Origin of the sequence: Lysinibacillus xylanilyticus (genome assembly GCF_001183605.1) — a bacterium.
Lineage (GTDB): Bacteria > Bacillota > Bacilli > Bacillales_A > Planococcaceae > Lysinibacillus > Lysinibacillus xylanilyticus.
Map to the genome: position 1 here is coordinate 62,019 of NZ_LFXJ01000006.1, position 103,904 is coordinate 165,922.

General features: G+C 36.6%; 88 protein-coding genes, 1 other RNA gene, 2 pseudogenes and 1 riboswitch (1 of these 92 only partly in view). Of the genes and pseudogenes, 50 read left to right on the plus strand and 41 right to left on the minus strand.

Translation table 11 applies throughout. From position 1 onward, the window contains the following. On the minus strand, positions 1-414 hold the 5' portion of the coding sequence (locus ACZ11_RS14415; protein WP_049667247.1) for a hypothetical protein. The gene continues 204 nt to the left of window position 1, outside the view; only the first 414 of its 618 coding nucleotides appear in the window; the start codon lies at positions 412-414; its stop codon lies off the left edge, out of view. A gap of 64 nt (positions 415-478) precedes the next feature. Here ACZ11_RS14415 and ACZ11_RS14420 point away from each other — a divergent pair, with 64 nt between their 5' ends. Next, a complete protein-coding gene (locus ACZ11_RS14420) occupies positions 479-1,447 on the plus strand; it encodes a quinone oxidoreductase family protein (protein WP_049667248.1) in 969 nt (322 codons plus the stop codon). A 178-nt stretch (positions 1,448-1,625) separates the two neighbouring features. Here ACZ11_RS14420 and ACZ11_RS14425 read toward each other — a convergent pair whose 3' ends face one another. Together ACZ11_RS14425 and pdxR are read right to left on the minus strand one after the other, a co-directional pair. Further along, on the minus strand, positions 1,626-2,435 hold the full coding sequence (locus tag ACZ11_RS14425) for an EcsC family protein (RefSeq protein ID WP_049667249.1): 810 nt from the start codon (positions 2,433-2,435) through the stop codon (positions 1,626-1,628). 151 nt (positions 2,436-2,586) lie between these two features. Further along, positions 2,587-3,945: a MocR-like pyridoxine biosynthesis transcription factor PdxR gene (gene pdxR, locus ACZ11_RS14430; RefSeq protein ID WP_049667250.1), complete on the minus strand. Its 1,359-nt coding sequence runs from the start codon at positions 3,943-3,945 to the stop codon at positions 2,587-2,589. A gap of 95 nt (positions 3,946-4,040) precedes the next feature. Here pdxR and ACZ11_RS14435 point away from each other — a divergent pair, with 95 nt between their 5' ends. Beyond that, positions 4,041-4,631: a GNAT family N-acetyltransferase gene (locus ACZ11_RS14435; protein WP_049667251.1), complete on the plus strand. Its 591-nt coding sequence runs from the start codon at positions 4,041-4,043 to the stop codon at positions 4,629-4,631. 97 nt (positions 4,632-4,728) lie between these two features. Here ACZ11_RS14435 and ACZ11_RS14440 read toward each other — a convergent pair whose 3' ends face one another. From ACZ11_RS14440 to ACZ11_RS27335, 7 genes are all read right to left on the minus strand, one after another. Next, a complete protein-coding gene (locus ACZ11_RS14440; protein ID WP_049667252.1) occupies positions 4,729-5,115 on the minus strand; it encodes a DUF5071 domain-containing protein in 387 nt (128 codons plus the stop codon). A 218-nt stretch (positions 5,116-5,333) separates the two neighbouring features. Beyond that, complete coding sequence (locus ACZ11_RS14445) at positions 5,334-5,957, minus strand: hypothetical protein (RefSeq protein ID WP_049667253.1); 624 nt, start codon at positions 5,955-5,957, stop codon at positions 5,334-5,336. A 782-nt stretch (positions 5,958-6,739) separates the two neighbouring features. Further along, a complete protein-coding gene (locus tag ACZ11_RS14455) occupies positions 6,740-7,447 on the minus strand; it encodes an ABC transporter permease (protein WP_049667255.1) in 708 nt (235 codons plus the stop codon). Then, positions 7,444-8,292 (minus strand): ABC transporter ATP-binding protein, encoded by an 849-nt coding sequence (locus ACZ11_RS14460; RefSeq protein ID WP_049667256.1) that lies wholly within the window; start codon positions 8,290-8,292, stop codon positions 7,444-7,446. The genes ACZ11_RS14455 and ACZ11_RS14460 overlap by 4 nt, the downstream gene beginning before the upstream one ends. Positions 8,293-8,440: 148 nt before the next feature. Next, positions 8,441-9,397 (minus strand): LytTR family transcriptional regulator DNA-binding domain-containing protein, encoded by a 957-nt coding sequence (locus ACZ11_RS14465; RefSeq protein WP_049667257.1) that lies wholly within the window; start codon positions 9,395-9,397, stop codon positions 8,441-8,443. Further along, positions 9,384-9,989: a dienelactone hydrolase family protein gene (locus ACZ11_RS14470; RefSeq protein WP_082172814.1), complete on the minus strand. Its 606-nt coding sequence runs from the start codon at positions 9,987-9,989 to the stop codon at positions 9,384-9,386. Before ACZ11_RS14470 ends, ACZ11_RS14465 begins: the two co-directional genes overlap by 14 nt. A 197-nt stretch (positions 9,990-10,186) precedes the next feature. After that, positions 10,187-11,011: a methyl-accepting chemotaxis protein gene (locus tag ACZ11_RS27335; RefSeq protein WP_049667259.1), complete on the minus strand. Its 825-nt coding sequence runs from the start codon at positions 11,009-11,011 to the stop codon at positions 10,187-10,189. 508 nt (positions 11,012-11,519) lie between these two features. Between ACZ11_RS27335 and ACZ11_RS14480 the strand changes: the two genes are divergently transcribed. Then, on the plus strand, positions 11,520-13,028 hold the full coding sequence (locus tag ACZ11_RS14480; RefSeq protein ID WP_201778534.1) for a DEAD/DEAH box helicase: 1,509 nt from the start codon (positions 11,520-11,522) through the stop codon (positions 13,026-13,028). Between the two features lie 17 nt (positions 13,029-13,045). Then, complete coding sequence (locus ACZ11_RS14485) at positions 13,046-13,825, plus strand: YqhG family protein (RefSeq protein WP_049667261.1); 780 nt, start codon at positions 13,046-13,048, stop codon at positions 13,823-13,825. Between the two features lie 192 nt (positions 13,826-14,017). Here the strand turns inward: ACZ11_RS14485 and ACZ11_RS14490 are convergent, their stop codons facing one another. Both ACZ11_RS14490 and ACZ11_RS14495 read right to left on the minus strand, forming a co-directional pair. Next, a complete protein-coding gene (locus ACZ11_RS14490) occupies positions 14,018-14,335 on the minus strand; it encodes an ArsR/SmtB family transcription factor (protein WP_049667262.1) in 318 nt (105 codons plus the stop codon). Continuing rightward, on the minus strand, positions 14,332-14,757 hold the full coding sequence (locus ACZ11_RS14495; protein WP_049667263.1) for an SRPBCC family protein: 426 nt from the start codon (positions 14,755-14,757) through the stop codon (positions 14,332-14,334). Before ACZ11_RS14495 ends, ACZ11_RS14490 begins: the two co-directional genes overlap by 4 nt. A gap of 173 nt (positions 14,758-14,930) precedes the next feature. On the opposite strand from ACZ11_RS14495, the gene ACZ11_RS14500 reads away from it, so the two are divergent. Beyond that, complete coding sequence (locus tag ACZ11_RS14500) at positions 14,931-15,569, plus strand: LysE family translocator (protein WP_049667264.1); 639 nt, start codon at positions 14,931-14,933, stop codon at positions 15,567-15,569. A 236-nt stretch (positions 15,570-15,805) separates the two neighbouring features. On the opposite strand, the gene ACZ11_RS14505 is transcribed toward ACZ11_RS14500, so the two are convergent. Then, a complete protein-coding gene (locus ACZ11_RS14505; protein WP_049667265.1) occupies positions 15,806-16,270 on the minus strand; it encodes a DUF3291 domain-containing protein in 465 nt (154 codons plus the stop codon). 235 nt (positions 16,271-16,505) lie between these two features. On the opposite strand from ACZ11_RS14505, the gene ACZ11_RS14510 reads away from it, so the two are divergent. From ACZ11_RS14510 to ACZ11_RS14525, 4 genes are all read left to right on the plus strand, one after another. Then, positions 16,506-17,384 (plus strand): LysR family transcriptional regulator, encoded by an 879-nt coding sequence (locus ACZ11_RS14510; protein ID WP_049667266.1) that lies wholly within the window; start codon positions 16,506-16,508, stop codon positions 17,382-17,384. A 107-nt stretch (positions 17,385-17,491) separates the two neighbouring features. Then, positions 17,492-18,199, plus strand: a complete 708-nt coding sequence (locus ACZ11_RS14515; protein WP_049667267.1) for a CoA transferase subunit A — start codon at positions 17,492-17,494, stop codon at positions 18,197-18,199. Continuing rightward, positions 18,199-18,840: a 3-oxoacid CoA-transferase subunit B gene (locus tag ACZ11_RS14520; protein ID WP_049667268.1), complete on the plus strand. Its 642-nt coding sequence runs from the start codon at positions 18,199-18,201 to the stop codon at positions 18,838-18,840. Before ACZ11_RS14515 ends, ACZ11_RS14520 begins: the two co-directional genes overlap by 1 nt. Positions 18,841-19,012: 172 nt before the next feature. Then, a complete protein-coding gene (locus tag ACZ11_RS14525; RefSeq protein ID WP_049667269.1) occupies positions 19,013-19,426 on the plus strand; it encodes a VOC family protein in 414 nt (137 codons plus the stop codon). A gap of 166 nt (positions 19,427-19,592) precedes the next feature. On the opposite strand, the gene ACZ11_RS14530 is transcribed toward ACZ11_RS14525, so the two are convergent. Together ACZ11_RS14530 and ACZ11_RS14535 are read right to left on the minus strand one after the other, a co-directional pair. Next, entirely contained in the window at positions 19,593-20,048 is a 456-nt protein-coding gene (locus ACZ11_RS14530) for a hypothetical protein (protein WP_049667270.1), read from the minus strand. Positions 20,049-20,124: 76 nt separating this feature from the next. After that, on the minus strand, positions 20,125-21,255 hold the full coding sequence (locus ACZ11_RS14535) for a CamS family sex pheromone protein (RefSeq protein ID WP_082172815.1): 1,131 nt from the start codon (positions 21,253-21,255) through the stop codon (positions 20,125-20,127). Between the two features lie 371 nt (positions 21,256-21,626). Between ACZ11_RS14535 and ACZ11_RS14540 the strand changes: the two genes are divergently transcribed. Both ACZ11_RS14540 and ACZ11_RS14545 read left to right on the plus strand, forming a co-directional pair. Next, positions 21,627-22,211, plus strand: a complete 585-nt coding sequence (locus ACZ11_RS14540; RefSeq protein WP_049667271.1) for a tetratricopeptide repeat protein — start codon at positions 21,627-21,629, stop codon at positions 22,209-22,211. A gap of 391 nt (positions 22,212-22,602) precedes the next feature. Continuing rightward, a complete protein-coding gene (locus ACZ11_RS14545; protein ID WP_049667334.1) occupies positions 22,603-23,784 on the plus strand; it encodes a NupC/NupG family nucleoside CNT transporter in 1,182 nt (393 codons plus the stop codon). A gap of 215 nt (positions 23,785-23,999) precedes the next feature. On the opposite strand, the gene ACZ11_RS14550 is transcribed toward ACZ11_RS14545, so the two are convergent. After that, positions 24,000-24,248, minus strand: coding sequence for a DUF3923 family protein (locus tag ACZ11_RS14550; protein ID WP_236690880.1), 249 nt, complete (start codon positions 24,246-24,248; stop codon positions 24,000-24,002). 707 nt (positions 24,249-24,955) lie between these two features. On the opposite strand from ACZ11_RS14550, the gene ACZ11_RS14555 reads away from it, so the two are divergent. Genes ACZ11_RS14555 through ACZ11_RS14565 form a run of 3 tightly spaced genes read left to right on the plus strand, consistent with a single transcriptional unit; the run spans position 24,956 to position 25,895 of the window. Beyond that, the gene (locus tag ACZ11_RS14555) at positions 24,956-25,435 is read left to right on the plus strand and encodes a DUF2975 domain-containing protein (protein ID WP_049667273.1); all 480 of its coding nucleotides are present in this window, start codon (positions 24,956-24,958) and stop codon (positions 25,433-25,435) included. Between the two features lie 8 nt (positions 25,436-25,443). Beyond that, on the plus strand, positions 25,444-25,647 hold the full coding sequence (locus ACZ11_RS14560) for a helix-turn-helix domain-containing protein (protein WP_049667274.1): 204 nt from the start codon (positions 25,444-25,446) through the stop codon (positions 25,645-25,647). Positions 25,648-25,676: 29 nt separating this feature from the next. Further along, positions 25,677-25,895: a DUF3955 domain-containing protein gene (locus tag ACZ11_RS14565; protein WP_049667275.1), complete on the plus strand. Its 219-nt coding sequence runs from the start codon at positions 25,677-25,679 to the stop codon at positions 25,893-25,895. Positions 25,896-26,257: 362 nt separating this feature from the next. Here ACZ11_RS14565 and ssrS read toward each other — a convergent pair. Further along, positions 26,258-26,450: non-coding RNA, 6S RNA (gene ssrS / locus ACZ11_RS25290), on the minus strand. A gap of 242 nt (positions 26,451-26,692) precedes the next feature. Here ssrS and ACZ11_RS14570 point away from each other — a divergent pair. Continuing rightward, positions 26,693-27,031 carry a zinc ribbon domain-containing protein YjdM gene (locus ACZ11_RS14570; RefSeq protein WP_049667276.1) on the plus strand — a complete coding sequence of 113 codons (339 nt, stop codon included), beginning with the start codon at positions 26,693-26,695 and terminating at the stop codon, positions 27,029-27,031. A gap of 144 nt (positions 27,032-27,175) precedes the next feature. Here ACZ11_RS14570 and ACZ11_RS14575 read toward each other — a convergent pair whose 3' ends face one another. Together ACZ11_RS14575 and ACZ11_RS14580 are read right to left on the minus strand one after the other, a co-directional pair. Beyond that, positions 27,176-27,688: a zf-HC2 domain-containing protein gene (locus tag ACZ11_RS14575; protein ID WP_049667277.1), complete on the minus strand. Its 513-nt coding sequence runs from the start codon at positions 27,686-27,688 to the stop codon at positions 27,176-27,178. Between the two features lie 143 nt (positions 27,689-27,831). Continuing rightward, complete coding sequence (locus ACZ11_RS14580) at positions 27,832-28,470, minus strand: YfbR-like 5'-deoxynucleotidase (RefSeq protein ID WP_134008586.1); 639 nt, start codon at positions 28,468-28,470, stop codon at positions 27,832-27,834. Positions 28,471-28,644: 174 nt separating this feature from the next. Here ACZ11_RS14580 and ACZ11_RS14585 point away from each other — a divergent pair, with 174 nt between their 5' ends. Beyond that, entirely contained in the window at positions 28,645-29,085 is a 441-nt protein-coding gene (locus tag ACZ11_RS14585; RefSeq protein WP_049667278.1) for a hypothetical protein, read from the plus strand. 763 nt (positions 29,086-29,848) lie between these two features. Here the strand turns inward: ACZ11_RS14585 and ACZ11_RS14590 are convergent. The 5 genes from ACZ11_RS14590 to ACZ11_RS14610 form a co-directional block, all read right to left on the minus strand. After that, a complete protein-coding gene (locus ACZ11_RS14590; RefSeq protein WP_049667279.1) occupies positions 29,849-31,693 on the minus strand; it encodes an FtsX-like permease family protein in 1,845 nt (614 codons plus the stop codon). After that, complete coding sequence (locus tag ACZ11_RS14595) at positions 31,683-32,444, minus strand: ABC transporter ATP-binding protein (RefSeq protein ID WP_049667280.1); 762 nt, start codon at positions 32,442-32,444, stop codon at positions 31,683-31,685. Before ACZ11_RS14595 ends, ACZ11_RS14590 begins: the two co-directional genes overlap by 11 nt. A gap of 102 nt (positions 32,445-32,546) precedes the next feature. Then, a complete protein-coding gene (locus ACZ11_RS14600) occupies positions 32,547-33,533 on the minus strand; it encodes a sensor histidine kinase (RefSeq protein ID WP_049667281.1) in 987 nt (328 codons plus the stop codon). Continuing rightward, complete coding sequence (locus ACZ11_RS14605; protein WP_049667282.1) at positions 33,530-34,219, minus strand: response regulator transcription factor; 690 nt, start codon at positions 34,217-34,219, stop codon at positions 33,530-33,532. Before ACZ11_RS14605 ends, ACZ11_RS14600 begins: the two co-directional genes overlap by 4 nt. Positions 34,220-34,569: 350 nt before the next feature. Further along, positions 34,570-37,614: a hybrid sensor histidine kinase/response regulator gene (locus ACZ11_RS14610; RefSeq protein ID WP_049667283.1), complete on the minus strand. Its 3,045-nt coding sequence runs from the start codon at positions 37,612-37,614 to the stop codon at positions 34,570-34,572. A gap of 718 nt (positions 37,615-38,332) precedes the next feature. Between ACZ11_RS14610 and ACZ11_RS14615 the strand changes: the two genes are divergently transcribed. Further along, positions 38,333-39,355 (plus strand): GGDEF domain-containing protein, encoded by a 1,023-nt coding sequence (locus tag ACZ11_RS14615; RefSeq protein WP_049667284.1) that lies wholly within the window; start codon positions 38,333-38,335, stop codon positions 39,353-39,355. Positions 39,356-39,918: 563 nt separating this feature from the next. Here ACZ11_RS14615 and ACZ11_RS14620 read toward each other — a convergent pair. The 3 genes from ACZ11_RS14620 to ACZ11_RS14625 all read right to left on the minus strand — a co-directional run bounded on the left by ACZ11_RS14620 (position 39,919) and on the right by ACZ11_RS14625 (position 41,568). Continuing rightward, complete coding sequence (locus ACZ11_RS14620) at positions 39,919-41,049, minus strand: response regulator (protein WP_236690883.1); 1,131 nt, start codon at positions 41,047-41,049, stop codon at positions 39,919-39,921. A gap of 37 nt (positions 41,050-41,086) precedes the next feature. Continuing rightward, positions 41,087-41,221, minus strand: a complete 135-nt coding sequence (locus ACZ11_RS27280; RefSeq protein WP_269079328.1) for a hypothetical protein — start codon at positions 41,219-41,221, stop codon at positions 41,087-41,089. A gap of 164 nt (positions 41,222-41,385) precedes the next feature. Further along, on the minus strand, positions 41,386-41,568 hold the full coding sequence (locus ACZ11_RS14625) for a hypothetical protein (protein WP_049667286.1): 183 nt from the start codon (positions 41,566-41,568) through the stop codon (positions 41,386-41,388). 278 nt (positions 41,569-41,846) lie between these two features. On the opposite strand from ACZ11_RS14625, the gene ACZ11_RS27340 reads away from it, so the two are divergent. The 5 genes from ACZ11_RS27340 to ACZ11_RS14645 all read left to right on the plus strand — a co-directional run bounded on the left by ACZ11_RS27340 (position 41,847) and on the right by ACZ11_RS14645 (position 47,352). Then, entirely contained in the window at positions 41,847-42,629 is a 783-nt protein-coding gene (locus ACZ11_RS27340; protein WP_049667287.1) for a 3D domain-containing protein, read from the plus strand. 175 nt (positions 42,630-42,804) lie between these two features. Then, entirely contained in the window at positions 42,805-43,356 is a 552-nt protein-coding gene (locus tag ACZ11_RS14635) for a superoxide dismutase family protein (protein WP_049667288.1), read from the plus strand. Between the two features lie 350 nt (positions 43,357-43,706). Further along, positions 43,707-43,850 carry a hypothetical protein gene (locus ACZ11_RS26650; protein ID WP_166672130.1) on the plus strand — a complete coding sequence of 48 codons (144 nt, stop codon included), beginning with the start codon at positions 43,707-43,709 and terminating at the stop codon, positions 43,848-43,850. Positions 43,851-44,160: 310 nt separating this feature from the next. Then, positions 44,161-45,276: an amidohydrolase gene (locus tag ACZ11_RS14640; protein WP_049667289.1), complete on the plus strand. Its 1,116-nt coding sequence runs from the start codon at positions 44,161-44,163 to the stop codon at positions 45,274-45,276. Positions 45,277-45,855: 579 nt separating this feature from the next. Beyond that, positions 45,856-47,352, plus strand: coding sequence for an amino acid permease (locus ACZ11_RS14645; RefSeq protein WP_049667290.1), 1,497 nt, complete (start codon positions 45,856-45,858; stop codon positions 47,350-47,352). A 97-nt stretch (positions 47,353-47,449) separates the two neighbouring features. Here the strand turns inward: ACZ11_RS14645 and ACZ11_RS14650 are convergent, their stop codons facing one another. Further along, on the minus strand, positions 47,450-48,691 hold the full coding sequence (locus ACZ11_RS14650) for a hypothetical protein (protein WP_049667291.1): 1,242 nt from the start codon (positions 48,689-48,691) through the stop codon (positions 47,450-47,452). 91 nt (positions 48,692-48,782) lie between these two features. On the opposite strand from ACZ11_RS14650, the gene ACZ11_RS14655 reads away from it, so the two are divergent. Continuing rightward, positions 48,783-49,895, plus strand: coding sequence for a mandelate racemase/muconate lactonizing enzyme family protein (locus ACZ11_RS14655; RefSeq protein WP_049667292.1), 1,113 nt, complete (start codon positions 48,783-48,785; stop codon positions 49,893-49,895). A gap of 12 nt (positions 49,896-49,907) precedes the next feature. After that, positions 49,908-50,588, plus strand: coding sequence for a hypothetical protein (locus ACZ11_RS14660; RefSeq protein WP_049667293.1), 681 nt, complete (start codon positions 49,908-49,910; stop codon positions 50,586-50,588). 64 nt (positions 50,589-50,652) lie between these two features. Here ACZ11_RS14660 and ACZ11_RS14665 read toward each other — a convergent pair whose 3' ends face one another. Then, on the minus strand, positions 50,653-51,360 hold the full coding sequence (locus ACZ11_RS14665; protein WP_049667294.1) for a Fe-S oxidoreductase: 708 nt from the start codon (positions 51,358-51,360) through the stop codon (positions 50,653-50,655). Between the two features lie 119 nt (positions 51,361-51,479). Here ACZ11_RS14665 and ACZ11_RS14670 point away from each other — a divergent pair, with 119 nt between their 5' ends. Further along, positions 51,480-51,911 carry a DUF4395 domain-containing protein gene (locus tag ACZ11_RS14670; protein ID WP_049667295.1) on the plus strand — a complete coding sequence of 144 codons (432 nt, stop codon included), beginning with the start codon at positions 51,480-51,482 and terminating at the stop codon, positions 51,909-51,911. Between the two features lie 683 nt (positions 51,912-52,594). Then, a complete protein-coding gene (locus ACZ11_RS14675) occupies positions 52,595-53,083 on the plus strand; it encodes a GNAT family N-acetyltransferase (protein ID WP_049667296.1) in 489 nt (162 codons plus the stop codon). 64 nt (positions 53,084-53,147) lie between these two features. Here ACZ11_RS14675 and ACZ11_RS14680 read toward each other — a convergent pair whose 3' ends face one another. The 3 genes from ACZ11_RS14680 to ACZ11_RS14690 all read right to left on the minus strand — a co-directional run bounded on the left by ACZ11_RS14680 (position 53,148) and on the right by ACZ11_RS14690 (position 56,219). Further along, positions 53,148-54,113: a DMT family transporter gene (locus ACZ11_RS14680; protein ID WP_049667336.1), complete on the minus strand. Its 966-nt coding sequence runs from the start codon at positions 54,111-54,113 to the stop codon at positions 53,148-53,150. A 90-nt stretch (positions 54,114-54,203) separates the two neighbouring features. After that, positions 54,204-55,433, minus strand: coding sequence for a peptidase T (gene pepT, locus ACZ11_RS14685; RefSeq protein WP_049667297.1), 1,230 nt, complete (start codon positions 55,431-55,433; stop codon positions 54,204-54,206). Between the two features lie 135 nt (positions 55,434-55,568). After that, complete coding sequence (locus ACZ11_RS14690; protein ID WP_049667298.1) at positions 55,569-56,219, minus strand: lysoplasmalogenase; 651 nt, start codon at positions 56,217-56,219, stop codon at positions 55,569-55,571. Between the two features lie 163 nt (positions 56,220-56,382). Here ACZ11_RS14690 and ACZ11_RS14695 point away from each other — a divergent pair, with 163 nt between their 5' ends. After that, the gene (locus ACZ11_RS14695) at positions 56,383-58,062 is read left to right on the plus strand and encodes a hypothetical protein (RefSeq protein ID WP_049667299.1); all 1,680 of its coding nucleotides are present in this window, start codon (positions 56,383-56,385) and stop codon (positions 58,060-58,062) included. Between the two features lie 63 nt (positions 58,063-58,125). On the opposite strand, the gene ACZ11_RS14700 is transcribed toward ACZ11_RS14695, so the two are convergent. Together ACZ11_RS14700 and chrR are read right to left on the minus strand one after the other, a co-directional pair. Next, positions 58,126-58,551: a hypothetical protein gene (locus ACZ11_RS14700; protein ID WP_049667300.1), complete on the minus strand. Its 426-nt coding sequence runs from the start codon at positions 58,549-58,551 to the stop codon at positions 58,126-58,128. Positions 58,552-58,758: 207 nt separating this feature from the next. Further along, entirely contained in the window at positions 58,759-59,490 is a 732-nt protein-coding gene (chrR, locus tag ACZ11_RS14705) for a class II chromate reductase ChrR (RefSeq protein WP_049667301.1), read from the minus strand. Between the two features lie 285 nt (positions 59,491-59,775). On the opposite strand from chrR, the gene ACZ11_RS14710 reads away from it, so the two are divergent. Further along, the gene (locus ACZ11_RS14710; RefSeq protein WP_049667302.1) at positions 59,776-61,296 is read left to right on the plus strand and encodes a succinate CoA transferase; all 1,521 of its coding nucleotides are present in this window, start codon (positions 59,776-59,778) and stop codon (positions 61,294-61,296) included. A 361-nt stretch (positions 61,297-61,657) separates the two neighbouring features. Here ACZ11_RS14710 and ACZ11_RS14715 read toward each other — a convergent pair whose 3' ends face one another. Together ACZ11_RS14715 and ACZ11_RS14720 are read right to left on the minus strand one after the other, a co-directional pair. After that, complete coding sequence (locus ACZ11_RS14715) at positions 61,658-63,139, minus strand: DASS family sodium-coupled anion symporter (RefSeq protein ID WP_049667303.1); 1,482 nt, start codon at positions 63,137-63,139, stop codon at positions 61,658-61,660. A gap of 402 nt (positions 63,140-63,541) precedes the next feature. Beyond that, entirely contained in the window at positions 63,542-64,174 is a 633-nt protein-coding gene (locus ACZ11_RS14720) for a glycerol-3-phosphate acyltransferase (RefSeq protein WP_049667304.1), read from the minus strand. 295 nt (positions 64,175-64,469) lie between these two features. Continuing rightward, a riboswitch (SAM riboswitch) is annotated at positions 64,470-64,582 on the plus strand. Between the two features lie 117 nt (positions 64,583-64,699). Here ACZ11_RS14720 and ACZ11_RS14725 point away from each other — a divergent pair. The 3 genes from ACZ11_RS14725 to ACZ11_RS14735 all read left to right on the plus strand — a co-directional run bounded on the left by ACZ11_RS14725 (position 64,700) and on the right by ACZ11_RS14735 (position 68,786). Continuing rightward, positions 64,700-66,001, plus strand: a complete 1,302-nt coding sequence (locus ACZ11_RS14725; RefSeq protein WP_049667305.1) for an O-acetylhomoserine aminocarboxypropyltransferase/cysteine synthase family protein — start codon at positions 64,700-64,702, stop codon at positions 65,999-66,001. A gap of 390 nt (positions 66,002-66,391) precedes the next feature. Beyond that, on the plus strand, positions 66,392-66,778 hold the full coding sequence (locus ACZ11_RS14730; protein ID WP_049667306.1) for a hypothetical protein: 387 nt from the start codon (positions 66,392-66,394) through the stop codon (positions 66,776-66,778). Between the two features lie 1,021 nt (positions 66,779-67,799). Continuing rightward, complete coding sequence (locus ACZ11_RS14735) at positions 67,800-68,786, plus strand: homoserine dehydrogenase (protein ID WP_049667307.1); 987 nt, start codon at positions 67,800-67,802, stop codon at positions 68,784-68,786. A gap of 51 nt (positions 68,787-68,837) precedes the next feature. Here the strand turns inward: ACZ11_RS14735 and ACZ11_RS14740 are convergent, their stop codons facing one another. Then, positions 68,838-69,068, minus strand: coding sequence for a MerR family transcriptional regulator (locus tag ACZ11_RS14740; protein ID WP_049667308.1), 231 nt, complete (start codon positions 69,066-69,068; stop codon positions 68,838-68,840). Between the two features lie 158 nt (positions 69,069-69,226). On the opposite strand from ACZ11_RS14740, the gene ACZ11_RS14745 reads away from it, so the two are divergent. The 4 genes from ACZ11_RS14745 to ACZ11_RS14755 all read left to right on the plus strand — a co-directional run bounded on the left by ACZ11_RS14745 (position 69,227) and on the right by ACZ11_RS14755 (position 73,463). Then, a complete protein-coding gene (locus tag ACZ11_RS14745) occupies positions 69,227-70,084 on the plus strand; it encodes a DMT family transporter (protein ID WP_049667309.1) in 858 nt (285 codons plus the stop codon). A gap of 345 nt (positions 70,085-70,429) precedes the next feature. Beyond that, a complete protein-coding gene (locus ACZ11_RS14750; RefSeq protein ID WP_049667310.1) occupies positions 70,430-71,122 on the plus strand; it encodes a response regulator transcription factor in 693 nt (230 codons plus the stop codon). Next, a complete protein-coding gene (locus ACZ11_RS26655; protein ID WP_169776085.1) occupies positions 71,100-71,255 on the plus strand; it encodes a hypothetical protein in 156 nt (51 codons plus the stop codon). Before ACZ11_RS14750 ends, ACZ11_RS26655 begins: the two co-directional genes overlap by 23 nt. Before the next feature lie 15 nt (positions 71,256-71,270). Then, positions 71,271-73,463, plus strand: a complete 2,193-nt coding sequence (locus ACZ11_RS14755; protein WP_049667311.1) for a sensor histidine kinase — start codon at positions 71,271-71,273, stop codon at positions 73,461-73,463. Between the two features lie 300 nt (positions 73,464-73,763). Here ACZ11_RS14755 and ACZ11_RS14760 read toward each other — a convergent pair whose 3' ends face one another. After that, positions 73,764-74,912, minus strand: coding sequence for an acyl-CoA dehydrogenase family protein (locus ACZ11_RS14760; protein WP_049667312.1), 1,149 nt, complete (start codon positions 74,910-74,912; stop codon positions 73,764-73,766). Positions 74,913-75,339: 427 nt separating this feature from the next. Between ACZ11_RS14760 and ACZ11_RS14765 the strand changes: the two genes are divergently transcribed. The 4 genes from ACZ11_RS14765 to ACZ11_RS14780 all read left to right on the plus strand — a co-directional run bounded on the left by ACZ11_RS14765 (position 75,340) and on the right by ACZ11_RS14780 (position 80,692). Further along, positions 75,340-76,419, plus strand: a complete 1,080-nt coding sequence (locus tag ACZ11_RS14765; RefSeq protein ID WP_049667313.1) for a metallophosphoesterase — start codon at positions 75,340-75,342, stop codon at positions 76,417-76,419. 152 nt (positions 76,420-76,571) lie between these two features. Then, positions 76,572-77,405 (plus strand): undecaprenyl-diphosphate phosphatase, encoded by an 834-nt coding sequence (locus tag ACZ11_RS14770; protein ID WP_049667314.1) that lies wholly within the window; start codon positions 76,572-76,574, stop codon positions 77,403-77,405. Positions 77,406-77,639: 234 nt separating this feature from the next. Next, positions 77,640-78,941 carry a globin-coupled sensor protein gene (locus ACZ11_RS14775; protein WP_236690881.1) on the plus strand — a complete coding sequence of 434 codons (1,302 nt, stop codon included), beginning with the start codon at positions 77,640-77,642 and terminating at the stop codon, positions 78,939-78,941. Between the two features lie 788 nt (positions 78,942-79,729). Then, positions 79,730-80,692, plus strand: a complete 963-nt coding sequence (locus ACZ11_RS14780) for a 2-hydroxyacid dehydrogenase (RefSeq protein WP_049667316.1) — start codon at positions 79,730-79,732, stop codon at positions 80,690-80,692. Positions 80,693-80,844: 152 nt separating this feature from the next. Here ACZ11_RS14780 and ACZ11_RS14785 read toward each other — a convergent pair whose 3' ends face one another. Beyond that, positions 80,845-81,645, minus strand: coding sequence for a TIGR00266 family protein (locus tag ACZ11_RS14785; RefSeq protein WP_049667317.1), 801 nt, complete (start codon positions 81,643-81,645; stop codon positions 80,845-80,847). Between the two features lie 501 nt (positions 81,646-82,146). Between ACZ11_RS14785 and ACZ11_RS14790 the strand changes: the two genes are divergently transcribed. The 6 genes and pseudogenes from ACZ11_RS14790 (at position 82,147) to ACZ11_RS14810 (ending at position 91,763) form a co-directional block, all read left to right on the plus strand. Next, the gene (locus ACZ11_RS14790; protein WP_049667318.1) at positions 82,147-83,625 is read left to right on the plus strand and encodes an aldehyde dehydrogenase family protein; all 1,479 of its coding nucleotides are present in this window, start codon (positions 82,147-82,149) and stop codon (positions 83,623-83,625) included. Positions 83,626-83,651: 26 nt separating this feature from the next. After that, a complete protein-coding gene (locus tag ACZ11_RS14795) occupies positions 83,652-84,824 on the plus strand; it encodes a saccharopine dehydrogenase family protein (RefSeq protein WP_049667319.1) in 1,173 nt (390 codons plus the stop codon). Between the two features lie 10 nt (positions 84,825-84,834). Beyond that, the gene (locus tag ACZ11_RS14800) at positions 84,835-86,028 is read left to right on the plus strand and encodes an acyl-CoA dehydrogenase family protein (RefSeq protein ID WP_049667320.1); all 1,194 of its coding nucleotides are present in this window, start codon (positions 84,835-84,837) and stop codon (positions 86,026-86,028) included. Between the two features lie 268 nt (positions 86,029-86,296). Next, positions 86,297-89,182 (plus strand): annotated as a pseudogene (locus ACZ11_RS14805) (collagenase); the annotation flags it as partial. A gap of 12 nt (positions 89,183-89,194) precedes the next feature. Beyond that, a pseudogene (locus ACZ11_RS27615) lies at positions 89,195-89,527 on the plus strand (PPC domain-containing protein); the annotation flags it as partial. Between the two features lie 142 nt (positions 89,528-89,669). Further along, a complete protein-coding gene (locus ACZ11_RS14810; RefSeq protein ID WP_049667322.1) occupies positions 89,670-91,763 on the plus strand; it encodes a beta-propeller domain-containing protein in 2,094 nt (697 codons plus the stop codon). A gap of 824 nt (positions 91,764-92,587) precedes the next feature. On the opposite strand, the gene ACZ11_RS14815 is transcribed toward ACZ11_RS14810, so the two are convergent. Further along, positions 92,588-93,994 (minus strand): polysaccharide deacetylase family protein, encoded by a 1,407-nt coding sequence (locus ACZ11_RS14815; protein ID WP_049667323.1) that lies wholly within the window; start codon positions 93,992-93,994, stop codon positions 92,588-92,590. Between the two features lie 264 nt (positions 93,995-94,258). Here ACZ11_RS14815 and ACZ11_RS14820 point away from each other — a divergent pair, with 264 nt between their 5' ends. Beyond that, the gene (locus ACZ11_RS14820) at positions 94,259-95,011 is read left to right on the plus strand and encodes a threonine/serine exporter family protein (protein WP_049667324.1); all 753 of its coding nucleotides are present in this window, start codon (positions 94,259-94,261) and stop codon (positions 95,009-95,011) included. Between the two features lie 12 nt (positions 95,012-95,023). Further along, the gene (locus ACZ11_RS14825) at positions 95,024-95,491 is read left to right on the plus strand and encodes a threonine/serine exporter family protein (protein ID WP_049667325.1); all 468 of its coding nucleotides are present in this window, start codon (positions 95,024-95,026) and stop codon (positions 95,489-95,491) included. Positions 95,492-95,585: 94 nt separating this feature from the next. Here the strand turns inward: ACZ11_RS14825 and ACZ11_RS14830 are convergent, their stop codons facing one another. Next, a complete protein-coding gene (locus ACZ11_RS14830) occupies positions 95,586-97,607 on the minus strand; it encodes a GGDEF domain-containing phosphodiesterase (RefSeq protein ID WP_049667326.1) in 2,022 nt (673 codons plus the stop codon). 920 nt (positions 97,608-98,527) lie between these two features. On the opposite strand from ACZ11_RS14830, the gene ACZ11_RS14835 reads away from it, so the two are divergent. The 3 genes from ACZ11_RS14835 to ACZ11_RS14845 all read left to right on the plus strand — a co-directional run bounded on the left by ACZ11_RS14835 (position 98,528) and on the right by ACZ11_RS14845 (position 103,378). Beyond that, a complete protein-coding gene (locus tag ACZ11_RS14835; RefSeq protein WP_049667327.1) occupies positions 98,528-100,249 on the plus strand; it encodes an ABC transporter ATP-binding protein in 1,722 nt (573 codons plus the stop codon). Continuing rightward, entirely contained in the window at positions 100,249-102,081 is a 1,833-nt protein-coding gene (locus ACZ11_RS14840) for an ABC transporter ATP-binding protein (RefSeq protein WP_049667328.1), read from the plus strand. Before ACZ11_RS14835 ends, ACZ11_RS14840 begins: the two co-directional genes overlap by 1 nt. A 427-nt stretch (positions 102,082-102,508) precedes the next feature. After that, positions 102,509-103,378, plus strand: a complete 870-nt coding sequence (locus ACZ11_RS14845; RefSeq protein WP_236690882.1) for a GNAT family N-acetyltransferase — start codon at positions 102,509-102,511, stop codon at positions 103,376-103,378. Positions 103,379-103,904 lie beyond the last annotated feature (526 nt).

A 103,904-nucleotide genomic window follows, 5' to 3' on the forward strand; every position in this document is an offset into this window, starting at 1 on the left:
CATAACATGTTCAAGTCCCAGGAGCGGCGTTAAAAGTACATAACGAGAGGGAATAGGTGAAGACTGCTGCATATAAAAATCTGTAATAGGCAATGTTCCGAGTGATTTCCCTATGTAGACAGCTTCTGTATAAGATTTTGTGCTTAAGACATATTCCACAATAGGATTCGCGGCTTTATAAACCATTGCTGAAATAGCTTCTGGTCCCTGCTCAAATTGCTGTGGGTCAAATGAATAGCATACTTGTACTACATCATAGCCAAGCTCTAGCATCAGCTCAGAGGAATAATAAAGAAGTGGTTTTTCATACGTATAACCTGTGCCAGAGAACATAAAGCACACCTTATTACTAGTGCTATCAAAGTAATTGTATGAGATCCCGTTGTATTGTTCTTTTATTGATTTGATTTTCATGGAAATCCCTCCATTTATTCCTTTTTTATTTTATAATCTTACTATAACAAGGAGGGAGAAATATATGAAGGCTGTGATCATTAATGAGTTTGGTACTTCTGATGTTTTAAAGTATGTGGAGTGTCCAAAGTCCACTATTTCAGCAGGGGAAGTATTAATACGTACGACATATACGAGTGTGAATTTTGCTGATATTAAAAATAGAACAGGTAATAAAGCGAAAGCAAATTTCCCAATGATACTCGGTTTAGATGTAGCTGGTGTAGTTGAAGAGGTCTTTGATGGGAACAGTAATTTTAAAAGGGGAGACCAAGTTATTGCATTCCCGAAAAACGGAGCCTATGCAGAATATGTGGTGGCGAAAGAGCAGCTCGTCTTTAAAGTTCCGAATGAGGTCCCTTTGGAAAAGGCGGCCGCTGTACCAACGGTTTTGTTTCTATCCTATCTTTTGACACATCAAATCGCTCCAATTGGTACAGATGATAGCGTATTAATTCATGCTGCATCTGGTGGGGTAGGGACAATGCTGATTCAAATGGCGAAAAAGCTAGGCGCCAAGAAGATAATTGGCACGGTTAGCGATATGAAAAAAGCGACGATTGCCTATGAATTAGGTGCCCATCATGTACTGACATACGACAATTTCAGTGCTCAAGTCAATGAATATACAGATGGTCAAGGTGTTAATATTGTTTTTGATTCAATTGCAGGAAATATTACGGAAGAGAGCTTTAATTGTTTAGCTCCGTATGGGACACTAGTGCAATTTGGAAATAGTGGTGGTAAAGCTGGGAATATTAAAACATCTGATTTACATAATAGCTGCCGCAATGTGAAAGGCTTTAGCTTAGGAACGACTCGAGCTTCCAAGCCAGAAATGCTACAACAAGTTGCACAGGAGATGTTTGCGTTATTGAAGGATGAAAGCTTCCAAGTACCAATTGCTAATATCTTTAAATTAGAAGACATGCAGAAAGCGCATGATCTAATGGAAAGTCGCCAGCATCAAGGGAAAATTTTAATTAAAATATAAAATAACCAAGCCCGGTATAGATACACGCTATACTGGATTTTTCAAAAGCAGGCTAAGGAAATCTTGATGAGTACCTTAAAAATGTTGTGGTAGATGTTAATATTGATTAAATGATGAAAAGATGAAAAGATGACTCTGATAATCCAGACTCATCTTTTTTATTTCGGTATAGAAAGTGTTATTGCTTGTCTAGTTCATTGATTTTTTCATATATACGTCGCTTACGATAGAGCATAATTCCTGCTTCAGCAACATCCTGAATCATTCCTTTATTTGCATAGGCACCGAAAATCATACCAGCTACCGGAATCATTTGAAATAGCTTTTTCCAGCCAAATTGATCACGATACGTAAAAAATACTTCCTGCCAGCCTTGCAGTTGTGAAATCATATCTTCCGCTGCATGATTCGTATTATGCATAGAAGAAAGCTCCTTCAATATAGCTTCTTTGCCGACAATATCAGCAGAGGAGAATTGGAGGCATTTAACGATAAAAATTCGTTCCACTTTATCGTTTGGGTTATAGCCGTGAATGATTGCAATCTCTTGCAATGTTTTTAAAGCCATTCCTAAAATAAAAGGAATGTCTATAGCCAGTGTAAAAATACCACCAAAGCCGGTAGAAGCACCTTGTACTGTTGCTAATTTTACGCGTTCATTTTGGAGTTTGTCACTTAGTGCAATCATATCCTCCAAAGGGATTTGTCCAATATCGGATATAGCAAAAATATTATGAAACGAAGAATTGTTACGGATTTTCTGCAGCATAGTCTGTTCATTAATTAAGTATTGACCACCTGATTGAATATAGCTCCCTAATTCATCAACTAGTAAAGCTATCTTATTTTGAAGAAAGGCAGGAGTCATCTTATCTAAGATTTTAAACGGAATGCGACCTAATTTCTCCCAAAACCATAAATCCTTTTGATCTTTCTCCCATGCTTGAATTTCTCGTAAATGCTTTTCTAATTGCTCGAGATTCTCCATTTTGTCTTTTCCCCTTATATTTCTATTTATTTATAATACGAGGAGGTTTTTATAAAGGTTTCGTTAGTCTTCATAAAATTTAAGAAGTAACCCCTTAGCCTCAAACTAATCTTGTAGAAGTAAAGTATAGGAACTAAGCTGTCATGGATGATTACCAAACTGTTGCAAGTAACGCGATGGCTTCGTTGATTTGCTCAAGGGTTAGCCCACCGTAGCCCATAATGACCTTAGCGTGTTTAGAGCCATGTTGATAGGAGGTTGAACATGGATAGACTTTAATTCCCACTTCCTCGGCCAGCTTAATTGCCTCCTGTTCAGCAAGCCCTTTTGGTAACTTCATAACAATATGTAACCCAGATTTTTCACCAATAACTTCGAAATCCTTAGAAAAATTTGCGTTAATCGCTGCTAGTAAAGCTTGTTGCTTTTTACGATAAATAGTGCGCATTTTGGCTAAATGCTTATCGAAAAAACCTTGAGCAATAAAATCGGCTAACACAAGCTGATCTATTTTTGAGACAACAGATTTTTGCTCCTGATTAAAAAGCATAAATTCTTCGACTAACGATTTAGGCAAAATCATATAACTAATGCGCAACGATGGAATAAGTGTTTTAGAAAAGGTTCCGAAATAAATAACGCGTTGCAGTTGATCCATTTTTGCTAAGGAGGGGATAGGGAGCCCCTTATAACGAAATTCTGAGTCATAGTCATCCTCAATAATATATGCCTTATCAGAAGTAGCCCATTGCAGAAGTTCTGCACGCCGTTCAACAGGCATAACCATTCCTAGCGGAAACTGGTGTGCTGGTGTTGTGTATAACATGTGGATGGATTCTTTCGGTATTGTTACCCCTAAGTTATCAACAGGAATAGCATGAGTTGTTAATCCACATTGTTGCAATGTTGCACGTACTCTTTTAAAGCCAGGCTCCTCTAAGCCAACATGTGATTTTTGGTCAAAAAAGTGACAGAGAGCCTGAAGCTGATTTTGTGTACCACTATAAACAAACACCTGTGAGGCTTCACAAGTAACTCCTCTTGAGCGTTCAACATAGCGAGCGATTTCAGTCCGCAATATAGATTCTCCTTGCCAAGGACTTGTCGTTAAATTATCCACATTGAAGTGCTTTTTCAACAGCTTATGCCAGATCGAAAGTGGAAAAGCTTCCTTATCCACATGTCCGTTATTAAAATCAAATTTTATATTGTATGTAGTTGATGTTATAGCTGTGGATATGTGATGTTTTTGCTGCTGTCCCCATTCAAATTCAAAGGGAGCTATAAAATAGCCAGAGCGTTCCTTACTATAGATATAGCCTTCAGCTAGCAATTGTTCATAAGCTTCCTTAATCGTATGGACACTTACATCAAGCGTTTTAGCAAGGGTTCTTTTAGAAGGTAATTGCTCATGGGCCAGTAGTTGTTTCCTTAATATTGCTTGTTTTAATTCTTCGTAAATTTGCACGTATTTCGATGTATCTCCAGTAAATGAAATCGATAACTCCAAAACATTGCACCTCCTGGTACGGTGTATTTTTTGAAAATTGGTTCTATCCATCATATCAAAAATACCGTTAAATATTAAAAAAGGAGTGAAGAAAAATGAATTTTATAGCATTAGAAAATGAGGTAGTATTACTGAAGCCATTAGAACAAGAGGACACACAAGGATTATTGGAGGCAGGTAGTTATCCAGAGATTTGGCCACATATGTCCACAACTGTTGAGAAGATGGTCGATATGAATAACTTTGTGGACAAGGCATTAGAAAAAAAACATGAGAAAACTGAGTTTCCGTTTGTAATTGTGGATAAAAAATCCGGAAAAATCATCGGTTCGACTAGGTTTATGGATATTGATGAAACGCATAAACGGCTTGAAATAGGTACTACATGGATTACAACCGCATTTTGGCGCACTGCTATTAATACGAATTGCAAATATTTATTATTACAATACTGCTTTGAGGTACTTAATCTACAGCGTGTTCAAATTAAAACAGACCACGAAAATTTACGTTCTCAAAAGGCAATTGAACGTTTAGGGGCAACAAAGGAGGGGGTCTTACGTAATCATATGGTGCGGAAGGATGGTACGACTCGTCATACTGTGATGTACAGCATTGCTCTACAAGAATGGCCACAAGTGAAAAAACATTTGCAGCAATTGCTAATTGATTTTACTGATAAGTGATTATGAAGAAAATATTGTAGCTTATCACTAAAAGTTAGGGATGACATTTTATTAAAATGTATGCCATGTGGATAAGGTTGAAGAACGGGTAATTCTTTTAGATTATTTCCAAGATCTCTTTTGCGATTTCATCAAGTTCTTCAGCGAGTTCATTTTGTGTTGGTGTTTCAGCCACTCTTGTTAAATACTCTTTAAACTGAACTCTTGACTCTGCTGGTAATTTGATAACTAAAAAGTGTAAAACAAACCACTTCCAGTTTTCATCATCGGAAGATAAAACATCTTGCACATGTGGGACAATTTCTTCTGGAAAAGTTAAAAGTAATTCTAATACGTTTGGTGCCACTGGCCAATTCATATCTTGAATCCATTCGAGGAGGTTAGGCAGTAAAGGCAATATTTTATCTCTATCCATTTTTTTAATCAATTCTACTCTATCATTATCAAACTTATGTCTTGGCAAAAGATCTTCAAAGTTTTCCATATGTATCTCTCCCTTAGATTTTTATACATGGCAATCTATTTATTATCAGTCTTTATTAAACTAATCTGCACCGTTAGTACAATAAGAAAAAAGAGCTGCATATGCAACTCAATGATCTTTATAGTTAAACTACAAGTTTCGACAAAATGAACAAGTCGTTCTGATACGGAAAAAAATTTTCATTTCATCACTTCGAGTTCTAGTTATGAAGAGATAAATTACATCTCTTGTGTCTGATTAAATTTCTTGAGCCCGATAATACTTCCTAAAATTGTGAAAATAGCAGTTCCTACGATAACTATCATTAGTTCTTTGTTATTGAAATAATGGTACGAAGTTAATGAATTATTAACAAATCTTATAAAGAGAACCGTTGCGTAGGATGTAAAGAAACCGATAGTTGCTCCAAGTGTAAAACCACTGATATGCAACCAGTTGTTATATTTCTTTAATAAGAAATGAGATAAAAACACAAGAAGGATTGACATTAACGGGATATAGAGGTCAACTGTGTTGCGAATAAAGATGTTTTGTATGTAATCTTCGTTTGATTTGTAATGATATGAGTTATATGAATCGTTAACTATTTGTATAACTTTGATCAACCAAAACCCGATTAATGTCCCAAGAAGTATCGGTTTGATAGTTATTTTTTTAATTAAAAAATAACAGATAATAAACGAAACAATCACGGTAATAGGTGACATGAAGATGATATCTAGTTGGTAAAACTCATTATCATTACCACTTAAATCATGATAAATGACTGCTAAAGAAAAAAATGCGAGAAATGCGGCAATAGCAGTCACTAAATAAGTTGTTACATTTAAAAATAATTTCAATTTGGATGCTCCTTTTTTGTTATTAAAGGCTGTTTTCTAACAGATTGTTGTTGTAAAGTCAGTTAGTTAAAAAGTCTTCACTTGTTAGAGAAACGCCACCGCTCCAATTTCATTCCGTGGAATACTTTGCCTATCAAATATTAACAATATATTGCCTTGTTTTATATATGTAATTTTTTCCTCTTACAACTAAAATGTTGGTTTAATAAATAAAAAAGAGCTGCATATGCAATTCAATCTTTGCGAAACTGTATTAGTTAGTTTTATATTCTAATATCTCCCTGTAATAAAGAAAAATAAGAATAAACTTGACCAAAATAACCCAAATACAAATAGTAATATTCTTTTAAACCATATTGGAGAAAGATTGAATACTAAATTAACTACTACCAAGATTAAATCTGTCGCACCCATAATAAATAACATTTCTAGATCTTTATTTTTTGAGTATATTGCAGAATACATTGATAGAAATCCAACCAATATCATCAATGACATCATTATTATTGCAATCAAACTTGTTAGTCAACTCCTTGTTTATTACATGAACAATACTAACAAAAAGCATATAATTAATTATCTGGATAAAAATGGGTTTAACTAAAAACATACCTTTACAGAAGAAGGAAAACCAAAGTTCTTCTAAAATTAACCTGCACCGTTAGTTGAATAACGGATAGTAGATACTATACTTTTATTAAATATAATCAAAATATATCTATAAACATAAATAAAAGCTGGACTAATATCAAAATTAGTTCAGCTTAAAAATAGCTTATTAATTAGTCGACCATTCTTTTTTTATAAATATATCCTACTACAATCCAAGTTACTATTGACCATGCGATGATAGTAGCTATTGGAATAATGACGTCCATTGTTGTGTATGTACCTTCTAGAACCTCTGCTAATTGCGCCAATTGAGAACTTGGTAACCACTCTGCAATTTTTAAAATAGGAAAGGCAGACGATAATGCTAGGGCAAAAGAGCCAAACCCGAAAATAAGGATAACAGGTAGAATGATAAGAGATCCTTCCATAACTGTTTTGGCGAATAATCCACACAATGTTCCTATTGCAATATAGAACACAGTCGAAAGTATTAAAGCAATAGCTAAGATGAAAAGATTAGCTGGGCTATAGCCAACAATGAAAATAGTCAATGCTACAATTACCATTGTAAGGATAAAGACGAACAAGCTTTTACCAATTAATATATCGCCAAGTGAAGCAGGGGAAAGCATTAGACTACGAAGCGTGTTTTTTTCTTTCTCCTCTGCAATTAGACAGCATTGTACATAGGCAGTCACCAGAGTAAATGCCATATTAATTGCAAGGAAATAGGTGTTGATAGTATTAGCACCTGATTTATTATATAAAAATGCCAAAGCAAGTGGCATAAGTACCATAATGGATACCGCATAGTTACGTGAAAATTCCTTATAATCCTTCATTAAAATAGCTTGAATACGTGTCATTGAAAGGTTCATACTAAATCACTCCCTGTTATTTGCATAAAAATATTACCTAGTGTTGGCTCGTTTGTATAAATGCGAGAAACTTCGTTAGATTGCATCCAATGATACAGTTTTTCAGCATCCTGTTCTCCGTTTTGAATGACTTCGCAAGCACCGTTTTTTAATTCGACTGTAATAGATTCATCGCCAAACTCTTTTTTCAAATCCTTTGGCGCACCAATTGCTCGAATTTTACCTTTATGTAAGAAGGCTACACGATCACAAAGTATTTCGGCTTCACTCATATCATGTGTTGTTAAAAATATTGTCGTACCCATCTCGTTTAATTTACGCAAGCCATTATAAATATGCTGTGTATTAACAGGGTCGAGTGCAGAAGTTGGTTCATCTAAAAATAATAATTCTGGCTTATGCATGATGGCACGTGCCAGCGTAACACGTTGCATCATTCCTTTAGAAAGCTGACTAATTTTCTTTTTACGATCACCGTATAAATTAACAAAATCCAATGCCTCTTTTACAGCTGATTTAGGTAATTGATATAAATTACTATATAGTATTAAATTCTCCTCGATTGAAAGTCGCGTATATAGTCCACTATTATCTGTTAAAATACCGAAGCGTTTACGATTGTTGCTTTGTTTCATCTCACTTGCTGGGCGACCAAATAGTAAAACATCGCCTGCAGTTTTTTCAGTTTGTGCTGTTAATATTTTAATAGTAGTCGTTTTTCCAGAACCACTAGGTCCAAGAAAGCCGAATATTTCTCCTTTTTGAATGGTAAATGAAACATCCTTTAATGCTGCTTCCTTATTAAATGTTTTTTTCAAATGCTGAACATCGATCACTGCGTTCATTTGAAAACCTCCCTGTGTTGTTGTTGATGTCTCAACTATAAGGGACAATGAAGATAACAACATTAAGTTACAGGTGAAAGGCAGTAAAATGACTATTAGCGGAGAAATATTTCAGCTGACAGGAGTCGTTTATTTCCTGGGAAATCTACTAAATTCCGAGTATTTCCTTTAAATCTGCGAGTTTATTTTTCGACAAAGGTACTATGGTCTTTTCATTGCTGTTTAGGGCTAGGCTGTAGCTATTGCGAGTCCACGTAATGATTTCCCGTACCTTTTGTAAGTTAACGATATAAGAGCGATGACTTCTAAAGAAACCGAACGGTGTCAATTTTTGCTCAAGGTCGTTTAATGATAATGTACATGGATAAGTTTCACCTGCAACATATAGCGAAACAACACCCTCAACACTTTCGATATAATCGATTTCGGGAGGATTAAATAAAATGATTTTATCGTTCTTCTTTGTAGGTATTTTATCAAGTCGAATAGGTGCACTTTCAAGAGAGGGAGAAGCTGGTTCTGTCTCATCTTCTTTCACATCTAATGCATGTAAGCCCATTGCATCCAGTCTATGTATTTCTGTACTCGAAATTATTAAATCCTCAAAATTGTTGGATAGTAAAATGACTGTTTTATTTTGCTTTTGAAGGACATCCAATAACTGAATGACTTTTTGTTTGGAGAACTCATCTATATTTTGGAATGGTTCTTCTAAAACTTGTATCGGTGCCTGATTAAGATATGTATGAATCAATTTTAAGCGTTGCTTTTCTCCATTTGAAAGCTTGCTGATTTTAATGCTTTTTTGCTCCACTAAAGCAAATAATTTTAATAGATTCTCTACCTTTTCAGAAGAAGCATTGAAAAGCTTTAAGCAAAAATTGATATATTCTCGAACCGTCAGTCGCTCATACAAGGCATTTTCACGAAAATGTGTATACGTATTGCTTTGCTTCGAAAACCACTGTATTAATGTATGTATTTTTGACACGTCAGTATGGATGCCTATAATAATACCAGGCTGCATAGATAGGTGAAAGTTTGGATAAATTACATTCCCTCCTTCTATATAAGGGTCAATAATTATGCTTTCATTTTGGTTCATTATGTAGTTCTCCTTGACCTGGTTTATTTTCTAAAAATTGCAAGATTTCAGCTTGTACATGTGAATAGCTCGCATAACAATAGTTTGAATTATGGATATCCATAAAACCATGCTGACCTAGATATTGTCTCGTATGAACAGATGGGAATGCATCGAGTGTTTCTTTTAATTCATGGACATTAAAACTTTTCTCATGACCTGGTAAAATAACGAGTGTCGGACAAGAGGGGATTACATCCAAGTATTGGCGAATGCGTGAACCGTAGACGCAAACGATACCTTGTAATGGTAGCGTTGATAGTCTCCAAGCTAAAGTTGCACCTACACTAAATCCGATTATCAGCACTTCATCATAATGTGTTTTAGCTTCCAATATTTTTTCAGTTAGTTTATCGAGAGGAGCATCAAAGCCAACTTCGTTTATGAAATACTCATAGGCTTCCTGTTCTTGTTCATATGGAAATACTCTATTGTCTGAATATAAAGAAATGCACTCAACAGTAGTGTTGGCGTTACTGTATGCTTCAGCTTGCATTTTTATAAAATCGTTGACGCCATAAATCTCGTGTAAAATAAATATTTTCCTTTTCATGTAGACCTCATTTTTGCTTTTTTCAATAGTGTACCAAAAAGTAATCATATCATATATTTTGTAATTTTTTGGGATTTGTTTCGTTGTGTTTCAGTAATTATTTCGAAAAGTGCCCAAATGAAAAAAATCCGCACAGACTTATGTGGTTCTGGATTGACCACAGAAAGCGAGGCGGATTTTTCCGTTGATATATGCCTTTATTTCATTTCTTTAGACATAAAACCCTTCATTTCCATACTAAGTGCATTAAGCTCATCAATAATTTCACTAAAGTCCTGAACTAGTTGTGCCTGTTCGTTTGTAGCACCATTTATTTGAGTCATGTTTTGCTTTAAATTCTCAAGATTATGATTGATGCTTCGAAGCGAGGATTCAATGTTATCAGTAGCAGTAGTTGTTTCAGTAGAAAGCTTGCGAACTTCTTGTGCGACTATATTAAATCCGGCACCATGCTGACCTGCTCGTGCTGCCTCAATCGATGCATTTAATCCGAGTAAATTGGTTTGACGCGAAATATTTTTTATTAAATCGGTAATACCATTTGTCTTTTCAGCATCCTCTAAAGCAAATTGTGTTTGTTTATTAATTTCCTCGCTAGTTGCAGCTAGCTCCTCCGAATGAGAGGCAATTGTATGTACTTTATCCTGTAGGTTTTGGATAATGTCATTCATAGTAGTAATATATTTCTCCATTTGGAGAGAGTGGTCAATAGGTATTCCAAAGGCTAGCGCACCTACGATATGCCCATTTTCACGAACGGGAAAAGAAAATGCGTTAAACTCCACACCATAAAATTCTTTTGGTACAGGTTCATCAGTGCTTATTCCTTTAAGTGGAAGATGTAAAATTGCATCCTGTGGGAGAAGTTTTTGTCCAATCTTATAACCAGAATCTATCCGTTTCCCAGGTAAATAAGCAATAATAGTCTCACTCTCTTTATCTACTAATCCAATCATGGACTCGCCTTTCATAGCTAAATGCATGTAAGGTATTGACATTGTTAAAGCTTCAAGAATTTCCATAGTAACCTCCTAGTATATGTAAGCCCTATTAAAGGGCTTAATCCCGTTCTTCTATAAACGTAATTTTTGGAAAGTAATACCTCTTAATTGTATGAAAAAAGTAAGAAAATAAAAAGACTATATTAATACCATTATCCTTTTAAATTGCACAAAATTAAGGGTACTATATGTTTAATTTTTAAACAGGGATTGGATTTGCATAGTAAGAATATTATAGACGCGGTAATCATGGAGTATATGCGATAGAACTTTGTGGAAAAAATGTAAGTTGATTGGAGTGGGAGCTTGGCAACTCCTTGGGGATTAGCGGCTCATCGGACGCTCCTAGGAAGCTTTGCTCTGCGCGAAAGCGAAGCGACAGCAACAAAGCGCTCAGCCGGAACGGAAATCAACTACTAGCTTTGCAGGAGTAAACTTAAATTATTTAATTTTTCTTTCGCAAAAACTTAACATAGCTTTCTCTTTTTTGGACAACCTAAACTAGAAATAATGGCATGAGGTGTTGATCATGAAAATAGAAAGGTCGTCCGAATGGGAAGAAGGCTTTATCAATAAATTGAATGAACCTGAAAAATGGGATAGTTGGACATTGTACAAGATGAATTATGAAATTGTGAAAATGAAGTTAATTCCTGATTTCACAGGTTTACAGGCGACAAAGTATTTACCAAATTTAAAACCGCTTAAGCACCAGTTGGAAGCAGCAGAGACAGTTATTGAACGTATGAATGGTAAAGCAATTTTAGCTGATGAAGTAGGTCTTGGTAAAACAATTGAAGCAGGTTTAGTTTTAAAAGAATATTTGATTCGAGGCCTCGTTAAAAAAGCATTAATATTAGCTCCAGCATCTCTTATTAATCAGTGGGTTGAAGAATTAAATATAAAGTTCCACATTCCGGCAGTAGCTTATAAAAAAAATGTTCAGATTGAGCGTCATGATGTCCTTATTATGAGTATGGATACGGCAAAGAAAAGTCCTCACAAAGAGCGTATTTATGAGCAGGATTACGACATGATTATTATTGACGAGGCTCATAAACTCAAAAATCATAAAACACAAATTTATGAATTCGTACAAAGTTTAAAGAAAAAGTTTTGTTTATTATTAACGGCTACACCGATTCAAAACGATGTCTTTGAATTATTTTATCTTATTTCTTTACTTAAGCCTGGCCATCTTGGCAATTATGATACATTTCAATCTGCATTCTCGGCGAGTAAGCATGATTTAGAGCATGATGATTATTTAAAGGAATTAGTGAATCAGGTGATGGTGAGGAATAGGAGAGAGGACACAGGTATTGATTGGACAAAACGACGTGTTCAAATTATTCCGATTCAATTCACGAAGGAAGAAGAGGAAGTTTATAATCTGCTCGGAACGCTTCAAAATACTGCCTCTTTTTCGATGATTACATTGCAGAAGGAAATGTGTAGTAGCAAGGAAGCAACAGGTTTAACATTATCTAAAATGCTTGAAGACAATGCGCAACCACAAGAAATTGAAGAAATACTAGCAAAATTAATGGCCTTAGAAGTGAATTCAAAGGCGAAAAAGACCCTTGAAATAATCGAACAGGCTAAGGATAAAGTGATTATTTTTACAGAGTATAGAGCTACTCAAATTTACTTGCAATGGTATTTACATTCTAACGGTATTACGAGTGTCCTGTTCAACGGTAAATATAATAAAAGCAAACGTGATTATATGAAGCATCTTTTTAAGGAAAGGGCACAGGTTCTAATCGCGACAGAGGCAGGTGGCGAGGGGATTAACCTTCAATTTTGCCATCATGTCATTAACTATGATTTGCCCTGGAACCCCATGAAGCTAGAGCAGCGAATTGGTCGTGTACATCGATTAGGGCAGGAGCATGATGTTCATATTTATAATCTAGCTATTGCCAATACGATTGAAGAGAAAATATTAGCATTACTTCATACGAAAATTGATGTGTTCGAAAAGGTAGTAGGCGATTTAGATGCGATTCTATCTAACTTTAAAGAATCTGTATAGTGTAAGGGAGAAGGACCATGTATCCACAGCAAGTTCATAGTTATTTACGCCAATTTTTTAATGAAAATGATTGCCGTATTTTAGGAGAAGACCATCATTATCTTACTGTACAATTAACCGTTGATATTGATAAAAGAATAATGAATCGGCCTTTTTATTGGCAATACGTGGAGGCTACTAATAGTGAGGGCAATCCAGCCCAAGTAACTTTTATTACAAATCAAACAGCATCAACAGGGGGTCTTTATGGCGAAGCTATTCATTTCGGTTCTCCGAGAATGAACCAGCTTTTTCAAGCAACAAGGGAGCTAGGGGCTTATGTTCAGCTTTTTGAAAAGGTGGATAACGAGATAGGGCAAGTTATCTTAACTCCTTGGCTTGGTGTTAATTTTAAAGTGTCGTATTGCTGCGATCGAACGAAAGAAACGCTCTATTCATTTGGTATAAACTTGCTAACGGGGATAATAAAAGAGGATTTTCAAGAGACGATATGTACATCTGAATTTGACACTGTTCCAGCAGACAATGCTTTTCATGTACAATATATCATTAAGCCTCTTAGAGCACTCGAAAGATTACATGCTACTATTGAAAAGATTATTGAACGTGATGACCATTCATGGGCTACAGAAGCAAAAAAACGATGGCAGCATGATCAGCGAGTACTTGATTATTTTTATGAGGAAGAAGAAGAGAAGCCGGAATGCTATGACATTGAAATGAAGGCGTTAGAGGAACAATACGATACAAAAATTAAAATAGAAATTATTAATGGTGGATTATTTTATCTTTATTAAACGAGGAGCTGTCCTAATAGTGGGACAGCTCCTTGCCATTTTAACTTCTTTTAGCGGGTGTCAAAACACCCGCTGGAATAGAGGAACTCAGTCTAAGAACGCCACGTCCTGTGGCGACGACTGAGTGACCTGCATCACGCAGGCCTAAGCACAAAGCTGATTCGGGACGCAATAATGCCGAGGCATTATTGATTATTCTTCGAAAATACTTTGTAATTTTGCCAATTTATTATCCCAAAATAAATCAAAGTACTGTAGCCAGTCTTCAATTTCTTTTAGTTTTTCGGCATGTAATGTGTAAATTTTTTCTCGGCCCTTTTTCTGAGCAGAAACTAACTCAGCCTGTTCTAAAATCTTCAAATGCTTTACGACAGCAGTTCGGCTTATAGAAAAATTCTCGGAAATCAGTGAGATGGGTTTATCACTTGAGGCAAGTAGCTGTAGGACATGACGTCTTGTCGGATCAGCGATAGCTTGAAAAACATCATTTTTTACAGCAAGCTGTGTCATTGTGATTCCACAACTTCTTTAAATTTTTGATCGACGATTTTTGTCCAGCCGTCAGCCATGATTTTTCGAATAGCTTCAGCAGGCATGTTAGCTTTAGGAATGATATGTGTAGCTTCTTTCCAGCCACCATGTGTTAACGTGAATTCAGTTTGCCCATCAATTTCTTTCAGTTCAAAAGTGACAAACCATCCATCTGTATCCCATGCAAAACGAACAAAATGTGGAGCATCTACTTGTTCTACTCGACATGGTGAAGGACCAAATGGTGATTGTATTGTAAATTCATGACCTTCAACTGGCTTAAAATCATTTGGCATAAGCCAAGAAGCAATCTTTTCAGCATCCGTTACCGTTTCCCATACTTTTTCAATCGGTGCATTAAGTGTAACTGTTTTAACAATATTCTCTAGTTTTTCTGTCATTAAAATGAACTCCTTTATAAAAATATAACCTTAAGGTGTTATGAATATATAACACCTTAAGGTTATATGTCAATTATAAATACATTGGATAAATTTTCTTTACGTCTTTTTGTGTAGCCTTAATTATGTTAGAATTATTTTTATAATTTTCTGACTAAGAGGAGGTTGTTAAAGTGGTGGACATATCTTTCTTTTTATTAATGTGCATTTTATTAATTATTTTGCCTGGCCCGGATACGGCAATCGCAACAAAAAATACACTTACCGTAAGCAGAAAGGGAGGCTTACAGACTTTACTCGGTTCGTGCTGTGGATTATTGATCCATACTTTTGCAGCGGTTATTGGACTTTCCGCGATTATTGTAAAGTCAGCATATGTATTTACCATTTTAAAATACGTCGGCGCGGTTTATTTATGCTATTTAGGTGTCAAAACCTTATGGGCATTACGAGCAATACGGACACAGCCTCCAGTTGTACAAGACGAAACCCAAATCGACCACAAATATTCGGAGCAATCATGCTTTAAACAAGGCTTCTTAACGAACGTTACAAACCCAAAGGTGGCAGTATTTTTTCTAACATTTTTACCTCAGTTTGTAGATGGCAAGAGCGGTACATTTATGCCGTTTCTTATAATGGGGCTCATTTATACTGCATTAACAGGATTTTGGTTTGTGTTCTATGTTTACTTATTGGATAAAATTAGCGCATTTATGAAAAAGCCAACGACGAAAGCTGTTATAGAAGGATTAACAGGTGCAGTATTAATTGGATTTGGCATTAAATTGGCATTAGAAAAAGCTCACTAAGATTTTATTGAAAATCAAAAAATATTTAAAATTGTTATGAATTAATTAACTGAATATAATGTCAGACATTTTATAGGTCTAAAAAAGGATAGATGAACAGGAAGAATATCTGTTTTCATCTATCCTTTTTTACAACAAATGACCTCATTTACCACAACAACTTTTTTGTTGTTCAACTAACGCACCTTGATAGTTTAAGTGTAATACTTCACTATTCCCTCCAGAGTGGGCCCTTGCTACTTAATCAAGAACCTTTCCCCTTTTTCATCAAATGTATGCTTAAAATCAAATGCAAAAGAAGTTGGACCATGCTGAATATAATAGTTGTATCTCTTAAATGCCTCCTCCCATGAGACATCCTTCACCTTTTCTGTCCACCAAACTACATAAGAAAGATGTTTCTCTGGATATGGCTCGATCCATTTGCTTCTATCTCGTAATGCTTGTATATGCTGTCCGGAATAGGTAAAGCGATATAAGGATTGAAGATTTCTCCATACTGTTAGCGTAAGAATAGGAGAACCCTTTCCCTTAACGGTTTCTTCAGGGAAAGGGACTCCTTCAGGTGAAAAAGTCTCTATAAGTCCTGATTTAGTTGCCTGACGGTATACTTCATTTCCCACTTGATAAAATTCACGAGAGGCTGGGTGGTCATAGGGGTGATTTAGCCTACCAACAGTATAGATTGAAACTAACGCCATAAATTGCCCTCCATCTATAGTCTTTTTATAGATATATTAGAATGAAAATGTGAAAATTCCTTCTTCAACCAACCTGCTTAAATAATTATTGAAATCATAACAAAGCTTTATTGCTATTGTATTTGTCTACATATTTTTTTAGAAAAAGGATTAGTAGGAAATAAGGAGAATTTATTACTAAATAGAGATTATGAGAATATATTTTATTACAAATTAGAATAAATGAGGTATCTATATGGAGCTGCGAGATTTAAAAGCATTTATGACTGTTGTTGAACATGGGAGCTTTACAAAGGCAGCAAATGAATCCTTTGTATCACAGCCTTCATTAAGCAAAAGCATTAGAAAGTTGGAGGATGCTCTTCATGTAGAGTTATTAAATCGCTCTACACGCAATATAGAATTAACGGACGCTGGTAGTATCGTCTATAAACAAGGACAAAAAATAATACGTTCTGTACATGATTTACATATATTATTGGATGATTTATCGAACATCGAAACAGGTACGATTAAACTAGGGATTCCGCCGCTAATTGGTACACTATTTTTCCCTGAGATCGCTCGAAAGTTTCATAAACAGTATCCTAAGGTGCATTTAGAGCTTGTGGAACGTGGAGCTAAAATGATCGGAACATTAGTAGAAAATGGCGATGTTGATATGGGGATTGTTGTTATACCTACAGATGAAAGGAAATTTTCTGTTCAATCATTTGTGGAAGACCAATTTTTTGTCTTTATTAATGAGTCCCATCCATTAGCTCAGCAAGAGCATATTCTATTACAAGATTTAAAAAATGAGACATTTATTATCTTTGCAGAGGAATTCACACTGCATGATTATGTTATTAAATCATGTAAAAGTGTGGGATTTACACCAATAATAGGCTATAAAAGCTCGCAATGGGATTTAATAGTGGAGCTAGTATCCTCGAATTTAGGGGTGACACTTTTACCATATTCAATAGCCGCAAAGCAGACGAATAAAAATGTCAAAATTATTCCGTTGCTTGGTTTTGACATGCCATGGCGTTTAGGTGTTATTACGAAGAAGAATACATATCAATCTTTTGCCTTAAAACAATTACTCAATTCAATACGTTCTGAAAATTGATTTATTCACTTTTAGAATAAATAGTATTCTAATTAATTCCTTTACTTATAAAATGGTATTAAGGTAGAATTTTTCTTAATAAGTGAGCAATTTTAGGGGGTTTCGATATGGGGAAGGGAAAAGTGTGGAATTCGTTTGAGGAAGCCGTCGCTGATATTAAAGATGGAGATACATTAGTCGTAGGGGGCTTCGGGCTATGTGGTATCCCTGAAAAATCAATTGCGGCGCTAGTACAAAGGGGAACAAAAGACTTAACAGTTATAAGCAATAACTGTGGCGTGGATGATTGGGGTTTAGGGCTTTTATTAGCAAATAAACAAATCAAAAAAATGATTGCATCCTATGTAGGTGAAAATAAAATTTTTGAGCAGCAATTTTTAAGTGGAGAGCTTGAAGTAGAATTGACACCACAAGGTACGTTGGCAGAGCGTTTACGAGCTGGCGGAGCTGGAATTCCGGGCTTTTACACAGCTACTGGAGTTGGTACTCCAATTGCTGAGGGGAAAGAAGAAAAGGTTTTTGATGGCAAAGAATATATTTTAGAAAAAGGTATTGTCGCAGATTTTGCACTTGTCAAAGCGTGGAAGGCAGACAAGCTAGGAAATTTAGTTTTCAAAAAAACATCACGTAATTTTAACCCTCTAGCAGCAATGGCGGGGAAAATTACGATTGCGGAAGTAGAGGAAATTGTTGAAGTAGGAGAGCTAGATCCGGATCATATTCATACTCCGGGAGTATTCGTGCAACGCGTTTTACTAGGTGGCACTTATGAGAAGCGTATCGAGCGTTTGACGGTGAAAAAGGGGGATGCGTGATGGCTGATACAAGACAAAGAATCGTAAATAGAGCGGTAAAAGAAATACAAAACGGCATGAACGTCAATTTAGGTATTGGTATCCCAACGCTAGTGGCCAATGCAATTCCATCTGATTATGACGTCCTTTTACAATCAGAAAACGGACTTCTTGGCATCGGTCCATACCCAGTAGAAGACGCAGTCGATCCAGATTTAATTAATGCAGGTAAAGAAACGGTAACAGCTGTACCTGGCGCTTCCTTCTTTGATAGTGCTGAATCATTTGCCATGATTCGTGGCGGTCATATTGATCTGGCTATTTTAGGTGGCATGGAAGTATCTGAAACGGGTGACCTTGCGAACTGGATGATCCCAGGGAAAATGGTGAAAGGTATGGGAGGTGCCATGGACCTTGTAGTTGGGGCAAAAAGAGTAGTCGTCGTGATGGAGCATGTTAATAAAAATGGTGAGTCAAAAATAAAAAAACAATGTGAGCTACCGTTAACAGGGAAAGGCGTTGTGCATAGATTAATTACAGATTTGGCTGTTTTTGATTTTACGGATGAAGGGATGCAGCTTATAGAATTAGCAGAGGGTGTTACTTTAGAGGAAGTAAAAGAGAAGACAGCTGCTTCGTTTAGTGTCTCCTTAAATGGATAAAGTGAAGTGGGAATCTTTTTCATCCCAACTGAGTATTAGTCTTCACAATTCAGGTGTTTCCGGGCAGGGTATTTCTGAAGAGCATGAAGGTTGATTGTGATTTTTCAGACTATTGGCGGTTCTCTAGCTCTATTTTTCAATTATACAATGATTGAAAAGGAGAAAAATAACTATGAGACAACAATGGTCAGATGAATTACAGGTGGCACAGGTACGCGTTGCACGGCCAACTGATAAATTAAAGGAAATTGAAAAATTTTATTGTGAAGGCGTAGGGTTAGAAAAAATCGGCTCTTTTTCAGGACATCGAGGCTTCACCGGTATCATGATAGGTCTTCCAAATGCTAGCTATCATTTAGAATTTATAGAGCATATTGAAGGAAGCCCTTGCCCAGCACCAACAAAGGATAATTTGCTTGTACTGTATATTCCAAAGCGTTCAACCATAGAGCTTATCGCTGAACGCTTATTGCAAATGGGCTATCCTGAGGTAGAGCCAGAAAATTCATATTGGGCTGAAAAAGGTGTCACAATTGAAGATCCCGACGGCTGGCGTCTCGTATTGATGAATACAGAGGGGATTTAAATCGGTAGGAGCTTACATTTCCATACCCCTCGCGGTATTTAATTGCAACTTTTAATATCGAAAGATGGAAAAGGCGATAGGTAAAAAAACTTTTGTCTGTGGCAATTAATAAATAAAAAATGATACCCCTTCTATATACATGGAGGGGTATCATTTTTGGGATATTCTATTGTCCTAAAGAAGCACTTTGATGATAATGAGTAGCAATGGATTCAATATCTAGCTCAGTATAGTTTGCCCAATTAGTCTTTCTAAAATCTTCCTCACTAAAGTAAATATTTAAAAGCTCAGTCATAGATTTGTTCCCTCTAGGCTCCGTTAATGGGGCATACCAATTAATAGCTGGAGCTTTAACACTTTGAAGCTTAGACAGCTCTGCAAATATTTTAGTGGAATCCTTCAGCATTTGATTTTTCATACCTTTTTTCACATCTGTATCTTGAATGGAGATTGATACCGTACCATTCTTTTCTTCAACAGTGAATTTGTTTTTAACGATAGCTCCTACTACATCTTCAACGGTAGTATTTTTATCGACGGCAACTTCCTTTGGTGCGGTATTTTTCCCGCAAGCGGATAATAGTAGTGTGGCTAGTAAAAACAAATAAAATAACTTCTTCAATGTAATAACCTCCCTTGTTACTACCATATATGCGCAAAATGGAGGTGATTTATACAAAAAGCAGGAAGGAAATAAACTAAATTGGAGTTACATAAATTTGTTTCTCAGTTGGATCCCAGAGGACAATCCCAACATCTTTGTTTTGATCTATAATACGAATAGAAATAGGAATATAATCAAATAAAATAGTATTCAATTTAGTACTAGTCAACTGTAAAAGGCCAATCAATTCGGTATCATTTATTAAAGGTACGTTAACATCTATTTTTAATTCCGTTAATTTCCCGTTTTCATATCGAAGCTTCCCAACTATTTTAGGATTTAAATGTTTGAAGCCTTCTTGAATATCTTCTTTGAAAATTAATAATTTACTGGAAGTATCTTTGTCTAAACTATAAAGTGAATCTGATGGGAAAGTATAGTTTTTTATATCTATAGCATCCCATTTATCTATTTTATCCTCTCCTTCAGGTATAGATGTTTGAGCTAAAAATATTCCTGGAATGATATCGTTTTTGTTGGATTCTTGATATAAGGTTAGGTAAATAGGAACATTGGGTATTTTGTTATTATTTCTTATGTTTTTTATAATAGTTCCGGCTACTTTCTTACCGTAATTTTCTACGTCATTAACCTTATCTTCGTTCGTATCGACTTTAACTTGATCTGTATAAGTTAAGCCTTTATCATCATGTACCCTAATGTCATAAAATTCATTTAAAGATATGGCTAAAGACATTCCTTCTACTTTTCCGTTTTCTTTATTAACAAAATTTTGTTCTAAGACATGAGATAATATTTTAGGATTACTTTTTTCATCCTCTAAAACATCTCCAGTACTTTTTTCAATAGGTGGGTTTAAACCAAAACCTTCTTTTGATTTTCTATCTAACCATTTATTTATAGTTTTACCATCTAAATATTGACCTTCCTGCATATAAAACTCCTTTGTAGGAAAGTAATTGACCGATAAATCCATTAATCCCTTTTCAATTTCAGTGACGTTTAGTGAATTGTTCATATTATTAACTATCAACCCTCTTGAAACATTAGATATTGCAGGTTGTTTAATTTCATATATTTCCTGTTGTTGGGTTGATGATACATACATTTTTTCATCATTTTTATTAACTTGATCATCGTCACTACAAGAAGCTAATAGAAATAGTGGTGATAGAAAAAACAACATACTCTTCTTTATATTCATTTAATATACTCCTTATTGATTCTTATATTTAATCGCGTATCAAAATGTTACGATAACTTCAGTTTTGCTAGGTTGATTCCCGTTCTGACTGGGCGTTTCTCCTGGGAGCGTCCGATGAGCCGCAAATGCATAAGGAGTCGTTAGCTTCTACTCTAATCAACTTATAAAATGGCATATTTTTAACAGATAACACGTATAGCTTTTGGTAATGAAACCTTATATTTACATTTTAAATTTGAATTTGGTAAAAGTATATAATAAATAAATTGATAACTGATATTAGTTATCTGTTTCAGTACGTCATTAATCAAAATCACCATTACATAATTTCTCTAATTTTGTATTAATAAAAACAATGGGGAGCATAAAAAATGAATTTTCCAGAGTTTCAAGACTGTCTTTTGACATTAAGCGAAATAATTTATTTTGATAGCAATGAGTATCTTCGTGAAAAAACTTCTAATCCATTTAGAATGAAAGAAATTATAGACATTGCTGAAAATTTACTAGCGAATATAACGAATGAAGATGAAAAATATTTTCTAATGGGAACGCTAGGGAATTTATATAGAATTTACGGAGAACTACAAAAAGCTGTTAAAATTTTAACTGAATGCGTTACTATTGCTAGCAATCAGAACAACAGCAATCGTGAAATCGTGGCATTAATACGTCTTGGAGAGGCAATCAAATACAACGGTAATCCAATGAAAGCATTAGAAATCTTCAATGAAGTTTTAGAAAAATGTAAGGCAAACAACAATTTGTTATATTTGGACTTTGCTATACAACATAAAGGGAAGTGTTTGTTAGAATTAGGGGGAATTGTTGAGGCAGAAAAATGTTTTAAAGAAGCATTAAAGTTAAGGGAATTTAAAGGTGATGTATCACTTATCGAGTCTACCCGACAAGCATTGAATTTTATAAAATGGAATGCTAAATACTTTACTAAATAGCTGTAAAGATCATACTTTTTTTCTGTAAAATAAATTGAAGGATTTATGTATCCATATAAGTTCATTTAAATAAGTATAATTTCAATAAAGTTTACAAAAACTTGTAGTAAGCAGAGACCATCATATATGATGGTCTTTTTTTATAAAACGGTAATTTTGTAAGCGTATACACTTTTCGCAGAGTTTTTTTCCTTTAACTATTGAATTGCTAGTGAAAACAATGTATAGTGAAGTGATTTGTCTGACGTCTGACTATCTACATATTTTCAGTTTTAAGATCTAAAGCTGTTATTCAAGTTTCAATAATGGAACATAATGAGTGAAAGAAGGATTTGTAGTTTCGGATATCGAACGTGCAAAAATATTATCAATATTATTTATGGAGGAACTCATGAGATACTTAATATCCATTTGTGGATTGCTACTTGTTTTTGGTTTAGCTCTGTTAATGAGTAAAAACAAAAAAGAAATAAAATATAAAAACATAATTATTATGTTAATCATTCAATTTATATTTGCAGCATTACTGCTAAATACGAAGTTTGGTTATGTTCTAATCAAAGGATTTACAAATGTATTTGATCATTTATTGTCTTACGCAAGTACGGGCGTAACATTTGTTTTTGGTGGTTTAGCGAATAAAGGAGAGTATTCCTTCTTCCTAAATGTGTTATTACCGATTATTTTTATATCTGTATTGATAGGTATTTTACAGCATTTTAAAATTCTCCCATTTATAATGAAATGGATAGGTTTACTTTTAAGTAAAGTAAGTGGTATGGGGAAATTGGAATCCTATAATGCTGTTGCTTCTGCAATGGTAGGTCAATCTGAAGTATTTATTACTGTAAAAAAACAATTAGATAAGATTACTCCACAGAGAATGTATACATTATGCGCATCAGCAATGTCGACCGTTTCTATGTCAGTTGTTGGAGCATATATGACGATGATTGAACCCAAATATGTTGTAACGGCGATTGTCTTGAACTTGTTTGGTGGATTTATTATTGCTTCAATCATTAATCCGTATAGCGTAGAAGAAAGTGAAGATATCTTAGCGATTGAAGATGAAAATAAGCAGACTTTCTTTCAAATGCTTGGAGAATATATCATGGATGGATTTAAAGTAGCCGTCATTGTTGGAGCTATGCTTATCGGTTTCGTAGCATTAATGGATTTAATCAATTCAGTATTTGATATGATTTTCGGTATATCCTTCCAAGACATTTTAGGTTATATCTTTGCACCAGTTGCTTTCCTAATGGGTGTACCTTGGGCAGATGCTGTTTCTGCCGGAGGAATTATGGCAACCAAATTAGTAACGAATGAATTTGTTGCAATGGTAAGCCTTGGAGAAGTAGCTAAGTCTATGAGTGCACATACACTGGCTATTATTTCTGTATTTGTTGTATCCTTTGCGAACTTTTCATCGATCGGTATTATTGCTGGAGCAGTAAAAGGTTTGAATGAAAGGCAAGGAGATGTAGTTGCTCGTTTTGGTTTAAAGTTGTTGTACGGAGCAACACTTGTTAGTATCTTAACAGCTACAATTGTTGGTTTGGTTATTTAATTTATAAAAAAGAAGCAGTTGACTGCACTCCAATATCTATTGGGTGCAGTTTTTTTTATGGCTAAAGTGTGTGGTTTTTGCACTTCATGGATGTTCAACGGTACAGTTTAGTTGAAGAATAGAAGGGGAGTAAGATAGCGCACAGGCGCTTTTACATTAGTACATAAAAAAAGCCACTTTATTTAAGTGACTTAGAACTACAAAGACCACCGTTATTAAGATAGCCTTTTTGCTGAATTATTGGTTGTGCCTTTTCTAAGAAAATGAATAAAAATGAGTAGTATTAGTTGAAACAGTACAACAATAAAAAATGCGATACCCAAAACAATGAATGAGACCAATCTAACTTCAGGAGTTTGAACTACCCCCGTATAATCAACTTCTCTTACTCCAATAAAAATGGCTCCAGCAGCAAAAATGAATAGCCATACAATATTTATAGCCCACCATATTTTTATACTCAAAATAAATATCTCCTTTCTATTCATAATTGTATTTGGTTTACTACCTTAGCTTAGGGATGATTCCCTTTCCAGCGAGGCACTTTCTATATGCGTCCGATGTGCCACTTTGAGAAAACAGGATGTTGGTTACGAAGAGAGTCGTCTAAGGACGAAGATCAATGTACTTTCTAAAATCGATACGCTCTTTAATAAATGTCATCCTGGGTGATGAATTTAATGCTCCGATTATTGTTTATAATTGTAACACTTTTCCTTTTTACTGGAAACAAACTTTAGGCGGTGCTACTTCTCAGCCTTAAGACTGATTATCTAATGTTTCTGCTATGACTCTTAATTTACTCATCATCTCGATATAAAAAGATATCATCCTAAATAAGCAAGTAGTCGAGTAAACATCGTTTTCGCTATGGTGCATATATCGAGCTAGATGGAAGTTATGACGTGTTAGAACAGGTACATTTTTAGGTAAGGGAGCGGCCAAAGTGGGGCGAGTAAAATCGAAACAGCTAAATTAGCATAGATGTTATATCCGAAAAATTTTAAATTCCAGGTACTATTTAATTTAAAATCAGGGCGTTTTGTCTGTATACCAATAAAGGTTATTTATAGTAAAGTAATAAAAATTTATCGTTTTACGATAAAAAAGTATTGACTAAGGATGTGTTGTCGATTATTCTAACATAAGAAAGTTGAGAAGGCGGTGAATTATGAAACATAAGGAATTAGCAAAGTGGTTAAAAATAATTATTTTTTTCTGCTGGGTATTTGGTTTATTGTTCTGCGTCTATGTTGGGCCAGAAACAGGAAGGAATATATTGTTAGATTCTCATTCCTTAAAAGAATTATATAAACCTTTTATTGCATTTATTTGGATAACTGGTATACCTTACTTTTATGCTTTATGTATAGGCTGGAGTATCTGTTCAGACATTAATTTAGGTAACGATTTTACATTAAAAAATGCAAATAGGTTAAAGCGTATAAGTGTTTTAGCAATGACAGAAGGAGTTTTATATGTTGCTGCACTACTTTATGTATTTATTAGTGGGAACTACAATACTAATCTTTTAATGATTCTTTTGCTTATACTATTCTTTGCAGTAGTTATTTCTGTATTTACTTCTTTACTTTCTTATTTAATGAATAAAGCTAGTGAAATTAAACAGGATAATGAATTAACGATTTGAGGTGTAACATGGGCATCATAGTTAATCTTGATGTAATGCTAGCTAAAAGGAAAATGAGTGTTACAGAACTATCAGAAAAACTTGGTATCACAATGGCAAACGTCTCAATTTTAAAAAATGGAAAAGCAAAAGCAATCAAGTTTTCAACATTAGAAAAAATATGTGAAGTATTAGACTGCCAACCAGGTGATATCTTGGAATATAAAAAATAAATAAATTAACTTTATTGGAGGAAAATGTTATGAAAAAGAAATATGTAATCGCATCAACACCAATACTTTTAGGAGTAATCTGTTTAATTGCAAAAGCCATCATTGGAAGTAAAGTAGCTATAGATGGCACATTAGAAGAACCTTTCTTCTTAATTCCAATTGGATTTTTATTATTCTTCTTAGGTATTGTGTCACTAGCTGGTGTGGCTTTGATTTCAATGTTTAAGAAAACACAAGTTTCAAATTAAAGTAGTAAATTCAACCAACCATTAAAATAACCAGGTACTCATATGAGCGCCTGGTTTTATTTTATCTCCCTAACAATTGCTTTTTCTTCGTGTAAAATTCTTCCTGAACCAATAACTCGTCATTTAATAAAGAATTCAATTCGCGAATTTAAGTGCAATATGCACTGGTACATCGTCAATGATAGCTACGTTTCCAGTAGATATGATTTTAATTTGCTTAGAGTCTTTAAGTAATAAATCGAATAAATCATCATATATAGATGAAACAGTTAATAGAGAATGACTAGCATTTTGATAAAAAAATCACCCTCCAATAATGGAGAGTGATTCGTTCAAAAGCCAAGTGGCTGTATGATTAAAATTAAAAAGCCGCGTATGCCGTAGTTATTATAGAAAGTTTTAAACCACCACTCCTCAAAGTGGGTGTTCGCAGAAGCTTTCCTGCTTATCCTCATGCACCATGGTGTGAGGCCCGTCATTCCAACTCCAATAATAAAACTCCCTTTTACAGCTTAAAGGTTAAAACTTAATATTGTACGAACAATGCAGCCTTTAAGGATATAATAAGGCATGTTAAACAAACTTGCAAGTAAGATGGTTTGTACAAAAAAGTCAATGGGCAAGTGTCCCAAATCATACATATCCAGAATGAAAAAACTCAAAAAGCATAAAACAGATTCAAACATTTTTCACAAATACGAACGAAAAATACGAACAGCCTTTACTTAATAGGACGAAGTATGTAAAGATAGGAGAATATATAGGGTTTACCTAAAAAGTAAAAGGAGGAAGCGGAAATGGCAGCTTATCCAAATTGTCCGAAATGTAATTCTGAATACACATATGAGGATGGAACGAACTTTGTATGTCCAGAATGTGCGCATGAGTGGAGCACTGATGTAACGGAGCAGGACACAGATTCGTTAATCGTAAAGGATGCTCATGGCAATCTACTTGCAGACGGTGATTCCGTTACAGTTATAAAGGATTTAAAGGTGAAAGGTAGTTCTTCAACATTAAAAATTGGGACAAAGGTGAAAAGCATTCGTCTCGTTGAAGGCGATCACAATATTGATTGTAAAATCGATGGCTTTGGTGCAATGAAATTAAAGTCAGAGTTCGTTAAAAAAGCATAATAACTGAAAAAAGAGTCGTGTGATGAGGCGCCCCAATCTAGGAAATAAAGTTGGGTGCTATTCTAAACCGACTCTTTTTTTGTTTCTGGATAAAGGAAGCTACCTCAAATATATTAATACAACTCCTTTTTGCAAGGTGTATCATTATTTTGTAAACCTACGAAACATAATAGCAAAAGCAGCACCGAATAGTGCGAAAATAGTATGTAAAAGGGCTATGTAGCTAGCTCCAATCAAAAGTGTACCAATTTCCGTTAAGGAGTAGTGGGTGACATAGAGTGAATTATTGATATTGTTAATAATAGCCCAGACGAAAACGGGTATAGAGCTGATAGCAAAAACAATCCAAATATTTTTGTAAAAGAAATAAGTAAGGCTGCCAAAAATCGCGTAAGATATAGCAAAGCTTGTTTGATTGCCAAGTAAGGAAGAGTTAATGGCAAACATAAAGGATAGTACGATAAAAACAAGATGGAAAAATGTTATCGTTCTTTTCATTAATAAATGATAACCCAGTGATTGCTTTGAAGTAGCGAGCTGCTGACAATGCTCACAATTAGCTAAATGCTGTTCGACAAATTCTACAGTAGTTGCTTGGAGCGCTTGTTTTTTATACAAAGGTAATAAATCCTCTACAATTGAACATTCCTGTGACAAAAGCTTCCCTCCATTCGATCTCCTTCCATTATACGACTTTTTAACTTCTTTCAGCAGACGCAATTATGCCAAGGCATAATTGATGAAAATAAAAAAAGCCTTCCGTGAATTAATTCGTTCGGAAAACTTGTACATGCACCCTATTAATTTGATGTTAATACTTCATTGGTCAAAGCTTGAATATCAATGTGTGTTTTTTCCTTCACAGCATCCTTCAGAATCTCAGTACGGAAATAGTGAACCGAGGCTTCAAGAGGAATAGTTAAAATCTTAGAAAGAGCGGATTGATACATATGCACAAATTCTTTATCTGTGTTACCGCGTTTTAACTCAGCAAAGGCCTCGTAAAATTGGTCAAGCTTATCAGCAAACTCAAGTAGGCGACCTTCTATAGTTTTATCCTTACCTTCTTTCATGCGCTCAAAGAATACAGCCTGAAACTCTTGTGGGATCTCATCAATAATAAATTTCTCCATCATTTTTTCTTCCACATGTGCAAGCATTTGTTTAAGCTCTGGGCTAGCATGCTTTACAGGTGTTTTAATATCGCCGATAAATACTTCAGCAAAGTCATGGTTGATGGTTTTTTCATATAATGATTTCCAATTGATCGTAGCTCCGTTTATTTCTTCAAGTGTGGCAAAGAACATCGCATACTGTGAAACCTTCCAAGAGTGAGCAGCCACATTGTGCTCTTCAAATTTGAAGCGTCCAGGGCAACGAATAATACGCTCTAAATCATTAAGACTTGTAAAAAATTGATGAATTCCTATAAAAATCACTCCTTTTTGGTCTATATGTGCATGTTACTATAATCCATACCCTCTTTGTGCAAATTTCAAACAACTTAACAATGATTCATTTTGCGTTTACAAAGGATTCACAATTGACGATAAAGCATACTTATGTTGAGTGCTATAATGAGGGGGAATGAATCAAGGGGGAGTAAGTGCACAATGATATCAATTTATACACTTCTACTATACATACATATTTTAAGTGCTGTACTTTCGATTGGGCCTTTGTTCGTTGTTTTAACAATTGTTAAGAAAATGCGTATAGCATCTCATGTTGAAATGTCACCATATATTGAGGCTTTTAAAGGAGCCATTACGATCGTCAAGCATTCGGGGCATGTTCTTGTTGCGTCCGGTATTTTATTAATGTGGCATGCGGGTTATCATTGGAGTACCTCGTGGATTGTTCTTACATTCCTTGTGATGTTGGCCTCAATTGTATTTTTAGCTAGAGCGTTCAAACCGACTTTACAAACATTTAATACGCCTGCCTATGATCAGCAAAAATTTACTTCATTGCTACATCGCAAAGCATGGATGTACATTTTATTATTGCTAATTATGTTATGGCTAATGGTTGCAAAGCCTGTACTTTGGTAAGAAGCTGGCTCATCATCATAACGTTTGGTTGATTTCCGCTCCGACTGGGCGCTTTGTAGCTGTCGCTTTGCTTTCGCTGCAGAAAACATTTGTAGCTGTCGCTTTGCTTTCGCGCAGAGCAGAGCTTCCTGGGGGCGTCCGATGAGCCGCTTCGTTCCTCTATTGCTTATCCCCAAGGAGTCGCCTAGTCTCCACTCCAATCAACCACTTCACATAGCAAGTATCTTCTGGCATGAAACTCTAATTTATAGTTATAAAACGATACTAAAGCAATTTTATGCAATAGCGTGGTCTATCGTAGCGGCAACAAACAGATGTCTTAGAAAACGAAGCATTAGAATAACAGGCGTACAATTGCATCACTGTAAAAAGTCCTTTTTGTAGATTAAGTTGGGTAGCGATAGTGTTCGCTTTTGAAATGAATGAAATTTATAAAATTTCTACGCTATTGCTGATTGGAGTGGAAGGCTACTCGACTCCCGTGGGAAAGCGAGACAGGCGAGACCCTGCACGGAGCGGATGTTTTCTGTGCGAAAGCGTAGTGCTAACGTAGCGGTAGCAAATGTTTTATCTGTGCGAAAGCGAAGCGACAGCAACAACAACAGCGGAGGAAGCGGCTCGACGCTCGCCCACAGGAAAGCGAGTAGCCTGGAACGGAAATCACCTTCATTCATTGCGTCGCAACATTCTCAAAGATCACCTTTAATTTGTTTTTCAACACTATGAAAATCCGCACCCCGAGAGGAGTGCGAATTTTTTTTCATCAATTGCTAAGCAAGCGTTTGAAATAGCTTTTGCGAATAAATATATAACTAACGAAGAATAGGACAAAGAAGCATAAAGAGCTCATCATTGAGACTTGTAAAAATGATGTTGAAACCATTGTTCGCATTGCAAATAATGTAGCAAATAACATTGTAGTCGCTATCGCGAATGGTACAAATATAAGGATTGCCAGCTCTTTAGACACAACTGTGAATAACTCTTTTTTAGATAGCCCAAGTTTTCGTATACCTACATACTTTTCTTTTTCCTGAAGAAGTGTCGTCTGTAAGTAGAAGTAGAGTATGCTCATAGCTGCACTTAAGAAAATTAAGCTCAACATAGAGCCGATAAAGAACATCACACTTTTTGTAAACATCTCTGCGTCATACAATTCGATTTTTGACGTTACATAACGTTCCTCATATATATGTGGGAAATCTTTAATAATTTTTTTCGCCAACTCTGTATGTGCCGTCCAATTGTCTAGCTCAAATAAATAGGTTTTGTAGACAGGATATTTGATACTGTTATAAACTTCATCAGGCACAATAAAATATGTTTGTTGGAAACCTGTTGTTAATAGATTTTTTTCATTTACAGATACAAGCTTAAATTGCTTTAGATATTTGTCATCACTTACATTAGTAATGGGTAATGTTTTGCGATTACCAGCAACTGCAATAAATTCATTTGCACCTAAGTTAATCTTTTCATTGTGTAACAAGTTATAATCGGAAACTGACATATAACCGAGTCGTTGATCTTCATTCGATTTAAATTCAATAAAATAATTTTGTGAATCCACTGTGGATAATTGTTTTTCAATATTTTCTATATCAGCTTTTACCATACTCGGATCAGCCTTAGGAGGGGCAATATATTGAAAACTGTATGGATAATTCGCCTCACTATCTTTTTCAACATTATAGTAAGAACTAAATAAAATGCTTGTACATAAAAATACACCGCTTAATAAAATAGTGATTAAAAATAGCATATTTGCATGTGATTTCATTTTTGCGTTGAGATTGGAAGCCAGTAGCATATTCGTTTGTTTCATATAGGCTGACGATCTCTCAAAAGCCTTTAGCATGAAGCGCATTCCTTGTGAGATGATTAAATAAATTGTACAAAGCACACTCACGAAAAACGCTGCATAGAAAAGAAGACTGAGACTACCTACAATGTCATGATCTATTTTTAATAAATAGACTAATGTAGTGGAAATCATAATACTAATGAATAATAAAAGATAATGTGACTTTATCGACTTTTCGATGACAACATCACTTTTTAATAGTTGAATGGAAGCTTCTTTATTAATAAATCTTGTCATTACTTTTGAAATAACAACGAATAATACAAGGAATAAACCAACAGTTAGCATGATTGCTTTAATAGGGAAATACATACCGAAAGCTTCTGCGTTTAAAACAACCCTAGCACCCATTAAGAAGAGAGGCGAAATGACAAGCCCAAGAACGATTGCTGTAATAATCGCGAGTACACCTATAAGAATATTCTCCCGAAAAACGAGCATACGAATTTGTTTCATAGATGCACCGGTAATCATAAAAATACCTAGTGTTTTAGTTTTCTTCTTTAAAAAGGCCATGATGGAATAGGCGATATAGATAAATGAAAACAAATAAACGAGTAAACTCGCTAACATTAATGCAAGGCCAAGTGTTGAGTCTGGATCTAAACCTGCAAGACTTGGATGAAACACAATGACTGTAAATAGAAAGAAAATAATGATAGAGAACATACTGCTAAGGAAATACGAAACATAAGTCCATTTATCACGTAAAATATTTTGAATAACAATATGATTAAAGCTCATGCTGTCCACCACCTAAAAAAGCAAGTGTGTCCATGATTTCCTGGTAAAATTGTTTACGATTATGACCGCGATGAATTTCGTTATATAATTTACCATCCTTAATGAATATAATACGATTTGCGAAGCTTGCAACATAAGGATCATGTGTCACCATTAAAATGGAAGTTTTCAGTTCTGTATGAATAGAACTAAATAAATTCATGACATCATTTACTGCTTTTGAATCGAGATTTCCTGTAGGTTCATCTGCCAACAATAAACTCGGTTCGTGAATAACCGCACGAGCAATAGCTACACGTTGTTTTTGCCCACCGGATATTTCGTAAATTCGTTTTGAAAGAAGCTCTTCAATTCCAAGAAATTGAGATACATGTTGAAGTCGTTGCTGCATTTTATCGGCAGGTAAACTATCTAAAGTTAACGGTAATAAAATATTTTCTTTCACCGTTAATGTGTGTACAAGATTAAAATCTTGAAAGACAAAGCCTAATTCTGAACGACGGAACTTTGCAAGCTCTTCATCATCTAATGAATATGGATTTCTACCATTAATAAGAATTTCACCAATAGTAGGGCGATCGATTGTTGATACGCTATTTAAAAAGGTAGTTTTTCCACTTCCTGAAGGCCCCATGACGGCTACGAATTCGTTCTCACCAAGTTGAAAATCTATGCCATTCAATGCCTTATATGTGATTTCTCCGATATATTCTTTTTGTAGATTGGTCACTTGTAGGATTGAGTTTCCCATCTTTGAACAACTCCCTTACTTCGATTGAATAGCTTAAGTATAAAGAAGGAGTAGCATTTTACCTATTTGGTTAAATGACGTCAATATGACAAAGTTGTCATATTACGAGCATGATTTTTTCACGCTATTTGAAAAATCTATGGAAAAGGTAGTGACGCACTCATGGGACTGTAAAGTAAAAGGGTGCTCTAATTCAGTTAAAATCTTTTTCACTAAATACAAGCCTATACCTGTTGCTTCTCCACTCGTTCTTCCTTTCACACCTGTGTAAAATAAATCAAAGACACGCGAAATTTCACTCTCAGGAATCGTATCTCCATAGTTTTTAATACGTAAAGTAGCTTCGTCATAAATAATTTGAATAGAACTTTCAGACTCACCGTACTTAATGGCATTATTGATGACTTGATAAAGGACAATTTTTAACCATTTTCGATCTGAATAAATAATAGTATTTTCAATAAGCGTTACTTTTGGAAAAACTTCTTTAGCAATGAAATAATCCTTTAAATCGTTAACAACTTCCTTCATAAGTTCTTTTAATGAGAGTGCTTCTATTTTTAAATCAGCCACAAGATTGGACGTGCGTTCATAAGTTAGTAGCTGATTGAGGGTAAACGTCAACTTGTCGCATTCTTGATTAATTGTTTGCAAATGCTCGGATTGGCTATTGGCATTAGATTGGATAATCAGTTGAATAACCGACAATGGCGTTTTCATTTGATGCGCAAAATGGGAAAGCACAAGTTGCTTTTCGTTTTCTTGCTCCTCTAAATGTTGCTGCTGTGTTAAGTATAGATATTGCATTTGTCGTAGTTTTTGGCTGTAGGCCTGCTCAATCATAGCCTGTGGTTCATACAGATGAAGGTCATCACTTGTTAATGTGTTGTTCTGTAAATGAGCATAGAGTTTTTTTCTGCGATAATAACGTCCAATTAGCCAAATGGTAAATAGGAAACTAACGAGAAAGATAAAATAAAGATAGTGTGAAGATAAATCATCCAATGATTGAATGATCCAAGGTAATAATAGAAAGCTTACACAATAAAGAATGATTACACTTATATGATCTCGAAAGAACAGCTTCATTCCTCTGCCTCCACTAATTGATAACCAAGTCCACGGATTGTTTTAATTTCTAATCTAGATTGGATAGTCTCGAATTTTTTGCGTAATCGGCCAATATTAACAGATAGAGTGTTTTCTTCGACGAAGGATTCATCATCCCAAATGGCACTTAACAATTTTTGACGAGGAACAACATTAGGATAAGCTTCAAATAGTAATTTGCTAAGCTGCATCTCTTTTAACGTTAACAGGCTCTCGTGTTTTTCGGTGTAAAGACGAACTGTATCAGAATTTAATGTTGTATTAGCAATTGATATCGAATTAGATTCGGAGGAAGCATATTCTCCGTATGTACGGCGAATAAGACCATTCACTTTTGCCATAAGCACATCTAGCGAGAAGGGCTTAGTGATAAAATCATCAGCACCATTTTCAATTCCATGCACTTGATCGATATCATTCACGCGCGCTGATACAATGATAATAGGGCATTTGGATAGCTGACGGATTTTGCGTGACCAAAAGTACCCATCATAGGTTGGTAGGTTAATGTCCATAACCACTAAATGAGGTTGAATAGCTTGAAATTCTTCTACTATATGATTAAATTGTTGAACGGTATAGCATTCAAATTGATATTTTGTTAAATGCTCCACAATAATCTTTGAAATATTAGGATCATCTTCTATTATGTATATTTTGTACATAGTATCGACCTTTCTTTGTAGACTATCACTAAAAAGTGGGTATTTTATTAATATATATGAAGGTATATTGGTTGATTGGAGTGGAGACTGGGCGACTCCTAGGGGATTAGCGTCACAGATGAGACCCTGCAGCGAAGCGAAGCGGCTCATCGGATGCCCCCTGGAAAGCGCCCAGTCGGAACGGAAATCAACCCCACGTTATGCTGAGTAGCCTTTTTTATTTATATACTTTTAATGTACCCTGATTTTTAAAAATCCATTAATATTCGTCATTGAATATAGTAGTAATTGTAGCTTGAAAGTATAAAAAAGAGCCACCACCAACTCAATTGAGAAGGTGATGAGCTCTTTCATTTATTTTTTGGAATATGGAAGGTGACAGTTGTTCCTTCGTTTAGAGTACTTTTAATTTGTAATCGCTGTCCGTAAATCCTTTTAAGACGTAAATCCGTATTGCGTAGACCTACGCCAGCGTTTGGTGAATTACTAACAGATTGTAGTTCATCTAATATACTAGGATCAATCCCAACGCCATCATCTACAACACTGACTGCTACATGATCCGGAAAGTCTTTTATACGGATACAAACTGTACCGCCTTCTCCCTGTTTCAATACACCATGACATATGGCATTTTCTACTAAAGTTTGTAAGGAGATAGGGGGGATATCAATATTTATATTGTCATCTATATCCCATTCGATATTTAGTAAGTTCCCAAAGCGCTGCTGATTAATATAGAGATATGACCGTACTAGCTCCAACTCATCCTTTAGTGGCACTACTCGCTGTAAATTCCGTACATCAAAGCTTGCATGTAGATACTCACCAAAATGATGCATTAAATCAATCATTCGATCTGTATCGATCGTACTAAGCGATGCAATTGAATTTAATGTATTAAATAAAAAATGGGGCTGTATTTGAGCTTGAAGCCAAGCTGTTTCCAAATGTAGGCGTTGATTGATACTATATTTTAAATCGATTAAGGCTCTACTCCTTACCTTTAGCTCTAAAGAACTAATAGGCTTCGTAACATAATCATTAGCACCATGGGCAAAACCAGCAAAGACATCCTCGGAATAATTACGAGCTGTTAATAGTAAAATAGGTAATTCGAGCAATGAGTAGTGTTCTCGAATAATTTCAATTAATGCATAGCCAGATATATAAGGTAACATCGCATCTATAATGACTAAATCCCAATCATCTTGCTGTAGCACTTCTAATGCCATTTCACTGCTAGTAACTGTAGTAACCGCGTATTCTGAAGTTGCAAATAAACTACGCATAATTGTTAAGTTTACAGGATCGTCATCGACCATTAAAATTTTAAATTGCTTTTCCACTGTCGGTGATGAATTATGTTCTTCTATAGGAAGATGCAAATCCTCTTTCTCTATATAAGATTGCTCCTCATTAAATTCTCCTTCTGCTAATGGCAATGTGAAATAGACATCCGATCCTTTGTTAGGAATAGAATGTATTCGCAAAGTTCCACCATGTAATTCGATGAGCTTCTTTGAAATTAATAATCCGAGACCGATTCCATCATTGTTGTCATTGCCTTGTTCGTAAGGGGAAAATAGACGACTTTGGATATCATCATCCATGCCTAACCCAGTGTCACGAATATGGATAACAGCCATATTATTTTCTATATGGGCACTTATTTTTATAGATCCTGCACTCGTATATTTAATGGCATTGTGTAGGAGATTGAAAAGAATTTGAATCAATCGATTTTCATCGGCTACTACATTAGGAAATGCCCTAGGAATCGTTGAATTCATATGAATCTGTTTTCCACTTGTTATAAAGCGTAACATGTCAAAAACACCGTAAACTATACTTTGAATGCTAACGTTCTTTTTATGGAGATGTAAATTACCCTCCTTTAAACGAGTAAAATCTAGTATGTCATTTAACGTAAAGGACATGCTTCTTCCGATATCAATTAGATGCTTTAGGTTTTGCTTATCGTCAGCCATAAGCTTATTGTTTGGATTATCATAAATGGACTGTCCTAATGTAACCATTTTATTCATGGGATCCCATAGCTTTTGTGAACTGCTAGATAAAAATTCATCCTTTAATGCATCGTCCTTTTGTAATTTAGCAATCAATTGATTAATTTGCGCTTTATTTTCAAAAAAGCGTTTAAACCAATAACCCGAAAAACCGAGCATGACAAATAAATAATCGAATGGATACATTGGTATATCAAAATCATAGATGGATTTGATGTATGCCCATATGATGCCATTCATTGTACCAAGGGCGGTCAATGCAATAAAAGCAGTACTCTGTTTTTGATTTTCAAGATACTCTTTTAAAGCGAGTACTACTACAAATAAAAATGAAACGACATAAAGTATATAGTAAAAAGAATTTATTACCAATAACCAACTAATCGGTAAGACGACAGTTAAAAATGCTGAAAGGCCGTAGAAAGCAATGAGCCACTGAAAGCTTTTAGCATTATGATATTTGACTAGTAACACACGCATAAATTGGATAAAGAAAAAAGACGATCCGAGATAAATGATAGTAGATAGCTTAAATGACCATACATAATCGAGATGTAACCAAGTGATTATAGATTGGTCATATGAAATTAATTCATCTGCTAATGGCAAAAGAAAACCTACTGTAAACAGTAAAACAATTGGCTTTGGATAAATAAACAAGAATACAAGGGTGCTAAAAAGTGCGAACAATATGAGCGTTATTGAAATTGTAGCAAGAGATAGATCGTTAATCATTTGGTGATGTTCGATAGCTGAAGCAGAGCCAAATAAAATTCTTTTATCTATGCTAGTACTTATTGATGTATCAAAATTAGATACATGTAAAATTAAGTCAATTTCAGGCTCCTTATTTGTAAAGTAAAGGGTATAAGGAGCGGCTTGACCTTTATGGTTTTGTGAATCAGTAGCTACTTTTCCTGATTGGTCAACCAACTTCCCGTTAATATATAATGCTGAAGCAGTTGACACTGCAGGAATCCGAACGGCATAACGATGATCTTTAGGAGCATTATGATTAAGTAAGATTTTTAAACGGTATGTACCATATCGTTGTGTCGATACCTCTGAATCTCGCATGGGAATCGTCCGGGTAGTTTGTTCAAATGATTGAGGAGACTTGCTATTATCAATGTTTAAGGGATCTAGTAATAATCCGGGATAGTAAAGCCATTCACCATCTAAGTTAAGGACTTCCTCATCGGATAGCTGCTGATTATGTATATCAAATATACCTTTCTTTGCAAGCGGTTGATCACTTGAAGGGAGAAAGTATGTCAGCCATAGTAAACGAAGTGTTGTAAGCACTATAAAAATTAAAATAATGAAAAGTGAATGTCGTATAGTCGTTTTTTTTAACAGTGACATAAGTACCTCCAAAATTTTCCTCTTGTAATGAATTATGCCTCGGCATAATTCAGTGATATCCGCCGGGCTTTGGGCCAACGTGATGTTGGTCACTCAGTCGTCGCCACAGGACGTGGCGTTCTTAGACTGAGTTCCTCTATTTCAGTGGTTATTTGGACACCAGCTGAAAAGTAACTTAAATCGCATTCATCCCACCACCTATATAGGTTGGAGACTTCTATGTCTGTCGTTACGCTTTCGGTCAAAAGACATTTGTAACTGCCGTTTCACTTTCGCTACAAAAAACATTTGTAGCTGGCGCTTCGCTTTCGCTACAAAAAACATCTGTAGCTGGCGCTTCGCTTTCGCTACAAAAACATCTGCTGAAAGAAGTAAAAAGAACTACATTTACCATGCCATGAAATTTAGAAAATAGAAATAAGAAATTTATAAAAATAATACTTTCAGACTAATCAGAAAGTATTGAGGGTAACGGATATTCTCTGTGGGCTACTTGTTTATCTACTTGCGAGCGTCGAGTCGCTTTTATAAAAAATGCCAGATTGAGAAAGTATTGTTGGAATGACAGCACTTTGGAGAGGAAGGAAGTGAGTGTCCTACATCCTTCCGAGAGTGGAATGCACATCATTTCGGTAAATATCTATTCGTTTTTAAGTTTTCTTTAAGAGGTATGACGTATGATGATGGAATAAAATCTCAATGGGAGAAATGATCTATTGTGAGTAAACTCAAGTTAAAGTTATCGTTTGTTATTGTTAGTATGACGGTAATGATAGTACTTGCGACTTCTAGTGTTAGTATTTGGAGTAGCTATCGAAATTTTAACGACATTCTTATGCAAAATAAAATTGTCATGCAGGAGAATTATGTGAGGGAAGTTTCAATAATCACTGAGAGCTACGTACAAGAAAAACAGAGGGAACCAAATCAAGATAAATCGATCGAACCTTATATGGTGCAAGTGGTTGATAAGTTACTTGATGAAAGAGTGGTTTCTTTTAGCGCGTTCATTAAAAGTATACTCATGCCTTTACTATTATGGTTAGTCACAATACTTGTATTAGCTGTATGGCTTGCTTTCAAAATTGCACGACCTTTAAAACAGCTTTTTATTAGTGTGGAGAAAGAAGAGGTACAGAAGCTTGAAGAAATTAATGACTGGTATTACGAAGCACATTCCTTAAAAAAGGTAGTGCAAAATATGGTTATTAGTTCAGAAAGCACAATATTTGATTTAACTAATCAACTGAATTTAGACGCCTTAACAGGAATTCCTAACCGAGGAAGAATGGATCAAATTTTAAATGAATTAATCATCAATAAAGTTCCACATACAATAGTGTTAATAGATTTAGATGACTTTAAAAGTATAAATGATACATATGGTCATACTGTAGGGGATGAAGTGCTAAAAGCTTTCGCCAGTCATATGCAGGAGAACATAGAGAAACAAGGAATGTGCTTTCGATATGGTGGGGAAGAGTTTATGGTTATATTGCCATCCACGACAATAGATGTAGCTATAGAATTAGCGGAGAATTTACGTATTAAGCAGGCCATGTTAGATACTGCATGTGAAAGACCTGTTACAATGTCTGCGGGCATTACATCATTTACAGCAAATATTAAAACAGCTAATCAGATCATTACAATTGCAGATCAGGCATTGTATAAGGCGAAGCAGTCAGGAAGGAACTGTATCTGTGTCTTTGAAGAACTATCTGAAAAAATAATCAAATAAATTATCATCCAAACCAACCACATCTTCATTCATCTCACTACCTTCAAAAGTGGAAGTCTTCTACTGATTGAAGATAAATGGAGTGTTTTAACTAAACTATTATAAATTAGATGAGGAACCGTTGATTTTCACGGAGAGGTGCGACTCCTATGGGATGAGCTTGCGCTGAAAGCCCCGCAGGAACGTAGTGACGAGGAAAATAATCAATTATGCCTTGGCATAATTGCGTCCGGAATCGGCTTTGTGCTTAGGCCTGCAGGATGCAGGTCAGTTAGCCGTTATCGCATGGATGCGATGATTTTAGGCTAACATCCTTTAAGAATTCCTTTCCGATTCTGTGACATCCGCCGGAGGCTTTAACTTCTTTCAGCAAATGCTTTTTGTACCCGAAAGCGTAGCGACAGGTACAGGTGTTTGGACACCCGCTGAAAGAAATTAAAGCCAAGCCCGCGGAAAAAGCGCTAACTCGGAGTGAAAATCAACCTTTGTTTATTGATACACTTTATTCATATTTATTTGTTTGTTGACAAGCTAAGGCATCGAGAGTTATTTTCTCGATGCCTTTATAGATTAAAATTTTCGACAGATATAGCGTTAAATAGTTCAGTCGTTTCTTGCTCTGGTAAAATACCGAGATCCGCTAACAAGGTATTTTTAAAGGTATTGTAAACCTTTACTGCACATGCTCGATTATCCACTTCTATATAGTGCTTTATTAGCTGTTGTATGATTTTATCGGAATATGGATTATGTTCTATCGTTAAAAGTAAAATTTGCTCTCGTTTTTTCACATCATGTATTGCTGTATAATGCTCTATTAAATCATGAAGTAAAAGAGTAAATTTGTTGTTCATAAAATTTGCCTTACTTGTAATCCAGGGATAATCTAAGGCGGCCATATACTCACCTTGGTAGCTTTGTATTAATGCCTCAGCCTTCTCTACATCAATCTTGGCAGTCTCCATATTAGCATTTAAAATATGCTCTAAGTCATGGGCATCACATTGAAAATCCTCTAGTTGCAAAATATAGCTGCCATTTGCATACTGTATGACTTCTGAATAGCCCAATGCTGAAAGCGTAGTGCGTAGATAGGAAACTGTTGTATGTAACTGTACTCTTGCCTTTTTAAATTCTGTATCTACCCATAAACTGTCGATGATTGTATCACGAGGTACATGGTTATTAAGATTGGAAAAAAGAAAGGCAAATAATTCTTTTGTTTTAAGCGTTCTCCAATGTACGGCTTTGTTATTGTGTAAAACAACGAATCCTCCAAAGCATTGTATTGTAAGCTCGGGTTTATTTCGTATTTGTAAAGGAGTCGATTTATTTTCTAGGTGAAGGAGTTCTTGGATTCTGTTAATAGTTGTCTCTAGACGAGCTTTTGAAATAGGTTTTAGTAAATAGTCAATGGAGTGAATTTCAAATGCTTGGACAGCATAGTCCCGATACGCAGTGACAAATACGATAAAAATGTTTTTGTTCCATTCTTTTAATAGCCTTGCAATTTCTAAACCATTCATGCCAGGCATTTCAACATCTAAAAATGCTACTTGAAAATCCAAGCTCGGTCCCTCTGCCAACAAATCTTTTGCTGTTGTAAAGGATTTAATGACCTCTATTGAATTAAATTCCTTTAACTTTTTCTCCATGTTTACAAGAGCTAATGGCTCATCCTCCATTACTATCACTCGAATCAAAAAGGGCACCAACTTTCAAATTTTAATTTTAACTCCTTTCAGCAGGTGTCCAAACATCCGCTGAAATAGAGGAACTCAGTCTAAGAACGCCACGTCCTGTGGCAACGACTGAGTGACCAACTTCGTGCTGTTGCTGTCGCTTCGTTGCACTACGCTTTCGCACAGAATGAACCCCTTTTGCTGACGCTACGCTTTCGCGCAAAAAACATCTGTTGGCCTAAATCTCCGGCGGATGTCACTGAAATCGGAAAGGAGTTCTTTATGCACTTACAAAGCCGATTCCGGACGCAATTATGCCGAAACATAATTGATAAATAGTGAAGTAGGCTAAAGTGAAATATCAATGACTGACCCTTTATATGGATGTATGGCCACTTGCTGCTGTTGAAGATCTTTTAATAATTCAGTAGCAACTACAGTATTTAGGTTGAGTGCATTTTGCATCATACTCATTTGTACAGTATGATGTAGCTCCATAATTTGAGAAGACATTATCGTATTAACTTCCATCCTACATTCCTCTTTACCATATTATCGGATAAAAGCACTGATTTTCCAACATATAAAAATTGCAAATAGTTTCGCAATATTCCCTCTTAAAATTGTTTGATTTACCAAAAATATATTCAATATTGTATATTTTTCCTCCTTTATAGCAATAATTCGTAATATCAGGTCCGTTGTCCTGAGTTATTAATTGCATTCTAGCATTGCTTGCACATAAAAGAGCCTAACTCTAGTGTGCTAGCAGCAGACTGCGAAATATTAAAATATGGAGGTTACAAAATATGAAAAAACAAGCTTTAGCTTTAGCTGTAACAATGACGTTGGGATTAAGTTTATTTGCCAGTCCATCATCTGCTAAGGAACAACTCGCTTTTAGGCCATTCGATACATTGTGGGGAATCTCGAAAATTTACAATTTGTCTTTAGGAGATTATGAGCCAATGATTGACACAGACGTGGGATGGTTTTATCCAGAGCAAGATTTAAGTGTATTCGAATCAAAAGATGATAATTCAATGAAAGACCAACACTTTGTTGAGGCCGGGGATACATTATTTACAATTGCGCGTGTAAATGATGTATCAGTGGAAGAATTAAAGGAATGGAATAATCTCTCGTCTGATGTAATCTATGTAGGTGAAACAATAGCTATCAAAGAATCAGCGGCAAAACCTAAAACTTTCGAAAACAGAACTAAAAGTGTAGCGACGGCATCAAGTAAAAAGAAAGTAACAACATCAAGCACAGACTCAGTGAGTGCTCCAGCAAATACGGGCAAAACATTAACAATGCGAGCAACAGCCTATACAGCGTATTGTGAAGGGTGTTCAGGGATTACAGCGAATGGGACAGATATCAGATCTAATCCAAACTTAAAGGTAATTGCTGTAGACCCACGTGTAATTCCTCTTGGTACTAGGGTTTGGGTTGAAGGTTATGGTGAAGCAATCGCAGCAGATACTGGTGGAGCAATAAAAGGTAATAAAATTGACGTATTTATTCCTACCGAAGGACAAGCTCGTCAGTGGGGCGTCAAAAATGTAACTGTAAAAATTTTAAATTAATGTAATTGTAAGGATGTCTCCTTGGGTTGGAGATATCCTTTTATTTTGCATTGTTTTTAAGAATAAAAGCCAAGTCTGCAAAGATTACTCCGTAACCAATAATTTGCAAAATTCTAATGAAATTGCATAAGTGGGAGGATTGTTGGCAACCATCAGAAATAAAGGAGGTATTTTTATGAAAAAAATGAGCTTAATAATTATTTCTTTATTAGTATTTGTCGGCGGTTGTGGTTTCTTTGAAAAGAAGGAGCAAAAAGTGGCCGTTAACGCAAATTCAGGACCAACTGCAACCGCAAAAGTAATTGGTAAAAATAATGAAAGCTATGGTAATGCATATTTTGAAGAAGAGGATAATGGGGTTAAAATGACACTCGCACTATCAGGATTGCCAGCCGGAACACATGGCATTCATATTCACTCCGTTGGGAAGTGTGAACCACCAACATTTGAATCAGCAGGTCCTCATTTTAATCCAACGAGTAAAGAGCATGGGAAGGATAATCCTAAGGGATATCATTTAGGAGATCTTCCAAATTTAGAAGTTGGAGAAGATGGTAAAGTGGATTTGAACTTTTTAGCTGAAGGGCTAACATTAGAAAAAAATGCTGCCAACTCATTGTTACGAGATGGGGGCACTGCATTAGTCATTCATGAATCTGAGGATGATTATAAAACAGATCCTTCGGGTAATTCTGGTGCAAGAATGGCTTGTGGCATTATTCAATAAGGAAAATGAATCAACTGTATCTGAAGTAAATCACTTTAGATACAGTATTTTTGTTTTTGGGGTAAAAATCGACAACGAATGAGCCTTGTAATGTCTATGAGGCGATGAAAACACGTGCAATTTACGTCGTCCATGTACCGATCGCTTGGTTTATAAGTCTAACCATGAGGGGAGATGTATCATAATTTGATACGTCTCTTTTTCTTATTAACCTCGAAATTCAATCTAAAAAATAGATCGTTTTCATATTTATTATGCATAATGAGCATCGTTTATTGCTTTTTTTACAAAGGTCATTGTATAATTCCTTTATCAGAAAATTCAATTAAATAGAACAGCGAGGTGATTAGATGAAAAAGTTGGCGAATTCAAAATTTGAAACATATTTAATGGATCAGGAAATTGAGCTTAATATCGAAGAGGAAAAAAATGAGGAGCAACTAACGATGGTACATTATGAAGAATTCCCAGAAGGTTTTTTTACAAGTTTATAATAAATATTTGGTGGACTGTGCTAAAGGTTGAAATGACTTTTTTCACAGTCCTTCGTTTTTTTTTACAGAAAAATTAAAAGTGATATTTATTAAAATGCATGCCATATATAAGTTGATTAGAGTAGAGACTGGGAGACCCTAAGAAAGCGTCCAGTTGGAACGGAAATCAACCCCACATTATGCTCATTGTCTCCTTCTTTTTAATTTTTAATTTCCTTAATAAATTCCTATATAAGTCTAAATCCATATGTACTTTTAAGAAATAGTTTCATGTATAATGGGAAACAAAAATGCGTATAGAGGTGTAGTTATGTCAAATGCTGTAATCTTAGAAGAAACAATTTACCAATGGTTTGATCATTTTCATAAATACCCAGAGGTAAGTTGGAAGGAGTTTGAAACTACTAAAAAGATTGCGTCGATTTTAGATGAGTTAAATGTATCCTATCGTTTGTTAGGGGACGTTCCGGGCTTAATTGCTGAAATTGGTACAGGTGATGAGATTGTTGCTGTACGTGCAGATATAGATGCTTTGTGGCAAGAAGTGGATGGGAAGTGGCAAGCTAACCATTCATGTGGGCATGATGCAAATATAACGATGGTTCTTGGGGCTTTATTACTGCTGAAAGATAGACCATTGCAACATCGTGTTCGATTTATTTTCCAACCTGCTGAAGAACTTGGAAATGGAGCTTGTGCAGCCTTTGAGCGCGGGGCTGTTGATGGTGTATCACATTTATTTGGTGTTCATTTAAGACCAATTGAAGAGCTACCGCTTGGCAAGGTATCACCTGCTATCCATCATGGTGCGGCTTATTTTTTAGAAGGAACAATACGAGGTACTGATGCTCATGGAGCTAGACCTCATCAAGGGCAAAATGCAATCGATGTTATTATGGCCGTACAACAAATGCTCCATAGCATACATTTATCACCTTTCGAGCCTCATTCTGCAAAGTTAACGAAGATTGTTGCAGATGGTGGTAGTACAAATATTATTCCAGGTACTGCGAGCTTCTCTATGGATATTCGAGCGCAACGTAATAGCCAACTAGAATTACTTCGTAGTCGTATTGAGTTTGGCTTAACATCAATCCAACAGCAGTTTGAAATTGATATGGACTGGAAATGGTTAGATTTCACACCTGGTGCTGAGGTTTCTTCAATTGCCGCACGTATGGCTAAAGACGCGATTATTGAAACGCTTGGGGAAGCGCATCTAGCTGAGGAAATCACAACACCTGGAAGTGATGATTTCCATTTTTACACAGTTAAAAAACTTGAATTAAAAGCAACGATGATAGGGATCGGGGCCAACTTAACTCCGGGATTACATCATCCAAAAATGACTTTTGAACGAAATGCATTAATTGATGCTGCAAAAGTACTTGCTTGTGTGTTAGAGAAAAAACCTGAATACGAATAAGGATCGCGAGAGAGCTATGTCAAAGTTTCTTTGATATAGTTCTTTTTTATTTTTTATCGAAATATATGAATATTTTGCATTGTCCCTAATAGCTATTTGAAAGCGTTTTTATGCGCAAAAATAGTCGAAATAGCTCGAGAAGCATAAAATTTTTGCGTTGACTTTTAATTTTTCGAATATTATGCTAAAAAACATATAAAAATATTTGCGTCTTAGAAAAGTTGAAAAGGGGATAGGTGCAAAAAAAGGGGATGGAACTGTAAAAAGGAAATTATGCTAGTTGGGCACTTCCGAAATTTGTAATTATATCTATTGTTTTAGTAGGATTAACTAACAGAGCATGGACCGATGATAGAGTCGTAGCAATAATGATTTATTAAGGCTTAAAATTAATTTCTCCAGCATGGTTCTTAGTAACAATTATGCTGTTATCGCAAGGGTTTATTAAAAAGAGATTTTGACATTATTATTTTAACAGGAACATTTAATTTTGATATATAACAACAGCTAGGTAAAGAAAAACTAGATTTAGTTTTCTTTAAATTGGCAACATTAAATGTTTTTAGAAAGGATAAAAAAATGGTCTTAAAAAAAGAAAATAGTATATCTCATGAAGATTCGCCCATTATTATACTAGGAGAAGAAAATTTAAAAAAGGGTTTAAAAGCTCGACATTTAACAATGATATCGATTGGTGGAGCAATTGGTACAGGATTGTTCCTTAGTAGCGGTGCAGCGATCAGTACCGCAGGTCCAGGCGGTGCATTACTAGCATATACTTTAGTTGGAGCTATGATTTTCTTTGTGATGACAAGTTTAGGAGAACTAGCAGCATTTATGCCCACAAGTGGCGCATTTAGTACTTATGGTACAAAATTTGTTGATCCAGCTTTTGGATTTGCAATTGGTTGGACCTACTGGTTTAATTGGGCAATGACGATTGCAGCTGAGTTATCTGCTTCTACAATGATTATGAAATTTTGGTTTCCAGACAGCTCATCTATATTATGGAGCGGTTCATTTTTAGCTATTATTTTCCTATTAAACTTTCTATCTGTTAAAGGATATGGTGAAGGAGAATATTGGCTGTCATTAGTTAAAGTAAGTGCAATTGTAATTTTTATTATAGTCGGCTTACTAATGATTTTCGGTATAATGGGTGGGGAAGCAGTAGGATTCAAAAATTTCACTGTAGATGATGCACCTTTTTCAGGTGGAACTTTAGGTGTTTTTATTGTCTTTATTGCAGCAGGGTTTTCATTCCAAGGTACAGAAATTGTTGGGGTAGCTGCTGGAGAAAGTGAGAATCCAGCGAAAAATGTACCTACAGCTATTAAAAGTGTTTTTTGGAGAATTCTTCTTTTCTACATATTTGCAATTTTAATTATTGGGCTTATCATACCGTATACAAATCCAAATTTACAAAGTGAAAATGTAATGGTCAGTCCATTTACCATGGTATTTGAAAAAGCTGGATTTGCATTTGCAGCTTCATTAATGAATGCTGTTATTTTATCAGCAGTTTTATCAGCAGGGAATTCAAGTTTGTATGCTTCAACACGTATGCTATACTCTATGGCTAAAGAAGGTCAGGCTCCAAGAATTTTTGGAAAGTTGAATAAACGTGGTGTTCCTGTTGCGGGTATGATATTGACATGTGCAGTCGGTATGCTTGCTTTTTTAGCTTCCTTTTTCGGGGATGGGGTAGTTTATATGTGGTTAATGAATGCAATAGGTATAACAGGGTTCATTTTCTGGTTAGGGATCTCTGTCAGTCACTATCGTTTCCGTAAAGCTTTTATTGCACAAGGGTATTCGTTGGACGATTTGCCTTATAGGGCAAAATGGTTTCCGATTGGACCGATTTTTGCAATAGCATGTGGACTAATTGTAATTATTGCACAAAATTTCCAAGCGTTTATGGCTGAAGAAGTAGATTGGGGTAGTGTTGTAGCAGCGTATTTAGGAATCCCATTCTTCCTTAGTTTATGGTTTGGCTATAAAATCATTAAAAAAACAAAAGTTGTTAACCTTAAGGATGTTAATTTTGAATTTGAAATTAAAAATTTAAAATAATATCCACTATAATTGAAAAGATATAAAAACAGGAGTTACATTGTTACTATAGTTAACCTGTAGTCTCGCAGATGCCAAAAGTATCTGCGAGATTTTTTTAATAAATAGCAAAGTTCAATTCATATATTGTACGTGGGCGACCTTGTTGATGAGTCATTTCTTCACCAACAACTTTAGCATAACCGTTATCCACCATTTTTTTTATAATGCGTTCTGTTGTGCGGCGTGTAACCTGTAAGTATTCAGAAAGATTATGGGAAGTAAATTGCGCTGATTGTCGCTCTCGACTAAAATGAATGATCTTGGAAATATTTAATGGACTTAAGCCTGTTTTCTTCGCCATTTGTAAAACGTAGGGATCATCAGTTTTTAAAGCTAGTCTTACTTCTGATTTAGGGAATGGACCTAGCAAATTTTTATGTTCGTCTAGTATATAAATCTCGAAAGGTTTGGTAAATGTTAAGGCATTCTTGGCATTTTGATTAGCCTCAAAAATTGAATGACCATAACCAAAGGCTAGCTTAAATGGCCTATCGGTTTGTTGTAATAAGTTCTGTATATTCTCTTTTTCGAGTGCCTTTTGCAAATGTCCAGCTGTCGTATATAGCTCAAAAGAGTATGGAGAAATTTCTTTATAAGTTGCATGTGTTGCTGCTGTGATTTGAGTTAACTTGTTATAGTCTATAGGTTTATCTTCAGGAGTTTCTAATAGTCCAACAACCGCTTTTACAGATTCAGATTTTGTAAGAAGTGATTGGGATTTCGTCTCCTCTAAGCATTGAACAATGGAGTTAGTTGCATCTAACGTGCGCATTGCAGGAATTTGAAGAGCTTGCAATTCATCAAACACACTATGAATACTTGTTACGACAAAGTCAACGCTGTTAGCTTCCCATAAAGCTATATGATGCTGCAATATAGATTGAGTAGGTTTAGTGATAGAAATAGGCTGAATATATGGTTTTGGACCACAATACTCTATTTCTGTTAGAACATTTTCTACAATAGCTGGATCCATAACATCAATGGAAATTCTATTTAAAGGTACTGCATGATTGGCTATAAGGGATAAAAAAGTTGTAGAAATTGCCGTCTCATCTTGTTTTATATAATTCCAAGGTATTGGCAGTTCTGACAGTGCTGATTGGGCATGTAAATAGGGTAGTGTTCCTCCGAATAAAAGTGCATCACATGGCTTCATTTCCTTTAACAAAACGGGTGCTTCTGTAGGTTGATTGTAAAGATAAAAATCTATTTGAATATTCTCTATGTTTTGTGCGATACTATTTATACGCTTCATAAATGCTTTAGAGCAGATAACCGCTATTTTAGTAGACATAGGCAACGTCCTTTCCTATTATTTTTTCAACAATTAGCGACGTATTAGCGACGTATTAGCGACAACTATATTATACAGGAGACTGATAAAAATGAAAATCCAACAAGTAGAAATTTTTGCAATCCATTTACCACTTATTGATCCATTTATCATCAGTTATGCTACATATGATACAATGCCTTCTATCATTTTGAAGGTTACGACAGATACAGGTATTGTAGGCTACGGTGAAGCAGTACCAGATGAGCACGTAACAGGGGAGACGTGGGAGAGCACATATGCTGTATTAAAAAATCAGCTTGCTCCTGCAATCATTGGAGAAAATCCAATGGCCTTTGAAAAGCTTCATGATAAATTGAACAAAGTCGTGAAGGATGTGCCAGCAGCGAAAGCAGCGATTGACATTGCTTGTTTTGATATTGCAGGGAAAGCGTTACAAGTTCCAGTGTACCAACTATTAGGTGGGCGTTATCATGAGAAATTCCCGATTACGCATGTGCTGAGCATTGGAACACCTGAGGCGATGGCAGAAGAGGCAGCTAATCGTGTAGAGATGGGCTATCGATCATTTAAAATGAAGGTAGGAACAGAGGTATCTCGTGATGTTGCTCGTATTAAAGCGGTGCGTGAACGTGTTGGTGAAGACATTGCGATTCGTGTAGATGTTAACCAAGGATGGAGCAATGCGTCAACTACATTACAAGGTTTACGTGCATTAAAGGATCTAAATATCGATTGGTTAGAGCAGCCAGTAGATAGTGAAGATATTGATGGCATGGTAGAAGTAAAGTCAAAATCTGATGTACCATTAATGATTGATGAAGGGCTTCGCGGTGTACGTGAAATGCGTGAGATTATTGCAAAGCGTGCTGCGGATAAAGTCAATATTAAATTAATGAAATGCGGTGGGATATATCCTGCTATGAAACTAGCAGTTATGGCTGAAATGGCAGGCATTGAATGTCAAATCGGTTCAATGGTAGAATCATCAGTTGGTTCAGCAGCTGGCTTCCATGTAGCATTCTCTAAAAAAATAATGACAAGTGTAGAATTAACAGGTCCATTAAAATTCTCTAAGGATGTCGGAAACTTACACTATGATGTTCCATTTATCTGTTTAAATGAAAAACCAGGATTAGGTGTAGAAGTAGATGAAGAGATCCTTAAAGAATTATGTAAGTTCTCAACGATTGTAACAGCTTAAGGAGGCGGCGAAATGGAAAAAATTTATGAAGGCATGCTTGGTGAAACGCCGTTTTTTGTTACAACATTAAATCTTCACCATTTGCAAGAAATTGAGAAATTACAGCTTCAGGTTTATGAATTATTAGCAGACCAAAGTATATTACAACCATTAAGTACTGAGGAATTTGACTACATTTTAAGTGGCAATGGCATGATGATAGGTGTTTACGTAGGGGAAGAGTTAATTGCCTTTCGCGCACTATTGAACCCACCTGTTGATGACGAGCACCTTGGCTATGATTGTGGGATTGCTGAGGAAGAATTTCATAAAGTTTTATATCAAGAAATATCAAATGTCTCACCAGCATATCGTGGCTATGGATTACAAAAAACATTAGCCCAAGTTGTCATGGGTCATATCGATTTAGAAAAATACGATTATGTATGCTCAACAGTAAAGCCATATAATATCCCGAGCTTGAAAGATAAATTTTCTCAAGGGTTAGTCGTAAAGGGATTAAAGATTAAGTACGTAGATAAGCTCCGATATATTTTCTATAAAGACTTGCGACAAGAGTTACCAACCTTTACAGAAAAGAAGACAATTTCGATGGATGATACAGTTGGTCAGCAACAACTTTTGAAACAGGGTTATATAGGTACTTCTATGTATGAGGATCAAAATGATTGGTTCGTTGTTTATGAAAAATAAATAGTAAAAAGCCTTACCTTTTACTTTACGTGAGAGGTAAGGCTTTTTCGCTAAAGAGGGGCTTTTATTTCATTGGGCAAAAACCGCAAGCCATTAAACCAGGTATGTCTTTAGAAAAACAACATGATTTTCGTACGGGGACGTTCACTAAATTAGTAGGGCTTTGACCTCCTGTATATTGTGCCCACCAAGATTTGTTGGAGAAACGAGCCCATGTTTTAGGGTCCTCTAAAGCTTCAATATCTTCCATTGCTTGATCAGCTAGACCAGGATTAGAAAGCAATACATGATAGTGCCAAAGTAGATATCCAAAGAAATTCTCCCAAATAGTGAGAGGGGAAATAGAAGTTACTTTACGGAGCTGTTGAACGATAACGTGCCCATCATATAGGATCTTCTCAATAACTGATTGACGTTCATCCTCATCAACATAACGCCAATCATTTGGGTTAACAAACATTGCGACTGTAAAACTGTCGAATTCTTTTGCTGCATCAAAGCGAAGCTCGATTGGTTTACCAACCCACACCTCGTCATAGGCGGCAAGCATGTAAAGTTGCATAGCGAAAAACATACCGTAGCGGCGCGCAAAATGAGAAATAGCGGCTGTTTCCGTTGCTGCGTCTGTAATTCCCATCATAAGGTTTAAAAAGTCAGGATGGTAAAAGTCTTTATGTATATCAGCTAATGTAAATAATGTCCGCTTTGGTTCTGTCGTATAAATGCTATAGGAATTCAATTGTCGAACTTGATCCATCGTTAATGCTGGCATTGTGATCACCTTTTCTTTCAATCATCTGTTACTTTTATTATAAGTTAATCATTTTTGCTTCACAAATGGAATGCAATATAGTAAAATACATTAAACGTATCTGAAAGGTAGGTTTTACAATGTCACAGCCCCATTCAATTCCAAGGCCGCTCGTTCGACTCAATCAATGGACGATTCTGTTAAGCATCATTTTAACGTGGGTAACAGGTGTCTTTTGGATTTTAGCAATTCCTTTAGTAGCGAATATTCTTGGCATTTTATGCAATTTTAATCCTATTATTCGAGTAGGGAAGCTGTTTCTAAAAAAGGTGCCATCTACATATATACCAGAGGACGCTCAGCAGCAAAAATTTAATTCCAGTATTGCTAGCTTTTGTTTAGCAGGTGGAATTTTAGGCTTCTTGCTTAAATGGCAGGTGGTTGGCTATGTCTTTACGGGAATGGTTGCTATAGCTTCATCGATAGCAATTGCAGGCTTTTGTATAGGCTGTTTTCTACATTTTCAGCTAAAGCAATGGCAATATCGTCGCTCGCTGAAGAAGGCATTGTGACATTCATTTCTTTCAGCCAAAAGAAATTGAAAAAAACTTTAAGAAATTTTCAGATTAATGTTGACTTTATAATTGATAATGATTATCATTATCGTATAAAGATTATTCCTCGTCTACAATACAGTGTAGAGAGGATGAACTTTAGCTACTTTTCTCCAGAAGTTTGCTAGTTCATGATAACGCTCCTAAAACCCCCCTCATTTTTTGGGAACGTAAAATCTCTCGACGACTCACTCCATTGTGATTGAGTCGTCTTTTTTTGATTGAAACTGTAATTATTCCGATAAAACGAGTAATTATTCCGATAAAAGCAAAGATTGTTCCGATAAAATGAGATTATGTTCCGATAAATCTTCAAAGTATTCCTATAAAAGTGAACTCATTGCCATAACGTGGGGTTGATTTCCGTTCCGGCTGGGTGCTTTGTTGCTGTCGCTTCGCTTTCGCACCGATAAAACATTTGTTGCTGACGCTTCGCTGTCGCACAGAGCAGAGCTTCCTGGGGGCGTCCGATGAGCCGCTTCACTCACGTTCCTCTATTGCTGATCCCCAAGGAGTCGCCCAGCCTCCACTCCAATCAACACTAATATATAGCGTACATTTAAATATGTAACCTTTGATAATTATGTCAAAAATTACAATTTAATATATAATATATCTTAATAAGAAGGGGGGATTATTTCATGTTTTCTATTAGAAACTTCGAAGGTAATGAAAAAGAGTTTGAGTTCTTTCTAGATATGTTATATGAGTCTATTCATATTCCTGAGAATAAACCATTAAAAGAAGTTTTACTAAACTCGCCTGACATAAGAAAATATCACGAAGGTTGGGGGAGAAAGGGAGATAAAGTGTTAATTGCTTTTAACACAGAAAATCAAACTGTTGGTGCAGTTTGGTACAGATTGTTTGATGACCGTAATAAAGGCTATGGTTATATTGATGGCAACACGCCTGAAATAGGAATGGCTGTTTCAAAAGAAGTAAGAGGAAGAGGGGTGGGAACTATACTGATGCATGAAATAATTCAACAAGCAATGGATGAAGGATACAATACCATTTCTCTCAGTGTAGACCTCGAAAATGACACGGCCATTAATATGTATCAAAAACTAGGCTTTAAAGATTATGAAGTAGTAGGGACATCAAAAACAATGATTTATAAATTTTAGTGTTCTCTAGAATAAAAAATGTACACGACTAAAGGGTGATTTAGTAATGTACATTTTTTTGTATTTACTGAGTAGGACTACTACTATGAACAGCGCTTTTTTTCCCTAGTATCATCGTATAGTAGCTATGTAACAGCATGCCCACAATGATGACACCTAGGCCCGCGAGTGCAATAGGATTTGGGAATGCAATGCCGAGCAATAATACTTCACCAATAATGACAAAGATTATTTCAGTCGATTGTGTTGCTTCAACTGCTGCAAGCTTGCCTTGGTGATCGCGAACACGGTCAGTTGCAATGAAAAATAAAGTTGTGGCGATGACACCAGAGCTTATGCCTACAAGCAACGATTGCATCACTTGATTGATTGAAGGAAGCCCAACAGTTGCCAATGCATAAATGGCTAGAATAATCCATGCGGGCATCGAAGCGATGGTCATTCCGAGAACTCGTTGATATGTATCGATGCGTCCGTCACAGATTTCCATCATTTTTCGATTACCAAGAGGGTAGGCAAATGCAGCGATGGCAACAGGTAAAATGCCAAGCAATAAACTTTTAAATGGAACAGATTGTGCCTGTGGTATTTGAATAAGTAAAATGCCGACTAAAATGACACATGAAATTAGTAATGAAATAAGCGGTATTTTTTGACGTACTGTTTTCCCAGCTACTACTGAAACAAATAGGGGAGCTAATAATACGCCAGCGACAATTGTAAATTGCCATGTTCCGGAAACGAGCCAGCCTGGACCGAATGCTGCTGCAAATGTCAGTGGTGCATAGAACAATACGAATCCTATAAAGCTCCAGAGCAGCCAAGAGACAGGCTGTGCTTTCATTTCACCTGATAGTTGGGAAAAGCCCTTTCGATAGAAGACGATCGCAAGTAAAAACGGTAGCATGAAGAAATAGCGCAGTGATGAACTCCATAACCAGCTACCACCTTGCATTTCCATTGCGTGATTCAATATAAATGTAACTGCAAAAAATAGTGAGGCTAAAATACCTAATGCAATTTCTTTCAATAAATTCACCTCATAATCCTTTATGTAATTTGAAAATTCAGTCATTGATTTCAGAAAAATTACGAAGAAGGGATAAACCCTTCTTCGTAATTATTTTCCTTGTTGTTCAAAGAGCTGTACGATTTCGATAATCACTTGTGTAGCTTTCTCCATCGTTTCTCCAGATACATATTCGAATTTACCGTGCATATTTTCGCCACCTGCAAAAATGTTTGGAGTTGGTAAGCCCATGTAAGAAAGCTGTGAGCCATCAGTGCCACCACGGATTGGTAATGTAATTGGAGCAATATCTAACTTTTCCATTGCTGTGCGTGCAATATCAACGATTTCTTTTACAGGCTCAATTTTTTCGCCCATATTATAGTATTGATCTTCCATAGTAATGATTAAAGCATCCTCGCCATATTGAGCTTTAATTTTTGCCGCAGCATCAAGTATTAATTGTTTTTTTGCTTCGAACTTTTGACGGTCATGGTCACGGACAATATAAGAAAGCTCAGTATGCTCGATCGCACCGTTAAAGCCCATTAAGTGAATAAAGCCTTCATAACCATCCGTTTTTTCTGGTACTTCATTAGTAGGCATTTCATTTTGGAAGGCAATCGCCATTGTGATGGCATTGACCATTTTATTTTTCGCAGAACCAGGGTGTACACTCGTACCTTTTGTCACAACCTTTACGCCTGCAGCATTAAAGCTCTCGTATTGTAGCTCGCCAAGTGGTCCGCCATCCATCGTATAAGCGTAGTCGGCTCCAAATGCAGCCACATCGAATTTATGAGGACCGCGGCCAATTTCTTCGTCAGGTGTAAACGCTACACGCAATTTACCGTGTTTAATAGAAGGAGTGTTTACTAGGTATTCCATAGCCGTCATAATTTCTGCGATACCAGCTTTATCGTCAGCGCCTAATAATGTAGTACCATCCGTTGTAATTAACGTTTGACCTACATAATTTTTAAGCTCAGGAAAATCTGTTGGCGACATCACTAGATTTTCATTGAGCTGGATAGCTCCACCATCATAGTTGTCAATGCGCTGTGGATTAACGTTTGTGCCAGTAAAATCTGTTGTAGTGTCCACATGTGCTAAAAAGCCAATAGTAGGCACTTTTTTATCTGTATTTGCTTCGAGTGTCGCAAATAAATAACCATTTTCATCTAATGTAATATCAGTTAAGCCTATCTCTGCAAGTTCATCTTTTAGTACATGCAATAAGTCAAATTGCTTTTGTGTTGAAGGAGTTGTTTCGCTTGTGAAATCAGATTGTGTATCAATTTTTGCATAACGAATTAAACGCTCAATTACTTGTTCTTTCATAAGTATGGCCTCCTAATGTGTATGTTTAACTTTTTTCGGCGGGTATCCAACACTGTTGCTGCCGCTTCGCAAAGAAGTGCTTTGTGCAAGCACAAAGCCGATTCCGGACGCAATTATGCCGAGGCATAATTGATATTATTGTAACACTTTACTTCGGATTTCGGAATATTGAGAAATACTTAAGGCAATTAGAATTTGGGCACTGTAATATGTCAACATAATAAACTCATGTGAAAATGGTAAAGACATAACAAATTTGTTGATAGCTAAATAGGAATCTGATGAAATAAATAGTAGAGCGCCAATCGTTGCAAATGTAGAACCTGTACGAATCGCAGTCCAACCCATCGTTAATATGACCGAAATATAGGCAATTACCGCAAAACCAAGCACGATTTCTCCTGATGAAAACACTGTACCTGCGATCCACACAGCCATACTTGCACCGTAGACGAGTAAGACAATCTTCGCCCAAGTAGGTACTTGTCGTTCATTAGTAGAAGAAAAGGCGAAGATATAAAAAATATGCCCGATTAAGAAGCTTGTTAGCCCAATTAGAAACCACTGAAGCGTATAATCGCCGACCATACAAAACACAAGTCCGATGACGATCAGTAGTTGATACTTTTTAATACCTAAATTTTTGGGTGTAGCGGCTAAAATAATGATCAGAAGCATCGGAATAACTTTAAAGATAAGTATCAAGCTTTCTGGAATATGGGACAGGAAAAAAATATAATAAAGACCAAACAAAATAATAAATGCTAATAAAACTTTTTTTGACAAAATTCTCATCTCCTTTTCTTTGAAATTCTTTATCTATGTTAGAATTTCCTTTATTTCTTTTGTAAAGAAAATGCACAAGATGCACCCATTCATCTTATGTATGAAACTTTTTTTGTATGTAGCCGTAAATAAGTGGACAGTAAGTTTAGAGAGGGTGAACAAAATGACTAAGCTATTAATAGCTTCGGCAGTCATTGGACTAATCGCGAGTGTTTTATTAACACCGCTTATAACGAAAAAACGAGAAGATGGCGGATCTAAAAAGGTAATTGGATTCTTCTTTATCGCTGCATTTGTACTAGGCTTTTTAGCTACGGGTATAACAGTTTATGTGACAAAAATGGATGTAAACTGGCTTGCTTTTTGGCCTGCTATTATTTTATTAACATTAGGCGGTGCGCTTCTTGCAAGTGGTATTGAAAGAAAAATAAAGGGAGTTTTATTTTTAGCTAGTTTAGGTGTTGCAGTGTATGTATTATCAGCTCCTTTATGGAATGCTAACGAAAAATTCAAATCAGCTGAAATGAAGGAAGAAGTTGAAATAAAACCATTCGATGAAACACAAACACCAGCTAGTGTTCCTCCTAAATTTGCGCGCAATAAGATGAAAAAGGCGTTCGGCCAAGTACCGAATACGAGCTATTATGAGTTAGGGCGCTTACAAATTCAAAAAGTAAAAGGTGAGTATGTTTATATAGCACCAGTTGAGTTCTCTGGTTTCTTTAAATGGATGAACGGCGATACGACTCCTGGTTACTTTATAATGAGTGCAACGGATTCAGCGGACAATCCTAAGTTTGTTAAGCAGGAAATGAAGTATGTTCCTTCTGCTTATTTAAATTCAAATTTAGAGCGCCATATGCGATTACAACATCCATTCCTTGTTTTTTGTGGAGATGTACAACTTGAAATAGATGATGAGGGTAAACCATACTACATCCGTTCATACGGTGAATTTATTTCAGCACGTAATGGCTTCGATGTAAAAGGGATCGTGCTTGTAGATGCGCTAACAGGAAAATCAGAAGTTATTAAGCTGGAGGATGTCCCAGAATTTATTGATGGAGCTGTTTCTCCAGAGACAGTAAGCTTACAAAATAGTTATTTTGGTAATTATGTACATGGATATTGGAACAGTAAGTTTGGTAAAAAAGATGTAAAACTTCCTTCTGATGAGGGAACAGAGGCAAATGTTAGCCCGATTTTTGACGAGAAGGGCGATATGTATTATTTCACAGACTTTACGAGCCCTAAAGAGGGTGTCGATTCAATGCTTGGCTATTCCTTAACAAATGCCCGAACAGGTCAAGCGACTTATTATACTGGAAATCAAGACGCTTCTTATATGGATTCACAAGGTAACTTGCAAATTATCGAGAAGAAATTTATAGAGAAAAAATGGTCTGGAGAAATGCCGGTATTGTATAACTTTTACGGTGAGGCTAGCTGGTTGACTGCGGTACTCGACTCAAATGGTTTCTTACAAAATTATTTCATTGTATCTGCGGCTAATCCTGAAATTTCCGTGTATGCGACAACTCCCAAAGAGGCATTAAAATTATATAAAACAGCCTTAAGTCGCGGTGGAACTACAGTCGAAGGAAGCTCACATGCGGAAGAGAAAAATGTAAGTGGAAAGGTGCTTCGCGTTTACAAGGAACGTCTCGGAGACTATACAGTTGTATCATTTTTATTAAATAATGGTGAAAACTATTTAGTAAGCTCAGAAACAGAACCGCTTGCAATTTATTTGCAAGAAGGTGATGATGTAATTCTCACTTATGGTGATACAGGAGAGCAGTTCTTACCAGTTCGAAAACTGATTATTAAAGGATTACAGTAATGTAGTTATCGCTAAATAAAAAAAGACGATCTAGTAGTACTATGCTACGAAGATCGTCTCTTTTTATGTTGGTTGAGATTCCATATAGTGAAGCATCTTTTCTTGGTGATTAGTAAAAAGTGCTTTTGCATGATCGTTTAACGCAAATATTTCATGAATGTACCCTTGCAATAAATTATGTTCATATTCAAAAGGATAAGAATCTTCGTTTTCTAATATATGCGCTAATAAAAGTGCATGTAACACAACAACCTCTAGATTTTGTGTATTTGTAATAAATTTTAAGTTGAGGATAGTAGTGTGGGAAACGAATTGATTAACATAATCAATAGCATCTTTATAAACGACTAAGTCGATAGGTGGTTCAAGTCGTTTTCTTAATAATGTACACTCATTATTTAAGTCTTGAATTTTTAAAAATAAACCTCTTACACTTCGCTTATGTTGTTGTTCTAGGGTACGAGCAAGATGTTTATTGACATAGGACATTTATAAATAACTCCTTTTCACATAACGGTCATCTATTAGTATTAATGTAATTGTTTAAAAAGGAAAGAGTCTTTTTGTTTAATTTATACCTAAATTTAACATGTCGTGATGGACAAAAATACTAGGTGTAAAATGAGGGCGTATGTAGAATATGAAAAAAGTGGAGAACTATCATACGATAGTAACTCCACACAGCTTGTTGATAAATTATTTCCAGTTGAACCCTTTTTTTGCTAAAAATTCATTGATATGAGGACGGCGTTGTTCAATTAAAAAATCGGCCATTTGCTTTGTCCAGTTATCAATTTTTCGATTGGATGAGCGAGTATTATAGTATGCTTCCATTGTGTCGTTGTAAGCTGGTAAAAGCTCCTCATATTTTTCTGTATTGTATTCATTTTCATGTAATACTGCTGCAACCGGTAAACGAGGTTTTACATCATTGCGACGAGCAGGAACCCCAATAGTTAAGCCGAATAATGGGAAAACATAGTCAGGTAGATTGAATAATTCGCTGATTTCTTCAAGCTTATTACGCACTCCTCCAATATAACAAATTCCATATCCCATAGATTCTGCAGCAACGACGAAGTTTTGAGCGAATAATGATACATCAGCTACTCCAACAAGTACGTTTTCTGCCGAATCAGCCACAATATCTACGCCTTCTAATTTACCTGCTGATTGCAGACGCTTAAAATCTACACAGAAGACAAAGGCACCGCCAGAAGTTTCGTATTGACGAGGATTACCAGAGAGCAATCCTAATTTTTCTTTTTTCTCCGCATCTGTTACCCAAATTACGCTATAAGCTTGTACAAAATGTGATGTAGCAGCCATTTGTGCAGTAGAAATTAATTCTTCAATAATTTCCTTTGAAATCGGATTTCCATCATAAATACGAACCGAAGAATGGTTCCGTAATAATTCTTTAACCATTAATAAAATCTCCTTTTCCCCTTTATATATATCAAGAGCATATCACGCTTTATCTTCAAAATCGAATTTTTCCGACATTGAAATTATTTTCAGATAATTTACGAATGCATAAAATTTCTCGTAATATAAAATATTTTGTTAGTTATAGATTAAAAATTCTAAATAGTTTAAAATTATACGTGAATGGTTTATTTGGTTGGATTTCTAATAAATGGATGACTATAACAAGATGATTAAATCTTAGAAATCTAATTAAAAAAATAAAGTGGGATGGAGGAATAAGGAATGGCAGAAAAGTTGGCGAAAAAGCTTCGTAATGAACAGCTACGGAGCAAGGTTGTAACAGCAGAAGAAGCAGCATCTTGGATTAAGGATGGTATGGTACTTGGGATGAGCGGGTTTACCCGTGCTGGTGATGTTAAAGTGGTACCTCTTGCACTTGTGGAGAAAGCTAAAAAAGAGAGCTTCAAGGTAGATGTATATACAGGTGCATCACTTGGCCCAGAAGTTGACCAATACTTAGCAGAAGCTGGCGTTATTCGTAAACGTGGACCTTTTCAAGCGGATACCGGTATTCGTAACAAAATCAACAGTGGCGAAATTACATTCGTTGATGCGCATTTATCACATAATGCGGAGCTAGTACGTCAAGGCATTATTGGTCCTATTGATTTTGCGATTATTGAAGCGGCTGCTATTACAGAAGACGGCTTACTAATTCCTACAACTTCAGTTGGTAACTCTCCGATTTTTGTGCAAGAGGCAGACCAAATAATCATTGAGTTGAACGTAGCTCAGCTTGATGCATTAGAGGGTGTCCATGATATTTTTGTGCCAGGACCGCAGGGGAAACGTGATCCAATTCCATTACAAAATGTATCCGATCGGCTTGGCATAATTGGTATTCCATTAGATTTAGATAAAGTAAAAGGTATTGTCATTTCAGATATTTTAGATGCGCCATCAACGATCGTTCCAGCAGATGAAGAAACAGATATTATGGCCAATCATTTATTAAACTTCCTACGTGAAGAAATTAAAGTAGGTCGTTTAACAACAAGCTTAAGACCAATCCAATCAGGTGTAGGCTCAGTAGCAAATGCCGTTTTATTAGGCTTTAAAGATTCTGAGTTTGAGAACTTAGAAGTATATTCAGAAGTACTGCAAGACGCGGTATTCGAATTAATTGATGCAGGGAAGGTAAACTTCGCATCTGCTACTTCTATTACTCTTTCAGAGGAAGTTGGAAACCAAGTTTATGGTAACTTCGAAAAATATGCAGATAAACTAGTATTACGTCCGCAAGAAATCTCTAACCAACCAGAAATTATTCGCCGACTCGGGTTAATTTCTGTTAATACAGCACTAGAAGTAGATATTTATGGGAATGTAAATTCTACACATGTTTCTGGCACAAAAATGATGAATGGAATCGGCGGCTCCGGGGACTTTGCACGTAATGCGAGATTAGGTATTTTCGTCACAAAATCTTACGCGAAAGGCGGAAATATTTCTAGTATCGTTCCAATGGTTTCGCATGTAGATCATACAGAGCATGATGTAGACGTAATTGTCACAGAGCAAGGGGTAGCAGACCTACGTGGCCTTGCTCCAAAAGAGCGGGTTGGGCTCATTATTGATAACTGCGCACATCCAGAATATCGTGAGCAATTATGGAAGTATTTTAACGATGCCAATGAAGCAACAGGTGGACACCATACGCCACACAATCTAGAAAAAGCACTCTCATGGCATGTGAATTACGCAAAAAATGGTACGATGAAGAACCCTGCTTTATCGAAATAATAAAGTAACAAAAGCCTTGAAGGACAGTTGACTTGTCCCTTCAAGGCTTTTTGTTGTTTTAATAACGGCTTCTTCTTGCTCATCATCAAAAGTTGTGGATGACATTTATAAAAACATATGTCATGTATGTTAGTTGATTGGAGTGGAGGTTGGGCGACTCCTTGGGGATCAGCGAATAGAGGAACAAAGGCTAAAACCATCACGTCCTGTGATAACGCCTTCGTGACCAACATCCTGTTGCCCCAAGCGGCTCATCGGATGCCCCCAGGAAGCTCTGCTCTGCGCGAAAGCGAAGCGTCAGCAACAAAGCGCCCAGCCGGAACGAAAATCAACCACACGTTATGGTGACGATCCCTTCTCCTTACAGTAATCCAATCCATTTCCAATACGTTGCGGAAAATAGAAGAACTAAGATGTATCCAATAATCGTTAATGGAATACCAGATTTTAAGAAATCCTTTGTTGTAAAGGCTCCTGTACCATAGGCAAGCATATTTTGCGGTGCACTAATAGGTAAGAGGAAGCCGAAGCTAATGACGAATTGTTGTACGATAACGAAACCAACCTGATCGACATTAGTTGTTAATGTTGAGGCTAAAACTATAAATACCGGTATAAGTGCAGATGCTAAGCTTGTTGCACTCGCAAAGCCTAAGTGAATAAGAATATTAAATAAAGTAACTAGTGCAATTGTTGCTAGAATTGGCATAGAATCTAAACCGAGTGAACCGAATACTTTATCAGATAACCACGATGCACCTTTTGTATTAAGCAAGACCGTTCCTAGCATAATTCCTACAGCAAAGACGATAATTGTCCCCCAGGGAATATGTGATTCAACTTGCTTCCATGAATAGACTCCGATTTTTGGCATTAATAAAATGGCAATTGCAACGATTGTGACTGTTGTCGTATCGAACGGGTGAAGTTTGCCCTCAGAAGCCCAGAAAAATAGTAAAACTACCGATGTTATGATTAATCGAATTTCGGGAGCTTTTAATGGACCAAGTTCCGCAAGCTGTTTTTTGATTACTTCTCTACCACCTTCAATATTACTTGTTTCAGGTTTGATTAGTGTAATCATAATGAAAAATAGAGCGACTGACATGATGATTGAGAAGGGGGCAGCATAAAGTAACCAAGCTCCCCAAGAAATATCCACACCAAACTGTTCTTTGATGAAGTTTAAAGCGACCATATTTTGAGCTGCTGCCGTCTTAATACCGATATTCCAAATAGAGACAGCTTGCACCGATGTAATGACAAGTAGAGCAGCAAGTCGACTATCACGTGGTAAACCAAATGCTGCTACCATTCCAAGTAGTATTGGCACAACTGCACCTGCACGTGCAGTTGCAGAAGGGACAAAGAATGCAAGTGCAATAGATACTAAAATAGCACCGAATACAATAGCTTTCGTTTTTGTTCCTACTAGTGAAAGTATCCATAGCGCAAGCCGTTTATGTAAATTTGTAATTTGCATGGCTGCCGCTAAGAAAAGAGCTGCGGCTACTAGTGCAACTGCAGAGTTACTGAATCCACTTAACGCCAGTTTTAATGCATCCGATGTTCCTAGTACTCTCGTTGGATCTTCCATTGACGGAGCTAACCCTAGTAAGATTGTAACGAGAGCAATAATCATGGCAGAGCTAACGGGATAGGAAACTGCTTCTGTAACCCAAAGGATGACCGCGAAAGCTAAAATAGCCAAAGCTCGTTGTCCAGCTACAGGTAAATCGCCGCTGTTAGGTAAAAAAGTAATGATGATTAATAAAGCGAAGGCTAATCCAATCCAGAGTGGTTTCAAATTACGTTTCGGTTTTGCTTGTTCAGAAGTAGACATACTTTTTCATCCTTTCTATTCAATTACGCCTTGGCGTAATTGCGTCCGGATTTTGAATTGTGCCCGCACAATTCATTCCTTTGAAAATCCGTGACATCCGCCGGAGGCTTTATCTTCATTCAATAGGTGTTTGGACACCCGCTGAAAAGGAAGCACCACCTTCAAAGGTGGGAGTTTTCTATAATTGTTTCTTCGCTTTCGCTACATAAAATAATTGCTGAATGAAGATAAACATGACTGTAATTTTCTATAACATCGGCTAGTAAAATGCTTTATTAAGAAAGTAAATTTGTCAATTTATTGTAAAAAGACTAGTATGTGAAATACCCTCTATTTATAGCGATAACGGGCAGTTACGAGAAAATATACGGTCATAGAAAAGACGAAAATTTCCAAAAGATATTATTTTTTCTTGTTGAATGCTGAAGTCACTTTAGGCTCAGTTCCAAGCAACAATCGCTTAATATTTTCGATATGCAAAATGATTGCTAGACTAAAAAGTAATAGGGCTATAATCGTCGGGACTGTTCCAGGAATCCATAAAAATGTGACTGTACAAAAAACGAGATAAAATTCAAGTACACCGACAATTAAATAATTTGTCACAAAAGAAAAAATAACAAATAAAATGAGTGCGAATAAGCAAATTTTCCAATCAATCGCAAGTAATATCCCTATGATTGAGGCCGTTCCTTTGCCGCCCTTGAAGCCCATATAAAATGGGAAATTATGACCTAGAATGACACCGGCAGCTACAATATAGGTGAAGAGCCAAACTTGTACTTCTGTTAATTGTGTTATATCTGCTAAATAAGCTTGTGCACCGATTATTGCTGCGACACCTTTACCGATATCGATTAGTGCAACTAATATGCCGTATTTCCAGCCAAGGGAAAGTGTTGCATTAGAGGCACCAGCATTGCCATGACCAGTCTTTTTTAAATCAACTCCGGATAAAAACTGAGCAACTTTAGAGCCGTGAATACAGCCAATCAAATAACCAACAAGAAGAAAAATAATAACGGCTTTTATCATAAAAGTCCTCCTTTCCAAATAAGCTCATCACTAAAAGTTAGAAATGACATTTGTTATAACATATGCCCTGAAGTTGATTGTTGTGGAGACTGGACGCCCCCCAGAAAAGCGCTTGGTCGGAACGGAAATCCACCCCATGTTTTGGTGATGGGCTATGTAAATACTAAAATAGTGTATGCGTTCGTAATACGTAAAAAAGCAGACAGAAGTTTCGGAAAAAATAAAATTTTAGTGTTGACAGAGAAAAAGTCTATGTTTATACTGTGTAACAACGATGGAAATTGAATCTCATATACTCTTATCAAGAGCGGCGGAGGGATAGGCCCTATGATGCCCGGCAACCAGTAAGTGATGAACTTACTAAGGTGCTAATTCCTACAGATTCTTATTGGATCTGGCAGATAAGGGGAGGAAAACTTGCAACCGCAACCCTCTTCTTAGCTGAAGAGGGTTTTTGTTTTCTACTGAAAAAATCCTCCTCATCTCCGGTACCATCGTAAAAAAATAACCATTTGGAGGTATATAATGACAAAGTTTAAACCAGAAACATTGCTGTTACACGGTGGCCAAGAGCCAGACCCGGTAACAGGATCAAGAACAGTACCGGTATATCGATCAACGGCTTTCGTTTTTAAAGACACTGCTCATGCGCAACGTCTTTTTGCTTTAGAGGAAGCCGGTAATATTTACACACGAATTACAAACCCAACTGTAGATGTTTTTGAAAAACGTGTCGCTTTATTAGAAGGCGGTACAGCAGCAGTAGCACTTTCATCAGGTGCAGCAGCTATCGCATTTTCCATTTTAAATCTTGCGGGGGCAGGCGATGAAATTGTTGCAGGTAGCTCTTTATACGGAGGTACTTATAATTTATTCGCCAATACTCTACCAAACTACGGAATTAAAACAATTTTTGTAGACGAAACAAATCCAGAAAATTTCCGTGCTGCTATTACTGATAAAACAAAGGCCGTGTTCGCTGAAATTTACGGTAACCCAAGTTTAAAGGTACTAGATATTGAAGCAGTAGCAAATATCGCACATGAAAATGGCTTGCCATTAATTATTGATAGCACATTTGCGTCACCATATGGCTCTACACCAATTGACTACGGTGCAGATATCGTTGTTCATTCCGCAACAAAATGGATTGGTGGTCATGGAACAACTTTAGGTGGCGTTGTAGTAGATGCAGGGAAGTTCGATTGGACTCGTGAACGTTTCCCAGGCTTTACTGAGCCAGATGCTTCTTATCATGGTTTGCGTTATGGTATTGACACAGCAGATGCAGCATTCGCCACAAAACTGCGCGTGCAATTACTACGCGACTTTGGTCCAACATTAAGTGCAGATGCAGCATTTAATTTATTACAAGGTTTAGAAACGCTTCATTTGCGTATCCCTAAACACAATGAAAATGCATTAGCGGTAGCTGAATATTTACGAAACCACCCATCTGTGGAATATGTAAATTACAACGGCCTAGAAGATTTCCCTACTCATAATTTAGCTAAAAAATATTTGAAAAATGGCTTCGGTTCAGTGCTTACATTTGGTATTAAAGGTGGACGTGAAGCAGGGCGTAAATTAATAGATAGTGTGAAATTATTCTCGCACGTAGCAAATGTAGGGGATGCTAAATCATTAATTATTCATCCAGCATCTACTACACATCAGCAACTATCAGCTGAAGAGCTAATCCAAACTGGCGTAACCGAGTCGCTCATTCGTTTATCCATCGGTTTAGAGGCAGTAGAGGACATTATTGCAGATTTAGAACAAGCAATTGAACAAGTAACAGCTTCACAACAAGAAGTAGAAGCTTAAAAATACAATGGCTAATGTTGTAGCGTTTACGTATTTTCTCATTCGATTGGCCTCATTTGGTAATGCGTCAAACGTTGCTACATCATCCGCTCACCTCATTTGGTGAAGTAACTAAAATTTTATAAAATTAATACCTAGTAATTTTATAAGTATTATTGACTTATTTAATTCCTTGTTTTATACTAGGGAATAAGAAAAGTGTTCGAAAAGCTACCAACCTAGAACCAATTTAAAGCGCCGACTGGTAGATCGGTAAAGTGTTTTCAATCATTACTCAAACTGATTTAGTTTCATAAGTGCTCCCCCACTTTTGAATATATATGAAGAGGAGTAGTTACTCAGCCAGTAACTACTCTTATCTAAAAAACTGATGATAAAGGAGTGTTTTAAATGGGAAATGTGTATAGTGCGCAAAACATTGCATCTTATCTTATTTATGAGCTAAATGAAGGTCATGTGTTTGTGAACAACATGTCCATTCAAAACATACTTGCGTCAGTTGAGCGTAAATGGCAAGAGATCTTTGGACATTCTGCTTATAAGGAATTTGTTGATGCCAAAGAGGAAAGCTATACAATAAAAGAAGTTTTCGAAGCTTATGAAAGCTATGGAGCGAGTCATATTCCTCTACCAGCGACAGAGTATTATTTAAAATACGGCACATTCCAATTAGTTGAACGTACGTATGCAATACCAAATTTTACGCAAGAGGAAGTAAGACTGGTGCAACAAGCTTTAACACAATTTCGTTATAGATTGCTAGCCAACGCTAGTTAATTAACCCTCATATATTTAGGCTCATTCTCTGCTGCTACAGGGAATGAGTTTTTTAATTAGATGGTGGTAGATATACTGAAAAATTTTTAATTAATATATTTAAAAAGAACAATTTTTATGAATGTCTTTACATACATATATATAATAGAAGAAAGGCATTTGTTTTTAACTTCTTTCAGCAATGTTTTATGTAGCGAAAGCAAAGTGTCAGTTACAAGTGTATTTGTAATAGAAGCGCAGTTACAAAAGTCTCTCACCTCTATATGTGGTGAGATGAATGCGTATTTAAGTTACTTTTCAGCGAGGTTGCAAACATCCACTGAAATAAAGGAACTCAGTCTAAGAACGCCACGTCCTGTGGCAACGACTGAGTGACCAACATCGTGCCGCTGACGCTTCGCTTTCGCGAAAAAAACATCTGTTGGCCTAAAGCCTCCGGCGGATGTCACGGAATCGGGAAGGAGTTAATAAAGGATGTTAGCCTAAAATCATCGCATCCATGCGATAACGGCTAACTGACCTGCATCCTGTTGCTGCCGCTACGCTTTCGCACAAAAAACATCTGCAGGCCTAAGCACAAAGCCGATTCCGGACGCAATTATGCCGAGGCATAATTGATAAAGATTCGTCAAAATTTGTTCAATTATTATAGATTCAAGTGAAAAATCATATAATAAAAGGAATGAAAACGATTTCCTTTGCACATCTGTAGAAAACAAATGTACATCCTAGAAAGATTTTTCTTGTACAATGTATGTATTTGCGTTACAATTTTCTTTGAGTTGAATTTTGAATTATTTGAATTTGTTTGTTTCACGGACTTTGTATCTTCATTCAGAATATTTTTTGTAGCGAGAGTGAAACAACATGACTAAATATCTGTTTGAAAACGAAGTGTTAGAAACACGGCAAATTGACCTGCTTTGCAAAGTCGGCGCACAATTCAAAATCTGTACGAATTAAGCTGAGACGAAATAAATTTAATGAAACTGCGGAATGTAAGTTGGAGGGAATAACAACAATGGCAACTATAAAGGCAGCTATATTAGGATTTGGAACGGTAGGTCAAGGAATTTACCATATATTAAACGAAAAGCGTGAAGAGCTTAAAAATAAATTAGGAATTGAGCTAGAAGTAGCAAAAATTTTAGTTACAGATGCTAGCCGTGAACGTGTATCAGGCACAGCACATTTAATGACAACTAGTATGGATGAAGTCTTAGCGGAACCAGGTATGCAGGTTGTTTTTGAGGCGATTGTCAATGAGGAGCCAGCATTTACTTATTTAAAGCGTGCTGTTGAACATAAATGTCATGTCATCACAGCTAACAAAGTAATGTTTGCAAAACGAGGCTTGGAGCTACAGGATCTTGCAAAAGCAAACGGTGTTTTTGTAGGCTTTGAGGCAACAACTGCTGGTGGTGTACCAGTTATTAAAACGATGAAAAATATTTTGCTTGTTAATGATGTTAGTCGTATTCAGGGTGTTTTAAATGGGACATCCAACTATATTTTAACGAAAATGCGTTCACAGGGCTGGTCGTTCGAAACTGCATTAAAAGAGGCGCAAAATTTAGGTTATGCAGAGGCAGATCCATATAATGATATTTCAGGACAGGATGCCTTCAAAAAATTAATGATTTTAAGTGCTTTAGCATTTGGTGAACAACCAGACTGGTCTGAAGTTGAAGTGATAGGCATTGATAGCATTTCGGCAGAGCAAGTAAAAGAAGCATGTGAAAAAGGCTTGCGTTACCGCCACGTTGCTGAGGTTGAGAAACTAGCAGATGGTAAAGTGGTCGCAAAGGTTGGCCCGCAATTAGTTGATAAAGAACATCCACTTTACCCAGTTGATGACGTCAATAATGCTGTGGCATTGGATACTAATTATATTGGCACATTAACGCTAATTGGACCTGGGGCAGGCATGTATCCAACAGCTAGTGTAATGGTTGAGGATTATGCGGAAATTATCGGTAAGCGAGCTGGATTTGTCGTAACAATATAATAGATGCCTATCATTCAACAATGTTCTAATTGTTTGAATGATAGGCATTTTTTAATCCTCATCTTTAACATCAATATCCTCTGGAATAGGTGTATTCCGCCAAATTTCAATTTCTTCTTTAATACGATCTAATTGTTCAAAATAAGTGCTGAACTGCCCGCTATTAATCAGTATTTGGTCCCCGTCGTATACTGAACGAATACGGCCCTCGTAAACTAGGCGAAGTACTTGATCCTCTGGCATACCAAGTTCGATGGCTGTTTCTTCAATTGTTTTATACATAATTTTCGCTCCTTTTATTGTTTTTATTATAACCTCCGTTTAATAGAAAACCTACTATGGGTTAATAAATGAAAGAAAAAGGAAAATGGTAATTGTTTGAATTTGGATAAATCTGTATTATTAATGATAATGAGTAGTGACGGTCGAGGGGGCAATAAATGATGTATCCATTTTTCATACTTCTAGCGGCAATATTATGGGGCATGACAGGAACTGTACAAACATTTTTGAGTGTAGGAATATCTCCGATAGCTGTAGCAACAATTCGTTCTGCAATTGGTGGAGGGCTATTATTAGCTATTACTATTTTGCTCCGTAAAATAAACTTTCTGAAATGGTCATGGAAATGGACAATTTTAGCTGCGGCGAGCATTGCATTGTTCCAAGGCCTTTTTTTCTCATCAATTCGTCTAACAGGTGTAGCTATTGGAACCGTTGTAACGATTGGTAGCGCTCCTGTCTTTTCTGGTGCTTTAGAATGGATACTATGGAAATCACAGCCGACAAAGGTGTGGGGAATAGCAACTGTAATGGCAACACTCGGCTGTATTTTATTATTCGTTAATAATGGAGAAGAGGCTGTCCATATGGGAGGGATTGGGCTAGCCCTTTGTGCAGGTCTCTCCTTTGCGCTGTACACAAATATTAGTAAAAGGCTAATGAGAAAAGAAGAGGCGTTACCTGCAGTAGCGATGACTTTTTCAATCTGTGCGCTATTCTTACTTCCATTTTCGATAAATGGGGGTTTTAGATGGTTAACTATCCCACATAACCTATGGACAATGCTTTTCATGGGGATTATGTGTACAAGCGTTGCCTATATTTTATTTTTAAAGGGGCTTCAGAAAATTAGTTCATCGTCAGCTGTTACACTATCACTAGCTGAGCCTTTGACTGCAGCAATGTTAGGTGTATTTTTAGTTGGTGAATATTTAAGTATGACTTCTTGGATAGGTATTGTAATGTTACTAGGTGGCATTATCGCTCTAACATTAGGAGGACGAAAAACGATTTGAAAACAAGTCATACTTTGAATTAAGAAAATGTAGAGTTAACAATTATGGCTTTTGCTTGTTTACATATGTTGAAACATATGCCCTGTATACGTTTTGGTGTTATGCCTCGGCATAATTGTAGCTGTCGCTTTGCTTTCGCTACAGAAAACATTTGCCGCTGCCGCTACGCTTTCGCGCAGATAAACAATGCGTCCGGAATCGACTTTGTGCGTGCACCAAGAACTCCTTTTCGATTCTGTGACATCCGCTGAAAGAAGTTAAAACCTTAAGAAATTCTTCATTTTTATAATAACTGGTTTTTAAGATTTAAAAGGTACACTATTAATTGAGAGCGAGGTGTATATCATGACGAAACTAACAGTTCTTGTAACAGACGATGATCAAGATATTCGTGATGGTATTGAAATTTATTTAAAGAATGAAGGCTACAATGTCATAAAAGCTGCTGACGGCTTAGAGGCACTTGAAAAATTAGAAAGCAATGAAGTACATTTAATTATTTTAGATATTATGATGCCAAATATGGATGGAATTACAGCGACGTTTAAAATTAGAGAAGAGCGCAATATTCCAATTATTATGCTTAGTGCAAAGGCGGAGGATGGCGACAAAATCCATGGTCTATCTGTAGGCGCAGATGATTACGTTACAAAGCCTTTTCATCCGCTAGAGCTATTGGCACGAGTGAAATCTCAGCTGCGACGTTACGTACAACTTGGGACGTACAATGAAGGAGCAGCAAAGGTGGAAATCGACGGACTTGTATTGGATGAAGATGCAAAGGAAATCATTTTAGAAGGCGAGCCTGTTCGATTAACACCAATCGAATATAAAATTACGGAATTATTAATGAAAAATGTAGGGCGTGTATTTTCGATAAGAGAGATTTATGAGCGTGTATGGAATGAGGAAGCTTACAATGCAGAAAATATTGTGGCTGTACACATTCGAAAAATACGTGAAAAAATCGAAGCGGATCCGAAAAATCCACGTTATTTAAAGGTGGTGTGGGGCGTTGGCTATAAAATGGAAAAATAAAGTAGAGCAGTATGTTACAATTGCAGGGTTTGTAGCAGGGGTTATTGGACTAATTTATTTCGGTGTGTATGCGTACCAAATAGTAACTACACGCTCTTTGGGGATGCTACAATTACTCGAGAAAATTTTTTAGAGAGGAGTTAAAAGTATGTTGAAAAATTGGAAACCTCTTCTCGCTCTTATCTGTTTAATCTGGGTAATATTCGGTATTTTTACGTTCTCAAAAGTTGGGTATCAATATATAGGAAAGTCGTATTTTCAATCTGAAAATTTCCAGCACGAACTAGATAATTTCCAGTCAGAATTAGGACCATTAGTATTAAATTTACCGACGACTGAGGATTTAAAAAGTAAAATTGCGGTGACACAAAGTGAAATTGAAGAACATCGTAATCGCTATGGAACATTAGGAGTACAGGTAGATAATATTAAAGCTCAATATGCGGAGCGCATTCAAGAAGCTACTAATGTAAATGCAACGGAGTTAAAAACAAAGCTCGAGAAAGAGCGAGATGCCAAAATTAAAGATATTACGACTAATTTTGGGGATGATGAGCATGTCCGTAAAAAAATTCAGACTCAAAAGGAAGAACTTGTTGATAAATATATAAAAGCAGCACAAGAAGAAGCAAAGAAGTTTGTGAAAAATAATAATAAATGGTCTTATGAATTAACGAACACTGAAACAGGCGAAAAATTTAGTTCGGGTAATGTTTTGGATAGAAATGCGTTCCAAATAGAATATACTGGGCAACATCCATTATCTACTTGGAATATTAGTGATAATTTAAACCACATTTTTTATCAAACTGATCTCAACTTTGATACAGAAAATTTAAGGGAAACTTCTGATTACACAGGTATTATAACCATCTCAAAAAAATCAGCGCAAGCAGTAGACAATATGGAAGGCTATAACAATTTTACAACTAGTCAATACATCTTCTTCTTTATATGGTTAACGAGTATTGTGGCAGCTATTTTTGCATGGAAAGAGCGTAAAGAAGTACTGCAGATGGTACAAAGTTTAAAGGGAAAAGAAGCTCTTGAAAAAATGAAAATTGATTACCCAATTGGATTATTATTAATAACTGCATTCATGTATATGGGAGCATCTGATACTGTCTATAAATCGATTGTAAATGTTTTTTATTATAATTATGTACGTTATTCAATGGATTGGTTGTTTAAAATAGGTGCTTTGATTGTTATTGCTATGCTGTTCTTTGTACAGCTAATTTGGTTGTATAATCGGGTGAATACAGCACAGAAAATAGAGGAGAATTTAAAAGCTAGTTATTTATGGTCCCTAGGTGAATCCATTACAGATTTATTTATAAATCGTTCCATTGCATTACATTCCTTTGTGATGATTGGGGCAGCGTTTTTCGGTGGTGGAAGCCTTGTAGCTTCAATGTTAGGAGGTGGGGGATTCCCCGTTCTAGTATTGGGCGTCTGCGCAATGATCGGTATGCCAGCCATGATTCTCTTCCTTTCTAAAATGGGCTATTTAAACCGAATTATGAAGGATACAAAAGACATGGCAGAAGGGCGTTTAAACCGTGATGTCAAAGTAAAGGGCAAATCACCACTCGCAGGACATGCAGAAAATCTTAATCATTTAAGAGAAGGCGTACGTACGTCTATGCATGAACAGGCAAAAAGTGAACGTTTAAAAACAGAGCTTATTACGAATGTTAGTCACGACTTACGCACGCCGTTAACATCCATTATTACGTATACAGATTTAATGAAAAATCCTGATATTACAGAGGAAGAGCGTAAGCAATACATTCATATCCTTGATAAAAAATCAGAACGTCTAAAATTACTAATTGAGGATCTTTTTGAAGTGTCTAAAATGGCGAGTGGTAATATGGAGCTTCATCGTACTCGTGTTGATTTAACCCAGCTTGTACAGCAGGCAGTAGGGGAGCATGAGGAGGATTTAGCCCAGGCTCATTTAGATTTACGTATGACAAAACCACATGAGCCAATCTACGCGTATGTGGATGGACAAAAATGGTGGAGACTGATCGATAATTTAATTGTTAATGTATTGAAATATGCATTAGAAGGCACACGTGTTTATGTAACATTGAAGCGTACGGCAGAAGGTGATGCTGAATTCACGGTGAAGAATGTTGCGAAATATGAGATTAGCGAGAATGCCGATGAGTTATTTGAACGCTTTAAGCGAGCAGATGCATCGCGCCATACAGAAGGCTCAGGGTTAGGCTTAGCCATTGCACAATCCATTGTAGATTTGCATGGTGCTCGTATGAGTATAGAAATAGATGGAGATTTATTTAAGGTAATCGTTCGAATTCCAGCAGCATAGACAAAGAACAGCGGTAAACATTTTGCCGCTGTTTTCTTTATGTTGAATATGTGAGGAATTCCTTTTGAATGTTGTGAATTTCAATCTGTCATTTTGGCACTTTATCCGGTCGCTTTAGTGGGACCAACCACGACTTTTGCTGTTTTATCCACGATTTTTGACGGTTCTATCCGTCATTTCGGTACTTTCTTCCGTTGCTTAGGCACTTCTATCCGTCACTTCGGTACTTTCTTCCGTCGTTCCGGCTCTTCATACCGTCACTTTGGCCACTCGTTGTACCGAAGAGCCATACTTTATTAGTTATAAGCCTAAATTCTTGGCAATAATCACTTTCATGACTTCATTGGTACCTGCATAAATGGACATGACAGGAATATCTCGATATCTTCTAGCAATCTTGTATTCCTCCATATAACCGTAGCCACCGTGTAACTGCATACACTGGACAGCAAGCTCACGTGCATTTTCCGTTATCCAGTATTTTGCCATCGAAACTTTTGTCACAACATCATTTCCTGCGATATGTTCCTCAATTAAAGACTCCAAAAATGATTTGCCAAGTTCAATTTTTGTCGCCATTTCAGCTATTTTAAATTGCGTATTTTGGAAGTCACTTATTGACTTTCCAAAAGCTGCGCGGGATTTTACATAATCAATTGTTAAAGCAAGCATATCCTCAGCAGCCGATTGTGCGGCGATGGCTACTGCTAAACGCTCTTGCTGTAGCTTTTCCATCATATAGATAAAGCCTTTACCTTCTTCGCCTAGGAGATTCTCTACAGGTACGCGACAATCCTCAAAAAATAGCTCGGCTGTGTCCTGCGCGTGCATGCCAACTTTTTCGAGCTTACGACCTTTCGTGAAGCCTGGTGTCCCGTCCTCAATGACAAGGAGACTAATGCCACGATGTTTTTTTTCTGCCTGAGGATTTGTTTTTACAGCAACTACCGCTAAATTTGTATGAATACCATTTGTAATAAATGTTTTTTGTCCGTTGACGATATAGTGATCGCCATCACGAATAGCAGTTGTTCGGATATTTGCCAAATCTGAACCTGTCCCTGGCTCTGTCATAGCAATTGCTGTAATATTTTCGCCTGTAACGCATTTCGGTAGCCAGCGTGATTTTTGCTCATTTGAGCCGTATGCCTCAATATAAGGGACCACAATATCGTTATGCAGACCAACACCGATAAGGCTCGAACCTACACGCTCAAGCTCTTCTTGAATAATAACGCCAAAACTAAAATCGAGTCCGAGACCGCCGTATTGCTCTTCTACTTGAGGGCATAGATACCCCATTTCTCCAAGCTTACGCCAAAACTCAAGTGGAATAAGATGATCTTTCTCCCATTGTGAATAGTGTGGCTCAGCTTCTTCTGCTAAAAACTTACGTAAGGTTTTACGAAATAACTCATGCTCTGTTGATTCGAATTTATATCTTGTCATATGAACAACACCCCTTTTTTCCCTCGTATATGCGTAAATTTTATCTTGCAATTATAATGTTACTTAAATATTCAGAAAAATTAAAGTATATTATTCGTAGATTTTTTACATAGTCTTATAATTAGATTGGTTTGTTAAGGGGATCTTATATAACATAGGTTTAATTTCGTAAGCGATGAGCGTTCTTGGTCCATAGGTGTTGTAACGACTCCGTGTAATCCCCTAGATTACGATATTGTCACTTTCCTAATTAGATTGTCATGTAAATCATACGATTAAATGCCAAAGAATATGTACACTTGAGATAACGGGCGAGCTGATTGGTTATCTTTTCGTACTTACTTTCTATAGGAAATACTTAATGCAAATGTAAATGTTAAGTATAATGCTATAATCAACTAAGACTATATGAAAGTAGGGAACTGAAATGCCTAAAGTAATCGGTGGAATTCTTTTAATAAGTATATATAGTGCATTAACTTTCTACTTAGGATGGGGATTGAGACAGTGGCTTGTGGCAATGGGCTGGTTCCGATTTCCAATTTTATATTGGTTAGTACTGTATATCATTGCATTTAGTATTATTATTAGTAGATTGCATGAGTCTTTACGAATGTTTTCAATAATCCATAATTATTGGATGTTTATTTTTGAATACGGATTAATGCTTTGCTTGGCAGCACACTTGATTATTTGGCTAAGTCCTTTTAAAAGTGTACAAATAATTGGTAGTGTAGCAGTTGCTATGTTATTTGTACTAAGTATTGTGGGTACCTATTTAGCATATTCACCTGTTGTCCGTCATTTAGAAATAACGATGGATAAAAAGAGTAGTGAGCTAGAATCGATGAAAGTTGTAGTTGCATCAGATTTTCATTTAGGTGTGCTATCAAATAAAAAACACTTACAGCGTTTTGTTACTTTATCGAATGAAGCAAAGCCGGATGTCGTCTTTTTAGTTGGTGATATTGTAGATGACGACCCTAAATGGTTTGTTAAAGAGGGAATGGCAGATGTAATGAAACAATTAACATCTACATATGGAGTGTATGGTGTACTGGGTAATCACGAGTATTACGGCAAGAGAATTCCTGAATTTGTTGAAGAAATGGAAAATTCTAATGTAAAAGTTTTGTGTGATGAAACTATTAGAATCGATAATGTGTTAGTATTAACAGGGCAAGAGGATATTACAAACAAGGATAGAAAGCAACTAGATGCATTGAAGACAACAGATGACTTGCCTTGGTTTGTCATGAATCATACCCCAAATGATTTAAGTACGCCTGCAAAAATGGGTGTAGACTTCCATATGTCAGGTCATACACATAAAGGTCAATTATGGCCCAATCAGTATATAACAGCTCGTGTATTTGAACTCGATTATGGTTATAAGATGAAGGAGAAAATGCATACACTAGTTTCATCAGGTTTCGGCTTTTGGGGTCCTCCAATGCGAATAGGCAGCCGTTCTGAATTATGGGTTGTAGATATAAATTTTCGTTAGTAGATAAATTAGGCATGGGGCTCAAAATAACCCCTGTATTATGGTGATGATCTTATTACTCATATCAGAATACTATAGCCACAGTATATGAATAAGTAAGTGTATATTTTATAATATATTTGTATTTAATTAACAAAAGGTAAGGTGAAAACGTGGATATCATTGAATTATTAAAGGCGCTGATTTTAGGCTTTGTCGAAGGAATGACAGAGTTTGCACCAGTTTCGTCGACAGGTCATATGATTATTGTAGACGATATGTGGCTAAAGACAGAAGAGTTTTTAGGGAAGTATCCCGCCAATACATTTAAAATCGTTGTACAGCTAGGCTCCATTTTAGCCGTAGTCGTTGTGATGTGGAAACGAATGTTAAATTTAGTTGGACTATATAAAATTGATGGCCAATCGAAATCGGTGAAAGGTCACTTCAACTTAATGCATGTTATTGTGGGCATGTTACCAGCAGTTGTATTAGGTTTTGCGTTTAAAGATTTTATCGATGATCATTTATTTAAAGTAGAGCATGTTATTTATGCTTTAGTAGCTGGAGCACTTTTAATGATTGCTGCAGATAAATTAGCACCGAAAAGACCAAAAGTGGATTCTCTAGATAAAATTTCTTATGGTTTAGCATTTAAAGTAGGGTTAGTACAATGTTTATCACTTTGGCCAGGGTTCTCCCGTTCAGGTGCAACAATATCTGGCGGTGTACTATTTGGCATGAGTCACCGCGTGGCGGCAGATTTTACTTTCATTATGGCAGTACCGATTATGGCGGGTGCTAGTTTAGTATCTGTACTGAAAAACTGGGATACGTTATCTATGGATTATTTTGGATTCTATGTAGTGGGCTTCATTAGTTCATTTATCTTTGCATTACTATCAATTAAATTCTTCTTAGCACTTATTTCAAAAGTGAAATTAATGCCATTTGCTATTTATCGTTTAGTACTAGCTGCGGTACTAGCTGTTATTATCTTTATGTAAAAAAAAGTCACTCTTCTATTAAGAAAGAGTGGCTTTTTTTGCTTTGACCTTATTTTAGGGAGAATTACGTGGTTAATAAGTATTGTTCGAAAGTATGATAGATTATTGCTTATTCCCAAAAAAAGATATTTTTTACCTATATATTGTCATTACAGTTGTAAAGAACTTATAATAAATTCAGAGAGTTTTTTGTTTTCGGATTATATTCGGCAGAATAGACTCAGACACAGTGAGGTGGAGAAATTGTTTCTAATTAAAAATAGGCCAAAGAAAAATACAATTGAAATTAGTGATGAATCAAATGTAGGGGTTATGATTCAAGATCAGGAACGTTTACTACAGTTAAATCTAGTAAACTTAACTAGAGAAGATTTGCAGTTAATAAGAAGTTTAAAACCGTATATTGAACGAAATGTTGAAGAGGTAGTGGCAGCATTTTACCATGCGATTGAAAGTGTGCCAGCCTTACTTGAGGTTATTGAAAAATATAGCTCTAGTGAGCGATTACGCCAAACATTACGCCATCATATTATAGAAATGTTCGAAGGGCGTATAGACGATGCGTTTTTGGAGAAGAGAAGGCGAGTAGCAAAAATGCATGTGAAGATTAACTTGTATCCTAAGTGGTATTTAGCAGCCTTTCAAAACCTTGAGAAATTTTTAAGAAAGATTGTTTATAATCTTCAATTAACGAGGGATGAAGAAGAAAAGTTTTGTGAAGCTATTAGTAAAATGTGTAATATCGAACAACAGATTGTCTTAGAGGAATATGATAATTATGCAAATACCTTAATGGAGAAGCAACAGGATAGTGTTCGAGCACATGTTAAGGAAATTATAGGTGGTATTTCTACGCAGCTAGAGACTCAATCTCATAGTACCAATGAAACAGTAACCGAACTTGTTTATAACGCCAAGGAAGTGAATGAATACTTGAAGGAAAGTATCGATGAGGCAAAAACAATGCAAGAGGTATCGTCTGAAGGCTATTCTAAAATAATATCAATAAATGAGCAAACAGGGAAAATTCATCATAAGACAATTGAAATGTCGGGTATGGTGGAGCAATTAGATCATTCTTCCTCTAAAATTAATGCTGTTATTGAAATAGTAAAAAGTATTTCTGGTCAAACAAATTTACTTGCGTTAAATTCAGCTATTGAGGCTGCACGTGCAGGAGAACATGGAAAAGGCTTTGCGGTCGTGGCGAGTGAAGTTCGTAAGCTTGCAGACCAGACGAAAAATTCGGTTGAACAAATTGCGGATCTCATAACTATGTCTAATGGAATAACAGAACAAGTTGTACTAGCAATTCACGAGATTCAAGAACTGGTGAATAATAGTATTGAGCAAAACGAAGAGTCTTTAAAAGCGTTCGATGCAATATCTGGCTCAGTAAACGGTTCTATCTCTAACTTCCAAAATGTCGGACTAAAAATAACGGAACTGGCAGAAATTATAGAATCTATTGGAGAATCTTCCGAGGAATTAAAACAAGTCGCCAATCGATTAGATACAACAATCAGAGACTTCTAACGACTATGCATAAAGCTTATGCATAGTTTTTTTGTATCACCTAAAGTTAAGGGTGATATTTTGTTTAAAGGTGTTTAATGAGGATAAGTTGATTGGAGTGGAGACTGGGCGACTCCTTGGGGATTAGCGGTAGAGGAACAAAGGCTAAAACCATCACGTCCTGTGATAATGCCTTCGTGACCAACATCGTGCTGCTGACGCTTCGTTAGCACTACGCTTTCGCGCAAAAGACATCTGTTGGCCCGAGACTCTGCAGCGAAGCGGATGTTTTCTGTGCGAAAGCGAAGCGTCAGCGACAAATGTTTTCATGTAGCGACAGCTACAAAGCGCCCAGTCGGAACGGAAATCAACCACACGTTATGAGACTAGCCAGTTTTTTTATAAATAGGACAAAATCGTTTATTTAGAGGATAAAACAGCAAATAGACGGATGAAGTTTGTAGAGTGATAGAAAGGAATAGCTATCACACACGTAAAGATNGAGACTCTGCAGCGAAGCGGATGTTTTCTGTGCGAAAGCGAAGCGTCAGCGACAAATGTTTTCATGTAGCGACAGCTACAAAGCGCCCAGTCGGAACGGAAATCAACCACACGTTATGAGACTAGCCAGTTTTTTTATAAATAGGACAAAATCGTTTATTTAGAGGATAAAACAGCAAATAGACGGATGAAGTTTGTAGAGTGATAGAAAGGAATAGCTATCACACACGTAAAGATAAGAAATCCCTAGAAAATGAGCGTTCTAAGTGTTACGCTATAGGCGAATTGAATTGAGGGGTGTTCGGAATATGAAAAAGAAATTATTTATTACTCGAAAGTTCCCAGCGCATATAGTTGAGCCGTTGAAAGAGTATTATGATATCAATCAATGGGAGGAGGAGGAAATTGTTATACCACGGGAAAAACTATTGGCAGCTGTAGCCGATTGTGAGGTACTGTGGGTAACGATTGCTGACCAAGTCGATGAAGAGTTATTATTACATGCACCCAATCTAAAACTCGTGACAAATTTAGCAGTTGGATATAATAATATTGATGTCAAAGTTTTGCGTAAGCGTGGAATAATGGCGACTAATACTCCAGGAGTTTTAACAAATACGACTGCAGATTTAGTATGGGGATTATTGCTTGCGACTGCTCGAAGAATTCCAGAAAGCGAACGATATTTGCGTGAGGGTAAATGGAAAAGTTGGTATCCAATGCAATTAGTAGGTAAAGATGTTTCAGGATCTACTATAGGAATTATTGGTATGGGACGTATTGGCCAAGCTGTGGCAAGACGAGCAAAAGGTTTTGATATGAAAATTTTATACAACAATCGTAGACGTCGCCATGAGGCAGAAGAAATGTATGGCTTTCAATATGTATCGTTGGAGGATCTTTTAAAACAATCGGATTTTGTTGTTATAATGACACCTTTTAACAATGATACGGTAGGACTTATTGGAGCAGAGAAACTTGCTTTGATGAAGGATGACGCGGTATTAATTAATGCATCACGTGGTGGCATTATAGATGAGAATGCACTATATGATACGTTGAAAAATGGTAAACTGTGGGCAGCGGGGCTAGATGTCTTTGAACAAGAGCCTATTGCGTTGGATCACCCATTGTTGACACTTCCAAATGTTGTAGCACTTCCGCATATCGGTAGTGCCTCGCTTCAAACTAGAACTGCTATGCTGATGCTGAACGTTAAAGAGCTTACCGCATATGGGCAGGGCAAGGCTGTAACGAACCGAATAGATTAATGACACCTAGAGTTAACAGAAGTAGGAATGCGACGCAGAGGCTTCGCTCGTGAGGAACGTAGAAAGCGCATTTATTGATACACATTATATTTATCGACAAGCTTAAAGGAGCACATCGTAATAAGATGTGCTCCTTTAATAAATAGCATCGATTATTTATTAAACATATCAAATAAACCGCCAATACCACCTTCGCCTCTTGATTGACCGCCACCGCCTTGAGAAATTGGTGCTGCAGCAAAGACGCGGCTTGCTAATCGGCTAAATGGTAATGATTGAATCCATACTTTACCCGGACCCTTTAAAGTAGCGAAGAAGATACCTTCGCCGCCAAATAATGCAGTTTTTACGCCCCCAACCATTTCGATATTGTAATCCACATCAGATGTCATAGCTACTAAACAGCCTGTATCAACACGTAATACTTCGCCAGGTTGTAGAGTCTTTTCATGAATAGCTCCACTTGCGTGTACAAAAGCCATGCCGTCTCCTTCAAGCTTTTGCATAATGAAGCCTTCACCACCGAAGAAGCCAACACCGATTTTTTTCTGGAATTCAACACCGATTGAAACACCTTTTGCAGCAGCTAAAAATGCATCTTTTTGACAAATAATCTTTCCGTTTAATTGACTTAAATCCATTGGAATAATCTTACCAGGGTATGGAGAAGCAAAATACACATGACGTTTACCTGAACCAACGTTCGTAAATGTCGTCATGAATAAACTTTCGCCCGTAATTAGACGTTTTCCAGCTCCAAATAATTTACCCATAATACCACTTTCTTGGCTTCCTCTTGAACCATCGCCAAAGATAGTTTCCAGATGGATAGAATCATCCATCATCATTAATGCTCCAGCTTCAGCTACTACTGTTTCTTGAGGGTCAAGCTCAACTTGCACGTATTGCATATCATCGCCATATAATTTGTAGTCAATTTCGTGATTATTCATAAAGGATTCCTCCGAAAAATAGTTTTGTTAATGTATACGATTATAAGTTAATTTAGTTTCAATGCATAATTAATTATTTTAGAAAAAAAGGGAATAAGCTAGTAAATGTCGAATATAAAAAACTATAATGGGTATTTTTTTTATTTTCGCCTAGCTGGAATTTTGTGATTGTTTTAACTTCTTTTATAGGGTGTCAAACATCCACTGAAAGAAGTTAAAGCCTCCGACGCAATTATGCCGAGGCATAATTGATTACTCACAAAAGACTTTCATCCGTAACTGACATCAATGCTCAGCTAAAGGAAAATAAAGCCTCTGACGATTGTCACCGATGTTATTGATCCAAAAGCATACTCTTCAGATCTCTATATATTAAAAATTCGGAATTTTGACATATCTAATTCTATATACTATAGAGTAATAGATGATATCTGTCTGAAAGCAATGCGATTGGTAGCAATGAGGCAGAGGCACCATAGATAGTTCAGGGGGGTGTATGTAGTGGAAATTAAAAACTATATCGGCGGTGAATGGGTAACACATTCGCATTTACAAAGTATAGTAGTGACCAACCCTGCTAATGGGGAGCAGCTAGCTACAATACCGCTATCTACCGAAAGCGAGGTAGATGAAGCGGTAGCGGTTGCAAAACAGGCACAAAAAAACTGGGCATTAGTACCTGCGCCTAAACGTGCCGACTATTTATATGCCATCGGTCAAAAAATGAAAGAGAAGAAGGAGCATTTAGCGACCGTTTTAACAAAAGAGATGGGGAAGGTTATTGAAGAAGCTCGAGGTGAAGTACAGGAAGGGATAGACATGGCCTATTATATGGCTGGTGAAGGGCGACGGTTATTTGGGGAGACAACACCGTCAGAGCTGGCCAATAAATTTGCTATGAGTGTACGGGCACCAATTGGCGTTGTAGGTTTAATAACTCCGTGGAATTTCCCTGTAGCCATTGCTACTTGGAAGTCATTCCCCGCAATAGTTGCTGGCAATACGTTCATTTGGAAGCCGTCGAATGAGACGCCAATGATGGCGTATGAGATGGGCAAAATTTTTGAAGAGGTTGGCTTACCGGGTGGAGTGGCAAACATCGTATTTGGTACGGGGCCAACAGTTGGAACAGCATTGATTGAACATCCAGATGTAAAGGTCATTTCATTTACCGGCTCTACAACAACAGGAAGTAAGGTAGCAGAGCTAGGCGGTAAACACCTGAAAAAGATTTCATTAGAGATGGGTGGAAAAAATGCAGTCATCGTTATGGATGATGCTGATTTACAGCTAGCCACTGAAGGCATTTTATGGAGTGCATTTGGCACTGCTGGTCAAAGATGTACAGCATGCAGTCGCGTGATTGTGCATAAAGATGTAAGAGAAGAACTAGAAAAACGTCTATTAGACGAAATGCAAAAACTAACAATTGGGGACGGCCTGGGTGACGGTGTGAAAATCGGACCTGTGATTAACAAAGCCGCATTAGAAAAGATTAATCAATATGTGCAAATCGGCAAACAAGAGGGGGCGACGTTGTTAGCTGGAGGTAGAATCTTATCTGAGCCTCCTTATGATAAAGGGTTTTATTATGAGCCTACACTATTTACCCACGTAAAGCCTGACATGATTATTGCACAGGAAGAAATTTTTGGTCCGGTCGTTTCTCTAATTGAAGTAGCAAGTTTGGATGAAGCAATCGAAGTAAATAATGGCGTGAAATTTGGCTTATCCAGTTCAATTTTCTCACAAGATGTTAATACGATTTTCCGCGCACAACGAGATTTAGATACAGGTATTGTTTATGTGAATGCTGGCACAACAGGTGCTGAAATCCATTTGCCATTTGGTGGCACAAAAGGCACGGGGAACGGTCACCGTGACTCGGGTGTAGCTGCTTTAGATGTCTATACAGAATGGAAAAGTATTTATGTAGACTATAGCGGTAAATTACAAAGAGCACAAATCGATACAGAATAACAGATCAATGAAAGGGGATGTTCTTGATGAAAGTTGTTGTATTAGGTGCAGGTTTAATGGGGAAAGAGGTAGCTCGTGATTTAATAAAAAATAGCAAAGTGGAGCGTGTAATTTTAGGGGATATAGACGTGAGTTTAGCGCAGAACTTTGTGGACTCGTTAAATACAGATAAGATTGAGGTTGTGGAGCTTCATGCTGAGCGCGATGACTCGTTAATGGAAGTTATTTCAAAAGGTAATGTAGTCGTTAATGCATTATTCTATTCCTTTAATGAGCGTGTAGCAAGAGCGGCAATCGCAGCTGGTGTCCATTCTGTGGATTTAGGTGGTCATATTGGCGGTGTAACTGAAAAAATATTAGATCTTGACGAAGAGGCAAAGGCAAAAGGTGTAACCATTATTCCGGACTTGGGTGTTGCTCCAGGTATGGTCAACATTTTAGCGGGTTACGGTGCTTCGAAATTAGATGAGGTAGAATCTATTAAACTATTTGTAGGCGGTATTCCTACAGAGCCGAAACCACCTCTTCACTACACACGCGTATTTTCTCTAGATGGTGTCTTTGATCATTACACAGAGCCATCAAAAGTGATTCTAAAAGGTAAACTTCAAGAAGTTCCATCGTTATCAGGCGTCGAACCTATTTATTTCAAAGATTTTGGTGTGCTTGAGGCATTTTATACATCTGGCGGTATATCGACGTTGGATAAGACATTCCCAAATGTCCAAACATTAGAATATAAAACGATTCGTTATAAAGGACATGCAGAGAAATTTAAGCTATTAGCAGATTTAGGATTCCTCGATGCTAGTAATAAGGTAGAGGTAGAAGATCAGGAGGTTTCTGTGCGTCCAGTTGTACGTGAGGCACTTAAAAAGAAGCTTGAACTTGGTACAAAACCAGATGCAGTGCTACTGCGCGTAATTGTAGCCGGTGAAAAAGCGCAACAACAAGTGACTTATGAATACGAAATGGTCGTGCGTAAAGATATGACGATTAATGAAACGGCTATGGCTCGTGCAACAGCAAATACAATTTCTGTCGTTGCTCAAATGATTGGAGAAAATAAAATTACAGAGCGCGGTGTATTTGCACCTGAATCAGTTGTACCGGGCGATACTTATATTGAAGAGATGGCAAGACGTGGTGTTGTCATTAAGGAGACATCTCATACATCTGCAATGATTGTGAAATGGTAGGTGCTTGGTCATGAATTTCGAATTTACCACTGAGCAGGAAATGTTACGTAAAACAGTGCGACAGTTTGTGGATGCCGAGATTATTCCACATATTGCGAAGTGGGATGCTGAGGGTGGCTTCAATCCGAAGATTTGGTCAAGGCTTGCTGAGCTAGGCTTAATGGGTGTTTGTGTACCAGAACAATACGGTGGTAGTGGTATGGATTACAATGCACTTGCCATCGTTTGTGAAGAACTTGAACGTGGAGATACAGCGTTTCGCACAGCTGTTTCAGTTCATACAGGTCTGAATAGCATGACCTTAATGCAATGGGGAACAGAGGCTCAAAAACAGCAATATCTTGTTCCACAGGCAAAAGGAGTTCGGATTGGGGCATTTGGTTTAACAGAGCCCGGAGCAGGATCAGATGTAGCTGCAATGTCTACCACCGCTGTAAGGGATGGAGATTTTTACGTTTTAAATGGACAGAAAACATGGATTTCCTTATGTGATATAGCTGACCATTTTATCGTTTTTGCCTACACTGATAAATCGAAGAAGCATCATGGCATTAGTGCGTTTATCGTAGAGCGTTCCATGCCAGGCTTTACATCGAAGGCCATTAAAGGTAAATACGGTATTCGTGCTGGTAATACCGGCGAGCTCTTCTTTGAAAATCTACGTATACCTGTAGAGAATCGCCTTGGAGAAGAGGGAGAAGGCTTTAAAATTGCAATGTCTGCGTTAGATAATGGTCGTTTCACAGTAGCTGCAGGTGCTGTCGGTCTTATTCAAGCGTGTCTCGAGGCGAGTGTGAAATACTGTCATGAACGCGAAACATTTGGTAAACCAATTGGTGAGCACCAACTAGTAGGGCAAATGATTGCCAAAATGGAAGCGGGCTATCAAATGAGTCGCCTACTTGTATATCGTGTTGGAGAGTTGAAAAACAAAGGTGTACGCAATACACGAGAGACATCATTAGCAAAGTGGCAGGCTTGTGATTTTGCCAATAAAGCTGCGGATGATGCTGTCCAAATTCATGGAGCATATGGTTATTCGGATGAATATCCAGTCGCTCGTTATTTACGTAACTCGAAAGCACCAGTTATCTATGAGGGTACACGTGAAATTCATACAATTATGCAGGCTGACTATGTATTAGGAAAACGTCAAGATAAGTCATTAACGAAGATGCTACCAAAATGGCCAATTGAAGAATAAGCGTTTTATCAAAAATTAAACATAAAAAAGAATCCGAATTCGGGGTTCTTTTTTTATGTTTCAGTAAAATATTCCATTTTGTGACAATTGAACTGATTTTTATACTCCAATTGTGTCCTAGCGTTCAAATTATACAAGAAAACATTGTTATAAAATAACATTTTATATTGCTTTACTCTCATAATATGGTATTTTTAAAAAGGTAATATAGTTCTAAATAATCAACGTATTATCAAGTTATAAATATAGTACAATAGGAGGATTTGTTATGAAGAAAAAGTTAAAACTCAATCAAGTGTTAATTGGAGTAAGTACAATGGCACTTTCTTTTGGAGCGTTACAAGCAGAGGCATCAGCAGCAGAAAAAACGCCTTATAATGTATTACAGATGAAGCCTGTTGGCATAGTGAATTCGAATGATGAGGTTACACATTCTACAAAGGCTGATGAAACATTATCATTTGAAAAACGTTTGGAAATGGGAGATTTTTCGGAACACCCAACTCCAACTATAAAACTTGCTGAAACGAAGCAATTGCAGCAACAGTACTCGATGGCGGAGCTTAATAGGATGAACGATAGTGAGTTAATTAATACACTAGGAAATATTCGCTGGGATCAAATTACAGACTTATTCCAATTCAATGAGGACTCAAAAGCTTTCTATCAAAATAAAGAACGTATGCAAGTTATTATCGATGAATTAGGGAAAAGAGGAAGTTCTTTTACGAAAGATGATTCAAAGGGTATTGATACATTTGTTGAACTATTGCGTTCTGCTTTTTATGTAGGATTTTATAATAACGAACTAGGTTATTTAAACGAGAGAAGTTTTCATGATAGATGTTTACCAGCATTAAAGGAAATAGCTAATAATCCGAACTTTAAACTTGGTACAGATGAGCAAGATAAAGTGGTATCCGCCTATGGGAAATTAATAGGTAATGCTTCTAGTGATGCTGAAACAGTTCAAAATGCTACGAAGATTTTAAAACAGTATAATGAAAATATCTCTACATATGAACGCGAGTATTCAAAAGGACAAGCTATATATGATTTGATGCATGGGATAGATTTTGACTTGCAGTCGTATTTGAATGATGCACGTAAAGAAGCTAATACGTCGATATGGTATGGAAAGATTGATAGTTTCATAGATGAAGTGAATAACATTGCTCTTATACATAATGTGACGGATGACAATAGTTGGTTAATCAATAATGGCATTTATTATGCAGGGCGTTTAGGAAAATTCCATAGTAATCCGAATAAAGGTTTAGAAGTTGTTACACAAGCGATGCATATGTATCCATATTTAAGTGAAGCCTATTTTGTAGCGGTAGAGCAACTTACTACAAATTATGGTGGAAAAGATTATAGTGGAAATACAGTAGATTTACAAAAAATGCGTGAAGAGGGTAAGAAGCAGTATTTACCGAAAACATATTCTTTTGATAATGGATCGATTGTCTTTAAGACGGGAGATCAAGTAACAGAAGATAAAATTCAAAGATTATACTGGGCTGCAAAAGAAGTAAAAGCACAATATCACCGTGTAATTGGTAATGATAAGCCATTAGAACCAGGTAACCCTGACGATGTATTAACAGTTGTCATTTATAACTCTCCAGATCAATATCTATTAAACCGTCAATTGTATGGATATGAAACAAATAATGGTGGTATTTATATTGAAGAGACTGGAACGTTCTTTACATATGAACGTACACCAGAGCAAAGTATTTATAGTTTAGAAGAGTTGTTCCGCCATGAATTCACTCATTATTTACAAGCAAGATTCGAGGTTCCTGGACTATTCGGAAGAGGAGATATGTACCAAAATGAGCGACTTACATGGTTCCAGGAAGGAAATGCAGAATTCTTTGCCGGATCAACCCGTACAAATGATGTTGTTCCACGTAAGAGTATTATTAGTGGATTAGCAGATGATCCATCACAACGCTATACAGCTGAACAAACAATGTTTGCAAAATATGGATCATGGGATTTTTATAACTATTCGTTTGCACTACAGTCTTATATGTATAATCATCAATTTGATACATTTGATAGAATTCAAGATTTAATTCGTGCGAACGATGTGAAAAACTATGATGCGTATCGCGACACTTTAAGTAAAGATCCACAACTGAATACGGACTACGAAGCCTATATGCAGCAATTGATTGATAATCAAGATAAGTACGAGGTGCCACAAGTATCAGAAGATTATTTAGTGGAACATACACCAAAAGCGTTAAACGAAGTGGAGCAGGAAATTGCTGATGTTGCAAACGTAAAAGATGTAAAAATGACAAAACATAAGTCTCAATTTTTTAATACATTTACACTCGAAGGTACGTATGTAGGTAGTGAAACAAAAGGTGAATCTCAAGATTGGAAAACGATGAGTAAGCAAGTGAACCAAGTACTAGAGGAACTGTCGCAAAAAGAGTGGAGCGGCTATAAAACAGTGACAGCGTATTTCGTAAACTACCGTGTGAATGCAGCAAACCAGTTTGAATATGATATTGTTTTCCACGGTGTTGCGACGGATGAAGGAGATCATCAAGCACCTATTGTAAATATAAATGGTCCGTATGCTGGAATCGAAAATGAAGAAATCCAGTTCAAGAGCGATGGTTCAAAAGATACGAATGGAGAAATAGTTTCTTACCTTTGGGATTTTGGTGATGGACAAACAAGTGAAGAGGCAAACCCTACTCATGTATACGGAAAAGAAGGCACATATAATGTGACATTAACAGTGAAAAATGATAAGGGTATAGAAAGTAAAGATCATGCAATTGTAACTGTTCGGAAGGGAACACAAACAGAGAATAATCATCCAGAAGAAGCGAATATCATTCCATTTAATACTCCACAAAAAGGCAGTTTGAATGATAAGAATGATACGGATGTATACACATTCGATGTTACGTCTCCAGAAGAAATAGATATTTCTGTTTTAAATGAAAATCAAATTGGCATGACATGGGTGCTTTATCATGAGTCTGATATGCAAAATTACGTATCCTATGGACAGGAAGATGAAAATAATATAAAAGGTAAACTAACTGCAGAACCAGGAAAGTATTATTTATACATTTATAAATTTGATAATGAAAACGGGACATATACAGTAAATGTACAAAATGAAGTAAAAACAGATATTGAACCAAATAATAATCCAGAAGAAGCGAATATCATTCCATTTAATATGCCCCTAAAAGGTAGCTTGATGGATGGTGATCATACGGATGTATACACATTCGATGTTACGTCTCCAAAAGAAATAGATATTTCTGTGGTAAATGAAAATCAAATTGGCATGACATGGGTGCTTCTTCATGAGTCTGATATGCAAAATTACGCATCATATGGGCAGGAAGATGGAAATGTTATAAAAGGTAAATTTACTGCGAAACCAGGAAAGTATTATTTATATATTTATAAATTTGATAATGAAAACGGGACATATACAGTAAAAGTACAATAACGTAAATAGAGCAGTAACTAACGTAACGAGAGGGATTCAGTTCCTCTCGTTATTTTAATGAGAAAAAAATTCTGAACAATGTAACTCTTTGGCTTTTTGGTAGTCTAATTAATAAACAAATTTATGAAAGGTAGGTAAATTGATGAAAAATAAATGGATAGCAATTTTACTCATTACCATACTAGCTATTTTGCCAGGGATTTTTATGTTGATGTCGGCCCCAAAAGTAGAGGCACAGACTGCCGGTGCGAGTATGACAACTCATAGCTGGCAAGTATCCTTTACTAAGACACTAAAAGAAAGCAAAATAACGGAAGATAATGTTTACGTAACAAATGGCAATGATCAAAAGGTAACAGCAGCAGTAAAATTGGGAGAAGATAAAAAGACAATTTTCGTAAGCGATTTAGCACCTGGAAGCTATAAATTACATGTGAATAAAGATGCGTTTGTACTAGGTGGACCTAAAACAACATCGCAAGTAATAGCGTTTACCATCATTGAAAAACTTGAAGCTGTAAAATCAGAAAAGGAACTACAACAATATTTCAAAACACTATTAGCTAATTCACGAAAAGAACATGGCTATGAAGCAACCGCAGAAATTGAAAAGAGCGAAGACAAAGCGAGTGCAGACAACTCCTCTACAACGAATAATCAAGTTGAAGGAGTGGAAGAAGGAGATATTGTTGTTGTCAAAGATGGCTTTATTTATTCTGTAAAAGATCATGGCATTACTGTAGTGGATGCTAAAGATCCGAAAAATTTAAAGCTAGCGACAACAATCAAGCTGAAGGAGTCACAATATATTTCGAAGCTAGCATTATATGATAATTTATTAATAGTAATTGGGGATAAATATTTAGAAAAAGTAGGCACAAGCATGTCGACAGCTACTTTGTATGATATTTCAAACCCAAAGAATCCGAAGCTCATACGTGAAGTGGGGCAAGAGGGGTATTTACAAGATATTCGAATTACAAATGACACATTATATTTAATCGGTAATATGTATCCGAATTACTGGATGCTTAGAGAGCAAAAAACGGTGGATTTAAAACCGAAAACATTTGATAGTGTAGAAGGGAAAGAATATAAGAGCTTACCTCTAGAGAAAATTTCTATTTTACCTAATACAATGGATGGAACATATAGCTTAATTACAGCATTGGATTTAAAAAATGGTGCAAAGACAACTGCGAATACTAAGGGATACTTAGGTGGTAGTAGCGGACTTTATATGTCAGAGAATGCACTTTATTTAACAACACCAATTTATGATGGATATTCAGTGCCTGCTACTAGTCGCGTTATGGATATGATCTGGATGCCAAGAACAACTGATACACAAATTTTTAAATGGAATATTGATGGGACTGCCATGAACTTTGTAGGTACTACGGAAGTAAAAGGATCCGTGTTAAATCAATACTCAATGGATGAATATGAAGGAAATTTCCGCATCGTTACAACTGAAGGAAATGCATGGGATGAACAACAAATATCACGAAATCACCTATTTATTTTAGATAAAAACTTACAACAGCTCGGTGCAGTAAAAAATTTAGCTCCTGGTGAAAAAGTGTACTCTGCACGCTTTATGGGCGAAAAAGCATATGTAGTAACATTCAAACAAGTGGATCCACTGTTTGTAATTGATGTAGCAAACCCGAAAAAGCCAACTGTTCTAGGTGAGCTAAAGATTCCGGGCTTTAGTAACTATTTACATCCATTAGATGATACACATTTAATCGGTATTGGCTATGATACCGAGCAACGCTATGATGAGTATTCAAAGCGTAATTTTACGGTTACAACTAATATGAAAATGTCATTGTTTGATGTTTCAGATTTCAAAAATCCAAAGGAACAATCAACAGTAAAAATAGGCGGAAAAGGCTCGTACTCCGAAGTTCAATACAATCCTAAAGCTCTATTCCGCAATAAGGAATACAATTACTTTGGTTTCCCAGTTGTCCTTTATGATGCAGGGAAGGGCGATGAAGTCGTCTACAAGGGTCAAGGCGCACAAATCTATGAAATCACTGCAAATAAAGGAATCGTACTAAAAGGAAATATTGTTAATAAAAGCACTGGCGATCAATACGAAAATTGGGAGCAGCGTGTACAACGAGTAGTCTATATAGATGACGCTCTTTACACAATAGCTAACAATGAAGTAAAGAGCTATCAACTAAAAGACTTCAAACCACTTGATACCTTAACAATTAAATAAGCAGAAAGTCCAATAAACTCAAGGTTTATTGGACTTTTTTGTGTTAAAAACCTATTATCTCAATGATTCTGCAAAACGAGAGGTTGATTTCCGTTCCGACTGGGCGCTTTCCTGGGGGCGTCCGCTGAGCCGCTTCACTCGCGATGCTCGCTCCAGGGTATCCGGCCACCAGATGTTTTTTGCGCGAAAGCGTAGTGCTAACGTAGCGGCAGCAGCACCGATGTTGGTCACGAAGGCGTTATCACAGGACGTGATGGTTTTAGCCTTCGTTCCTCTATTCGCTAATCCCCGAGGAGTCGCCCAGCCTCCACTCCAATCAACATATCCACATGACATACGTTTTACAAAATGTTATCCAACTTTTGAGTTTTATCGGAACACTTTTACGTTTTATCGCCTAGCCTTATTCCAATCAACCTTTTCACTTAGAACATATATTTTCTTTCATAAGCAACAATTGTTTTTTGTGCGAAAGCGGAGTGTCAGCAACAACAGATGTACAATCGCTTTCTCTGTTATAAGTCTATTCTGATCGATTATGGTGAGTAGCATATCTTTCACTTTTAACATTAAGTTAAATGTATCAAAGTACTACGTTATTGCTGATTGGAGTGGAAGGCTACTCGACTCCCGTGGGAAAGCGAGACAGACGAGACCCTGCACGGAGCGCAAGCGGAGGAAGCGGCTCGACGCTCGCCCACAGGAAAGCGAGTAGCCTGGAACGGAAATCACCCCCTTGTTTTGCAGAAGTTCATTGACACAATAGGTTTTCTGTAAAAAAGTCCAATAAACTCAATCTTGAGTTTATTGGACTTTTTCTTTGGTTATTTTTGACGATATGGAAGGATTTCTGATACTGTAACGAATTCATAGCCTTGCCCTTGTAAATAAGCAAGTACGGCATCAAGACCATCAGCAGTCGATTGATGAATATCATGCATTAAGACAATGGCGTTATTGTGTAAATTATTTTTGACATTAGGTAGTAACTGTTGCGCATTGCGATGTTTCCAATCTAATGTATCAATCGTCCACAAAACAACAGGAATTGGAATTTGAGCGTTAATAGCATCGTTTGTTGCTCCGTACGGTGGTCTAAATACAGTTGGCTTTTGATTAATGGCCTTCTCTATCTCCGCATCCGTAGATGTGTATTGATTTACTGCCGACTCTAGTGACAGTTTTGTTAATACAGGATGGTTCCATGAATGATTACCTATTTCATGTCCTCGTGCAAGTACGTCTCTTGCGATATCAGGATAATATTGTACACGACTACCAAGCATAAAGAAGGTAGCTTTCGCATGATATTTATCGAGCGTATTTAAAATCTGTTCTGTAACCTTTGGATGTGGGCCATCATCAAAGGTTAAGGCAATACGTTTTTTGTTTGGATCACCTGTAGTAATTGGCTTCGTCGGTTTTTCCATAGCAATCTGGAAATCAGAGGCTAACAACGGATTGATAAGTGATAGGGGAAGCTTCACAATTGGAGAACCAGCTGTTCCGCTAGCAATCTCATACTTATCAAAATAGAATTGTAACGAATCATCAACGATAGCAAATCGGTTGAAGTTAGACCACTTCGGTTCAGTTGATTTAATTAAATCTTCCTTGAAAAGCTCATCCTTTAACTTGAGGTTTTTTTGTAAGTCATTACGTACATGAGTAGCTAATGCCGATAAGTTGTTTTTATCGTTATTTAACAATGTTTCAATGGAAATTAGTGCACCAGTTTCATGATTGATGAAGAACGTTTTTGTTGAAACCTCGGGGTTGGCTCCGCCTGTATACAACATTTTTGTTAGCACAAAGGAATAGTAATGCTTTTGATATGGGAAAGTTTCCAAACTAATATTAAGCTCACCCATTACCTCTTTATCTTTATTTTCATTCATAGATGACAGATAGTTTTCTTTTGATTCCGTTATGTACTGTAATACAGCATCATTAAAAGCTTTATTATCTGTTTCTGGATAGTGAATAGCAAAAGGAGTTCGCTTGTCGTTGGAAACATCTGATACAATACGTATACCTGGAAACGCAGAGCTTTCTGTGGATAGATTACTCTTTATTGAATCTGAAGTTGTCTCTTTAGAGGCACTAATTTTTTGAAACTTAAAGTCATCCTTTGATAGGATAATGACTAAAATAATAGTTGTTAATGTAATGATGAGGCCAATTAATAGGAAATCAATCATTGGGCCCCGTTTTTTTCTGCGTTCCGGCATTTTGATGGATACGCTCCTTTCCTTATTTATTTTTCTATAAAATCAGACGTGTTAGTCATTGAAAAAGTTATACGAATCTATAAAGTTTTGCTATTAATTTATGGGAAAACCCATCTTCATGAATAAATTACCCATTTGCTTACCATTTCTAACTTATGAAAGCAAAATTACTTTGGTTAAAAGTTAAAAAATTTTTTTGTTGAGTTTTTATTTGCAGTTCGATACTATTGGCAAGGAACCTTTTAAAGGAGGCAGATAACTGTAATGGTTTTACATGAAGTGGATAATGAATTTACGATTGACTGTTTATTGCTTGCAGGTCGAATTATGATTGAAAGTGGTGCAGAAACATACCGTGTGGAGGATACAATGCTACGCATGGCACATTCTCAAAATATGCTGGATGCGCAATGTTATGCCACACCTACAGGAATCATTTTTTCGTTGGGCAAGACACAGCCAACGAGAATCAAATCAATTTCCAACAGGGTAACAGATTTACAAAAAATAGCCTTGGTAAATTCAGTATCTCGGAGACTCACATCTCACATGATAACATTAGAAGAAGCTTATGACGAGCTAAAGTCGATACAAAAAACAAATTATTTTTTACCAATATATATTCAAGTCATATCAGCAGCTCTTGCGAGTGGTTGTTTCCTTATAATGTTTAAGGGAGGATGGTCTGATTTCCTTTTTGCATGTTTAGCAGGGGGGTTAGGCTTCCTAGTGCTTTTATTGATAAATGACTTAACAAAAGTGAAATTTTTCTCTGAATTTACGGCTTCGTTAGTAGTAGGATATATTGCTGTCTTTTCAGTGAAATATGGCCATGGTGCGGAGATAGATAAAATTATTATTAGCTCCGTTATGCCACTGGTACCAGGTATTTTAATTACGAATGCAGTTCGGGATCTAATGGCAGGTCATTTTATTTCAGGGATGGCAAAGGGCGTAGAGGCCTTTTTAACAGCTTTTGCAATTGGTGCAGCTATTGCCGTCACTCTATCGTTTTAGGAGGCAGACGACATGGACTATATTGTACAGTTGATTCTTAGTTTTTTTGCGACTGCAGGTATTGCAGTTATTTTTAATGTACCTAGAAGAACCCTCATTTATTGTGGTTTTGTTGGGGTAGTAGGCTGGATGATTTACTTCATCCTAACTGAGCATGGCATGGATATAGTAAATGCCTCATTCTTTAGCTCTTTTATAATTGCTATCGTTTCCCATTTGTATGCTCGACGCTTCAAAATGCCAATGATTATTTTTATTGTCGGTGGTATTATCCCGTTAGTTCCGGGGGGCATGGCTTATAATGCAATGAGAAATGTTGTAGAGGATGATTATGTACAAGGGCTACAGTATGGATTAAAGGCATTTTTAATTACAGGTGCTATCGTTATAGGACTTGTATTTGCAGAGGTATTAATACAGCTTATTTTCCGTTCTGTTCGTACAGGTAAGGCGAGATTCCAAAAGGTCTACAAGAAATAAGACTCTACATCAAATGTAGGGGTTAGCACGGCGGATAGAACAATTATAAAGAAGGAGGTTACGTTCTTAAACGTAACCTCCTTTTTCAAATCAACTATTTAACTAGTAGTGCTTCAATGTCCTCTGCATGGATTGGTTTACTAATATAGTAACCTTGAATTGCATCACAGCCATAAGTAGTTAAAAGGTCTGCTTGTTCAGCAGTTTCGACACCTTCTGCTACAACTTTAAGTTCCATAGATTTTCCGAGTTGCACCATGCCGTGCATTAGCTTTTGAGTTTTTTCGGATTTTAATAAAGAACTTGTAAATGCTTTATCGATTTTTAATGTATCTATTGGTAGAATCTGCATATATCTAAATGAACCATATCCGGTACCGAAATCATCCAGTATAAAGGAAATACCTTCATTTTCAAGCTTACGCATTTGTTGTGTGATAAAGGTAGCAGCTTCTGCTTCTAGGGCGAATTTCTCTGTAATTTCGATTTGAATAAGGCTTGCAGGACAGCCGGTCTTTGCCAAAGTTCCAAGGATTGACTTTGCCATGTTTTTATCACGGAATTCGCGTACAGAAGAGTTAATGGATACTTTTAAATCTAGACCAGCTTTTTTCCAGATTAGTGCTTGTTCACAAGCTTTTTCTAGCATAAAGGAACCGATATTATTAATAAGACCAGTTTCCTCAGCAATTGGAATAAGCTCATCAGGTGAGACAACACCAATTACTTCATCTTCCCAACGAACTAGTGCTTCTACAGCTGTAATTTTACCTGTATTAACATCAATTTGCGGCTGATAGAGAACTTTTAGGTTTTTTTGATCAAGAGCCTGAAGTAAACGTTTTTCAATTAAGGATTTACGATTTAATGCTTTATGTGTTGCTTTGGATAGTGAGACGACTTTATCGCCACCTGCTTCACGGACAGTTGTAATAGTAGCAATGGATGCCTTCATTAGTTGGGAGAATGTAGTTTGATCCTCTGGATAACGTGTAATTCCGCCACTGATAGAAATAGGGACAGCAACATTACTGTTATAAATTGGATGTTGTTGTAAGTAAGACAGGAAGCCTTGAATAAACCATTCACTTAATGGTGTAATCACGACAAAATCATTTTCGTTAATACGCGCCATTGTGCTATCTTGGAAGTACATTTTTATACGATTTGTAAACTCTACAATAAGACTTTGATCGATATGCTGATCATGTAACTCTTTTAATGTATAAAATTTATCAATACTTAAATAGACAAAAGAAAAGTTTCTTTCATCCTCAATCATATTAGAAATCACTTTTTCGAGTCGATGTGCATTCATAAGACCTGTTTCTGTATCGATATAAGCGATTTTTTCAAGCTGATGTTGTATTGTCTTGGACTTGGTGATATCCTTTTCAATTAATAAAAATTGTTGCTCATTTGTTTCAAGGTTAAATGTTGGGATAGCAGTAAGTAGTACCCAATAAGGCTGACCTGTTTTTGTAACTTTTTCAATTTCACCTTGCCAAGTATGGCCATTGTTTAAATTACGCCAAATGGTATTTGTGATCTTTTCATTTTCTCTATTTTCAGGGAATAGCTGCCAAAACGTTTTTCCAATCACGCGTTTTGGTGTCCATTGACTCGTTTTTAGAAATTCATTATTACATTCTAAAATGAAGCCATCATGATCAAGTGTAACTGTCATAAATGTCGAGTCTAATCCCTGTTTTAAGTCTACGAGAGTGCTGCTACTTGAGACAGCATTAATCATTAACTCTGGTAGCATGAACATCATAAGAACGAAATGCTCCCCTTGTTCAGTAAATGGTTTAGCTAGTAGTGCTGTTGTAATTTCTTCATTTGTATACGTTTTCAGTTGAATTTGATTAATATACGTGCTGTCATTATTTTGCAAAATGGCTTGAAAGGTTTCTAATGAAAGCTGACGTAGTAAATTTTCATGAATGAATGAAGTGGTATGTTCTTTAATAGTAGTAGCTGAAAAATCAAATAGTTGTTCAGCAAGCTTTCCCAAATTTATAACTTGTCCATCTTGATTCATGACAATAGCAGGAAAAGGAAGTGAATTTAAATAATGTTCATCGATCGTAAATGATTTATGCATAAGACTCATGATTATTCGATCTCCTTGAGTAATCTATATATACTATTATTATAGTTAATTATCGGGAATTAGTCATTATGAATATGATTGTAAATATTTGATAATACGAGATTTTGGGACTTTTTTAGCGGGTAATAAGGAAAAAATTGAAGAATAATAACATTTTTTAGTATATATACAGGAAGTAAGAATTGTATGGAATGGTTGAAAGGAATAGTTTTTATCGTCTCCGGTGCGATTTTATGGGAGCGACTGACCTTTAATGGAGTAGATACTCAACCATACGCCATTGACAGTCTCCTTTATGTTTAACAATTCGTTTATCTGTCACAGGTATTATACTACTTACATATTTATCTTCATTTAGAAGAAGACTCCCACTAAAAGGGTGGTGAGACTCTCTTAGTTTAAAGAAACGGTCACCGAAATATCAAGTGTTAGGGATTATTGATACACTTTTAGGTTATTTTCTCCTACTAACGAACGCTTCATTTGAGGGTTTTCTAGTTAGTAGCAAAGCCTTATTGTGGGAGTAGCTGTTGGTCTCGCGTTTGCATTCTACACATTATGTCCTGCATGTTTAATGAAAGAATGGAGTGTACTACTTGTTGTCGGCTGAGGAATGCATATTGGGGGATTATCGTGTTGGCCTAACCCTCCGGCCGTATAATTGATGTAGCATGAAATACATCACAGCAGTTGAGACAAGTATCCTTTCTAGAATTGAACCTCTAACAGCAATGGTTATTTCAGTTATCATGTTTGGTACATCTAGGTTTTTGGTAATTAGCTGGTGTTTTCGTTATGCTTGTAGATGTAACATGGCTTTCTGTAGGTGGAGGAAAAGCATAAAAATACTATTTGTATAGGAGCTATTCACTATTTTTGAAATTTGTGGAACTCCTTTACTAAAAGCAAGGGGGAAGAATGTGAAAGAAATTTTTTCCTATGTAAAGCCTTATAAATGGACTGCATTTATTGCGTTTTGTTTAATGCTGTTGGAATTGTTTGTGGAGCTCGCTCAGCCACTTATCATGGCTAAAATCATAGATGATGGAGTACGAGCTCAAAATCAAGGGATGATTTGGCAATGGGGAATTGTTTTGCTTGGCTTATCTTTCGTAGCCTTTATAGCTGGTGTCGTAAATTCATATTTTTCATCGCATACAGCACAGAGTTTCTCCTATGATTTACGAAATGCATTGTTTGAAAAAATACAATCCCTTACATTAGCTACTTATCAGAAATTCTCAACAGCTTCTCTTATTACAAGGTTAACGAATGATGTGACGCAAGTTCAGACGGTACTGTTTATGAGTTTGCGTATTATGCTTCGTGCACCACTTGCCGTTGTTGGCAGCATCGTTATGGCCTTTGTTGTAAATGCTAAATTAGCGTTATTTTTAGTTATTGGCGCACCGATTATTTTGATTTTTCTTATTTTTATGGTGGCAAAAGGCGTGTCTTATTTTGGACTTGTGCAAAAGAGAGTGGATCGTTTGAATCGTGTACTACAGGAAAATTTACAGGCTATTCGATTAGTGAAGGCTTATTTACGCGGTGCATATGAAGCCTCTCGTTTTGATGAAGTTGCCTCACGCTTAAAAATAGATACTGTAAAGGCTTTACGCACAATGGAGTATATTATGCCTGTGCTGTTATTCATCATGAATATGAGTCTACTTGCAGTACTGTGGTTTGGGACAAAACAAATAGCTTCAGGTACAACACCGCTTGGAGATGTTGTTGCCATTGTCAATTATGCAATGCGTATGACAGGCTCGTTTTCGATGTTTGCCTTTATTATTATTTTTTATGCGCGTGCAAAAGCCTCTGCAGAGCGTATGGCAGAAGTCCTTTCAACTGAGGATGAGATTGAGCTACCATCATCTTCAGAGAAAACTTCTATAGGCTTGAATTTTGGAGAATTAGCTTTTGAGCATGTTAGCTTTACTTATCCTGGGGGAGACTCGCCTGTACTATCTGATGTAAGCTTTCGAGTGAGATCTGGTGAAAAGCTTGCCATTATGGGGGCAACAGGTGCAGGGAAATCAACACTGTTACAGCTTATTCCTCGTTTCTACGAAGTGACAGAAGGCAAAATAATAGTAGAGGGAAAAGATGTACAGCAATGGGATTTACAAGAACTGCGCGAAATCATCGGCTATGTTCCGCAACAATCTTTATTATTTACAGGAAGTATTGCTGATAATGTTCGTTGGGGCGATGCAGAGGCTGAAATGGATGCGGTGCTACAGGCTACGATGCAAGCGCAAATCCATGCTTCTGTGGAGGATTTCCCGAATGGTTACGAGTCAAAAGTCGGTCAGAAGGGTGTCAATCTTTCAGGCGGTCAAAAACAAAGACTATCGATTGCAAGAGCGTTATTAAGAAAAGGGCATATATTAATGCTTGATGATAGTACAAGTGCGCTTGACGTTAAGACGGAGCAGGCGTTATGGGAAGCTTTGAGTGAGGAACAAGCAACAATGCTAGTGGTCACTCAAAAAATTCGGACAGCTAAAGGTGCAAGTCGCATCTTACTCATTGATGCAGGAAAAGTGGTCGCGTACGGGACGCATGAAGAACTTTTGCAAACGTCAGTGCTTTATAAAAAAATCGCAATCTCTCAACAGGAGGTGGAGGGATAATGGGATTTTTCCAAAAGCCTTTTGGCTATGAGCCGATTTTGACGAAAGATGATGTGAAGCAAGTTGTTAAGAAAAAGAAGGGACCTCGTGCGACAGATTGGAAAAGTACACTACTACGTTTATGGAAGATAGTTGATGAACAACGTGTACTACTAATTATTGTGTTGTTACTTGTCTTGGCGAGTTCCATTTTATCTCTCCTCGGGCCGTATTTAATCGGTAAAATGATTGACATGTACGTAACTCATGGAGAGCTTGCAGGACTAGAGAAGGGGATTATGCTGTTAATCGGCATTTATGCGCTATTAGCAGTATCATTATTTTTGCAAAACTATTGGATGATTGGTGTTGCCCAACAAACCATTTATAGATTACGAACGAGTGTATTTGCTCATTTCCAAAGGCTGCCGATTGCCTTTTTTGATCGTCGTCAGCATGGAGAATTAATGAGTCGGATGACGAATGATATTGAAGCAGTTAGCTCAACATTAAATAGCTCCTTTATCCAAGTGTTCTCTAGTGTAATTACGCTTACAGGAACAGTGATCATCATGCTAAGTTTAAGCCCTTTACTTACGGTATTAACAATGACGATTATACCAATTATGTTTTGGGCAATGCGTTGGATCACCCGGAGAACAGCACCTTTGTTTAAAGAACAGCAGGCGGCTATAGGAGCTTTGAATGGCATGATTGAAGAAACGATATCGGGCCAGAGAATTGTGAAAGCTTTCTCACAAGAGGAACGCATGAAAGCGGAGTTTCGCGAAAAAAGTTTACGATTAAAAAGTACTGGCTTTTGGGCGCAAACATACTCTGGGTATATTCCAAAGGTCATGAACTTTTTAAACAATATGAGTTTTACGATTGTAGCTGGTATTGGCGGTGTACTTGCTTTTTATGGGCAAGTATCAATTGGAGTAATTGTTATTTTTACAGAATACGCAAGGCAATTTACACGACCATTAAATGATTTGGCCAATCAATTTAATACCGTGCTGTCAGCGATTGCTGGTGCTGAACGTGTATTTGCGTTACTGGATGAACAGCCTGAAGAGGAAGCTGCTTCAGCACAGAAGCATAAGCTATTAGGACAGGTGAGCTTTCAGCATGTGTACTTTAAATATGAGCAAGCAGAGAAAGCTTACACTTTGAAGGATATTAATTTTAACGTGGAGCCCGGACAAACGGTAGCACTTGTTGGGGCAACTGGAGCGGGGAAAACAACGATCTTGCAGCTTATTGCAAGATTTTATGAAGTGTCAAAGGGTGAGGTTTTATTTGATGGTGTAAACGTTCAGCGTATAGAACGACAAGCATTGCGCTCGCAAATGGCCTTTGTGTTACAGGATCCGTTTTTGTTTGAAGCATCTGTACGTGAAAATATTCGTTATGGTCGATTAGATGCTAGTGATGAAGAGATAGAGGAAGCGGCGAAGCGTGCAAATGCACATGACTTTATCATGACGCTAAAGGATGGCTATGACACAGTACTTGCCGCAGACGGCAGTGGAATTTCGCAAGGTCAAAAGCAGTTATTGTCAATAGCAAGAGCATTGATTGCTGACCCGAAAATTTTGTTGTTGGATGAGGCGACAAGTAGTATAGATACTGTTACTGAGCTTGCAATTCAAGAGGCTCTTGATGTTTTAATGCAGGGACGCACAAGCTTTGTTATTGCTCACCGTTTAAATACAGTGCACAATGCTGATATTGTGCTTGTTATGCATAAAGGTGAGTTAGTTGAAGCGGGACCCCAACAAAAGTTAATGGAATCCGGTGGCATCTACGCGCAGATGTTGCAATCTTCATCCCACCATCTTGATGAGTAGTGTGAAAGTAAAGATGTAGGTGTCGATCACATTCCTCAAATATAAGAAAGGGCGATTTCAAAATTATGAGATCGCTCTTTTTTAGTTGAAATATTGACTTTTATCTCATAATCTAAATGTAATTTATTTATAAAAATAGTATAATTATGGATAAAAATACAAATGGTAATAACTCTCTTAGATGAGGGAGCGACTCGACGTTCACCCACGGCGGAAAACGGGCCTTCAGATGATAGGGTTGTTTAAAGATCTATACCTTATTCTAGTGATTTTCAGTTTATGACTGTCAAAAATTATATAAAACTTTTTAATCTCACTATATTTGGAATAAAATTTTTAATAATTGCGAGAGACTAATATAATTTGTTGCCAGCTTATTTTCTTTCTTGCTACAATAGGGCAATAGTTTGATACAAGAACGGAGTAAATGATGAATATTTCTGTGATGACAGTGTCTTTTCCGTTAGATGGGGAAACACTAAATGAGTTAAAATTATTGTGTGAAGAAGCGACTACACATGATTATCGTGTGTATGAAACTGCTATGGGTTTGCCTATGGCGAGTTCCTTTGAATCGAAAGGCTTTATGGTACTTGCGTATGAAGATGACAAAGATGTATTAGTTGGTGCAGCTAGTGCAATAGATTTAATGGGCCTTCATACATATGAGTGGTCTTTAGTTGTAATACCTACGTACCGTCAAAAGGGAATTGGAACTGCTTTAATGGATGCTTTACAGACCGGCCTCGAAGAGCGTGGGGCAGAAGGTCAATTGGCGGTAGTGATAGATGGCTCACCTTTTGGAGACACATTTATTGAAAAGAAGGGCTTTACATATAGCTTTTCAGAAGCCACTTTAGAAACAAGAGCAGAGTCAGTTGAATTAAAGAATGATATCGAAATCATTCCTTATACAGGTGAACAGGCAGAGCTGATTGCTATTTATAGTGCAGCGTTTGGAGATCTACCTGAAGAGTCTGAGGAGCTAATCACTTTTAATACATCAACGAATGGACGAAAGTTGTGGGTAGCGCGGAAAGATGGAGAAATAGTTGGAACAGTAACGACTGCCCAGGAAAATGAAATTCAATGGGTTACAGCATTGGCAGTTCATCCAAACCGTGAGGGGCAAGGTGTAGGTACTGCGATGCTTTCATTTTCGAAAGATTATGCGAGCAAAATTGGAGCGAAATTCGTCATGCTAGATGTAGAAATTGACAATAAAAAGGCGCTTTCAGTTTATGAGAAGGCAGGCTTTATGAAGGCTCAGCAAATAGACTATTATGTAAAACAATAGGTGAAGAGTGAGGAGTATGCGCTTTATGCATCGCTCCTCACTTTTTTGTTCGGCATGAAGCCCAAACACCAGAGATAAGGAAGCGGAGAATTTTCAGCTGGAGATAGACGAACTACATAAGGGTGGGTAAGTCCTTTCTTTCAAAGGGAACATCATTTGACTCCATAATATAGGGTTGAAAATAATTTCATAGTGATCCAAATAAGAAGTTTATCAAATACGGATAACAATATAACATTAAATAACTTTAGATTGTGAGTCTAATATTAAATTGTTTTCTTAATAATATAGGAAGCTTCTCAATGAATTGAAAAACTATGGATTTTTTTCAGGAAAAGTGTTGACCTTTTTAAATTAAGAGTGTAGTATTATACAAGTCGTTAAGACAGCTACTGAAAAACAACGAAGTTAAATTAAATAAAAAAGTTGTTGACACAGAGTTCGCGACATGATATTATATAAAAGTTGCTACTGAGAAAGCGGCGACAAAATGAACCTTGAAAACTGAACAAGCAAAACGTAATCA

Coding starts and splice junctions, on each gene's coding strand:
- ACZ11_RS14420 (WP_049667248.1), top strand. CDS start 479: ATGAAGGCTGTGATCATTAATGAGTTTGGTACTTCTGATGTTTTAAAG.
- ACZ11_RS14425 (WP_049667249.1), bottom strand. CDS start 2,435: ATGGAGAATCTCGAGCAATTAGAAAAGCATTTACGAGAAATTCAAGCA.
- ACZ11_RS14435 (WP_049667251.1), top strand. CDS start 4,041: ATGAATTTTATAGCATTAGAAAATGAGGTAGTATTACTGAAGCCATTA.
- ACZ11_RS14440 (WP_049667252.1), bottom strand. CDS start 5,115: ATGGAAAACTTTGAAGATCTTTTGCCAAGACATAAGTTTGATAATGAT.
- ACZ11_RS14455 (WP_049667255.1), bottom strand. CDS start 7,447: ATGAACCTTTCAATGACACGTATTCAAGCTATTTTAATGAAGGATTAT.
- ACZ11_RS14460 (WP_049667256.1), bottom strand. CDS start 8,292: ATGAACGCAGTGATCGATGTTCAGCATTTGAAAAAAACATTTAATAAG.
- ACZ11_RS14465 (WP_049667257.1), bottom strand. CDS start 9,397: ATGAACCAAAATGAAAGCATAATTATTGACCCTTATATAGAAGGAGGG.
- ACZ11_RS14470 (WP_082172814.1), bottom strand. CDS start 9,989: ATGAAAAGGAAAATATTTATTTTACACGAGATTTATGGCGTCAACGAT.
- ACZ11_RS27335 (WP_049667259.1), bottom strand. CDS start 11,011: ATGGAAATTCTTGAAGCTTTAACAATGTCAATACCTTACATGCATTTA.
- ACZ11_RS14480 (WP_201778534.1), top strand. CDS start 11,520: ATGAAAATAGAAAGGTCGTCCGAATGGGAAGAAGGCTTTATCAATAAA.
- ACZ11_RS14485 (WP_049667261.1), top strand. CDS start 13,046: ATGTATCCACAGCAAGTTCATAGTTATTTACGCCAATTTTTTAATGAA.
- ACZ11_RS14490 (WP_049667262.1), bottom strand. CDS start 14,335: ATGACACAGCTTGCTGTAAAAAATGATGTTTTTCAAGCTATCGCTGAT.
- ACZ11_RS14495 (WP_049667263.1), bottom strand. CDS start 14,757: ATGACAGAAAAACTAGAGAATATTGTTAAAACAGTTACACTTAATGCA.
- ACZ11_RS14505 (WP_049667265.1), bottom strand. CDS start 16,270: ATGGCGTTAGTTTCAATCTATACTGTTGGTAGGCTAAATCACCCCTAT.
- ACZ11_RS14510 (WP_049667266.1), top strand. CDS start 16,506: ATGGAGCTGCGAGATTTAAAAGCATTTATGACTGTTGTTGAACATGGG.
- ACZ11_RS14515 (WP_049667267.1), top strand. CDS start 17,492: ATGGGGAAGGGAAAAGTGTGGAATTCGTTTGAGGAAGCCGTCGCTGAT.
- ACZ11_RS14520 (WP_049667268.1), top strand. CDS start 18,199: ATGGCTGATACAAGACAAAGAATCGTAAATAGAGCGGTAAAAGAAATA.
- ACZ11_RS14525 (WP_049667269.1), top strand. CDS start 19,013: ATGAGACAACAATGGTCAGATGAATTACAGGTGGCACAGGTACGCGTT.
- ACZ11_RS14535 (WP_082172815.1), bottom strand. CDS start 21,255: ATGAATATAAAGAAGAGTATGTTGTTTTTTCTATCACCACTATTTCTA.
- ACZ11_RS14540 (WP_049667271.1), top strand. CDS start 21,627: ATGAATTTTCCAGAGTTTCAAGACTGTCTTTTGACATTAAGCGAAATA.
- ACZ11_RS14545 (WP_049667334.1), top strand. CDS start 22,603: ATGAGATACTTAATATCCATTTGTGGATTGCTACTTGTTTTTGGTTTA.
- ACZ11_RS14555 (WP_049667273.1), top strand. CDS start 24,956: ATGAAACATAAGGAATTAGCAAAGTGGTTAAAAATAATTATTTTTTTC.
- ACZ11_RS14560 (WP_049667274.1), top strand. CDS start 25,444: ATGGGCATCATAGTTAATCTTGATGTAATGCTAGCTAAAAGGAAAATG.
- ACZ11_RS14565 (WP_049667275.1), top strand. CDS start 25,677: ATGAAAAAGAAATATGTAATCGCATCAACACCAATACTTTTAGGAGTA.
- ACZ11_RS14570 (WP_049667276.1), top strand. CDS start 26,693: ATGGCAGCTTATCCAAATTGTCCGAAATGTAATTCTGAATACACATAT.
- ACZ11_RS14585 (WP_049667278.1), top strand. CDS start 28,645: ATGATATCAATTTATACACTTCTACTATACATACATATTTTAAGTGCT.
- ACZ11_RS14590 (WP_049667279.1), bottom strand. CDS start 31,693: ATGAGCTTTAATCATATTGTTATTCAAAATATTTTACGTGATAAATGG.
- ACZ11_RS14595 (WP_049667280.1), bottom strand. CDS start 32,444: ATGGGAAACTCAATCCTACAAGTGACCAATCTACAAAAAGAATATATC.
- ACZ11_RS14600 (WP_049667281.1), bottom strand. CDS start 33,533: ATGAAGCTGTTCTTTCGAGATCATATAAGTGTAATCATTCTTTATTGT.
- ACZ11_RS14605 (WP_049667282.1), bottom strand. CDS start 34,219: ATGTACAAAATATACATAATAGAAGATGATCCTAATATTTCAAAGATT.
- ACZ11_RS14610 (WP_049667283.1), bottom strand. CDS start 37,614: ATGTCACTGTTAAAAAAAACGACTATACGACATTCACTTTTCATTATT.
- ACZ11_RS14625 (WP_049667286.1), bottom strand. CDS start 41,568: ATGGAAGTTAATACGATAATGTCTTCTCAAATTATGGAGCTACATCAT.
- ACZ11_RS27340 (WP_049667287.1), top strand. CDS start 41,847: ATGAAAAAACAAGCTTTAGCTTTAGCTGTAACAATGACGTTGGGATTA.
- ACZ11_RS14635 (WP_049667288.1), top strand. CDS start 42,805: ATGAAAAAAATGAGCTTAATAATTATTTCTTTATTAGTATTTGTCGGC.
- ACZ11_RS26650 (WP_166672130.1), top strand. CDS start 43,707: ATGAAAAAGTTGGCGAATTCAAAATTTGAAACATATTTAATGGATCAG.
- ACZ11_RS14640 (WP_049667289.1), top strand. CDS start 44,161: ATGTCAAATGCTGTAATCTTAGAAGAAACAATTTACCAATGGTTTGAT.
- ACZ11_RS14645 (WP_049667290.1), top strand. CDS start 45,856: ATGGTCTTAAAAAAAGAAAATAGTATATCTCATGAAGATTCGCCCATT.
- ACZ11_RS14650 (WP_049667291.1), bottom strand. CDS start 48,691: ATGTCTACTAAAATAGCGGTTATCTGCTCTAAAGCATTTATGAAGCGT.
- ACZ11_RS14655 (WP_049667292.1), top strand. CDS start 48,783: ATGAAAATCCAACAAGTAGAAATTTTTGCAATCCATTTACCACTTATT.
- ACZ11_RS14660 (WP_049667293.1), top strand. CDS start 49,908: ATGGAAAAAATTTATGAAGGCATGCTTGGTGAAACGCCGTTTTTTGTT.
- ACZ11_RS14665 (WP_049667294.1), bottom strand. CDS start 51,360: ATGCCAGCATTAACGATGGATCAAGTTCGACAATTGAATTCCTATAGC.
- ACZ11_RS14670 (WP_049667295.1), top strand. CDS start 51,480: ATGTCACAGCCCCATTCAATTCCAAGGCCGCTCGTTCGACTCAATCAA.
- ACZ11_RS14675 (WP_049667296.1), top strand. CDS start 52,595: ATGTTTTCTATTAGAAACTTCGAAGGTAATGAAAAAGAGTTTGAGTTC.
- pepT (WP_049667297.1), bottom strand. CDS start 55,433: ATGAAAGAACAAGTAATTGAGCGTTTAATTCGTTATGCAAAAATTGAT.
- ACZ11_RS14695 (WP_049667299.1), top strand. CDS start 56,383: ATGACTAAGCTATTAATAGCTTCGGCAGTCATTGGACTAATCGCGAGT.
- ACZ11_RS14700 (WP_049667300.1), bottom strand. CDS start 58,551: ATGTCCTATGTCAATAAACATCTTGCTCGTACCCTAGAACAACAACAT.
- chrR (WP_049667301.1), bottom strand. CDS start 59,490: ATGGTTAAAGAATTATTACGGAACCATTCTTCGGTTCGTATTTATGAT.
- ACZ11_RS14710 (WP_049667302.1), top strand. CDS start 59,776: ATGGCAGAAAAGTTGGCGAAAAAGCTTCGTAATGAACAGCTACGGAGC.
- ACZ11_RS14715 (WP_049667303.1), bottom strand. CDS start 63,139: ATGTCTACTTCTGAACAAGCAAAACCGAAACGTAATTTGAAACCACTC.
- ACZ11_RS14720 (WP_049667304.1), bottom strand. CDS start 64,174: ATGATAAAAGCCGTTATTATTTTTCTTCTTGTTGGTTATTTGATTGGC.
- ACZ11_RS14725 (WP_049667305.1), top strand. CDS start 64,700: ATGACAAAGTTTAAACCAGAAACATTGCTGTTACACGGTGGCCAAGAG.
- ACZ11_RS14730 (WP_049667306.1), top strand. CDS start 66,392: ATGGGAAATGTGTATAGTGCGCAAAACATTGCATCTTATCTTATTTAT.
- ACZ11_RS14735 (WP_049667307.1), top strand. CDS start 67,800: ATGGCAACTATAAAGGCAGCTATATTAGGATTTGGAACGGTAGGTCAA.
- ACZ11_RS14740 (WP_049667308.1), bottom strand. CDS start 69,068: ATGTATAAAACAATTGAAGAAACAGCCATCGAACTTGGTATGCCAGAG.
- ACZ11_RS14745 (WP_049667309.1), top strand. CDS start 69,227: ATGATGTATCCATTTTTCATACTTCTAGCGGCAATATTATGGGGCATG.
- ACZ11_RS14750 (WP_049667310.1), top strand. CDS start 70,430: ATGACGAAACTAACAGTTCTTGTAACAGACGATGATCAAGATATTCGT.
- ACZ11_RS14755 (WP_049667311.1), top strand. CDS start 71,271: ATGTTGAAAAATTGGAAACCTCTTCTCGCTCTTATCTGTTTAATCTGG.
- ACZ11_RS14760 (WP_049667312.1), bottom strand. CDS start 74,912: ATGACAAGATATAAATTCGAATCAACAGAGCATGAGTTATTTCGTAAA.
- ACZ11_RS14765 (WP_049667313.1), top strand. CDS start 75,340: ATGCCTAAAGTAATCGGTGGAATTCTTTTAATAAGTATATATAGTGCA.
- ACZ11_RS14780 (WP_049667316.1), top strand. CDS start 79,730: ATGAAAAAGAAATTATTTATTACTCGAAAGTTCCCAGCGCATATAGTT.
- ACZ11_RS14785 (WP_049667317.1), bottom strand. CDS start 81,645: ATGAATAATCACGAAATTGACTACAAATTATATGGCGATGATATGCAA.
- ACZ11_RS14795 (WP_049667319.1), top strand. CDS start 83,652: ATGAAAGTTGTTGTATTAGGTGCAGGTTTAATGGGGAAAGAGGTAGCT.
- ACZ11_RS14800 (WP_049667320.1), top strand. CDS start 84,835: ATGAATTTCGAATTTACCACTGAGCAGGAAATGTTACGTAAAACAGTG.
- ACZ11_RS14810 (WP_049667322.1), top strand. CDS start 89,670: ATGAAAAATAAATGGATAGCAATTTTACTCATTACCATACTAGCTATT.
- ACZ11_RS14815 (WP_049667323.1), bottom strand. CDS start 93,994: ATGCCGGAACGCAGAAAAAAACGGGGCCCAATGATTGATTTCCTATTA.
- ACZ11_RS14820 (WP_049667324.1), top strand. CDS start 94,259: ATGGTTTTACATGAAGTGGATAATGAATTTACGATTGACTGTTTATTG.
- ACZ11_RS14825 (WP_049667325.1), top strand. CDS start 95,024: ATGGACTATATTGTACAGTTGATTCTTAGTTTTTTTGCGACTGCAGGT.
- ACZ11_RS14830 (WP_049667326.1), bottom strand. CDS start 97,607: ATGAGTCTTATGCATAAATCATTTACGATCGATGAACATTATTTAAAT.
- ACZ11_RS14840 (WP_049667328.1), top strand. CDS start 100,249: ATGGGATTTTTCCAAAAGCCTTTTGGCTATGAGCCGATTTTGACGAAA.
- ACZ11_RS14845 (WP_236690882.1), top strand. CDS start 102,509: ATGATGAATATTTCTGTGATGACAGTGTCTTTTCCGTTAGATGGGGAA.